A 113,170-nucleotide genomic window follows, 5' to 3' on the forward strand; every position below is an offset into this window, starting at 1 on the left:
TAGTTCTCCGCGACACCGAGCAGCGTCGCGCCGAAGACCAGCGTGATCAGGTGCAGGCCGCCGAAGAGCGCCTGCGTCACCGACACGGCGGCGGCCAGGCCGACAGCCATCGACAGCGTCACCAGCACGCGCGGCCGCAGCGAGCGGAACGCGCACCAGGTCAGCAGCACGATGCCGATCAGCGAGCCGACGCCGATGGTGTGGATCTCGCGCTCGGCCTGCGCCGCCGCAGACGCCGCGAACAGCGGCACGCCGCCCATCAGCACGCGCGCGTCCGGCACGACGCCGCGCGCGGCGTCGCCTGCGGCTTCGAGCCGCGTCACCAGCGCGCGCTGCGCCGAGACCGCGAAGGCCGGCGCCGTCGATTCGGCCATCAGCACCGCGTAGGTCGTGTCGCCGTCGGTCACCGTCAGGCGCCCGTCCTGGACGCGCACGCGGCTGATGCCCGCGCGCTCCGCGAGCCAGCGTCCGCGCAGGTTCAACGGGTCTTCGACCCAGGAGCCGATGCGCGGCAATCCCACCGGCTGGTGCAACGCGCGCAGCGCCTGCTGGGCGAGCGCCTCGGTCGACTGCGTCTGCAGCGTGCCGCGGTCGGCCTCGGTCAACAGCGCCGCGCGCCACGGCGCATAGAAGTTCAGCCAAGCGCCCTGCTCGCCGTCGTCGACACGCCAGCGCAGCGCAACGTCCTGGCCCAGCGCTTCGGCGAACGCATCGCCCGCGCGGCGCGCCTGCGCCGGATTCTTCGCGCCGATCAGCACGACCACGCGCCGCTCGCCCGCATCAGCCAGCGCGCGCGTGGCCGCGGCCACGGCGGGGCGGCGTTCGTCGCGCGGCAGCATCGCGAGCACGTCGCTGTCCAGCACGCCGGCCGGCCGCGTCCACAGCCACGTCTGGTGCGCGCCGATGACGAGCACCACGATCAGCCACAGCCAGGCGAGCAGGCGGTGACCGCGCGGAGGACGCGACACGGGAGCGGTCATGCGGCGGTCAGTCGAAGAGACGCGCGCCGCCTTCGGGGGCGGATTCGCGCAGATTGGAGAAGGCGATGCGCGTGATGTCGCCGCCGGCCTCGACCAGCTCGACCGCGCGCACGTGCGTGTCGCCGCTGAGCGCCAGACGCTGCAGCACCTGCAGCCACGACGCCTGACGCGGACGCAGGTCCAGCTTCCAGGCCGTCGCGCCGGTCAACTCGCCGTCCATCACGAAGAGCTTGGACAGCGCGCCCACGTCGCCGCCGAGCAGCGCGAACATCATCTCGTTGACCAGCCGCAGCGCGGGCTCGCGCTGGGCGTCCATCCGCATCGCCGTCGCGCCGCCCTGGCTGGCGCGGATCTCGTCGCGCGTCAGGCGCAGCTCGCTCTCGAACGGCGTGCGCGTGTGCCACAGCACGCCGCGGCCACGCGCCACGACGAAGTCGCCGCGCGACACCACCGGCTTCTTGAATCCGGGCACCTGCTTCGATTGCTCGAAGTCGCCACGCAGCCATTCGGGCTGGCGCAGGCGCGACTGCACGCCCTTCATCAGCGCGGCCTCGTCGGTCGCCGCCAGCGCGGAGGTCGGCAGGACGATCGCCGACAGCGCGCCCATCGCCAGCAGTCGACGTCGGATGGGATCGACGTTCGTCGTGACCCCGTCTTGCATCGTGTCCATCCTGGTCATCGTCGTCATGCCGGGTTCACGCCGAGCTTGTCCCACAACACGCGCGGGCAGACGTACTGCATCTGCCGCGAGGCGATCTCCAGCGCGACCTGGATCGTGTAGGCCTTGTTGAGCACGCGGCCCGTCGCCGCGTCGCGCAGCTGGTATTCGATCTTCAGGCGGTTCTCCCACTCGACGATCTCGGCGCGGATGCGCACCGCCTGGCCGTACTCGACCATGCCGACGTACTTCAGCCGGATGTCCACGATCGGCCACGCGTAGCCGGACGCGCGCATCTGCGGATAGTCGTAGTCGAACTTCTGCAGCAGCGCGCAGCGCGCGAGCTCCAGGTACTTGACGTAGTGGCCGTGCCAGACGACCTCCATGAGATCGATGTCATGGAACGCCGGCGAGAGCTCGATCTCGTGGCTGAGATCCGGCGCTTTGTCGGGAGCTCGGTCGGGAGCGCGGTCGGGACCGGCGCCGTCGGCGTCAATCGTCATGGAGCCTCCACTGCCGCTCGCGCAGCGCCTGCACCAGCGCGAGCAGTTCGCGGTCCAGCGCGCGGTCTTCCTCGATCAGCGGGATGCGGGTCGAGAGTTCATCGAACATCGCGGCCGCGTCGCTCCCCAGCGCCAGCGGTTCGGGCTGCTGGCCCGCGCGCAGCGCGAGGCCCTGGCGCGCGGCGATCAGCATCGCGGCGACGACCTGCTCGGACAGCTCCAGCACGCGCAGGCAGTCGCGCGCGGCGATGGTGCCCATGCTGACCTTGTCCTGGTTGTGGCACTCGGTCGAACGGCTGAAGACCGAGGCCGGCATCGTCTGCTTGAGCGCCTCCGCGGTCCAGGCCGACACGCTGATCTGCAGCGCCTTCAGGCCGTGGTTGATCGCGGCGCGCTCACCCGACGCGCCCGACAGGTTGGACGGCAGGCCGTGGTTGTAGCGGGTGTCCACCAGCAGCGCGAGCTGCCGGTCCAGCAGGTCGGCGACGTTGGCCACGGCATTCTTCAAGGTGTCCATCGCCAGCGCGATGTGACCGCCGTAGAAATGGCCACCGTGCAGCACGCGTTCGTTCTCGGCGTCGATCAGCGGGTTGTCATTGGCGCTGTTGAGCTCGTTCTCGATCAGCTGGCGCAGGAAGGGCAGTGCGTCTTCCAGCACTCCGATGACGTGCGGCGCGCAGCGCAGGGAGTAGCGGTCCTGCAGGCGATGCGAGTTGCGGCTCGGGGCATCGACGGCCAGATCCGCACGCAGCCGCGCGGCGATCTTCTGCTGGCCGGGGTGCGGCTTGGCGGCGAACAGCGTCTCGTCGAAGTGGTGCGCGTTGCCCGCGCCGGCGACGACGTTCATCGCCGTCAGGCGCGTGGCCATGCGGTTCAGGTAGTCCGCGCGCGTCCACGCCAGGCAGGCCAGGCCGGTCATGACGGCCGTGCCGTTCATGATCGCGAGGCCTTCCTTCGGGCGCAGCCGGTGCGGCGTCAGGCCGATGGCCTTCAGCGCATCGGCGGCAGCCAGGCGCTCACCGCGCCACATCACCTCGCGCTCGCCGCACAGCACGGCGGCGACGTAGGACAGCGGCGTCAGGTCGCCGCTCGCGCCGACCGACCCTTCCGACGGGATCAGCGGCAGGACGTCGTGGCGCAGCAGTTGCTCCAGCCCTTGCAGCAGTTCCAGACTCACGCCCGACATGCCCTGCGCCAGCGAGTTCAGGCGCGCGGCCAGCACGGCGCGCGTCTGCTCGGCCGTGAGATAGGCGCCTGCGCCGCAGCCGTGGTACGTGTAGAGGTGATGCGGCAGCTCGGTCACCAGGTGCGGCGGGATCACCACCGTGCAGGAATCGCCGTAGCCCGTGGTGACGCCGTAGATGACGCCGTCCTCGGCCAGCAGGCGGGCGACGAAGTCGGCGCCCGCGCGGATGCGCGCCTGGAAGGCGGGATCGGTGGACAGGCGCGCCTCGGCCCGGCGCTCCGCGATCGCGGCGACGTCCTCGATGCGCAGCGGGCCGCCGTCGAAGGTCACGGTGGGCAGCAGGGTCTCAGGACTCGACATCGGGTTGATTCCAGAACGGGAAGAAGTTGAACCAGTCATGCGGCGAGCGCCGCAGGCAGCGTGTCAGCGCGTCGACGTAGGCCAGCGCGGGCGCGGTCATCGCGCCCTCGCGGTCGCCGCGCGGCAGCGCGATGCGCTCGGCCAGACGCTCGAAGCGCAGCGCATAGCCGCGGCCCTCGTGAATGCAGCCCATGAAGAAGAGCGGGCACTTGAGCAGCCCGGCGATGAGGTACGGCCCGATGGGGAAACGCGCCGGTTCGCCCAGGAAGGGCAGGGTCAGCGTGCGACCGCTGTTGACCGGCACGCGGTCGCCGGCGATGACGATGCATTCGCCGTCGGCGATGCGATCGGCGAGCTGCATCGCGAGCGCGGGATCGATGCCGGTCACCTCGATGAGGCGCACGCTCGCGCCGTCCGCGATGGCGTCGTCGCCCTGCAGCCGCTCGAGGATGCGGTTGAAGCTCTGCGCGTGGCGCGTGTGCACCAGCACGTTGAGGCGCAGGCCCGGCATCCGGCCGGCGAGCGCGCGGCACAGCTCCAGGCAGCCGATGTGGGCCGTCGCGAGCACGACGCCCTGGCCCGTGCGCAGGGACGCCAGGACCTCGTCCTTGCCGTCGACGCTCACGCACTCCACCGGATAGCGGCCCGCCATCGCCAGCAGCTTGTCGAGCATCGTGTCGGCGAAGAGCGCGACGTGCGCGATGCTGTCGCGCCAGGTCGGCGCGGGTCGGCCGGCGACGGCGTGCACACGGCGAAGGTAGTCGAGGCTGTCGCGGCGCAGCGTGGGACGGCTCAGCCAGTGCACGAACACGACGGGGAACATTGCCGCGCGGAACAGCCAGCGTCCCGCCACGCGATGCATCGCGTAGAGCAGCCAGATGCCGGCGACGAAGGTCGTCTCGCCGAGCTGGGCCCAATGGCGCGTTTCGCGTGTCTCGCGTGTCTCGCGCGGCTCGCCGGCCTCGCCCGAAGCGGCTCCGGGGCGCGGGTCGTTCATGCGGCCACCTTGCGCCACAGCAGCAGCGGCAGGCGCGACAGCATGCCGAAAAACAGCCGTGTGTGCATCCACGAGATCAGCACGTTGTCCCGCAGCGCGCGGAAGTGCGAGACGCCGTCCTCAGGATATCGCACGCGGGTCGGCACGTTGCGCACGCGCACGCCGTCCCAGACGAGGCGCACGGCGATCTCGACGTCGAAGTCCATGCGGCGGCCGATGCGCGTGCGCTCCAGTCGCGCCACCGTCGGCGCTAGCGGATAGACGCGGAAGCCGCACATCGAGTCCTTCACTTCGAAGGACAAGGTGTTGATCCACACCCAGATGTGCGTCGCGTAGCGGCCGTAGAGGCGGCCCTTGGGCACCGACGCGTCGTAGACGGGACAGCCGCAGATGAAGTGATCGGGGAAGGTCTCGGCTTCTGCCAGGAAGCGCGGCAGGTCCACGACATCGTGCTGTCCGTCGGCGTCGATCTGCAGCGCGTGCGTGAAGCCAACCCGATGTGCTTCGTTGAGTCCGGCGATCATCGCGCCGCCCTTGCCCTGGTTCACCGCGAGACGCAGCAGGCGGACCTCGGCATCGGCCGCGGACAGCGCATCGAGCACCGCGGCGCAGCCGCGTTCGCTGCCGTCGTCGACGAGCAGCACCGGCAGTCCCTGCGCGCGCAGGGCCCGCACGACGCCGCCCACCGGTCCGCCGTGGTTGTAGACGGGGACGACCGCGGTGATGTTCATGGCGTCGGTCCCTGCAGGCGGATCTTGCCGGCGGCATGTGCGCCGGCGGCCGAGCGATAGCTGAAACTCAGCAGCGGCGCGGTGAACGCGAGCACGAGCTCCACCGTCATGCCGGGCGCGATGACCTGCTGGAACTTGAGGTTGTCGATGCCGGCGAAGTCCGCTTGACCGGCGCCCTGCCCTGCCGGCGGCAACGGCAGCCACTCGCGCGCGAGCAGCATGACCCAGTCGAGTTGCGCAACGCCGGGAAGGATGGGGTGACCAGGGAAGTGGCCGTCGAACTGCGGCAAGGTCGCGTCGACGCTGAGCCGCAACGTCACTTCATTCACCGAGCGCGACAGCAGACGCACACCCGGCCGACGCGGATCGAAGAGTCGCGTCAGCGCAGCGACCGTGACCTTGCCTTGCGCGTTCACCGGCAGCTGCGAGAGGAAGCGCCAACGCCGGGGCAGCGCGATGCGCTCCAGGTGCGGCGCGAGCCGGTCGCGCAGCGCCTGCGCGAACGCTGCCTTGCCGCGTGCGTCGTGCTCGGCCCAGCCGGCGTCATTGAGCTGCGCGGCGACCGCGAGCTGCTCGCGCACGCCAGGCTCGAGCACGAAGACGCGCAGGTCCTCGATCCAGCCCGTATCTCGCAGCACCGTCTCGATCGTCTGCAGCGACACGCGCTTGCCTTCGATCTTCACGATGCGGTCGGCTCGACCCAGCAACTCGAAGCCATCCGCGGTGAGGCGCACGCGATCGGCACTCTCGAACCATTCGGCGGGATCGGGCAGGTGGCGCGAACGCAGGCGCAGCGTGCCGGACTCGTCGGCCTGCCACTCGATGCCGGGCAGCGCGGTCCAGGTCGTCGGGGCGCCGGCATCGCGCTGGCGCCAGGCCACGCCGCCGGTCTCGCTGCTGCCGTAGACCTCCAGCGGCGCTTGGCCGAAGAGGCGGCGGCAATCGGGCACGGCTTCGTCAGGCAACGGGCCGCCTGACGAGAAGATCAGCGCCAGGTGGCCGTCCTCGACCGTCATGGCGCTGTCCGCCGGCGGCAGGCGCTTCAGATGCGCCGGGCTGGCGATGACGGCGAAGCGTGGCCCGGCGCGCAGCGCGGCCAGCAAGGTCTCGATGTAGGGCAGACGCTCGGCGTGCAGCACGCGGCCGGCGGCGAGCGGCCACAACACGCGGTAGAGCAGGCCGTAGATGTGCTGGTGGGACACGAGACCCAGGATCTCGGCACCCGCCATGCGGGCGCCGAAAGCCTGCTCCAGTGCGTCGATCTCGGCGAAGAGCTCGCGCAGCCGCTTCGGGATCGCGCCGGGCTGGCCGGTGCTGCCGGAGGTGAAGATGACCAGCCGTTCCGCTTCGGCATCGAAGGGTTCGAACGCTCGGTCGTCAGGGTTCACAGCGGCCTCGATGCGAGGCAGCGCCGGGTCCGAGCCCGCGTTCGACGTCGCAGCCATCGAGGCGTCGCTCGCGAGTGCGCTCACGCGCCCGCGCAGCGCCTGCAGCGTTGCAGGCTGCAGATCGCCGGGCAGCCACGCAGTGCCGCCGACCGCCCACAAGCCGAACAGCGCGGCGGCGAACTCGACGGTGTCTTCGAAGTGCAGTGCGACGTCCAGGGCGCCCGATGCGCCGCTCGCCGTGAAAGCCGCAGCCCAGCGGCGCGCCTGCAGGTGGAAGGCGGACTCGTCCAACAACACGCCCGCACGGCGGGCCACCGGTCGACCGGGGCGCGGAGGCGCGCTCATCAGCGCGCACAGGATCTTCAGCAAGCTCATGGAGAAAGAGGGTCAGGCCTCGGCAACGTCGCGCCGGCGCACCCACAGGCGCACCAGATACTCACCGCCCATCAGGAGTCCGATCAGCACATAGGACACCAGCCCGTTGTACAGGGCCCAGATCTTGTCGTCTGCCCACAGCGCGGTCGCCAGGGCAGTGCCGCCGTTCATCACGAAGAACCCGCACCAGACCTGGGTGACACGGCGCGTGTAGCGTTGGCCGCGTTCATCGAGGTCGGGCTCCGTCAACCGGGCCAGGCGTTCGACGATCGATGGACCGTGCCACAGGCTCACGCCGAACAACCCAAGCAGGCCGGCATTCACCAGCACCGGATAGAGCTTGAGCGGCAGGCTCTGGTTCATCAGCGCGGCCGCGCCGGCCAGCAGCGCGGCGCCGGCGGCGCTCCACCACCAGAGGCGCGCCTCCGCGCTGCCTCGCCGGGCGAGCGCGCGCAACGCGGCCAGCGCCGCCAGCAGCAGAGCGAGGTCGCGCGGCTGGGCATGCGCCAGTCCGAGATACACGAGCAGGGGGTAGGCCGCCGTCAGCAACCACAACACGGCGCGGGCCATGGGGACTCCGGTCGTCAGGCGCCGGCCGTCTCCGGCGTCTTGATCAGACCCTGCAGCGCATCGACCACGTCCTGCAGCGTGCGCACGGCCTTGAAGGCCTCGGGCTGCAGCTTCTTGCCGACCATCGGCTTGAGCTTGACGATCAGGTCGACCGCATCGATCGAGTCGATGTCGAGGTCTTCGTAGAGGCGAGCCTCGGGGGTGATGCGATCGGCTTCGATGTCGAAGGTCTCGATCAGGATGTCGCGCAGGCGCGCGAAGATGTCTTCATTCGTCATGTCGTGGATCCTCCCTGACGGCTCGAATCAGGCCGCGACCTTGCCGTGCTCCGCAACGAAGCGGGCCAGCGCGCGGATGCTGGCGAAATGCCGGCGCGTCTCTTCCGAGTCCGCCGCCATGCTCACGCCGTATTTCTTCTGCAGGGCCAGCCCGAGCTCCAGCGCGTCGATCGAGTCCAACCCCAGGCCGGTCACGAAGAGCGCGTCTTCCGCGTCGATCTGCTCCGGCGTCAGGTCCTCGAGATTCAAGGCCTCGATCAGCAGCAGTTTGATGTCACGTTCCAGCGCCTGCATGGCTCCCTCGTTCATTCGAAAAATAATGGTTCAGATGGTCCGTCAACCGTCTTGCCGCCAGGGCGGGTTCGCCGCCGCTGGCCGTCAGGAACGGCGCCACCGCAATGTCTTCACCCACGCAGATGTCGAAGTGCAGTCGCCGCGATGCCACCTGCCACCACGGCTGGCCCTTGGTCAGGCCCAGCGGGGTGCATCGGATGGTCACCGGTGTGATGTCCTGGACGGCGCGCGTCGCGATCTGGGCGGCGCCGCGCTGCATGCGCAGCGGCTCGCCGGGCCGCGTGCGCGTACCTTCCGGGAAGATGATCAGGTTGCCAGACGCCGCGAGGCTGTCCATACAGGATTGCAGCAGTTCAGCCCCGGAATTGTTGCAGATGTAGGCTGTTGACCGCACCGGGCCCCTGGTGAAGGGATTGCTCGCCAGCGTGGACTTCACCACGCAGTCTGCGTTTCGCACGAGGGCAATCAGGAACACGACGTCGATCAGCGTCGGATGGTTCGCCAGGATCAGCAGTCCGCCGCGATGCAGACGCTCGCGGTGACGGATGTCGAAGCCGATCAAACCCAGCACCCGCATCCAGCCGATGAACAAGCGGAATGTTCGATGGATGGACCCGCGGGCCAGGGCGATGCGATGGTCGCGGTCGCGGATGAACAGGTCCAGCGCCGGGAACCAGACCAGCCAGAGGATCAGTCCGCCGATACCGAAGCTCGCGAAGGCGATCGCGGTCGCGAGCACGCGCCAGGCGCGGCCGACGGTGCGGTCGAGGAAGTCGGGCAGCGGTCCCATGGCATCGGCTCAGGGCGTGCCGGCCGGACGGCGCGTCCAGCGCCAACCGCCGGGCTGACCGGCGATGAGGCGGTCCAGCGACGCAGGCTCCCCGGCACCGCCAGCCTTGTCCGCTTCTGCGAGCAGGGCCAGCACCGGCAGGCTGCCGCTCAGCCACGGCGACGGTGTCGACGCTGTCGTCAGCGTATCCGCGTTCATCGGCTCAAGCGTGAACGACGGCGACACGGCGTCGGGCTGCGCAAGCACGCAGGCCCAGGCGATCAACGCGGGATCGGCGGTCGCGGGATCGATCTGTCCCAGCGCCGCATAGGCCTCGGGCAAGGGGGCGTCGACGTGCGCGACCAGCACCTGGGGGGCGCCGTCGGCCAGCAGGCCGAGTGCTTCCGCAAAGGCGGCTTCTGCGCTGTGTTCGCCACCGGCGACAGCGAGGTAGTTCTGCTTGTCCTGGCGCGCCATCGAATACAGCGCGCCCGAGGCGTTGTGCACCGACAGGCTGAAGTGCGTCGGCGACAGCGGCTCTCCGCCGGCGAGTTGCTGGAGCAGCGTCAGCGAACGGGCGATTTCGCCCCAGCGCGACGCGAAGATCACCGGCATCGTGCCGGCGCCCTCTTCCGGCGTGCCTTGCGCCCACCAGGCAGCCTGCAGCGCGGCGCGGCCCAGCGGGTCGATGCGGCGGCGCATCATCGCCGGCACTTCGGCCAGGGGCGGCTGCCCCTCCCCCGCGATCGGCGTGGGCGAGGCGAGCCATGCGCGCCAAGCGTCCCGGGAATCGAGACCCGGCGCCCAGGCGGCCCAACGAACGACGCGGAAGCGGTGATTCATGATGAAGAAAGCCCGCCTCGTTGTCGCGAGGCGGGCTGCTCGGCTGAAGGCCGGAGGGGGCTCAGCGCTTGGCGCGGAACTTCCGCAGCGCCGCGATCTGCGCGGCCATCGCGGCGAACTCGCTTTGCGCCTTGGCGAAGTCGATGTCGCTCTTGGCGTTCTTCATCGCTTCCTCGGCGGCCTGCTTCGCGGCCTGGGCACGGGCCTCGTCGAGGTCCTTGCCGCGGATCGCGGTGTCGGCCAGCACGGTCACGACGCCCGGCTGAACTTCCAGCAGGCCGCCGGCGACGAAGACGAACTCTTCATCGCCGTTGGGACGCTGGATGCGCACGGCGCCAGGCTTGATGCGGGTGATCAGCGGGGTGTGCTTGGGCAGGATGCCCAGCTCGCCGCCTTCGCCCGGCAGCGCCACGAATTTCGCCTCGCCCGAGAAGATCTGCTCTTCCGCCGAGACCACGTTCACGTGGAGGGTTGCCATTGCGTTTCCTTGATCGAAAGGTAAGAAGTCCGTTCAGCTCATCGACGGTGGGCCGGTCAGGACCGCACCGTCGAACGGGCTTTACTGGATCTTCTTGGCCTTTTCGAAGGCCTCGTCAATCGTGCCCACCATGTAGAACGCCTGTTCCGGCAGGTGGTCGCATTCGCCGTTCACGATCATCTTGAAACCACGGATGGTTTCCTTCAGCGGGACGTATTTGCCGGGCGCGCCGGTGAACACTTCCGCGACGTGGAAGGGCTGCGACAGGAAACGCTGGATCTTGCGCGCGCGGGCCACGGCCTGCTTGTCTTCCGGCGACAGCTCGTCCATGCCCAGGATCGCGATGATGTCGCGCAGTTCCTTGTAGCGCTGCAGCACCGACTGCACCGAACGCGTCACGTTGTAGTGCTCTTCGCCGATGACGTTCGGGTCGATCTGACGCGAGGTCGAGTCCAGCGGGTCCACGGCCGGGTAGATGCCCAGCGACGCGATGTCACGCGACAGCACGACGGTGGCGTCCAAGTGGGCGAAGGTCGTGGCGGGCGACGGGTCGGTCAGGTCGTCCGCAGGGACGTACACGGCCTGGATCGAGGTGATCGAGCCGACCTTGGTCGACGTGATCCGCTCTTGCAGGCGGCCCATTTCCTCGGCCAGCGTCGGCTGGTAGCCCACCGCGGACGGCATGCGACCCAGCAGCGCGGACACTTCCGTGCCGGCCAGCGTGTAGCGGTAGATGTTGTCCACGAAGAACAGCACGTCGCGGCCTTCGTCGCGGAAGGACTCGGCCATCGTCAGGCCGGTCAGCGCGACGCGCAGACGGTTGCCCGGGGGCTCGTTCATCTGGCCGTAGACCATGGCGACCTTCGACTTGCTCAGGTCCTCCTGGTTCACGACGCCCGCGTCGGACATCTCATGATAGAAGTCGTTGCCCTCACGGGTACGCTCGCCGACACCCGCGAACACCGACAGACCCGAGTGAGCCTTGGCGATGTTGTTGATCAGCTCCATCATGTTGACGGTCTTGCCCACGCCGGCGCCGCCGAACAGGCCGACCTTGCCGCCCTTGGCGAACGGGCAGATCAGGTCGATGACCTTGATGCCGGTTTCCAGCAGCTCCTGCGACGGGCTCAGCTCGTCGTAGGCCGGGGCCTTGCGGTGGATGGCCGAGGTCTTCTCGCGCGAGACTTCGCCGCGCTCGTCGATCGGGTTGCCCAGCACGTCCATGATGCGGCCCAGGGTCGGCTGGCCGACCGGGACCTGGATCATGTCGCCCGTGTTGTAGACCTCGCTGCCGCGGCGCAGGCCGTCGGACGAGCCCAGCGCGATGGTGCGCACCACGCCGTCGCCCAGCTGCTGCTGGACTTCCAGCGTCAGGGTCGTGCCTTCCATCTTCAGGGCGTCGAACACCTTGGGCATCTGGTCGCGCGGGAATTCCACGTCCACCACGGCGCCGATGCACTGAACGATCTTGCCCACCGATTGAGTGTTAGCCATTTCTTCGTTCCTTCAATTCAAATCTGTTGCCTGCGATCGATCGCGAGATCAACCGCTGATGGCGGCCGCGCCGCTGACGATTTCCGACAGTTCCTTCGTGATCGCGGCCTGGCGGGTCTTGTTGTAGACCAGCTTCAGCTCACCGATCAGCGTTCCGGCGTTGTCGGTCGCGGCCTTCATGGCCACCATGCGCGCCGATTGCTCGGACGCCATGTTCTCGGCCACGGCCTGATAGACCAGGGCTTCGGTGTAGCGCACCAGCAGCTCGTTGATCACGGTCGGGGCATCGGGTTCGTACAGGTAGTCCCATGCGTGACCCGCGGCATCCGTCTCCAGCGACTCGGCCGTCAGCGGCAGCAGCTGCTGCACCACCGGCTCCTGCTTCATCGTGTTGACGAAGCGCGTGTAGCAGAGATAGACCGCCGACAACTTGCCGTCCGCATACGCGTCCAGCAGCGTCTTGACCGGGCCGACCAGCTTCTCGAGCTGGGGGCTGTCGCCGAGCTGCGTCGCGTGCGCGACGACCTTGGCGCCGATCCGGTTCATGAAACCCAGACCCTTGTTGCCGATCGCCACCACTTCGGACTTCTGACCCGCCGCTTCGACTTCCTTGAGCTTGGTCGTCGTCGCGCGAAGCAGGTTGGTGTTCAGACCACCGCACAGACCCTTGTCCGTCGTGACCACCACGAAGCCCACCGACTTGGCGTCCGGGTTCGCCACCATGAACGGGTGACGGTACTCGGGGTTGGCCTTCGACAGATTGGCGGCGATGTTGCCGACCTTCTCCGCGTACGGACGGGCCGCGCGCATCCGATCCTGCGCCTTGCGCATTTTCGAAGCCGCGACCATCTCCATGGCCTTGGTGATCTTCTTGGTGTTCTCGACCGACTTGATCTTGCCGCGAATTTCCTTGCCTGCTGCCATGATTTCTCCTGTGAGGGCCGGGTCTTGCCTGACGTCAGCGAGACCCGGTCATGGTTGCTTAGGCGAAGGACTTCTTGAACGACGTGATCGCGGCGTTCAGTTCAGCTTCCGCATCCTTGTCCATCGCCTTGTCGTTCTCCAGCTTCGTCAGCAGGGCGGCATGCGAGGTCTTCAGGAACTGGTGCAGGCCGTGCTCGAAGGACAGGACCTTCTTGACCTCGATGTCGTCCATGAAGCCCTTGTTCGCGGCGTACAGCGACGCGCCCATCAGGCTGATGGACAGCGGGCTGTACTGCGCCTGCTTCAGCAGTTCCGTCACGCGGGCACCGCGGTCCAGCTGCTTGCGGGTCGCGGCGTCCAGGTCGGAAGCGAACTGCGCGAAGGCAGCCAGCTCACGGTACTGGGCCAGGTCGGTACGGATACCGCCGGACAGCGACTTGATCAGCTTGGTCTGGGCAGCGCCACCGACGCGCGACACCGAGATACCGGCGTTGATCGCGGGACGGATGCCGGCGTTGAACAGGTTGGTTTCCAGGAAGATCTGGCCGTCGGTGATCGAGATGACGTTCGTCGGAACGAAGGCGGACACGTCGCCGGCTTGCGTCTCGATGATCGGCAGCGCGGTCAGCGAGCCGGTCTTGCCCTTGACTTCACCCTTGGTGAAGGCCTCGACGTACTCGGCGTTCACGCGGGCGGCGCGTTCCAGCAGACGGCTGTGGAGATAGAACACGTCGCCGGGGAAGGCTTCGCGGCCCGGGGGACGGCGCAGCAGCAGCGAGACCTGACGGTAGGCGACGGCCTGCTTGGACAGGTCGTCGTACACGATCAGCGCATCTTGACCGCGGTCGCGGAAGTACTCGCCCATCGTGCAGCCGGAGTAGGCCGACACGTACTGCATCGCAGCGGATTCGGACGCGGAGGCGGCGACGACGATGGTGTAGTCCATCGCACCGGCGGCTTCCAGGGCGCGCACGACGTTCTTGATCGACGAAGCCTTCTGGCCGATCGCGACGTACACGCAGGTCATGTTCTGACCCTTCTGGTTGATGATCGCGTCGATCGCCACGGCGGTCTTGCCGGTCTGGCGGTCGCCGATGATCAGCTCGCGCTGGCCACGGCCGACGGGCACCATCGAGTCGATCGACTTCAGGCCGGTCTGCACCGGCTGGTCGACGGACTTGCGGGCGATCACGCCCGGGGCGACCTTCTCGATGACGTCGGTCATCTTGGCGTTGATCGGGCCCTTGCCGTCGATCGGCTGACCCAGCGCGTTCACCACGCGGCCGATCAGCTCGGGGCCGACCGGCACTTCCAGGATGCGGCCCGTGCACTTCACGGTGTCGCCTTCGACGATGTGCTCGTAGGCGCCCAGGATCACGGCGCCGACGGAGTCGCGCTCCAGGTTCAGCGCCAGACCGAAGGTCTGCGTGCCATCGGCGGCGACCGGGAACTCCAGCATTTCGCCTTGCATCACGTCGGACAGGCCGTGCACGCGCACGATGCCGTCGGACACGGACACGACGGTGCCCTGGTTGCGCACGTCGGTGGACGCGCCAAGGCCTTCGATGCGGCTCTTGATCAGTTCGGAAATTTCAGCAGGATTCAATTGCATTGCTTGCTCCCAGCGGCATCCCGCCGAAGCGGGACACCAGGGTGAATCGGGGGGATCTCAGGCAGTCGGGCCGAAGCCTGAAGCCGAGGCTTCAGGCAGTCAGCGCCACTTTCATGCGTTCCAGACGGGCCTTCACCGAGGTGTCCAGCACCTCGTCGCCGACCACCACACGGATACCGCCGATCAGGCCAGGCTCCAGCTCAACCTGCGCTTGCAGCTTGCGGCCGAAGCGCTTCTCCAACGACGCGACCACGTCGGCCAGCTGGGCCGGCTCGATCGGGAACGCGCTGAAGATGTGCGCATCGGACACGCCGGAAGCGGCGTTGGCCAGTTCGTGGAACTGCTGGACCATCGCCGGCAGCGCCGACAGGCGGCCGTTGGCGATCACCTCGCGCAGGAAGTTCTGAACGCCGGGCACCAGCGACTGGCCGCTCGCCGCGGACACCACCTGGAACACCTGGTCGGTGGTCACTTTCGGGTCTTCGGCGAACTGGCGCAGTTGGCTGTCGCCGGCGACGAGCGCCAGCGCGGCGAGCTGCTCGTTCCAGGTCTTGAGGTCCTGGGAGGACGCGACCTGGAACAGCGCTTCGGCGTAGGGACGGGCAATGGTTGCGAGTTCAGCCATGATTACAGCTCCGTCTTGAGACGGTTCAGCAATTCGGCGTGCACGCCGGCGTTGACCTCGCGCTGCAGGATCTGCTCGGCGCCCTTGACGGCCAGCGCGGCGACCTGCTCGCGCAGGGCCTCGCGGGCGCGCACCGACTGCTGCTCGGCTTCAGCCTTCGCAGCGGCGATGATCTTGGCGCCTTCGTCGTCCGCACGCTTCTTCGCTTCGTCCACGATCGCGGCGCCGCGCTTTTCAGCGTCGGACAGCAGCTTGGTGGTTTCGTTGCGGGTCTGCGCCAGTTGCTCGTCGACCTTCTTGTTGGCGTTGGCCAGTTCGGCCTTGGCCTGGTCGGCGGCGGTGAGGCCGGCACGGATCTTCTCCGCGCGCTCGTCCAGTGCCTTCACGATCGGTGGCCAGATGAACTTCATCGTGACGAACACGAGAAGCGCAAACGGGATCCACTGGATGAAGAGGCTAGCGTTGATATTCACGGCACGATCCTTTCAGTCGTGAAAGGGTTCGGGCTCTATCAGCGAGCGACGGTGGCGAGCAGCGTGGCGGCGAACGGGTTGGCGAACGCGAACAGCAGGGCGATGGCGACGCCGATCAGGAAGGCCGCGTCGATCAGGCCGGCCAGGATGAACATCTTGGTTTGCAGTTCGTTCATCAGCTCGGGTTGACGGGCCGACGATTCCAGGAACTTGCCGCCCATCAGCGCGATGCCGATGGAAGCGCCGATCGCGCCCAGACCAACGATGATGCCGCAAGCCAGAGCGACCAGACCGAGGATGTTTTCCATGTTTTGCTCCTGAGAGAGTTAGATAAAGAGAAAGGGAAAAGGAATCGAGAAATCGCAGGGATCGAGCTGTCCGTCCGGATCAGTGCGCGTCGTGCGCCTGGCCCAGGTAGATCAGCGTCAGCATCATGAAGATGAAGGCCTGCAGCGTGATCACAAGGATGTGGAACAGCGTCCAGACCGTGCCGGCGAGGACGTGGCCGATGGCCAGGCCGATGCCGGTTCCGGTCAGGGCCCAGCCGCCACCCATCAGGGCGATCAGCATGAACACCAGTTCGCCGGCAAACATGTTGCCGAACAGTCGCATGCCATGAGAGACCGTCTTGGCGACGAACTCGATGATCTGCATGAGGAAGTTGAACGGCCACAGCAGGAAGTGGTCGCCGAACGGTGCGGCGATCAGTTCGTGGCCCCAGCCGCCCAGACCCTTGATCTTGACGCTGTAGAAGAACACCAGCGCCAGGACGAAGGTCGACAGGCTCAGCGTGGTCGACAGGTCGGCGGTCGGCACGACGCGCTGGTAGGCGTGGTGCGCGTCATGGGCGACGTAGTTGGTGAACAGCGTCGGCAGCCAGTCCACCGGCAGCATGTCCATGAAGTTCATGAAGAAGATCCACACGAACACGGTCAGGGCCACGGGGCCGATGACCCGGCGGCTCTTCTCGTTGTGGATCACCGACTTGGCCTGGTTGTCCACCAGTTCGACCAGCATCTCGATGGCCGCCTGGAAGCGGCCCGGCACGCCGGCATGAGCCTTGCGTGCGACACGCCAGAGGAGGAACACGGCGATCAGGCCGAGGACCGTCGAATAGATCAGCGAATCGAAGTTGAAGACGCTGAAGTCGACGATGCCCGTCTGCTTCACATCTTCGAAGGCGAAATTCTTCTGCCAATGCTGCAAATGGTGGGTGATGTATTCACCCGAAGTCGGCGCGTGCCCTTCTGCTGCCATGGTGGTTGTTTCCGTCTCTATTTTCTGATTCGACCCCGCCTAAGCAGGGCCAGCCAATTTGCCTTCAGGGTCACGACGAGGGTCGAGAGCATTGCCGCCCAACTCAACGATGCGAAACCCACGGCGACCGCCACCAGGATGGCGACCGCCAGAATGATCTTCACCAGCTCCCAGACCGCGAACGTGAGCATCGGAGTGCCCGCGTCCCTGGCTGATCGCCGCGTCATGCCCCACGCCATCAGGGCGTTCGGCACGACGACCGAGACGGCACCGAACAGCGCCGACCAGGTTTTGTCGGCTTGCAGGGACAGCAGCCCCCACAGCGCGACCATGATGGCGCCCGCCGCCGCCTGCCAGGTCAACAACGACCAGACCGACATCGCCGGGAGCCGGGCCCGCAAGTCCTGCGCTTCTTCTCGCGTCAGGGGCTTGAAAGCCGGTTCGCCACCCGCATTTCCTTCTGTTCCATCGTCCCAGGCATCCTGGCTGGCGGTGCCGCGGTCGTTCGTCGGAACGGGCCGGGGCGGCGCTGCGGGCGACGCAACGGGTGCGTGCGCTGGATGGGGATTCACGGCGTCAGGGGGCGAGCTGCAAAACCACGGGATTATAGGGGTTCTGGCCTGACGAACCCTTAACAGGCCGTGGTGCCGGCCCATCCGCGCCGACTTGACAGCCCGCGCGAACCACGACTAGGGCTCTCCCGAGCCCTGTTCATCGGCTTCCGGCATCACTTGTGGCACCCCCTCGGCACGCGATGTGAGCGATGTTGCGCGGTGTGCGCGCAACACCTGGCCCCACGCGGCCTCAGGCTTCCCAGTGCGCGAACTGTACCGGCAAGCCGGCCACGGGCACGCGCATCTTCAACACGCAACCAGCCCAGGGCTGGGCGGCGAGCTCCGCCTCGCTGCGCTTTTCCCGTGCGGTGGTGACGAAAAGGGTGCGCATGTCTGCACCACCGAAGGTCGGCATCGTCGCGCAGCGCACGGGGAGCTCGACGCGCGTCAGCACCTCGCCGGACGGCGAGAGCCGCAGCAGCTGCTGCCCTTCCATCATGGCGATCCAATAGGCGCCCTCGACGTCGACGGCCGCGCCATCCGGACGGCCGCCGTAGGTTTCCAGCAACTGTTCCGGCGCGCGCTTCTCGAAGCTGGCGAAGACTTCGCGTTCGCCAACCGTGCCGGTGTCGACGTCGAAACTCAGGCGGTAGATCTCATGGGCCTTGGTGTCGGCCCAGTACATCGTGCGGCCGTCCGGGCTCCAGGCCAGGCCGTTGGACACCGTGATGCCGTCCTGGACCTGTTCGAAGGCACCGTCGCGCAGGCAGTAGAGCGCCGATTCCGGCTGACGCGCGTCGTCGATGGTGCCGACCCAGAGACGCCCCTTCGCATCGGCCTTGCCGTCGTTGAAGCGGCGCTTGGAAGCGTCGTACGGCGGATCGAGCAGTTTCACGTAATCGCCGGTCGCCGGGTCGAAGCGCCACAACCCGTTGCGTTGCGGGATCAGCAGCTTGCCGTCGGTCAGCGGCACGACACAGCCCGGCTCGTCGTTGAGCGCCCAGCGGGTCGGCGCATCGGCGCCGTTGTCGAGCCGGAACAACGCCTTTCCCGGGATGTCGACGTAATAGAGGCATTGCTCCAATGGATGCCAGAACGGCGACTCGCCGAGCAGCGCCGGCGTCAGCGACGCGGGTTCGAGGCGGAAAAGGTCGTCCGAGGACGTCGTCGAAGCGGCATGGGGCTGTGAGCTCATGCCCCGATGCTATGCCGGTAACCCGGCGAAACCGCTCACCCTCTCGACGAACGGGCCGGGATCAGTCCAGATCGACCTTCAGGTAATGCGCCCCGGCGATCGGATTGAAGTAGTACGGCGGGATTTCCTCGAAGCCGAGGCTCTCGTAGAGGTCGCGCGCGGCCTCCATGTCGTCGAGCGTGTCGAGCAGCATGCTGGAGTAGCCCGCCGTGACGGCGCGATCGATCAGCGCCTGCGCCATCGTGCGGCCCAGGCCGAAACGGCGGAACGCGGGGCGGATGAACAGGCGCTTCATCTCGCAGGCGTTGGCGTAATCGGAGTCGGTCATCGGCCGGAATCCGCCGCAACCGGCGATCTGGCCGTCGACCAGCGCCAGCAGCAGCGTGCCTTGGGGCTCGTCGTACTCGCCGGGCAGCGAGGCCAGTTCCTGGTCGAAGTTCTGGAAGTCCAGGTCGATGTCCAGGCTCTGCGCGTATTCGCGCATGATCGCGCGCGCTTCTTCCCACAACGGGGGCGAATCGGGGCAGATCAGTCGTATCTCAGGCGTGTCCACAACGGGCGAGTGTAGCGAGGCCGTTCTGGCGATCAAGTGTCGCGTCTAGGGGCGCTCATCAAGGACCGGCGGCGGGACCGTGAGCCATGAAGCCGGGACGGGTCAGCAGGCGCTGGTACCAGGCCTCGACCGCCGGCAGATCCGCGTGCGCGATCGGCGCGGCGCGCCAGCGATGGGCGGACAGGCCCAGCACCACATCCGCCAGCGTGCACGTGTCGCCGAGCACGAACGGCCCACCCGAGCGCGCAAGCTGCCCGTCGAGCATCGTCATGTGCCGGTTCCAGTTCGCGACGCCGGCCTCGATCAACGCGGCGTCCTGGTGCTGGGCGCTCTGGCGCACCGTCGCCATGAACGCGTAGCGCCAGCTGTTGTTCAACTCGCCGCCTTGCCAGTCCATCCACATCTCGACGAGCGCCCGCCGGCGGGGCTCGACGGGCAGCAGGTCGACGCGCGCCTCGCGTTGCGCGAGGTATCGGCAGATGCTGTTGCTCTCCCACATCGAGAACGGCTGTCCGCCCTCGTCGATCAGCACCGGCATCATCGCGTTGGGGTTGAGCATGCGGAAGGCCTCCGCCTTCACGTCGACGTCCTCACGCGTCAGGTCCAGGCCCAGCTCGACACCGGTCCACAACACCTTGCGGACGTTGATGGACGCCGGGCGTCCGAGCACGCGAAGTCTGCTCATGACGATGTCGCGGATGCCGCGGGCTCACCGGCCTCAACGGGCGCAACGGGCGCAACGGCCGCAAAGCCCAGCACCACGCGGCGCGTCCTGGCCGACTTCTTCTCGATCTTCGTGACGACCACCGCGCCGATCTCCGATGTGTTGGCGACATGCGTGCCACCGCAGGGTTGGAGGTCGACGCCATCGATCTCCAGCAGGCGCACGCGACCCGTGCCGCGCGGCGGCTGCACGCTCATGCTGCGCACGAGGGTCGGATTCGCATCAAGCTCCTCATCGCTGATCCATCGGTGGCCGACCGGATGCGCCTCGGCGACGAGCCGGGCGATGCCGGCCGTCAGCGCATCCTTGTCGAGCGGATCGGTCATGTGGAAGTCCAGCCGCGCATAACCCGCGGTGATCGAGCATCCGTCGACCGGATGCGGCACCAGCGCGCACAGCAGGTGCGTCGCGGTGTGGAAACGCATGTGGGCATGACGACGCGCCCAGTCGACGCGCGCAGTGACCGGCGTGCCGGCATCGAGTCCGCTCAGGTCCTGATCGGGCGCGGGGAGGTGCAGGATCTCACCGTCTTCGCCCTTTCGGGTATCGGCGATCAGCAGTTCGCGTCCGCCGGGCAGCGTCAGCGTGCCGGCGTCGCCGGCCTGACCGCCGCCCTGCGGATAGAACACCGTGCGGTCCAGCAGCAGGCCGCGCTCATCGGCACGAAGCAGCGTCGCCTCGCACTCGCGCAGCTGCGCATCCTCGCGGAAGAGATCCAGTGTCGCCACTTCAGCGGGCGGCCGGCAGCACGTCGTCGAGGTCGCCGGACTGCGTCGGCGCATCGGACAAGGTGCCTTCGATCGCCTCCAGCTCGACCGTGCCCTTGGGCGTCGAGAGCTGCGCGCGCAGGCCGTCGCGGGCCTCGAAGCCCAGCAGCTGCACGCCGCTTTCCGGCAGCTTGTCGGTCGGATGGGCGTCGCCCTTCCATTCGATGGGCACGGGCAGTCCTTCCTTGCGCAGCCGGCGGCCATCCTCGCGCAGCGCGATGCGCCAGCTCAGATCGCCGCGGGCGGCTTCGACCGCCTCGCCGGCATCGACGCCTTCACCCGACCAGGTGGCCAGCGTCGCGTCCAGGCTCTGCACCCGCGCGACCCAGTGCAGCAGCGACGGACCGTCCTCCTTCAGGCGTTCGCGCACGGCGGGCTGGTCCAGGTCGAACCAGCGCGGCCGGCCCGGATCCGGCGCTTCCGGATCGATGGCGATGATTTCCAGGTAGCAGCGCGGATAGGTCGGCGGCCCGCTGATGTTCAGCAGCAGGTTGTGCGTGCCCATCAGCGCATGGCGCCCACCGGGTTGAGGGGACACGCCGAGGACGCGCTCGCACCAGGCGCGACCCTCCTCGAGGGTGTTCGCGGCGACAACGAGATGATCGACTTCCATGCTCATGGCTTCACAACCTCATCTGACCGTGGATCAATGGCGTGACATCGCCGCCAATCCAGCAATGTCCACCCTCTTTCGCCACATGCACCCGGCCGGCACGCCCGAGGGCGGCGCCCTGGGCGGCCACATAGCGATCGGGCGCCAGACCGGCGCCTTGCAGCCATAGTGCCAGACCCGCGTTGAGGCTGCCCGTGACCGGGTCTTCAGCGGGGCCGAGTCCGGGCACGAAGGCCCGCACCTCGAATTGCAGCGGCGAACCCGCAGGATAAGCGCCAACGACGCCCAGCTTGAGTCGCCCCATGGACACGTAGTCCGGCTCGATCGCGAGGACCGCCTCGGCCGAGGCCAGGCGTGCAGCCATCCAGTCAGGGCCGTTGTTCACCCAGACGACATCGAGCAGGTCCGCGTCGGCGACGCGCAGCGAGCGCGCCACCTGTTCGCGCAGCGCCGGTTCGACCGGTCCTTCGCGCAGCAGCGGCGGCGCGGCGAAGGCCAGCCGAGCGCCGTCACGACGGATGCGCACCAGGCCGATGGCGCATTCCTGCACCACCTCGCCGGGCCGCTTCGGATCCCCGCCGCTGGACAGCCACGCGTGGCACGAACCCAGCGTCGGATGCCCCGCGAAGGGCAGTTCGCCGCCCGGCGTGAAGATGCGGACGCGGTAGTCGGCCTCGGGATGCGTGGGCGGCAGCAGGAAGGTCGTTTCGGAGAGATTCGTCCACTCGGCGAACTTCGCCATCGTGGCGTCGTCCAGGCCCGCACCGTCGATGACGACGGCCAGGGGGTTGCCCTTCAGCGCCTCGGCGGTGAAGACGTCGACTTGAACGAAACGGCGGAGTTCGGACATGCGGAACCTCGGAAAAACAGGACGAGTCGATCCGTCCCGCCTGACGCGGCGGTGACGGGTGACGGGAACAGGGGACAGCCCGCCGGAGCGGGCGGTCAGAGCGGGCCACGGACCGGACGAGCCGGTCCGCCGATCAGGGCGCCGTTTCCGCGGTCGTCAGCGCGAGCGCCTCGTGCAGCACGCGGCCGAGCTTGTCGACGCCTTCGGCGATCAGGTCCGGTGTCAGCGTCACGAACGACAGGCGAAGCGTGCGCGTGTCGGGCTGGTGCGCGTAGAACGCGGCGCCCGGCACGTAGGCGATGCCGGCATCGACCGCGCGCGGCAGCAGCGCCATCGCGTCCAGGCCTTCGGGCAGGCGGATCCAGAAGAACATCCCGCCTTCCGGGGTCTGCCATTCGCAGCCCGGAGGCAGGGACTCCTCCAGCGCCTTGGCCATCGCATCGCGGTTGGCCTTGTAGCGGGCGCGGATCTTGGGCACGTGCTCGTCCAGGAACCCGCCCTTGATGACCTCATGCACGACGCGCTGGTTGAAGCCCGGCGTGTGCAGGTCGGCGGCCTGCTTGGCCTGCAGCAGCTTCGGGTAGAGCTCGCTCGGGGCGACGATGTAGCCCAGGCGGAAGCCTGGCGTCAGCACCTTGGAGAACGAGCCCAGGTAGATGCTGCCCTCGGGCCACAGCGAGCTCAGCGAGGCCGGCGGCGCCTGGTCGAACCACAGGTCGCCGTAGGGGTTGTCCTCGACGATGGGCACGCCGGCCTTGCGGGCGGCGGCGACCACGGCCTGACGGCGCTCCAGGCTCATCACGCGGCCGGTCGGGTTCTGGTAGTTCGGGAGCAGGTACGCGAAGCGCGTGCCCGGCGCATCGTGCGGCAGCGCCTCGATGGCCGAAGGCAGCGGGCCTTCGTCATCGCTGGCGAGGCTGGCGAAGATCGGCTCGTACGGCGTGAAGGCCTGCAGCGCGCCGAGGTAGGTCGGCGTCTCGACCGCGACCGGCGCGCCCGCGTCGCACAGCAGCTTGCCGACCAGGTCCAGGCCCTGCTGCGATCCGCTGGTGATCAGCACCTGGTCCGGCGACGCGTTGATCCCCAGCGTCGCGACCTTGGCCGCGACCCACTCGCGCAGCGGCGCGAAGCCCTCGCTGGCGGCGTACTGCAGCGCTTCCTTCGCGTTGTGCGTCAGCACGCGGTCGCAGGCCGTCTTGATGGCGTCCACCGGGAACGTGTCCGCGCTGGGCAGGCCGCCGGCCATGGACAGGATGCCCGGCTTCTCGGTGACCTTCAGGATCTCTCGGATGATGGACGGGTTCATGCGCGCCGCGCGGCGGGCCTGCGTCCAGGGACTGCGGTTCATGGGGGTGTCTCCGGTTGAGCGGGCCAGTCTAAGGGGTCGACCAGCACAGGACCAATACACTGCGCCATACCACCGCATGATCTGTATCGGCATGGACACCAGCACAGCCAACGCCAGCATGAGCGCCCCCAACAGCGCGAATGTCGCGCCGGTCGCCCTCTCCCGCAACGCCAGCCAGCCGCTCGCGCAGCAGCTGGCGCAGCGCTTCGCGGCGCGTATCCAGCAGCGGCTGCTGCTCCCGGGGGCGCGGCTGCCCTCGGTGCGGGATTGCGCGCGGCATCACGGCGTCAGTCCGTACACGGTCGTGGCGGCCTACGACCAGTTGCTCGCGCAGGGCCTGCTGGAGGCGCGGAAGAAGCGAGGGTTTTTCGTTCGCGAAACCCGGATGCCTGCGCCCCGGGCGCCGGTCGCCCATGACGTCGCTCCCGCGCCACTGCCGCCGCCGGTCGATGCCAGTGCGCTGATCCGCGGCATGTTCCAGGCGGATGCGCGGCGCTCACCTGGGCTCGGCACCTTGCCAGCGGAATGGCTGGACCTGGGGCTGCTGCAGTCGACGCTGCGCCGCCTCGCGGCCAACGCGGACGATGCCCTGATCTCCGGCTACGGCGAGCCGCTCGGCGACGAGCGCCTGCGGCGCGCGCTGTCGCGGCGGCTGCTGGACATCGCGGTCCAGGCGGCACCGGACCAGATCATGAGCACCGTCGGCGCGACCCACGGACTGGATCTGATCACGCGGGCCTTCCTGGAGCCCGGCGACGCCGTGCTGGTGGACGACCCGGGATGGGCGATCGAATACGCGCGCCTGTCCCAGGCCGGCATGCGGCTGCTGCCGGTGCCGCGTGGCGCGCACGGCCCGGACATGGCGGTGATGCGGCGGCTCATCGAGGAACACCGGCCGCGCATGTACGTGACCGTCTCGGTGCTGCACAACCCGACCGGCGCGACGCTGGATCTGGCGCATGCGCACCAGGTGCTGCAGCTGGCGCACGCGCACGACCTGCTGATCGTCGAGGACGACACCTATGCGCTGTTTGCGCCCAACCACGCGCCGCGGCTGGCTGCGCTCGACCAGCTGCGGCGCACGATCTACGTCTCCGGTTTCTCGAAGATGCTCTCGCCGGCGTGGCGCGTCGGTTTCGTCGCCGCGAGCCCGGAACGCATGGCGCGCCTGACCGACCTGAAGCTGCTGGCGTCGCTGACGACAAGCCCGCTGATGGACCGCGCGGTCGCGCTGTGCCTGGAGCAGGGCCTGCTGCGCAAGCACGCGGAGCGGATCGCGGCGCGACTGGTGTCCGCGCGCCAGCGCTGCGTGCGCCTGGCCGAGGACGCCGGCTGCCGCTTCGCCGCGACGCCGGCCGGCCTGTTCGGCTGGGTCGACGTGGGCGCGGACACCGAGCGCCTGGCGCCGGTGATGATGGACCAGGGCTGGCTGATCGCGCCCGGCATCCTGTTCAGCCCGACGCGCACGCCGGGCACGCTGATGCGGATCAACTTCGCGACCTCTCAGGATCCGAAGTTCTGGCAGGCGCTGGAGCGGGCGCGGGAAGCGCTCAAGCGCTGAGTCGCGGACCGCTGAGTCGCGGACTCATGGCAACCATCGGCGTCCCGGGGGTTTGCTGAGGTCGGGAGGGCCTCACGGAAGCCAGCGCCTTCAGGGCGTGTCGAGCGGCGGCGGAGTGCCGGAACCCGTCGCTCTCCGGATCGGCGTCCCAAGCGACGCCGCCGACCGGATTGGCCCATGGCGCACCCGCCTGGGAACGAGCCTCGCAGCGATTCAAATGGGCGGCGACACGATCCGGCCTGATGCCTCCGTCGCCCGCCAACTTGGCAAACTCGTCGATGGTATTGAACAGCGCAGAGCCCTCGTCGCCGAAGGGCTCGGCCATGGACGCTAGACAGATGAGCGCGGCCATCCGTTCCAATGCCTCGCGATCGAGCGCGCGGCAACGCGTCAGGAACTGCTGCGGCGATTCCTCCATCCAACGCAGCATCAACGCCGCCGGCGCATGGAACCCGCGCCACACCAGATCCGCATAGGCTCTTGCTGCGGGACCCACGGGACCACGGGGCGGAACGATGCGTCCGCCGCAAAGGGTGCTCAGCAGGGATTGACATTGATCCCAGGTGTCGTCGTGGAGCTCCTGTGTCGGAGACAAGCTGGCCGTCAGTGGCTCCAACGCCTTCAGGTCGAGCACCTGTTGCGTGGAGGCATACAGCCGCAGCCAGTCCTTCCACTCCGGAAGTCCTCGCCGATCGGCGATCCCGGCCAGGACCGTCAAGTGTTTTCCGGTTGACGCCGTATCGCCTCGCCAAGCGCACAGGAAGTCGTCGCCCTGCCAGGGCGTGCGCCGCTCCTGGGAACTCGGGCGTTTCAACGCGTGCCGGCACAGGGAGGACATGACGGCATCGAACATCGGGAGTTCAAGCCGTTCGCAGGCACTGGCCATCTCACGCGCCGAGGTGTCGGCGCCCAGCCATCGCCAGAGCAACGCCCCCAGCAGATCCGCGCCCTGCGCCCATTCACGCTCCCAGCCGTCGACCTCGGGCGCCGGGAGATGGCTGGCGTGGTCGAGGAACGAATCATTCCGGAGCAGGAACAACGCTTCCGCCATTCGCCGCAGGCCGTCGCTTGACCAAGCTTCGGACGCACGCGCCCGTTTCACCGCATCGGAGAACCGCGCCACGGGATTGCGCACGACGTACCGGATGCTCCCGACCGCCGGCACGACGGGCGTACCGGGCAGCCCGCCGTCCGCGGACGGCAAACCGCAGGCGACGGCCTTCTCGCGCAACATCGCCAGGGCTTCTTGTCGAGTCACAGACCTGGCGCAACCCGACGGCGCGGGTGCCGTCTGATGCAAACAATCGAGGGTGCGTTGCATGTCCGACGCATCGAGCCGAGCGAACGCTTCGACCACAGGGTCCGAGGCGTTGTCCAGCCAGGACCAGATCAACGCGCCGACCTGCTCGCGCGCTCGACGAACATCGTCGGGATACTTGTCGAAAGCCTTCGCCTGCGCCAGGTCGTCGGGACGACAGGTCAAGGACAGCACATACTGCAACCGTGCCCATCGATAACTTGAAAACGGCGCTTCGGCGCAGGGCACGCGCAGACAACGCTCTCGCGTGGCGGCATCCTCCGGGACCCACCGCGCAAGCAGTTCGACATGCTCGGGCAGTTTCAGGTCGGGCCATTGCCCGCAGCGCTCGCCGAGCCTCACACTCGCCGGGCCGCGAACATCCCAGTGGCGGACATCACTGCCGGATTCCAGACTCACCCAGCCCCAGGGCTCACGCGATCGGGTCTGGCAGGCGTCAACGACCAGACGATCCACCGTGACAGGTCCGGACAGATCGACCCATCGGGCAACGAGCGCCCCGTTCACATCCGTATAGCCGCGAAGCTTGACGAGCCCGTCCTCATTCGAAATGCCGCCGCGGGAGAAGTGGACGTCGTCATGGAAATTGCTGTTCCGGGCGAAGACGACGCCCCGGCCGCTCATGACGGGCGCTTGGACGAAGCAGGCGTCGAACGAGACATCGCCAGACACCGTCCGAACCGAAACGGCACTGCCCTCCCGGTGCCGATTCAACCTCATGTGCGCGATGTGCACATCGCCGCTCGACGCCTCGACGCTCGCGGTGACGGTCCCCGTCGGCACGCCGTCGACCGGGGCAAAGTCGGTGCGTCGCACGCCCGCGGACAGGCGGATACAGCGGTTGTCCGGGTCCTGGAAGCGATGGCGATGCTCGGATGGCGGTTGAGTCGCCGTGACCGGATCCGGCTGCCCCCCGGCAGCGGGTGCCGTCGACGGGACGAGCGACGGACGGCGGCCCAAGCAAGATCCAAAAGGCAATGTCATCTCCTCAAAGAAGGTTCAGTCGCCAACCGACCTCCGCGGTTCCAGCGCCGCACCGATCGACGCGCCTAAGATCCGCGCTCATGACGAACACCCCCTCCTCCTCTCCTGCCGATCTCGGTGCCGCGCTCGCCGAGGCCTGGACCACCGACGCCCTGCTCGACGATAGCGCGTGGTCGCTCCCCGGTGAGGCGGCCGCCTACGTGGCGCAGGCCGAACTCGCGAAGCGGCTCGACTGGCTGTCGCCCGGCCGGGTGCAGTTCTGGAAGTGCGGCGGATCGTCGCGCGAGGGCGCGCTGGGCAGTTCGCCGCTGCCGCCGCAGCGCGCGCGTGAAGTCCGCGGCCTGCGCAACGGCGGTGACTTCAGCGACGTGACGCTGGTCGGCGCCGAGGCCGAGATCGCCCTGCGCCTTGGGCAAGACGTGACCCCGGAGATGGCGGCGGCGCTGGTGCCCGGTCAGGCCGAACACCTGATCGACGCGATGTGCGTCGCGGTGGAATGGCTGGGCTCGCGCTGGCAGCGCGGCCTGGCGGCGGACAACCACCTGCGCCTGGCCGACGCGCAGACGCACGGCGCGCTGGCGCTGGGTCCGTGGCAGGCGTGGAAGCCCGGTCACGACTGGGCGAACCAGCCCTGCGAACTGATCGTCGAAGGCCAGACGCCCATGGGCGGCCTCGGCGGCCATGGCCTGAACGACCCGGCCTGGGTCGTCGCCGGCTGGCTGCAGATCGCGACGCGCGGCGGGCTGACGGTGCCGGCGGGCAGCGTCGTCACGACGGGCTCGTGGCGCGTGGCCACGAAGCTCGCCAAGGGCGCGACGGTCACCGCCCGCTACGAGGGCCTGGGCGAACTCGTCGTCCGCTGCTGAGCGCTCCCGCCCAGGCGCGACGACCTCAGGACATGAATCGGGGAAGACGGATCTCGTCGGCCATCATCTGGCAGATCGCGGGATAGCGCCCGAAGCTGGAGCGCCATGACCGGGCGGCGTGATCACCCGGAGGTCGTCGAAGGCGGCCGTCGTCGCCCCTGCCCTCGACGCGGTCGAGCGAACGCGTCACCGCATCGGCATCGGGCCGGATGTCGCGCAGGACAGCCCGGATCCCTTCGAACCGGGCGCTTCCCTGGTGCTCAACGCCGTCCCGCATCGCCGACACGAAAGCGGCGGCGACCACATCGGCGACATCCTCCTGCGAGCTCGCCTTCAAGGCCTCGACCAATCGCGCGCGGGCGACGTCCGAGCCCGCCCACGCCAGCATGATCCGGCCGATCCCGGCCGTGCTGCCGTGGATGATCGGCGTCATGTTCGAACGCGCCGGCGGCGTCGCTGCCGTTCGCAGCGCGCGCAGCGCCTCCACGGCATCGCCGAACACTTGCGGCGTGCAATCGCCGGCCACGGCGGGCGCCTTCGCGAGCTGCTGTCTCAGCGCGTGCAGGGCGGGGTGGAGCGGCTGCCTCGACCCGCACACATCGCGATCACGGGGGTCCGGATCCGACCATCGATAGCGACCCGCCACCCACACGGTTTGCAGGTCGTCGGGGTCATCGATCGACATGAGCATCCGGACCGGCTCCATGAAGGTGTCGTCGGTGTCGGAGTCGCAGTCGGGATACCCGGGATCGGGTCGGACATGTCCGGAATACGGATTCGAACCCGGGTTCGAAAGCGGGTTCGAAAGCGGCATGGGATCCTCTGCAAAAAGTGAGATCCCTCTGTCCGCGCCGGCATCGTCGGGGTTCCGACGACACCCTCCCCGTCACCTGTTGTCCAGCAGTTCCCAGCGCTGCATCAGGACGAGCAGTTCCTCATCGATCTCGGCGCTGCGGTTCGTCACTTCGGTGATCCGGCCGGCGCCCTGCTGGTACAGCTCGGTGCTGTTGAGCAGCGCCTGCAGGTGCTTCTGCTCGGTCTCGAGCGCGCCGATCTGCTTGGGGATCTCGTCCAGCTCGCGCTGCTCCTTGTAGCTGAGCTTGCGCTTGGACGCGACGACCGGCGCCGGTGCGGGTGCCGGGGCAGGAGCCGGCGTGGGCGCCGCGGCCGGGGCCTGACGTGCCTTGATCTCGGCGGCGCGCTGCGACTGCTGCAGCCAGTCCTCGATGTCGCCTTCGTACTCGCGCCACTTGCCGCCGCCTTCGCTGACGATGGTCGAGGTCACGACGTTGTCCAGGAAGCGCCGGTCATGGCTGACCAGGAACACGGTGCCGTCGTATTCGGCCAGCAGTTCCTCGAGCAGCTCCAGCGTCTCGATGTCCAGGTCGTTGGTCGGTTCGTCCAGCACCAGCACGTTGGCCGGCCGCGCGAACAGGCGCGCCAGCAGCAGCCGGTTGCGCTCGCCGCCGGACAGGCTGGACACCGGCGATTCCGCCCGCGCGGGCGAGAACAGGAAGTCGCTCAGGTAGCTCTTGACGTGCTTGCGCTGGTTGCCGATCTCGATCCACTCGCTGCCGGGGCTGATCGTGTCGGCCAGCGTCGCGCTGAGGTTGAGCGCGTCGCGCATCTGGTCGAAGTAGGCCACCGACATCTTCGTGCCCAGGCGCACCGCGCCGCTGTCCGGCGCCAGCTCGCCGAGGATCATCTTCAGCAGCGTCGTCTTGCCGGCGCCGTTCGGGCCGATCAGGCCGACCTTGTCGCCGCGCAGGATGGTGCCGGTGAAGCCGTCGACGATCACGCGGTCGCCGAAGCGCTTGGACACGCCCTCCAGCTCCGCCACGATCTTGCCGCTCGAATCGCCGGTGGCGACATCCAGCCGCACCTTGCCCTGCACGTCGCGGCGCGACTGGCGCTCGTTGCGCATCTCGTGCAGCCGCTGCACCCGCGCCACGCTGCGCGTGCGACGGGCTTCAACGCCCTTGCGGATCCAGACTTCCTCCTGCGCCAGCATCTTGTCGAAGCGCGCGTTCGCGAGCGCCTCGTTCTCCAGCTCGTAGGCCTTGGCCGCCTGGAACGCGGCGAAGTTGCCGGGATAACCGCGCAGCTGGCCGCGGTCGAGCTCGACGATGCGGTTGGCGACGTTGTCCAGGAAGGCGCGATCGTGGGTGATCAGCAGCAGCGAGCCCTTGAAGCCGTTCAGCAGCTCTTCAAGCCAGCGGATCGCGTCGAGGTCCAGGTGGTTGGTCGGTTCGTCGAGCAGCAGCACGTCGGGCTGCGCGACCAGTGCGCGGGCGAGCGCGACGCGCTTCTTCAGCCCGCCGGAGAGTTCGCCGATCTTGCGGCCGCCGTCCAGGTCCAGGCGGTGCAGCGTCTCGTCGACGCGCTGCTCCCAGTTCCAGGCGCCGATCTGCTCGATGCGCTCCTGCACCCAGCCGAGGTCGTCGTTCTCGTCATGCGCCTCGTAGCGCTCGCGCAGGGCCTTGGCCTCGGCGACGCCTTCGCTGACGACGTCGAAGATCGTCGCCTCGGGACGCAGCTCGGGTTCCTGCGGCACGTAGACGCTGGTCAGGCCCTTTTCGAGCTGCAGCAGCCCGTCGTCTAGCTTCTCGATGCCCGCGAGGACCTTCAGCATCGAGGACTTGCCGGTCCCGTTGCGACCGATCAGGCCGACGCGGTCGCCGGTCTCGAGGGAAAAATTGGCGGCATCGAGCAGCGGCACGTGGCCGAAGGCAAGGTGGGCGTTGGAGAGGGAAAGGACAGCCATGAACGCGATTGTCCTCGATGGCGCAACATGGCCTGCGTACTTCCACCGCCGCTGGCCCTCACCCCTGCCCTCTCCCGCAAGCGGGAGAGGGAGAAATACGGCGCATCAGACCCAGACGCGATAGGCCCAGAAGGCCTCGTCCTGGGCGACGCGGCGGCGCAGTTCCTCGGGGCTGAAGCCGCTCAGGCGGCGGGTCTCGCGGCACAGGTGGGCCTGGTCGGCGTAGCCGTGGTCCTGCGCGAGCGCGCTCCAGATGACGGCGCCCTCGTCCTCGTCGAGCTTGCGCACCTGCTGGAAGGCGGCCTCGGCGCGGCTGACCAGACGCAGCGCGCGCAGGCTCTGGCCGCTCCACTGCTTGATGCGGCGCTCCGCCTGCCGGACGCTGCGACCGTGGCCCGCCGCGATCGCGCGCAAGGCCAGATGCTGCATCCAGCCGGCATAACCTCGCGGCGGCGGATCGTCCGCCACCACCTCGTCGCGCACCGTCCGCCAGCGCGGCAGCAGGAAGTCCTCCAGCGTGCGTCGGGCGTCCTGTTCGTCGCGAGCGGCAAGCATCGCGACATCGAGTGCGCGCCACGCCGGATCGTCGATGACGGACAACGGGAGGAACCGGTCCTTGAACGCACTGAGGTCCACGCCGGTCATCGCCTGCAGCGCCTCCGGCCGGATCGCCACCATGAACGCCCGGCAGTCGGGCGTCGCCTGGAAACGCTTGGGGCCGCTGCGCGGGCCGCCGATGACGCTGGAGGGCAGCCATGGGACCGGCCCACCATCGCCATCGGAGGGACCCTCAGTCCCGACGTCCAGTTCCCGCACGCGCCCGCTCAAGGTCCAACTCAGTCCGCACAGCGGCGTCGCGGGGAACCAGCTCTGGCACTGCGCATCGGTCAAGGTCTCGCCTTGCTCGGCGGCCGCCGACAGGTCTCGCCAGAGATAGGCGTAGAAGCAGCCCTCCAGCGCTCGAGGCGGGATGTGCAGGCGTGCGACGGTGCCGGGATGCAGAGGAGCGTCCATGCGTCGCAGTCTAGGCGCACAACACCTTCTTGCTCCCTCTCCCGCTTGCGGGAGAGGGCGGGGGTGAGGGCCAGCGGCGGGGGAAGTACGGGTCCGGACGATGTCGCTTCGATTCAAGACGACCCGACGCGTCGTGGCGACCATGCGACCTCATGAGCCACGTCCTTTCGATCCTCGATACCGTGCCCGGTCCGCGTCCGCGCTGGGCCGGCCTGCCCGAAGTCCTGTCCATGCGCCGCGACTACCTCGGCCACATGCGGCAGCTGCATGAGCGCCACGGCGATGTCGTCCACCAGCGGCTGCTCGGTCTCGACGACTTCAACTTCTTCCACCCCGACCACGTCCGCGAACTGCTGATCGCCGGCCGCGACGGGATGATCCGCTGGGAGCGTGCGACGCAGGTCTTCGCCGATGCGCACGGCCAGAGCGTCCTCGTCGCCGAAGGACCGGCATGGCAACGGCAGCGCAAGCTGCTGCAGCCGGGCTTCGCGCCGCAGCGCGTGCAGGGCGTCCTGCCGTTGATGATCGACGCGGCACAGCGCGCCCTGGACCGGCTCCCCGATGTCGCCGACGGGGGCCGCGACGCCAACGCGGCGGGCGTGGACATCGATTTCGAGCAGCTCATGACCCTTCTCACGATGGACGTGATCCTGCGCACGCTGTTCTCGACGGGCGACGGCGAGGCCGTCGTCGCCGAGGCGTCCTGGGCGGTGCACGAGCTCGGCAAGGTCGCGATGGGCGAGATGTACGTGCCGTTCAGTGCGCCGCTGTGGGCGCCGTGGAAGCGCGGCAAGCGCCGCGCGTTGCGCGCGCTGGACTCGCTGGTCCGCGGCCATCTCGCCGCGCGCCGGGCGGGCGGGCAGCGCGGCGACCCGACGCCGGACGATCTGCTCGCGATGCTGATGTCCTTGCGCGACGCCGACGGCGCGGCGCTGTCCGACACCGCCCTGCGCGACGAGTGCATGACGACCTTCCTGGCCGGCCACGAGACCAGCGCCGCCGCGCTGACCTGGTGGGGCTGGTGCATGGCCGCGCATCCCGAGGCGCAACGACGCGCGGCCGATGAAGTCGACGCGGTGCTCGGCGGCCGGGCGCCGACAGCGGCGGACCTCACGCGCCTGCCGTGGCTGAGCCTGTGCATCAAGGAAACGTTGCGCCTGTACCCGCCGGCACCGGCCCTGTTCACGCGCCGGCTGACCGAAGAGCGGGAGATCGCCGGCCTGCGGCTCCCGCGCGGCGCGATGCTGCGGCTGACGCCGGGCGTGATCCAGCGCGACCCGCGCTGGTTCGACGAACCGGATGCCTTCCGACCGGAGCGCTTCGATCCTGTTTCCGGCCATCGCGAGATCCCGCGAGGCGCCTGGATGCCGTTCGGCGCGGGACCGCGGGTATGCCTCGGCAGTCACTTCGCGCTGATGGAGATCACGCTGATCGCGGCGATGGTGTTGCAACGGCATCGCCTCGCGCCGGTGCCTGATGCGACACCGCCGACCCCGGTGCTCAACATCACGCTGCGCCCTGCGACGCCGCTGCGGCTGCGCCTGCTGCCGCGCTGAATCGGCGCGCTGAATCTTTTATTCGTGGACGGCGTGCGAGGCGGTCCGTAGCCTCGCGGCATGACCGCCTTACGAGATCGTCTCGGTCAACCGAACGAAGCTCCCGTCCGAGAGTTGGAAGCGCACCCAGCGCATCCGGCTCGGCTGGATGGGCATGTCCTGCTCCACCGACGCGCCGGTGTCGAACTCGACCGCGCCAGGCGCCGGCTCGTACCAGCCGAGCGCGTCGAGCTGCGCCTCCTGCGCCACGATCTCCGGCGTCGCGTAGCACCACAGCGCGCGTCCGATCAACTCGGAGCGCGGCAGCCGGCAATGGTGTTCGCGACCGCGCGACATCGCCAGCAGGCGATGGCTCAGGTCGCAGATCAGGTGCACCGCGCCCGGCGCGCGCTCGACGAGGCGTCCCAGTTCGAAGTCGGCGGCGCTGTCCAGTCGCGCGGCCATCAGCCGACGCAGCGTCTGCTGCTCGTCCAGCGAGGGCGCGGCGAGGCCCGATTCCCACCGCGACACCGTCGTCTGCGACACGCCCAGTTCGGCGCCGACCGCGCCCTGTTTCAAGCGGCGCAGCGTGCGCCATTGACGCAGGCTGCGGCCGAGCTGGCGGGCATCGCAGGAGAGCAGCGGCGAATCGTTCATGACGGAAAGGCAGTCGGACGCAATGACGCGGTTGAAGACGAAGACGAAGACGAGGGATCGATGATCAGGACAATCGGCACCGGAGGACCGAAGTGAGGATTCTGCTGTACTACCTCTGCGGCGTGTTTGCCGCGGCGCAATTGGGCAAGCTGGCGGCGCTGTCGCCGCCGATCGCGCGCGAGCTCCAGCTCGGGCTGGCGGCGATGGCCGCGTTGACCTCGCTGCTCGAAGTCTGCGGCGCTACGTTGGGCGGCGCGGCGGGCCGCTGGCTGCCGCGTCTCGGCCTGAAGCGCGCGCTGGCGGCGGCGGTGCTGGCGCTCGCCGTCGGCTCGGCCGCGGCGGGATTCGCCCAGGGCCTGGCCCTGCTCGCGCTGGCGCGGCTGATCGAGAGCCTGGGCTACCTCGCGATCGTCGTCGCCGCGCCCGTGCTGATCGCCCGCGCGGCCGAGGGTCGACGCCAGGCCGCCGCGATGGCGCTCTGGAGCACCTTCCTCCCGGTGGGCATGGCGATCGGCGCCTGGGCCTATGCGCACGCGGCGGGCTGGGCCGGCTGGCGGCCCGCGCAGGCGCTGAGCGTCGTGGGCGGCGTGCTGTTGTGGATCGGGCTGTGGGCGATCCGCGTGGACGACGACCCGCACGCCGTCGAATCCCGTCATCCACCGGGTGCGACCGGCGCGCTGCTCTGGGCACTGGTCGCCGCCTTCGGCGCGTACGCGATCGCGGAGGTGGGCCTGCTTGCGCTGCTGCCCAGCCTGCTCACGCAAGGCGGCATGCCCTTGAGCACCGCCGGGACCTGGACCGCCGCCGCCGCGCTGGCCAACGTGCCCGCCAGCGCGCTCGGCGCGTGGCTGCTGCGGCGGCACGGCGCGCTGTCGCGCGCGCTCGCCGTCGGCATGGCGATGTCGCTGGGCGTGTCGGGGCTGCTCTATCTCGGCGTGATGCGCGACGGCGGCGACGCCACGTGGCAGGCGGCGCTGGCCATCAGCATCAACGCCGCATCGGGCGTATTCCCGAGCCTGGTCTTCGCGCTGCTGCCGCTGGCCGCGCGGACGCCCGAGCGCCTGTCGCTCGCCAGCGGACGGCTCACGCAGTTCGGCGCTTCTGGCGCGTTGCTCGGGCCGCCGCTGATGGGCACCGTCGTCGAACACTGGGGATGGAGCGCCGCGGGCGGACTGTCGCTCGCGCTGTCGGCGCTCGCGATCCCGCTGGCGCTCTTCGCCTGGCGGCGGCTTGCTCAGTCGTCGGACGAGAACCCGGACGCCGCCACGATCGGTCCCCACTGCGCACGTTCGGCGGCCAGCCGGCGCGCGTAGTCGGCCGGCTGCATCGCCAGCGGTTCGCAGCCGAGCTTGGCCAGGCCTTCGACCACCTGCTTCTCGCGCAACGCGACGCGGACCAGGTCGAAGACCTTGTCGACGACCGCGGCCGGTGTCTTCGGCGGCAGGAACAGGCCGTAGGTCTCGACGCCGATGATGCCCTTGAAGCCCTGCTCGCCGAAGGTGGGCACCTCCGGCGCGAAGCGCGAGCGCTCGTGGTCGGTGACGCCGAGGATGCGGATGCGACCGCCCGCGACGTAGGGCAGCAGGTCGCCCAGCAGGAAGCAGCCCGACGCGATCTGCCCGCCCATCAGGTCCTGCAGCCCGGGCGCGGCGCCGCGGTACGGCACATGCGTCAACGCGATGCCGGCGGCGCGCTTGAACTGGTCGCCGAGGAAGTGCGGCATCGCGCCTGCCGCGGGCGAGGCGTAGGACGACTGCTCCGGATGCGCCTTGGCCCAGGCGGCGAAGTCGCCCATCGTCTTCACCGTCGCCGGCACCATCGGCCCGACGCCGAAACCGCAGGTCGCGTTGGCCATCGGCGAGACCGCGATCGCGTCGGTCTCCGGCTTGTAGGCCAGCTTGCGGTAGACATGCGGATAGATCGTGAACATCGACGACGGACTCACCAGCAGCGTGCCGCCGTCGGGCGGCGCATCGCGCAGCGCGGTCACCGCCAGGCGGCCGCCAGCGCCGACGCGCTGCTCGACCAGCACGTTGTCGGCGAGACGTCCGCGCCAGGCTTCGGCGAGGCGCCGCGCGCTGACGTCCACCGAGCCGCCGGCCGGGAAGCCGACGAGGATGCGCGGCATCGCCGCGGTCTGCGCGCGCAGGGGTCCGGCCAGGCCGGCCAGGGCGGCGCCGACCAGCAGGCCGGCGTCGCGGCGGGTGAGCTTCCGATCGAGGTCGTTCATCGCTTGTCTCCGTCGTTGTTGTCTGTCGTGGCGATTTCCGCCAGGCGCTCCAGGTCCGCCTTCAGTCGCACGGCGCGATCGCCGAGGGCGCTCATCAGGCGCTCGTCGTGCGTGCGCACGCGGCGCTCCAGCGTCGTGAGCTGGCGCTTGCCCGCCGTCGTGAGGAACAGGCCCCAGCGCCGCGCGTCCTCGGCGTCGTCGCGGCGCTCCACCCAGCCGCGGCCGGTGAGCCAGTCGGTCAGGCGCAAGGCGCCGCTGCGATGCAGGCCCATCGCTTGCGCGAGCAGTCCCTGCCGCATGCCCGGATTGCGTCCGACGAGCACCAGCGCCGCGAAACGCTGCGGGCTGACGTCGAGCTCCGCGGTCGCGCGGTAGAAGTCCAGGTAGAGCGCGTTCTGGGCGCGCCGCAGCGCGTAGCCGAGCAGATCGTCCAGGATGCCGTAGTCCAGGCCGGGGACGGGCAGCAGCGGCGCCTCGGGCGGTTCCGCGACGGGGTTCGACGACTTGGTCCGGCTCATGCGGATCAGCTTAGGTACTGTTGCATAGAGCAACTATCTCGCTTACCCTGACTTGATCGGTTCCCCATCGACATCCCACGACGCCTGGAGACTCCCATGGCCCTCGACATCCTGATCGCCGGCGGCGGCATCGGCGGACTGACCGCGGCGCTGGCGCTGCAGCGCGACGGTCACCGCGTGACCGTCTGCGAAGCCACCGCGGAACTCAAGCCGCTGGGCGTGGGCATCAACCTGCTGCCGCACGCGGTGGCGGTGCTCGACGGGCTCGGGCTGATGCCGGCGCTGCAGGCGATGGCGGTGCCGACCTCGGCGCTGATCTTCGCCAACCGGCACGGGCAGACGATCTACGAGGACCGGCGCGGACTGGCCGGCGGCTACAGCCACCCGCAGTTCAGCGTGCATCGCGGCGAACTGCAGCTGATGCTGTGGCGCGTGGCGGTGGAACGGCTTGGCGCGGAACATGTCCTCAGCGGCTGGCGCACCACCGGCGCGCGGACCGAGGGCGACGGCGTGGTCGTGCACGGGACGGACGCCAACGGCGCCCCGGTCGAACGGCGCGCCGATCTGCTGATCGCCGCGGACGGCATCCATTCGGCGATCCGCCGCCAGTTCCATCCCGACGAGGGCGCCCCCCGCTGGAACGGGATGATGATGTGGCGCGGCACCTCGCTCGCGAAGCCGTTCCTGGACGGACGAACGATGGTGCAGGCGGGCCACCGCCGCGCGAAGTTCGTCGTCTATCCGATCGCACCGCCGGGACCGGACGGGCTGCAATTGATCAACTGGATCTGCGACCGGCGTCTGCGCGAGGACGGTCTCGGCGGCGGCCTGACCGCGCCCGGTCGCGAGGACTGGAACAAGCCCGGCTCGATCGCCGACCTGCTGCCGACCTTCGGCGGCTGGCGCTTCCCGTGGCTCGACGTGCCCGGCGTGATCGCGAGCGCGACGCAGTTGCTGGAGTGGCCGATGGTCGACCGGGATCCGCTGCCGCGCTGGCGGCACGGCCGCATCACGCTGCTGGGCGACGCGGCGCATCCGATGTACCCGATCGGCTCGAACGGCGCGACGCAGGCGATCGTCGACGCCGAGGCGATCGCGCGGGCGCTGCGCGAGGAACGGCGCGTGGAGACGGCCCTCGACAGTTACGAAGCCGAGCGCCGGCCGATGTGCGCGCGCATCGTCGAACTGAACCGGCAGGAGGGGCTGGACTACATCCTCGACATGGTCGAGGAACGCGCGCCGGACGGCTTCGACCGGCTGGAGGACGTGATCGATCCGGCGGAGGTGGATGCGTTCGTCAAGCGCTACAAGGCGGCGGCGGGGCATCGGCAGACGGCGTTGGCGGACACGCCGGCAGGTGCGTCCGCGGCGTCCGCGCCGTAGCATCCGGAACCGCCCTGCTCATCTCGGTCACCCAGTCTCCTTGGATCGGGGACCGCGCCTGGATTTCATGCTGATTGAGGTGAGAGACGTCAGGCGACAGTCTTCGAAGAATCACCACCTTCCCTCACGAAGTTGCAGGAGTGGTGAATGTCCTCCTTGTTCAATGAGTTGCTGATGACCGCCGACCACTTCTTGCAGTGGCAAAACGATCAAGAGATCCTGCACGACCTCGTCGGCGGGAAGAAGTTTCCGCTGCCCGCTCGCGATCCCGCGTTCTTCCGGGTGCTGGTGAACGTCACGATGGCGGTGAAGCGCCACCTCGGCGACAGCGAACTGGCGTCGTCCATCCGTGGACAAGCCGTCGTGGTCGACGACTACACCGTCATCCATCCCGATGCGATCGTGGCGGCGCGCTTCGCGGCTCGCCCGGCACCGGTGCTCGTGTTCGAGTTGGTGGGCAGCGGGCCACGCGCCGCGGACATCGTGCGCCGCTCGGTCGCCGCCAGGCGGCTACCGACGGTACGTGAGCATGTCAGTGTCGACATGGCGGCGCGCGCCATCGAGGTCCGTCGCCGTGACGACGCCGGCCACTGGAAGACGCTCACCTTCAGCGAAGGCGAAATGGCCGAACTGGCGTCGATCGATCTCCGGCTCGACGTGGCGGCGGCGTTCAAGGGGCTGGACGCGCCGGACCCGAGGCTTTCCGGGCAGGAGTTCCTCGACTGGGACGCTGACGAAGACTGCAAGCACGAGTTCATCGACGGTCGGATCGTGTCGATGACCGGTGCCAAGTTCGGCCATGTGACGACCTGCATCAACCTCTCCACTGCGCTGAATATTCACCTGCTCAACACGCCATGTCGCGTTCTGATGGCCGATTTTCGTCTGCAAGGTGCCGGGCAGAACTATTACTTCCCCGATGTATCCGTCACCTGCGAACCCCTGACGGCGGACCACGTGGCGATGCAATCGCCGCTCTTGCTTATCGAGGTGCTTTCCAAATCGACTCGCGCGAAGGATCGCGGCGTGAAACGTGAGGAGTACCTCAGGATTCCATCGTTGCGGGAGTACGTGCTGGTGGACTGCGTGAAGCGTCGCATCGACATTCACCGCCGCGGTCCGGATGGCGCCTGGAGCCTGCACCAGTTCATCGCCGATGCGCCCCTTCGGCTGGAATCACTTGACCTGGAGATTCCTGCGGCCTTCGTGTTTGCCAATGTTCCGATGGCGGCTTGAGCCGCTCGTTATCGCGACAGGTCAGGGATGTCCGTGAGGTTGATCAACGTAGACGCGGGCGTCATCGCCAGTCTCACTCGTCCGCCCACCCCGTCCTCAACCACCTCGCCCAGTCCTCCCGACCGTTCCGAGAAGCGAGGCTCGCCATCGCTTCGTGGTCGTAGGGCACGCTGATCGATTCGGTGCGCCAGCCCCGCGTGGTCCGCTCCACGATCGCGTAGCGCGCATCGGGCGAGCCGTTCTCGGCGACATAGCGGATCGGATGATCGTCGTCCCAGGCCTGAAGGCCGACGCTGCCGGGATTGACCAGCCACTGGCCTCTCGCGCTGCGCAGCACGCGCGGGATGTGCGTGTGGCCGCAACAGACCAGCATCGAGGCTTGATCGCCGATGCGATCGGCGATCTCCGGCGCCGTCGCCATGCGCAGGCGCGGTCCGTCCTGCGTGTCGAGGAAGTACTCGATGTCGCTGCGCGGCGTGCCGTGGCAAAGGAAGATTTCGTCGCTCAGCTGCATCGTCTTCGGCAGCGACCGGAGCCACACCAGTTCCACCTCGCCCAATTGCTCACGCGCGAAGCGGTCGGACTCGCCGCCCGGCTTCTCCGCCGTGATCGCGAGCAGTTGACGTTCATGGTTCCCGGCGATCGTCGGCCAGTTCTGGGCCATCAGGTACTGCGCCGTCTCCAACGGCTGCAGCGGGCCGGACAGGATGTCGCCGAGGTTCACGATCTGGTCCACGCCCCGTCGCCGCGCATCGGCCACGACGGCCTCCAGCGCCAGCAGGTTGCCGTGGATGTCCGACAGCAGGGCGATGCGCATGGCGGCTTCGGAGGTGGCAGCGCGAACTGGCGTTCAGCCCGCCAGTTGCCGCGCGTGATGCGCCAGGTGATCGTCGATCACGCTCGCGATGAAGTAGTAGCCATGGTCGTAGCCCTCATGACGACGCAGCGTCAGCGGCTGCCCGATCGACGCGCACGCCGACTCCAGCGCTTCCGGGTACAGCTGCTCGACGAAGAACTTGTCCGCCAGGCCTTGGTCGACCAGGATGCCGTGCGGATACGGCGCGCGCTTCTGCGCCTGGATCAGCGCGCTCGCGTCGTGCGCGGGCCAGGCATCGCGGTCCTCGCCAAGGTAGCCGGTGAAGGCCTTCACGCCCCAGGGGCAGCGGCTGGGCGCCGCGATCGGCGCGATCGCCGACACGGACGTGAACGCGCCCGGATGCCGCAGCGCCAGCGTCAACGCGCCATGGCCGCCCATCGAGTGGCCCGCGATGCCCGTCTTCGACGCGTCCAGTCCGAGCGCCTTCTGCACCTGCGGGATCAGTTCCCGCATCAGGTAGCTCTCCATGCGCCAGTGCGTCGCCCACGGCGCCTGCGTCGCATCGAGGTAGAAGCCCGCCGCGACGCCGAAGTCCCACGACGCCGTCGCGCCCGGCAGCGCGCTCACCGCGTCGCCGCGCGGACTCGTGTCCGGCATCAGCAGCGCCAGGCCCAGCTCCGCCGCCTTGCGCTGCGCGCCTGCCTTCATCGTGAAGGTCTCCTCGTTGCAGGTCAGCCCCGCGAGGAACACCAGCAAGCCCTTCACCGCCCGCGCGCCGCCCGGCGGCAGGTACAGCGCGAAGCGCATCGGCAGGCCGATCTCGGCCGAATCGTGGCGATGGAAACGCTGCACGCCGCCGAAGCTCGCGTGCTCGCTGATCAATTCGAATGTCATGTCGATGTCCCGGAACGGGCCGCGCTCAACGCGCCGCGGCCATCGCCGCTTCCAGCGCGTCGATGAACACGGCGCCGACGTCGAAGCCCGTCTGCTCCATGATTTCCTGGAAGCAGGTCGGGCTCGTGACGTTGAGCTCGGTCATCCGGTCGCCGATCACGTCCAGTCCCACCAGCAGCAGGCCGCGCGCCGCGAGGATCGGTCCGAGCGCTTCCGCGATGCGGCGGTCGTCGTCCGTCAGCGGTTGCGCGACGCCCTTCCCGCCCGCGGCCAGATTGCCGCGCACCTCGGTCCCCTGCGGGATCCGCGCCAGCGAGTACGGCACCGGCTTGCCGCCGATCAGCAGGATGCGCTTGTCGCCCTTGACGATCTCCGGCACGAAGCGCTGCACCATCACCGACTGCGCGCCGTTCTTGTTCAGCGTCTCGATGATGCTGCCCAGGTTCAGCGCATCCGCCTTGACGCGGAAGATGCCCATGCCGCCCATGCCGTCCAGCGGCTTCAGGATGATGTCCTGATGATCCGCGTGGAAGGCGCGGATGGCCGCCGCCGAGCGCGTCACCAGCGTCGGCGCGATGAACTGCGGGAACTCCAGGATCGCGAGCTTCTCCGGATGGTCGCGCAGCGACGCGGCCTTGTTGAACACGCGCGCGCCTTCGCGCTCCGCCTGCTCCAGCAGATGCGTGGCGTAGAAGAACTCCGAATCGAAGGGCGGATCCTTGCGCATCAGCACCGCGTCGACGTCGGCCAGGGCCAGGTCTTGCGTCGCGGTCACGTCGTGCCACACGGCCAGCTTGGTGCCGGCCTGGCTGGCGACGGCCTCCGGCGTCAGCGTCAACCGCTGCGCCGCATGCGCCGTCACGCGTCCGCCGCTGACCCACAGCAGGTCCGGCACTTCGCAGACCCAGAGCTCGTGGCCGCGCCGGGCGGCCTCGCGCATCATCGCGAAGGTGGAGTCCTTGTAGGTGTTGAAGGTCGACAGCGGATCGGCGACGAACAGCAGTTTCATGGGCAAGGCTTTCAGCAAGGAACTCAACGAGTCCGGAAGTGTTGCACCAAAAGAGAAACCGCACCGGCGACCACGCCCCAGAACGCCGAACCGATGCCCAGCAGGCTCAGCCCTGACAGCGTCACCAGGAAGGTCAGGATGGCGGCGTCGCGGTGGTGCTCGTCCTTCAGCGCGGCGGACAACCCGCCGGCGATCGTGCCCAGCAGCGCCAGGCCGGCCACGGCGGCGATCAGCTCACGCGGGAAGGCCGTCAACAGCCCGACGACCGCGCCGCCCGCCAGACCGATCGCGAGGTAGAACACGCCCGCCATCGCTGACGCCATGTAGCGCCGCGCCGGATCCTCGTGCGCTTCGCGCCCCATGCAGATCGCCGCGGTGATCGCCGCCAGGTTGAAGGCATAGCCGCCGAAGGGCGCGAAGACGATGGACGCGAAGCCCGTCGCCGCGATGCTCGCCGACACCGGCGTCTGGTAACCCGACGCCCGCTGCGCCGCCACGCCGGGCAGGTTCTGCGAGGCCATGGTCACCAGGAACAGCGGCAGCGCCACGCCCACCAGCGCGGTCAAGGAGAACGACGGCGTGACCCAGACCGGCGTCGCCCAGTCCCAGACGACGGCCTCCAGATGCAGCCGCCCCTGCGAGGCCGCGACGACGATGCCGGCCACCAGCACCAGCGGCGTCGCGTAACGGGGCAGGAAACGGCGCGCCAGCACATAGGTCAGCGCCATCGTCAGAACCATCGCCGGCGCGGTCTTCGTGGCCAGCACGGCATCCAGCCCGAAGCGCGCGAGCACGCCGGCCAGCAGCGCGGACGCGATCGCGATCGGGATGCGGTCCATGATCCGTTCGAACCAGCGTGTCGCGCCGGCGATCAGGATCAGCACGCCGCAGACGATGAACGCGCCGACGGCTTCGGACATGGAGATGCCGGACACGCCGGCCAGCAGGGCCGCGCCGGGCGTGGACCAGGCGGTCAGCACCGGTTGCCGGGTCCACAGCGACAGGCCGAGGCTGGTCAGCCCCATCCCGAGCCCGAGCGCCCAGATCCAGGAGCTGGTCTGGGCCGGCGTCGCGCCCAGCGCCTGCGCGGCCTGGAACACGATCGCCACCGAACTGGTGAAGCCCACCAGCACCGCGACGAAGCCCGCGACCACGGCGGACAGGGACAGGTCTTTCAGCCAGCGATTCATGACCGCCAGCATAGCGACGCCCGCGTCAGATCTCGACCTTCGACCCCAGCTCCACGATCCGGTTCGTCGGCAGATGGAGGAAGTCCGCCGCCGCCGCCGCGTTGCGGTGCATGCTGGCGAACAGCTTCTCGCGCCACAGCGCCATGCCTGACCCGATCGTCGGGATCACGATGTCGCGCGACAGGAAGTAGCTGGTCTCCATCTCGTCCAGATGCACCCCGCGCTGCTCCAGCAGCTTGAGCGCGTCCGGCACGTCGGGTTCGTTCTTGAAGCCGAAGTGCAGGTTGACCTGCCAGCAGTCGTTGTCCAGGCTCTCGACCTCGACCCGCTTCTCGAAGCCGATCCACGGCACCTCGTGATGCTTGACGCTGACGAACAGGTTCTGCTCGTGCAGCACCTTGTTGTGCTTGAGGTTGTGCAGCAGCGCGTTGGGCGTCACGCCCACCTCCGCCGACAGGAACACCGCGGTGCCCTGCACCCGCGTGGGCGGGTTGATGAACACGGCCTCGAGGAAGCTCTTCAGGTCGATCGCGTCCTCGCGCAGCTTGTCCGACAGCAGCCGGCGGCCCTGCTTCCACGTGAGCATCAGCGTGAACATGCCGAAGCCGATCAGCAGCGGGAACCAGCCCCCGTGCGCCACCTTCAGCAGGTTGGACGCCAGGAAGGTCGCGTCGATGACGAAGAACGCCCCCGTGGCCAGCACGCACAGCCACAGCGGATAGCGCCAGCCGAAGCGGATCACGAAGAAGGTCATCACCGTGGTGATGGTCATGTCGATGGTCACCGCCACGCCGTAGGCGCCGGCCAGCTTGCTCGACGACTCGAAGAACGCCACCGCCACGACGACGAAGGCGAACAGCCCCCAGTTGACGAAGGGCACGTAGATCTGGCCGATGTCACGCACCGACGTGTGCACGATGCGCATGCGCGGCAGCAGCCCCAGCTGCACCGCCTGCTTGGTCACCGAGAACGCCGCCGTGATCAGCGCCTGCGAGGCCACGATCGCCGCCAGCGTCGCCAGGATGAAGAGCGGGATCTCCGCCCAGCTCGGCGCCAGCAGGAAGAACGGGTTCTTGATCGCCTCCGGGTTGTCCAGCAGCAGCGCGGCCTGGCCGAAATAGTTCAGCGTCAGCGCCGGCATCACGAAGCTGTACCAGGCGATGCGGATCGGCTGCTTGCCGAAGTGGCCCAGGTCGGCGTAGAGCGCCTCGCCGCCGGTCACCACCAGCACCACCGCGCCCAGCGCGACGAAGGCGACCCAGCCGTAGTGCGTGCAGAAGTCGACCGCCCACATCGGGTTGATGGCCTGCAGCACATGCGGGTTGCCGACGATCTTCGGGATGCCCAGCAGGGCCAGCGTGGTAAACCACACCAGCATCACCGGCCCGAAGGCCTTGCCCACGCCGCCGGTGCCGAAGCGCTGCACCGCGAAGAGCCCCGCCAGCACCACCAGCGAGATCGGCACCACCGCGTCGTGGTACTGCGGCGCGTACACCTCGATGCCCTCGACGGCCGAGAGCACCGTCATGGCCGGCGTGATGACCGCGTCGCCGAAGAAGATCGCCGTGCCGAACAGGCCCACGAGCATCAGCCCGCGGCGCAGCGACGGCTTCTCGCGCACGGCCGTCGTGGCCAGCGCCAGCATGGCGATCAGGCCGCCCTCGCCGTTGTTGTCGGCGCGCAGGATCAGCAGCACGTACTTGAAGGAGACCACGACGGTCATGGTCCAGAACAGCAGCGACAGCACCCCGAGGATGTTGTCGTGCGTCATGGGGACGTGCGCGCCGTGGAAGACTTCCTTCAGCGCGTACAGGGGACTGGTGCCGATGTCGCCGTAGACGACACCGAGGGCCCCGACGGTCAGGCCGGCCAGGGCGGCAGGCGTGCGGGGCGCGTGGTGTGAACTCACAAAGGTCGCGGCAGCCGCCCGGGCTGCCGGAAGTCGAAAGCGCGTATTGTCTGCCTTCCGTTGTGCAGTGCGTCAATGCCCCCCGCCACCGTTGCGGGGCGGGGGTTGACGGCGCTCACTGGAACACGTAGCTCGCCCCCAGGTTGAACCGGCGGCCCAGCACGTTGGACGCCCCGCTGTCGTAGTAGCTGAACACGGTCGGGATGCCGTTGGCGCGGTCGTAGTCGTTGGTGACGTTCATGACGCTGGCCGACAGCGTCAGGCCCTTGAAGCCGCTGTACGAGGCGCCCAGGTCGATCGTGCGGTCCCGTCCCACCCGGCAGCGGTTGAGGTTGCTCAGGAAGGCCCTCTGCGCGGCGGTCAGCGACGAGCACACCGTGCTCGACAGCGGATCCGCGTGGTTGAAGCGGATCCAGCCCCGCGCCCGGTCGGTGTCCCACTTGAAGGTCGCGCTGGCGCGGGTCTTGGAGATGTCCGACGTGGTCGTGCCGACCTGGTGCTGCACCTCCTGGCCCTTCACGACCAGCTGGTCATAGCGCGCCGTGTAGGTGCCGTTGACGTTCATGCTGAACTTGCCCCAGGCCATCGCCGGCAGCCGGATGTTGAGGTCGTAGTCGATGCCCGAGGTCTTGGTCCACTCGTTGTTGCCGTACTGCCGCACCAGCATGATGATCGGACCGCTGTTGGCCACGCCCGGCAGCCAGGTCTCGGGATTGGGATCGCGCACCACCTGGATGTTCCCCGAGCTCGGGTTGGCGTTGTAGTCGTCCATGATGTCCACGCCGCGCTGCGAGCGGATCTCGTTCTTGCGGTGGAAGTACCAGCCGTCGATCGCCAGGTCCGCGTACTTGCTCGGCGTGAAGATCATGCCGGCGGTGAACGAGTTGGACTTCTCCGGCTGCAGGTTCGAGTTGGCGCTGATCACCGTCGGGATGCTGCCCGGGCTCGTCGTGCCGGCCGGGACCGCGGTGAAGCCCAGCACGTTGCAGTCGCGGTTCACCGACACCGGCGCCTTGCTGACCGGCGCGTTCGGGTTGCTGGTGTCGCAGCGCAGGCTGTCGAAGACGCGACGCTCCTGGAAGCTGTGGAAGGACAACGCGAACGAGTTGCCGATCTGCGAGATCGCCGGCGCGCGGAAGCCCGTCGCCGCCGTGCCGCGGAAGACCATCAGCGAGGGCAGCGCCGTCCACTTGAAGCCGGCCTTGCCGGTGGTGCTGTTGCCGAAGTCGTCGTAGTGCTCGTAGCGCGCCGCGGCCTGCAGCTCCAGCTGCTTGACCACGGGCAGGCTCAGTTCGGTGAACGCGGCATACGACTTGCGGCTGCCCGAGGCGCCGTTGGCCACCAGGCCGATGTAGTCGCCGGTGCCGTAGACATCGTCGGGGATGGCGTCGAGCTTCTCCTTGCGCAGCTCGGTGCCCACCGCGATCGCGGCCGGGCCGCCCGGCAGCTGGAACAGCTCGCGGCTGCCGCGCAGGTCCCAGGACACGAGCTGCGACTTGCCCTCGTTGTACGCCGTCGACGACACGCTGTTGATCGCCTCCTGCGAGTTGGTCTTGCCGAAGCGGTAGGTGCCGTTGGCGATCGCCGCGTTCAGCAGCGAGCTGCGCACGCGGCCTTCCTGGAAGCGCTCGTTGTTGTTCTGGCTCACCAGGATCGCGGTGTCGAAGTCCCAGCCGAAGGCGGTGCCCTCCAGGCCCGCCGTCAGGCGCGTGGAGCGCAGGATGTTGGTGTCGCCCGTGGGCAGGTCCTCGAAGCGGTAGATCAGCTGCACGGCCTGCGAGTTGGCCTGGCCGTTGGTCGGGTTGTCCGGGTGGCCGACGGGCAGGATGATGGCGTTCTGGCGCAGGAAGCTGCCGTCCAGCTTGGGCCAGGTCGTCGCGACCGGATTGCCCGAGGTGACCAGCGACGTCGTCAGCGCGTAGGGCACGCGCTGCTCGGTCGTCTTGGTCTTCGAATACATCAGGTCGGCATACGCGGTCAGGTCGTTGTTGATCGCGAAGGTGCCGCGCACCATGCCGCTCTGGCGGTCCTGCTTGGCGATGAGCTCGTCCGCGTCGTCGAGGCTGAAGCGGCACAGGCCCGTCGGCAGCGAGCCGGTCGTGGGCAGGAAGCCGCCGGGCCGGTTCGGCACACCCTGGCCGACGGTCCGGTCCGCCGGGCAGCCCGACATTGTGCCCAGGTAGTTCGCGCCCGACAGGCTGTTGTTGGCGACGTTGATGCCGCCGATCGGGGTGGAGCCGGTGAGGCTGGTCGGCACGCGGTAGTAGTTGCCGTAGAAGGACGCCGACGAGTCCGGCGTGAAACGCGCCAGCGAGCCGTTGGAGGTCAGGTACTGGTTCTGCAGCGCGAGATTGCCGCGGTCCTTCAGCTCGTTGGCCATGACGCTGTCGCGCTTGGAGACCTCCAGGCCGCCGAAGACGTTGAAGCGCTGCGTGTCCAGGTTGCCGAAGCCGAAGGTGATCGCGCCGTTCTTCGTCGCGCCCACGCCCTTGTCGTTGGCGCCGTAGGAGGCGCTGCCTTCGATGCCCTGGTAGTCCTTGCGCAGGATGTAGTTGACGACGCCGGCCATCGCGTCCGACCCGTACATCGCCGAGGCGCCGTCCTTCAGGATGTCGATGCGCTCGATCGCTTCCTTGGGGATGGTGTTGACGTTGATCATCGTGCCGCGGCCGAAGTTCACGTCCACCGCCGCGACCGGCGCGGTGCGGCGGCCGTTGATCAGGATCAGCGTGCCTTGCGAGCCGAAGCCGCGCAGCGAGATCGTCGACACGCCGCCGACGAAGCCCGACGCCGCGCCGTCGCCGATGGAGCCCAGGTCGACGGCGGAGTTCGCACGCAGCAGCTCCTCGACGTTGGCATATCCGGAGTTGCGGATCTCTTCGCGCGTGATACTTTGGACGACCGACGGGGTCTCCTTGTCGGTGCGCTTGATCAGCGTGCCGGTGATCTCGACGCGCTCCAGCTTCTTCGAGTCATCGGCGGACGCGGGCGCGGCCGCCGATGCGGCCGATGCTGCCGATGCGGGGGCCTGCTGGGCGTGCGCCTGGCTGGCGAGCGCTAGCGCGACGGCAGCCGCGATCTGCACGGGCTTCAGCGGACGCTGACCTTGCGGATGAGAAATTCGACGGACCATGGAAAGAAGACTCCTGTGACGTGACTCGGGGAGAACTCGGGGACAACTCGGGGACAACTCGGGGAGGCGGGGTCACGGTAAGGAGCGGCGTCTTTCGGCCCATGATGCTTTGTGATGGATCTGTGAAAGTTTGGTTATGAATGCGTCGTCGACATCCCCCGAAGCTGCGGAACACTTCGTCATGCGACGCATGTCGCTGCGGCACGCGCGGGTGTTGCTGGCCCTCAACGACACAGGCAGCATCAGCGCTGCCGCCGATCAGCTGCACGTGACGCAGCCCGCGGTGAGCAAGACGCTGGCGGAGCTGGAGCAAGGGCTGGGACAAACCCTGTTCGTGCGGCGCGGACGCAACATGCAGCCCACGCCGCTGGGGCGCCGGTTGCTGACGCTGGCGCGCAAGCTCGATGCCGACCTGCAACGCGCCGCGGGGGACGTCGCCACGATGGTGCGCGGCGCGTCCGGCGAGGTGCGCATCGGGGCGACGAACGCATCGCTCGCACGTTTGCTGCCCGTGGCGATCACCGCGATGAAGCGCGAGAACCCCGGCGTGACGCTGAGCATCCGCACGCATGCGCTGCGCTCGCTGTTCGCGGAATTGCTGGCGGGAACGCTGGACCTCGTCGTCGCGCGCGCGATGCCCCAGGACGAGCCCCTGGGACTGGCGCGCGTGTCGCTGCGGTCTCAGCCCGAAGTGCTGACCATGAGTGCGCAGCACCCGCTGGCGCGCACGCCCAGGCTGAGCTGGGAAGTACTGGGCCAGCAGCGCTGGATCTGGCAGCTGCCGGGCACGCGCACACGGACCTTGATGGACCGGCTCTGGCAGGAGATGGGCCTCGCGCCGCCCACGGACCTGATCGAGAGCGGCGACGCGATGCTCGCCCTGGGCCTGATGCGCGAGATGCCGCTGGTCGCCGTCATGCCGCACGACATGGCCATGGCCGCCGCCAAGCAGGAGGTGGTCGTGATCCTGCCGCACGCGGTGGATCTGGGACTGGGCCCGATGAGCGTCTGGCACCTGCCCGACACGCAGGTCGAGGCGGTCGACCGGTTCCGGCAACTGCTGGTGGAGGCCGCGGGTTCGGAGGGGGGCAAGACCTGACCCGCGAGCCGCCCGGCCGGAGACATCGGACGAACATCAGGCCGACATCGGGTCTACATCAGGCGAGCGGCGGAACCTGGGTGGCCGCATGACAACTGAGCCTCGCAACCATGAGGTGGTCTCATGGATTGGAGCTCTTCATGACGTTCCCCGTTCCCGCATCCACCGCCGGCCCCGTGATCGACCCATCACGCGTGCCGCTCATCGAATCCGGCCCGCCAGGGGCGCTGCTCGAGCCCGCCTTCGTCACACGCCTCCTGAAACGCCCCATCCGGTTCGCCCCGCGCCCTCCGCGCCCGGTCCCACTGCCGCGCATCCGCGCAAAGTCGACCAAGAGTTATCGGGCCCCTGAGCCGCCGAAAGCCTCTGCCGATGCTCTGCCGCCACGACCCCCTTCGCCCACGGAGGCGTCCAGGGCGGCCTTCCAACCGGTGCTCGAGGAGCTCAAGGCGCGCGCGGAGCTCAAGGCATCGACATCGCCCGACTCAGACCGGCTGCCTGACGGCCCGATGGCACGACTACTGGAGAGCGCCGCCGCGCCGGCCCGGGCAGCAGCGTCACGCACCCGCTTCGGGCGCCTCAGGGATCGCGTGGCGGACGCCATCCCGGCGCCGCTGCGCCGGGCGTGTCGCGCCGTGATCGACAGCCTGCGTTCGTGCGTCGTCCGGCCTCAGGCCTAGTCCTTCAGGCGTAGTCCTCGGCATCCGGATCGGTCGTCTCCAGCTCGTAGCTGGCCGCGAGCATCGCGAGGCGGCCGATCACGCCGTACATGTAGAAGCGGTTGGGCGCGCTGGCGCCGGGCTTCTCGCCGGGCGCGGGCAGGTGCGACGAGTGCGCGAAGGCCAGTGGCACGTAGCTCGATCCCGGCGCGTTGAGGTTCTCATCCTCGGCGCGGTCGGCGTGCACGCGGTAGAAGCCGCCGACGACGTAGCGGTCCATCATGTAGACGACCGGCTCGGCGACCGCCTCGTGCATGCGCTCGTGCGTCACCACGCCTTCCTGCACCAGCACCTGCGACAGCGCGGGCACGCCTTCCAGCTTGGCCAGCTTGTCGCGCGCCTTGATCGCGAGCACATCCAGGTCCTTCGCATCGCGGATCGTCATCACGCCCAGGCCGTGCGTGCCGGCGTCCGGCTTGACGACGACGAAAGGCTTCTCCTGGATGCCGTATTCCTTGTACTTGCGGCGGGTGCGCGTCAGCGTCGCGTCGACCTGCGCCTGCAGCGCGTCCAGCCCGGCGCCCGTCGCGAAGTCCAGCCCGTCCACCGCCACCGAATGCGGATAGATCAGCCACGGGTCCATGCCCAGCAGCTTGGCGAACTTCTTCGAGACTTCCTCGTAGGCGCGGAAGTGCTGGCTCTTGCGGCGCTGCGCCCAGCCCGCGTGCAGCGGCGGCAGCAGGTACTGCTCGTGCAGGTGCTTGAGCACGTCCGGGACGCCGGACGACAGGTCGTCGTTCAGCAGGATGGTGCAGGGATCGAAGTCCTTGAGCATCAGCCGCGAGCGCTGGCGGACCAGCGGCTCCAACGTCAGCGCGTTGCCGTCCGGCAGCGCGACCGTGGTCGGCTCCTTGACGGATTCGTCCAGCGAGCCCAGCCGCACGTTCAGCCCCGCCATCGAGAAGATGCGGACCAGCGTCGCCAGGTTGGACAGGTAGAAGCTGCCGCGGTTCTTCGCTTCCGGGACCAGCAGCAGGTTCTTGGCCTCGGGGCAGATCTTCTCGATCGCCGCCATGGCCGCCTGCACGGCCAGGGGCAGCATCTCGGGCGTCAGGTTGTTGAAGCCGCCCGGGAACAGGTTGGTGTCCACCGGCGCCAGCTTGAAGCCGGCGTTGCGCAGGTCCACCGAGCTGTAGAACGGGGGCGTGTGCTCCATCCACTCGAGCCGGAACCAGCGTTCGATCGCCGGCATCGACTCCAGGACGCGCTGCTCCAGTTCATTGATGGGCCCGGTCAGGGCGGTGATGAGATGAGGGACCATGATGGGCAGCGGACGCCAGAAGGCGGACCAGAGGGGGTATGACGATTCTAGGCATGCGCAACTGGGGGCGGAATGCCGTAACGCAAGGGGAGGCGTACCGCATACGAACTCAAGTTCACCGCCGGCAACTCATGGAAGCCCTCACTGCGCGAACCCCCATGCCGTCTCTCCGCCCGCTCTGCCTGTCCAGCCCCGCCACGACCGCGCCCGATCCGGTCGACGGGCCCAAGGTCGACGACACCATGGTGGTCGTTCCCGACTACCGGCGGGGAGATCGCCTGCACCTGGCGCTGGACAGCAGGATGGGAACCCCCGGGCCGGAGGGTGGCACCGGAGAGGTGTGGCGCGCACCCACCGGCGCGGAGCTGTCGAAGCGCACCGCCCCCCAGGCCGGAAACGATGAGCCACTCCCCGGCCACCTCGTGGACGACCGCACCCTGGTGCTCGCCGCGCCGCTGCGCACCGACGCGAGCCGCATCCGCCTGATCGGCGCCCTCATGGAACACAACGTCGGCCTGATCGTCGACCTGAGCACCGGACAACCCTGGCTCCGCGAGCCGCACGGACTGTCCGAGAACTGGCAAGGTCGGCTGCCTTGCGGACATGGCGCCAAAGTCTGGCGGCTGGACACTCCCGGGGAACGAGGCACGCCGTCCTGCGCCGAAACGCTGAGGCTCGAGCTCTCGCTGGACCTGTCGGTGCCGGCCGGGAGCCCACCGACGCGGGGACAGCGGGCCGAGATCGACGTCCTCGAACTGACCACGCCGCTCGATCGCGACCTGCTGCCCGCGGAAGACGCGGAGGACCTCGTCCAATTCTGCCGACGCTTCCGCGAGGAGTTCCCGTCCGAGCGGATCGCCTTCCTGAGCGTCGATGGGCTCGGACCCGCCATCGCGCTGGCCGGCGCGGAACGCCTCTGCAAGGACCGGGAGGCGGACTGGCCGTCGTCTTCGCAACAGGTGGAGGAGCGCATCCTCCAACACGCTCGCGACCTGCGCGAACGCTGCGGACCACTCGCGATCCAGCCCAATGAACTGACCACGATGGCGGATCTGGCCGAGCGTCTTTCCGTCGAACCCCGGACAACGCCGCGCTGAACGGCCCGAAGTGGCGCTCGCCGGTCAAGCGCGAGCCAGGGTGCCGCACGCGAACTCAAGTTCCCGGGTGACAACTCATGAGCCTCCTCACCGCCTGGAGGCGCCATGCCCATCTCCGACTACCTTCCGCAACCCGTCCTCGACCTCGCCGGCTGGTGCGGCCTCGCCGGCGAACCCGAGATCGGACGGCAAGCGCTGCCGGACTGGTACATCCGTCACCACCGGGATGCCGAGCTGCTGTGCGAACGCGCCTGGGAGAAGCGTGACCCTCGCGCACCGTCGGACATGATCAAGGGCCGGGCCACGACGCTCATGGGACCGCCCGGGAGCGAGCGCGATCGCGCCCAGCTCGCCCTGCTCTTCAAGGCAGGTCGCGTGGGCCTGGTGGTGGACATGGTTCCGGGCCAGGACAACGGGCGCCTGCCCCGCAACGACCTCGGGGTCGACGGCGAATTCCGCCGCGACGGCGAGGTGAAGGTGACCGTCGACAGCTGGGTGGTGCCGCAGCAGCGCGGACTGCCGGACGGGCTGGACATGTCCCGGCTGTGCCTGAAACTCCAGTCGCGGACTCCCGGGACGACGGAAGCCTCAAGCACGACCCTGGAGATGGATCTGCTGCAGGTCACCGCCTTGCCGGGACAGGGTGCGTGGTCTCCCCAGGTCGCGCTGGCCGTGGTCCGGCATTGCGCGGCCTTCCGCGACGCCGCCAGCGCGCAAGCGCCCGGAGACCGGAGCGACACGCTGGCCGTGCTGACCCGTGACGGCGCGCCGCAGCCGCAGATGCTCGCGGACGCCGAACGGTTGCACGCCCGCTGGCGGGCGGGCGATCGCCCGCCGCTGACCGAGGTCTCGGTCCAGGACGCCATCGTCGGCATCCTGCAGGAGTATCCGCAAGGTGAGGCACCTCGACCGATCGCGACAGAGCGGGCCATCGCCCTGCTCGGGCTGGCGGAGGAACTGCTGAAGCTGCCTCCGCCGCCGCGCCGATATCAGGCCCCGTAACCCCCGCCGCCGGGCGTCCGGATGACGAAGACGTCGCCGGGCGCCATCTCCACCTGACCGATGTGGCCCAGGACCTCGATCCGGCCGTCGGCGCGCTCGACGACGTTCTCCCCCATCGCACCCGGCAGGCCGCCGGCCATGCCGAAGGCGCCCGAGGTCCGCCCGTTGCTCAGGATCGAGGCCGTCATCGGCGTCAGGAAGCGGATGCGGCGCTCGCCGCCCTCCCCGCCGCGCCAGCGGCCCGCGCCGCCCGAGCCTTGACGGATCGCATAGCTGTCCAGCCGCACCGGGAAGCGGAACTCCAGCACCTCGGGATCGGTGAGCCGGGAGTTCGTCATGTGCGTCTGCACCACCGAGGTCCCGTCGAAGCCGGGTCCCGCGCCCGAACCGCCCGAGATCGTCTCGTAGTACTGGTGCGTCGCGTCGCCGAAGGTGAAGTTGTTCATCGTGCACTGGCCGGCCGCCATCACGCCCAGCGCGCCGTACAGCGCGTTGGTGACGCACTGCGAGGTCTCCACGTTGCCCGCGACCACCGCCGCCGGGAAACGCGGGTTCAGCATGCAGCCTTCGGGCACGATCACGTCGATCGGCTTCAGGCAGCCCGCGTTCAGCGGGATCGCGTCGTCGACCAGCGTGCGGAACACGTAGAGCACCGCCGCCATCGTGATCGACTTGGGCGCGTTGAAGTTGTTGGACTGCTGCGCGCTGGTGCCGGTGAAATCGACCGTCGCGCGCCGCGCCGCCGCGTCCACGGTGACCTTCACCTGGATGCGCGCACCGTTGTCCAGCGGCAGCGTGAACGCGCCGTCCTTCAGCACCGAGATCACGCGCCGTACCGAGGCTTCGGCGTTGTCCTGCACGTGCTGCATGTAGGCCTCGACGGTGGCGCGGCCGAACTGGACCACCATCGCCTGCAGCTCCTGCACGCCCTTCTCGTTGGCCGCCACCTGCGCGCGCAGGTCGGCCAGGTTCTGCGCCGGATTGCGGCTCGGATGCGGGCCGGATCGCAGCAGCGCCTGCAGCTCCGCCTCGCGCAGCCGGCCCTGCTCGACCAGCTGGAAGTTGTCGATCAGCACGCCCTCCTCGCCGATGTCCTTCGAGAACGGCGGCATCGATCCCGGCGTGATGCCGCCGATGTCGGCGTGGTGGCCGCGGCTGGCGACGAAGAAGCCCGGCGCCGCGTCGTCCTCGTCCAGGAACACCGGCGTCACGACGGTGATGTCGGGCAGGTGCGTGCCGCCGTGGTACGGGTCGTTGAGCACGTAGACGTCGCCGCGTTTCATCGCGGGGTTGCGCTCGATCACCGATCGGATCGACTCGCTCATCGAGCCCAGGTGCACCGGCATGTGCGGCGCGTTGGCGATCAGCTGTCCCTGCGCGTCGAACAGCGCGCAGCTGAAGTCCAGCCGCTCCTTGATGTTGACCGAATGCGCCGTGTTCTGGAGCCGCAGGCCCATCTGCTCGGCGATGTTCATGAAGAGGTTGTTGAAGACCTCCAGCACGACCGGGTCGGCCTCGGTGCCCAGCGCGCGCGTGCGGGTGCGGTCGCGGACGCGCGTCAGCAGCAGGTCGCCCGAGGACTGCAGCTCGGCGCGCCAGCCGGCGTCGACGACCGTCGTCGCGTTGCGCTCGGCGACGATCGCCGGACCGTCGATGCGGGCGCCAGGCTGCAGCGACTCGCGGTGATGGAGTTCGGCGTCGCGCCAGCCCGCGGGCGACTCGTCGGCCAGGCAGTACATGCGCACGCGCTCCAGCGGCTCGGGGCGGTGCGTGCTGGCGATCGCGGCCTCGACGGGGGCCTCCAGCGACGCGCCGGCGGCGAGCGCCTCGACCGAGACCGCCTCGATCACCAGCGCGCGATCCGGCATCAGGAAGGCGAAGCGGCGGCGGTAGGCCTGTTCGAACGCTTCGCGGATGGCGGCGATCGCCGCCGCCGCCGAGCCGTCGAGCGGCAATGGGCAGGTCAGCGCCGTGTCGGTGCCCTGGTAGCGGACCTGCGCGCGCGCGATGGTGCGCAGCGCAGCGGCGGGCACGCCTTGCGATTCGAGTTCGCCGCCGGCCTGCGCCGCCAGCGACGACGCCGTCTCGCGCGCGGCGGACAGGCCGTCGGCATCGAGCGCGCGCTCGATCGAGGCCTCCCGCATCGCGGTCTGGTCGGCCAGACCCATGCCGTAGGCGCTGAGCACGCCCGCGAACGGATGCGCCAGGATGCGCGTCATGCCGAGCGCGTCCGCGACCAGGCAGGCCGCCTGGCCGCCCGCGCCGCCGAAGCACTGCAGCGTGTAGCCGGTGACGTCGTAGCCGCGCGCGACGGAGATGCGCTTGATCGCGTTCGCCATCGCGCCGACGGCGATCTGCAGCGCGCCGGCGGCGGCGTCCTCGGCCGTCATCGGCTTGCCCGCGGCGGACATCTGCCCGGCGAGCTCGTCGAAGCGCGTCTTCACGACCTCGCCATCGAGCGGCTCGTCCGCGCCCGGCCCGAAGACCTTCGGGAAATGCGCCGGCTGGATGCGGCCCAGCATCACGTTGGCGTCCGTGGTCGCGAGCGGACCGCCGCGGCGGTAGCTCGCGGGCCCGGGGTTCGCGCCGGCCGAGGCCGGTCCCACGCGCAGCCGCGCGCCGTCGAAGGCGATCACCGATCCCCCGCCCGCCGCCACCGTGTGGATGCTCATCATCGGCGCGCGCATGCGCACGCCGGCGACCTCGGTGTCGAAGGCGCGTTCGAACTCGCCGGCGAAGTGGCTGACGTCGGTCGAGGTGCCGCCCATGTCGAAGCCGATGAGCCGGTCGTGGCCGGCCGCCTCCGCCGTGCGCACCATGCCGACGATGCCGCCGGCCGGTCCGCTGAGGATCGCGTCCTTGCCCTGGAAGCGGCGCGCCTCGGTCAGGCCGCCGGAGCTCTGCATGAAGAACAGCCGCACGCCGGGCATCTCGGCCGCCACCTGGTCGACGTAGCGCCGCAGGATCGGGCTGAGGTAGGCGTCGACCACGGTGGTGTCGCCGCGCGGGATCAGCTTCATCAGCGGACTGACCTCGTGCGAGACCGAAATCTGCGTGAAGCCGATCTCCTGCGCGAGGCGCTTGGCGGCGAGTTCATGCGCCGGCGCGCGCCAGCCGTGGAGGAACACGATCGCGCAGGCGCGCAGACCGGCGTCGAAGGCGGACTGCAGGTCGACGCGCAGCGCGTCGTCATCGAGCGCGGCGATGGCCACGCCCTGCGCATCGACGCGCTCGTCGGCCTCGACCACGCGCTCGTACAGCAACTCGGGCAGCTGGATGTGGCGCTCGAAGAGCTTGGGCCGCGCTTGCGTCGCGATGCGCAGCGCGTCGCGGAAGCCGCGCGTGGTCACCAGCAGCGTGCGGTCGCCGCGGCGCTCCAGCAACGCGTTGGTCGCGACCGTCGTGCCCATCTTCACGCAGTCCACGCGGTCCGCCGTGATGGGCTCGCCGGCCTTCAGACTCAGCAGGCGGCGGATGCCCTCGACCGCCGCGTCGCGGTAGTGCTCCGGGTTCTCCGACAGCAGCTTGAGCGTCTGCAGCGTGCCGTCGGGCGCGCGTCCGACCAGGTCGGTGAAGGTACCGCCGCGGTCGATCCAGAACTGCCAGCGATCGGGGGAAGGAGTGGCTTGCATCATGAGGTCCAAAGCGTTCATTCAGGCGGCTGCGGGCGCGAGTTCGCGTCCCCGGGTTTCAGGCAAGGCCAGCGCCGCGACGATCACCAGACCGTAGCAGAGCGCCGCCATCCATCCCAGGGTCTGACCCAGCGGGTACTGGGTGCTGAAGCTGCCGATCAGCGCGGGACACGCCGCGCCGAGCGCCCGTCCGATGTTGTAGCAAAAGCCCTGGCCCGACCCGCGCACGTCGCTGGGGAACAGCTCCGCCAGGAAGGCGCCCATGCCGGAGAAGATGCCCGACAGGAAGAAGCCCAGCGGGAAGCCCAGCACCAGCATCAGGCCGTCGGTGATCGGCATCTGCGTGTAGGCCAGCACCAGGATGCCGCCCATCAGCGCGAACAGCATGAAGCAGCGGCGCCGGCCGATCGCGTCGCAGAGCCAGGCGCTGGTCAGGTAACCGGCGAAGGAGCCGGCGATCAGCACGAGCAGGTAGCCGCTGGTCCCCAGCACCGACAGGTGGCGCTCGGTCTTGAGGAAGGTCGGCAGCCAGGTCGTCACCGAGTAGTACGCCCCCTGCATGCCGGTGGCCAGCAGGCTGGCGAGCACGGTGTTGCGCAGCAGCGCCGGCGAGAAGATCCGCAGGAAGTTGGCGCGTTCACCGCGGGCCTTGGCGCGCGCCTGTTCGGCCAGGTAGACCGGGGGCTCGTCGAGGTTGCGGCGGATGTAGAGGATCAGGAGGGCCGGCACGATGCCGATCCAGAACAGCACCTTCCACGCGGTCTCCGGCGGCAGCACCGAGTACAGCCCCCAGAACGCCACCGCCGACGCCGCCCAGCCGATGGCCCAGCTGCTCTGCACCAGTCCGGCGGCCTTGCCGCGGTGCTTCGCCTTGATCGTCTCGGCGATCAGCACCGAGCCCACCGCCCACTCGCCGCCCATGCCGAAGCCCTGCATCGCGCGGGTGAAGAAGAGCTGCTCGAACGAATTCGTGAAGCCGCTGAGGAAGGTGAACAGCGCGAACCACAGCACCGTCCACTGCAGCACGCGCACGCGGCCGAAGCGGTCCGCGAGCACGCCCGCCGCCCAGCCGCCGATGGCCGAGGTCAGCAGCGCGCCGGTGGCGATCGCGCCGGCCTGGCCCTTGCTCATGCCCCAGGCCGCGATCAGCGTGGGGATCAGGAAGGTGTAGATCATGTAGTCGAAACCGTCGACGCCGTAGCCGGCGAAGGTCGCGACAAGGGTGCGCCGCTCGGTGGGCGTGGTGTCTCTGAGCCACATGGTGTCGTTCCTTTTTTCAGGCGTCGATCGGGCGTCGATTCCGCGTCGATCAGGCCGCGATCAGGTCGCGGTTCAGCAGGTCGGTCACAAGCATGTGACCCGGCGCATGCGTGATGCAGAACGGCGGACGCGCCGTCGCGATCGCCGACTGGGGCGTGACGCCGCAGGCCCAGAAGACCGGGAGTTCGCCGTCGCGGATGTCGACCGCATCGCCGTAATCGGGCCTGGCGATGTCGTCGATGCCGATGCGCGAGGGATCGCCCAGATGCAGCGGCGCACCGTGCACCTGCGGGAGCTTCGAGGTGATCTGCACCGCGCGGATCGCGTCAGCGGCGGTCAGCGGCCGCATCGACACGACGGTCGGCCCGCGGAAGACGCCGGCGGGCGCGGTCGCTATGCTGGTGCGGTACATCGCGACGTTGCGCCCCTGCTCGACGTGCCGCAGCGGGATGCCTTCCGCCAGCAGCGCGTGCTCGAACGAGAACGAGCAGCCGATGACGAAGGCGACCAGATCGTCGCGCCACCAGCGCGTCACGTCGGTGGGTTCGTCGACGAGTTCGCCGTCCCGCCACACGCGGTAGCGCGGCACGTCGCTGCGCAGGTCCAGGTCCGCGCCAAGCGCCGCCAGCGCCGGATCCCCGGGCCTGGTCACGCCGAGCAGCGGGCAGGCCTGCGGATTCAACACGCAGTAGCGGCGGAAGTCTTCCGCGAGCGCCGCCGGCAGGATCGCGAGGTTGGCTTGAACGAACTCGCTGGCCAGTCCGCTGGTGTGGCCGGCGAAGCGGCCGGCGCGTGCGGCGAGTCGGACGTCGAGCGCGCTGGACGAGGCGTCGAGATCGTGGAGATCGGTCGGGTGGCTCATGGCGGATCGCGGGGGCTGTCTGACGATGTGGCGGATTGTGAAAGCCGACCGGCATCGCGATCCAACGCAAATTTTCCGCGCACCATCATCGATTTTTTCGATGAGGACAGCAGCGATTCCGCTTATCGCCGGGACGCCGCCGATGCCATGCGGGCTTTCCCGGAAGACCCGCCGGACGCCTTCCCCGCGGCCTGCCGCGCGACGTGGTCCAGCGCGGAGTCGAGCACCGACTCCGTCAACTGCGAGCTGGGATCCTCGCGATAGCTGGCATGGATAGGCAGCGGCACCAGGTCGGTGTCGCTGCGCAGCACGCGCAGCGAGGTCCGCTTCGCCAGCTGCTCCGCCACCGCCACCGGCAAGGTGGCGATGCCGAAGCCGCCTTCCACCAGCTGCACCATCGCCGAGATCGACGAGATCGCATGCACGCGCGGCAGCGGCAGGCCCGACTCCTGGAACATCTGCAGCAGCGCCTGGTGCGGCTGCGAGCCGCGCTGGAAGGTCAGCAGGTCATGGCCCGCCAGGTCCGACAGTCCGTAGCGGCGCTTGGTGTGCAGGTCCGAGCGGCCGACGAAACCCATGGTCATCGAGGCCATCGCCCGCGTGCGCACGCCGCCGGCATCGGCCGCCGGGATCGCCGCGAAGACCAGGTCCTGCGCGCCCCGCCGCACCTGATCGACCAGCACCGGCGAGGTCTCCACCGTCAGCTCGAGCTCGAAGTCCGGATTCGCCGCGCGCATCTCCTGCAGCCAGCCGGTGAGCCAGCTGTGCACCACCGATTCGATCGCGCCGATGCGCAGCACCGCCGGCCGGCCCGCGCCGCCGGTGCCGCCCATCTCCTCCTTCACCTGCCGCTGCACGTCGAGCAGCCGCTGCGCCAGCGTCTGGAAACGCTGACCGGCGACGGTCAGGCGAAACTGCTTGTCGCGCCGGTCCAGCAGCACCACGCCGAGCTCCTCCTCCAGCGTCGCGATCCGGCTCGACAGCGCGGACTGCGTGATGTGCAGCTTCTCCGCCGCGCGCGTGATGCTGCGCAGCGAGGCGGCCCAGTGGAAGGCTTCGACAAAGCGGAGGTTCATGGCGGCGGATTGTGGAAGTGGTCGAGGGTCGCCGGCACGCGTGGAAGCACCGACGAAAAAAAGCCGCCCCGGAGGGCGGCTTTGAGCATTGCAGGAGACTGGAGATCTTCTTACTTGTGATACGCGGTCTCGCCGTGCGAGCTGATGTCCAGGCCCTCGCGTTCTTCCTCTTCGGAGACACGCAGACCGATCACCAGGTCGACCACCTTGAAGGCGATCACGGAGACCACGCCCGACCACACGATGGTCAGCACGACAGCCTTGAGCTGCGTCAGGACCTGCGAGCCGATCGAGTAGGCGTCCGGCGCGATGGTCGCGGCGGTCACCCAGTCGCCGACGGCCGACGGGCCGCCCAGGCTCGGGCTGTTGAAGACACCGGTCAGCAGCGCGCCGACGATGCCGCCCACGCCGTGGACGCCGAAGACGTCCAGCGAGTCGTCCGCACCCAGCAGCTTCTTCAGACCGGACACGCCCCACAGGCAGGCGAAGCCGGCGACCAGGCCGATCACCAGACCGCCGCCGATGCCGACGTTGCCGGCAGCCGGCGTGATGGCGACCAGACCGGCCACGGCCCCCGAGGCGGCACCCAGCATGGAGGCCTTGCCCTTGAGCAGCGCTTCACCGACGCACCAGGCCAGCACCGCGGCGGCCGTGGCGAACAGCGTGTTGATGAAAGCCAGCGCGGCGAAGCCGTTGGCTTCCAGCGCGGAGCCGGCGTTGAAGCCGAACCAGCCCACCCACAGCAGCGAGGCGCCGACCATGGTCAGGGTCAGGCTGTGCGGCGTGAACGCTTCCTTGCCGTAGCCGATGCGCTTGCCGACCATGAAGGCGCCGACGATGCCCGCGACCGCGGCGTTGATGTGCACCACCGTGCCGCCGGCGAAGTCCAGCGCGCCCCACTGCCACAGCAGGCCGGCCTTGCCGTTCATCTCATCGACGACCGCGGCCGAGGAGTAGGCGTCCGGGCCCATCCAGAACCAGACCATGTGGGCCATCGGCGTATAGCTGAAGGTGAACCACAGGACCATGAACAGCAGCACCGCGCTGAACTTGATGCGCTCGGCGAAGGCGCCGACGATCAGGCAGCAGGTGATGCCGGCGAAGGTCGCCTGGAAGGCGGCGAACACGATCTCGGGGATGTAGACGCCCTTGCTGAAGGTCGCGCCCGGCGCGAAGGTCCCGGCGACGTTGTCCCAGATGCCCTTCATGAACAGCCGGTCGAAGCCGCCGATGAACTTGTTGCCCTCCGTGAATGCCAGGCTGTAGCCGTACAGCGCCCACAGCACGACGATCAGCGAGAAGGTGACCATCACCTGCATCAGCACCGACAGCATGTTCTTGCTGCGGACCAGGCCGCCGTAGAACAGGGCAAGACCTGGCACCGTCATCATGATCACCAGCAGGGTGGAGACCATCATCCAGGTCGTGTCGCCCTTGTTGATGACGGGCGGGGCCGCGGCGGCGGCCGACGCGGCGTCGGCGGGGGCCGAGGCGGCGGGCGCCGCAGGCGTCGTGGCGGCCGGCGCCGTCGGCGCGGGGGCCTGGGCGGTGGTCTCGCTGGCGACGGCGGCGGGCGCGGACGCCGCCTCCTGCGCCATGGCCGCGGGGGCCAGGCTGGTGAAGGCTGCCGCGGCCAGGGCCAGGCAGGCGAGTAGTTTCTTCATGTTGCGGACTCTTTTCGTTGGGTCTTGGGGAATCGGCGTGCTCAGAGCGCGTCCTGGCCGGTCTCGCCGGTGCGGATGCGGATCACCTGGTCCAGCGGGGAGACGAAGATCTTGCCGTCCCCGATCTTGCCGGTGCGGGCGGCGTTCTCGATGGCCTCGATGACCTGCTCGACGACGGTGTCGGAGACCGCGGCCTCGATCTTCACCTTGGGCAGGAAATCGACGACGTACTCCGCGCCGCGGTACAGCTCGGTGTGGCCCTTCTGGCGGCCGAAGCCCTTGACCTCGGTGACGGTCAGCCCCTGGACGCCGATGGCGCTGAGCGCCTCGCGCACTTCATCCAGCTTGAAGGGCTTGATGACGGCAGTGATCAGTTTCATTCGTAGCTCCTCAGAAGACCTTCTTGACGGACACGACCACGCCGTTCTTGCCGAGGTCCTTGCCCTTGCCGCCGATGTAGCCTTCGGCGTTGGTGGCGACGAAGCCGGCGCCGAACGTGAAGCCGGACCAGTCCTTGTTCACCGTGACCGCGTAGTCGGTGTAGCTGGCCGCGCTGTTGTTCTTGACCTTCTGGTGACCCACGTGCGGCGTCAGCGTGAAGCCGCCGCCGACGTCGAAGGTCGCGCTCAGGTCGAGGTAGCCGCTCTGCTTGGAGTCGGCGAAGCCGAACAGGTTGCTGATCGCGTGCGAGTACTTCAGCGTGGCGGGGCCGTACGAGACGGCGCCGTACAGCTCGTTGGTGTTGGCGCTGGTCTCGAGCTTGTTGCTCGGATAGTTGTAGCGCAGGAAGCCCACGTCGACGGTGACGCCGCCGCCGACCTCGGTCTTGTAGCCGGCGTAGGTGTCGATCTCGATGTCGGCGTCGCCGCCGGCGTCCTTGATCCACTTGATGGTGGAGGCCCAGGCGCCGATGTAGAAGCCGCTGGAATGGGCGTAGTCGACACCGCCCTGCAGGGCGGGCTTGAGCCGCGTCTGCGAGATGCCGCGGTAGCGGTAGTCGGAGGTGACGCTGACGTTGAAGGACAGCGGGTTGGCCTCCTGCGCCAGCGCCGGGAGGGCGATGGCGGCGATGGCGGCGACTGCTGCGGCACGGACGGCGGCGATGGGCTTCATGCGCGGGGGCTCCTGATTGTTGGGGCGACTCTGGGCGACTGCTTCCGGGAGAGGCTTTGCAGCTTTTGTGCCAAGCATTCCCGGGCGAGTCCCCTTCCCCCACATTCCCCCCGAAAGGGCCCCATTCCGGCTCACGCCGCGACGAACGGTTGCCGATACCGCCCCGTCAAGCGTCAAAGCGCACCAAATGCATGCGCGGATGGGGGATTGGTTAACCCTAGAAACGCCCCAACAGGGTGCTAGGCGTGAAATCGTTCGCTGCCGACACTGCGGAGCTCATGAATCGAACAGGTGCGGAAGGGATGGCGATGCAAGGCGGCGGAACGGGCAGCGAGTCCGACGGCAAGTCGAGCGGCGTGCAGGTGCAGTGGCCCGTGGACCTGTCGCACATGCGGCCGGAGGATGCGGCGGAGTGGGTCGTGGCGCGGTACAGCGACGGTTCGATGCCGATCGTTCCGGAGCGGATCGCCAGGCGCATGGGCATCGAGGTGTATGCCCTGACCGATCAGGATCGAAGCTCGGCGTATCCCGGCGCGGACGGCAGGTTCTGGATCGTGGTCGATGTCAACGATCCGATCTACCGGCTGCGCTTCGCCATCGCCCATGCACTCGGCCACATCGTGCTGCGCCATGAATGCCCTCCCCTTGAGTCGTGGAACTCGTTCGCGAACGATGCCCCCGATCCGCGCGACCAGGCAGCCAACCTATTCGCCGCAAGCCTGCTGGTTCCCACCGAAAAGTTCAGGTGGTGCCTCACGAGCGGATGGATGAGAAACGCGGACCAGATCGTCAAGACGCTCTGGGTTCCGCTGGACCTGCTGGCATTCCGCTACGAGCAATTGCGCAGGGGTCGCTGAACCGCCTTTCCCACCCCTTTCAAGGAGCCGATCATGTCGGATCTCCCGCCCCTCTCCAATCTCACGCCGCGTCAACCCGTCTTCACGCCAGCAGGACCGGAGACACCCAGTACCGCCGTGCTGAGCGATGCGGTCGAAGCGCGCGCCCGCCTCTGCTTCCGAGCGCTGTCCCTGTGTCTTGCGGCGTTGGTGCTCGTGATGGTCGCCATGAGCCTGCATGCGGTCATGGGCGCCTTCGTCGAACATGCCCGCCTCCCGGTTCTGGAGTCCCCGCATGCGATGCCCGCGGACCTGGTCGCACTCGACGGAGAACTCGCCGATCGAGCGACTCCATCGCAGGCGTGGCCGCACGCGATCGTGGCGGTGATCTCAGTCCTGATGGTGGGCGCGGTCGTCCTGGCCATCGGACTGATCCGAGCGACGTTCTCGATGAAGGTCAACACCGATGTGTCCGCCACGCCGGAGAAGGAATCACCCCCTGCAAGCACCGGCCTTCCAGGCATCGAACTGTTGAAGGCGGCGGCAGACACCATCAAGATGGTGCTCGAAGGCCTACCCAAACGCTGAGGCGAGGCGACATCTCATGGCGATGTCCCTTTCCATCATCCACAGCCGCGCGCTGGACGGCCTCTCGGCCGCGGCGGTCGAAGTGGAAGTGCACTTGGCCAACGGCCTGCCGAGCTTCACGCTGGTGGGGCTCGCGGACCTGGAGGTCAAGGAGTCCCGCGAGCGCGTGCGTGCCGCGCTGCAGAGCAGCGGCCTGGAGTTCCCGGCGAACAAGCGCATCACTGTCAATCTGTCGCCCGCCGACCTGCCGAAGGAGGGCGCGCGCTTCGACCTGCCGATCGCGCTCGGGCTGCTCGCGGCGAGCGGGCAGATCGACGCGGAGATGCTCACGAACATCGAATGCGCCGGAGAACTCGGGCTCTCGGGTGAACTGCGTCCGGTCAAAGGCGCGTTGGCGATGGCGCTCGCGCTGCGCGCGGCCAAGCTTGAGCGGGAGCTGGTCCTGCCTCGGGGTTGCGCCGAGGAAGCGGCGCTGGTGCAGGGACTCGTCGTGCGGGAGGCGGCGCATCTGCTCGACCTCGTGAACGCGCTGCAACCGGGCAGCGAGGCACCGCTGCCGCGTGTGCAGCGCGATCCGCCGCCGCGCGGCGAGACGCCGCTGGACCTGCGCGACATCAAGGGGCAGAGCGGACCGAAGCGCGCGCTGGAGATCGCCGCGGCAGGCGGCCTGAGCATCCTGCTCGTCGGACCGCCGGGCACCGGCAAGTCGATGCTCGCGCAGCGGCTGCCGACGCTGCTGCCGCCCTTGTCCGAATCGGAGGCGCTGGAGTCCGCCGCCCTGCTCAGCGCCAACGGCCAGTTCCGTCCGTCGATGTGGGCGCAGCGCGCCTTCCGCGCGCCGCATCACAGCGCCTCGGCGGCCGCGATGATCGGTGGCGGTTCGCCGCCTCGGCCGGGCGAGATCACGCTCGCGCAACATGGCGTGCTCTTCCTCGATGAGCTGCCGGAATTCCAGCGCATGTCGCTCGAGGCCCTGCGTGAACCGCTGGAGACAGGCCGGGTGCACATTTCGCGCTCGGCGCATCAAGCCGAGTTCCCGGCGCGCTTCCAGCTGGTCGCGGCGATGAACCCCTGCCCCTGCGGGCACCTCGGCAATCCGACCAAGGCCTGCCGATGTTCACCGGACCAGGTCACGCGTTATCAGAACCGGCTGTCAGGCCCGCTGCTCGATCGCATCGACCTGACCGTGGAAGTGCCGGTGCTGTCCCCGACCATCCTGTCGGCGGCCGCCGACGGCGAGACCAGTGTCACCGTCGCCACCCGCGTCGCCGCGGCACGTGACCGCGCGGTGCGGCGCCAGGGTTGCTCCAACGCGATGCTGGCCGCCGGGCAGCTCGACGGTCATCTGGGCATGTCGCCGGAGGGCGAGTCGATGCTGCATCGCGCGGCGGCCCGGCTGGCCTGGTCCGCTCGCAGCTTCCACCGGGTGCTGCGCATCGCGCGCACCGTCGCTGATCTGGCGGACAGCGACACGATCACCGCGTTGCATGTCTCGGAAGCGATCCAGTGGCGCCGGGCGCTGCCGGGCCGCAACGACTGACCCCTCGCGCCGGACCCCCTGCTTCCGTCCAGAAACGACAACGCCGGCATCGCCGGCGTTGTCGATGAGCTGGCGCGAAACCGCGCAGCGTTTACTGGCGGACCAGCTGACCGTCGTTCACGCGCACCACGTCGCCGTTCTGCACGCCCGGGTCGTGGCTGAAGGTCATCGTGCGGTTGCTCTGGTCGGCATTGCGCATCTTGACCACCCACACGGTGGTGCTGCGCTGGCGCTTCTCGATCTCGTTGCCGGCGTAGCCGCCCGCGACCGCGCCGCCCACGGTGGCGATCTTCTTGCCCGTTCCGCCGCCGACCGCGCTGCCCAGCAGGCCGCCGACCACCGCGCCGCCGACGACGCCGATGCCGGTGCCCTGGCCTTCACGCGCCTCGGTGCGGACCGAGAGCACCGTCGCGCAGGACGAGCAGATGCGGGACTCGGACTGCGCCGAACCGGACGAACCGTTGTTGTCCGCATAACCGGTCGAGCCGCCGTCGCGCGGGGCCTGCTGCTGCGCCACGCGGCGCGAGTCGTTGGCCGGACGCTGGACCGCCTCATCGCCGGAGCGGCGCGCCGCCCGGGATTCGTCCGCGGCGTTGGCGCCGTTGCGGTCGACGATGTTGCCCTGCTGCTCGGTCGTCGCGACCGGCGAGTCGGGCAGGGACGGCGCCGCCTGGCGCCCCGCGAAGAAGGCCGCCACGACCAGCACGGTCGCTCCCACGGCCCCAGCCGCGATCTTCTGATTGGTATTCAACGCCATGATTCACCTCTTATGGTTTTCCCCTAGCAACGGGGGATGGGCGAAGAATGCCACGCTGTTACAAGTCGCGGGGGCCGAAAACTGTCCCGTTTGTAAAGGGGTGAAACGCCGCCTGTAAGACAAGGCCGCGTGATGCGGTTTTCGTTGCGTCGGCGCCTCAGCCGAGCAGCGGCGCGAGGGCCCGCTGGGCGTCCTGATGGTCGAGCGCCATGCGCGCCGCCCAGTCCGACACCTGGTCGTCCCCGATGCGTCCCACGTTGAAGTAGGCCGCCTCCGGATGCGCCAGGTAGAAGCCGCTGACGCTGGCCGCCGGCGTCATCGCCATCCCCTCGGTGAGCGCCATGCCGATGTCCTCGGCCTGCAGCACGCGGAACATGTCCCGCTTGACCAGGTGATCCGGGCAGGCCGGATACCCCGGCGCCGGACGGATGCCGCGGTAGGACTCCTTGATGAGTTCCTCGTTGCTGAGCGTCTCGTCGGCCGCGTAGCCCCAGAGGTCCAGCCGCACGCGCTGGTGCAGCCGCTCGGCGAAGGCCTCCGCCAGCCGGTCCGCCAGCGCCTTCAGCATGATCGCGGAGTAGTCGTCCAGATCGTCGACGAACTGCTGCTCCTTCTTGTCCACGCCCAGGCCGGCGGTGACCGCGAACAGCCCGATGTAGTCCGGCACCGTGCCCTTGGGCGCGACGAAGTCCGCCAGCGAGCGGTTGGGCCGGCGCACGCCGTCGACGACCGGCCGCTCGGACTGCATGCGCAGCCCGCGCCAGGTCATCAGCACCTCGGTGCGCGACTCGTCGCTGTAGATCTCGATGTCGTCGTCGTTGACCTGCGCGGCGGGGTACAGGCCCATCACGCCGCTGGCGGTCAGCCAGCGGCCTTCGATCAGCCGCTGCAGCATGCGCTTGCCGTCGCTGAACACGCGCTGCGCCTCGGCGCCGACGACCTCGTCCTTGAGGATCGCCGGGAACGGCCCCGCCAGGTCCCAGGTCTGGAAGAACGGCCCCCAGTCGATGCACTGCGCGAGCTCGGCCAGGTCGTAGTTGCGGAACTGGCGCCGGCCGATGAAGCGCGGCACCGCCGGCGTGTAGGTCGTGAAGTCGGCGCGGTGCTTGTTGGCGCGGGCCTGCGCCAGCGTCACCATCGGCGTCTGCTTCTTGTTGGCGTGCAGCTCGCGGACCTTCTCGTAGTCGGACTTCAGCTCGTCGATGAAGCGCGTCGCGCGTTCGTCCGACAGCAGTTCCGAACAGACGCCCACCGAGCGCGACGCATCCGGCACGTAGACCACCGGTCCTTCGTAGTGCGGCGAGATCTTCACGGCCGTGTGCACGCGGCTGGTCGTCGCGCCGCCGATCAGCAGCGGGATCTTCTTCATGCGGAAGTAGTCGTCGCGCTGCATCTCGGCGGCGACGTACTGCATCTCCTCGAGACTGGGCGTGATCAGGCCCGACAGGCCGATGATGTCCGCGCCCTCGACCTTGGCCTTCGCGAGGATGTCCTGGCACGGGACCATCACGCCCATGTTGACGACCTCGAAGTTGTTGCACTGCAGGACCACCGTCACGATGTTCTTGCCGATGTCGTGCACGTCGCCCTTCACCGTGGCGATGACGATCTTGCCCTTGGAGCGCACGTCCTCGCCGGCGGCGGCCATCAGGCGTTTCTCTTCCTCGATGTAGGGCACCAGGTGCGCGACGGCGGACTTCATCACGCGCGCGCTCTTCACCACCTGCGGCAGGAACATCTTGCCCGCGCCGAACAGGTCGCCCACGACGTTCATGCCGGCCATCAGCGGGCCTTCGATCACGTGCAGCGGTCGGCCGCCCTGGGCGAGGATGCCCTGCCAGGCTTCCTCGGTGTCCTCGACGATGAAATCGGTGATGCCGTGGATCAGCGCATGCGACAGCCGCGCGCCGACGTCGCCCGCGCGCCAGGCCAGCTTGGCGCTGTCGTCCTTGGCGGCGCCCTTGACCGTCTCGGCCACCTCCAGCAGCCGCTCGGTCGAATCCTCGCGGCGGTTCAGCACCACGTCCTCGACGCGCTCGCGCAGGTCGGCGGGGATCTCGTCGTAGACGCCGACCATGCCGGCGTTGACGATGCCCATGTCCATGCCGGCCTGGATCGCGTGGTACAGGAAGACCGTGTGGATGGCCTCGCGCACCGGCTCGTTGCCGCGGAAGCTGAACGACACGTTGGACACGCCGCCGCTGACCTTCGCGCCGGGCAGGTTCTGCTTGATCCAGCGCGTGGCCTCGATGAAGTCGACGGCGTAGTTGTTGTGCTCCTCGATGCCGGTGGCGATCGCGAAGATGTTGGGGTCGAAGATGATGTCCTCGGGCGGGAATCCGATCTCGTCGACCAGCATGCGATAGGCGCGGGTGCAGATCTCGGTCTTGCGCCGGTAGGTGTCGGCCTGACCGGTCTCGTCGAAGGCCATCACCACCGCGGCCGCGCCGTAGCGGCGGATCAGCTTGGCCTGGCGGCGGAACTCCGTCTCGCCTTCCTTCAGCGAGATCGAGTTGACGATGCCCTTGCCCTGGATGCATTTCAGGCCGGCCTCGATCACCTCCCACTTGGACGAGTCGATCATGATCGGCACGCGGGCGATCTCGGGCTCCGAGGCGATCAGGTTGAGGAAGCGCACCATCGCGGCCTTGCTGTCGAGCATGGCCTCGTCCATGTTGATGTCGATGACCTGCGCGCCGTTCTCGACCTGCTGGCGGGCGACGCCCAGCGCGGCCTCGAACTCGCCGTTCAGGATCAGCCGCGCGAAGGCCTTCGACCCCGTCACATTGGTGCGTTCGCCGATGTTCACGAAGAGCGTGCCGGCGCCGATGTTCACAGGCTCCAGGCCGGCGAGTTTCATCGGCGGAACGGCGACCTGCGCGGCGGGCGATGCGGAACTGTCGGAGGCGGGATTCGTGGCGGACATGGCAGCGGCGCTTTTTCTGAGCTGGACGTGAGCTGAGACGAAAGACGGGGCCGCGCAACTCACCGCAACCCCGCGGAACGCGGGTCGGTGAGCGCCGTTGTGAGGCGGTGTCCGGGAGTCCGACACCGCCGTTCCGAGCCTGGCGGGCACCCGGGTGACGGGACCTGTCGCAACGCTCCTCGGAAACCACCGCCGCCGCAGGGGCGCGGGTGCGGCCTTGCTGGGAGCGGGAACAGCGTGCATTCTACCGATCCGGCCCTGGTTTGTTCGTGCCGTATTGCCTTGCGCGGCCTCGGGCGCCCCTATCCTCGCCGCGGCAACGACACAACAACGACAAGACGACGACACGTCGAAGGGAAGGCACCGTGGATCTGGTCCAACTGCCACCAAACAGCCTGCGCGTGGGACAGGTGCTGACGTTCTCGCTGCGCGACGCGGCGGGACATCTGCTGTTCGCCTCCGGGCACGCGCTGCCCGACACGCCGCAGGTCCGCGACCTGCTGGCCCGCGGCCCGTTCGTGCAGGCGCACGAGACGCGCGAGTACCAGCGCGCGCTCGCCCACAAGCTCGACACGATGATGCTGCAGGGCGCGTCGATGTCGGCGCTGGCCAACGCGACCGCCGAATACAAGCCCACGCGGCCGATGCCGATGCCGCAGCAGACCGCGCCGGCGCACACCGCCATCTGGGCCGACCTGCAATGGCATGCGCAGCAGGTGCTGCGCGATCCGCGACGGCCGGAGTTCCTGCTGCGGCTGACGGAGCTGCTGGACAAGGTGCTGGCGCGGTTGACGCAGCAGCCGGACGCCTCGCTCGCGATGCTGGTGCACGACGCCGGCCAGGAGCCGCTGCAGTACAGCGCGCGGCATGCGCTGCTGTCGCTGGCGCTGGTGGAGATGACCACGCGCCAGCTCGGCTGGGGCGAAGGCCGGCGCCGCACGCTCGGCCTGGCGGCGCTGACGATGAACCTGGACAGCGGCGCGCAGCAGGACCAGCACGCGATGCGTCCGGAATCACTCGGCGACGCGCAGCGCGAACAGCTCGCCGGCCACGGCGACCGCGCGGCGGCGACGCTGCTGGCGATCGGCGTCGACGACGAGGACTGGCTGACCGCCGTGCGTCTGCATCACGACGCCGGTCCGGGGCCGCTGGCCGGCCGTTCCGACGGCGAGTTGATGGCGCGACTGCTGCGACGCGCCGACGTCTACGGCGCGCGCCTGAGCCCGCGGCGCAGCCGCCGGCCGCTGTCCGCGGCGCAGGCGGCGAGGGCGGTCTACCTCGACGAACTCCAGCAACCGGACGAAGCCGGCGCCGCGCTCATCAAGGCGATCGGGCTCTATCCGCCGGGCTCGCTCGTCAGGCTCGCCAACGGCGAGGAGGGCATGGTGCTCAAGCGCGGCCACAGCGCCAACGCGCCGCTGGTGGCCTCGCTGCTCGGTCGCAGCGGCACGCCGCTGACCTCGCCGGTGCTGCGCGACACGCGGCTGCAGGCGCAGGCCATCACGGCCAGCCTCGCGCCGCATGAGATCCGCCTGCGGATCAACATGGACACGATGCTGAAGTTGTACTGAGGCTCAGATCTCTTCGGCGACCAGCCCGCTGAACAGCTTGCTGCCCCAGCGGCGCGGCTGGTAGGCGGAGACCTTCTGCGCGATCGCCCGGATGTGGTCCGGCGTCGTGCCGCAGCAGCCGCCCGCGATGTTCAGGAAACCCGCGGCGGCGAACTCGCCGACCAGGCGACCGGTCACGTCCGGCGTCTCGTCGAAGCCGGTATCGCTCATCGGGTTGGGCAGGCCGGCGTTCGGGTAGCAGGAGATCGGCGTGTCGCCGGCCGCCTTCGAGAGTTCCTCGATGTAGGGCCGCATCAGCGCCGCGCCCAGCGCGCAGTTCAAGCCGATGGCCAGCGGCTGCGCGTGCCGCACCGAGTGCCAGAACGCCGTCACCGTCTGCCCCGACAGGATGCGGCCCGACGCGTCGGTCACCGTGCCGGAGATGATCACCGGCAGGCGTTCGCCGGTGTCGTCCATCAGTTCGTCGACCGCGAAGATCGCGGCCTTGGCGTTCAGCGTGTCGAAGATGGTCTCGATCAGGAACAGGTCGACGCCGCCTTCCAGCAGCGCCTTGGCCTGGTCGTAGTACGCCGCGCGCAGGGTGTCGAAGTCGACGTTGCGCGCGCCGGGGTCGTTGACGTCCGGGCTGATCGAGGCGGTGCGCGGCGTCGGGCCGAGCGCCCCGGCCGCGAAGCGCGGCTTGTCCGGCGTGCTGAACGCGTCGCAGGCCTCGCGCGCCAGCCGGGCGGCGGCGACGTTCATCTCGTAGGCATAGTCCTGGAGGCCGTAGTCCTCCTGCGCCACGCTGGTCGTGCCGAAGGTGTTGGTCTCGATGATGTCGGCGCCGGCCTCGAGGTACTGGCGGTGGATCTCGCTGATGACCTCGGGCTTGGTCATCACCAGCAGGTCGTTGTTGCCCTTGAGGTCCTTCGGATGATCGGCGAAGCGCGCGCCGCGGAAGTCGGCTTCCGTCAGCTTGTAGCGCTGGATCATCGTGCCCATCGCGCCGTCCAGGACGGCGATGCGCTTGGCCAGGATGGCGGGCAAGGCGGCACCGCGGGTATAGACCACGGGACGGGCGACGACGGGACGGGCGGAGCTCGGGGCATTCATGGCCCCGATTGTAGGAAACCCGTCAATACATCGTGCGGCGCTGGCGTTCTTCCAGTTCGGCGTCATAGGCGGCGCCGTCGACCGCCGCGCTCAGGCCGGCGAGGATGGACCCCGTCGACGGCAGCGTGGTGCGCTCGACATGGCGGGCCGGATTCCACAACTCCGAACGCTTCACCGCCCGCGCGCACTGGAAGAAGACCGAGTGCACCTCGATCACCAGCACCGACTTCGGCAACTGGCCCTCGACCGCGAAGCGCTCCCGCAGCGCCGGCGAGGCGCTGATGCGGCCCACGCCGTTCACGCGCAGGCATTCGCCGATGCCCGGGATCAGGAACAGCAGCGCCAGCGACGGATCGTGGATCAGGTTGCGCAGGCTGTCGATGCGATGGTTGCCGCGACGGTCGGGCAGCAGCAGCGTCCTGGGATCGGCGACTTCGATGAAGCCGGGCGCGTCGCCGCGCGGCGAGGTGTCGAGTCCATGCGGCCCGCGCGTCGCAAGGATCGCGAACGGCGAGGCTTCAATGAACGGCCGGTACAGCGGGTGGACGTGGTCGCATTCCTTGTCCAGCGTGGCGGGCGCGGTGGGTGCCTCGTAGACCGTCCGCAGCGCGTCGACGGTCGCCAGGTCGTGCGAGCGGTCCAGCCACGCGCTCATCCGCCGAAGACCTTCTTCAGGATGGCGCTGCCGGTGGAGACCGGGTCCTGGCGGATCTTCTTCTCCTCCTGGCCGATCATGAAGTACAGGCCGTCCAGCGCCTTGTCGGTGACGTAGCCCTGCAGGTTGGCGTCTTCCTTGCGGATGAGCCCGAAGCCCGAGGCCTTGCCGGCCACCGCGTTGTACTTCTCGCTCAGCGACTGGCGCTCGGTCGCCTTGGTCACGATGGGCAGGAACTTCGTCGACAGCGGCGAGCGGGTCTTCTCCTCGAAGAACTGCGTCACCGCGTTGTCGCCGCCGCGCACGATCTTCACCGCGTCCTCGACGCTGATGTTGCGCACGGTGCTCACCAGCAGCTGACGCGCCTCGGGCATCGCCTGCTCGGCGGCGCGGTTCATCGAGGTGATCAGGTCGTCGATGCGCTTGCCCTGGCCGGTCGTGCGCAGCAGGCGTGCGGCGTCCTTGAGGGCACCAGGCAATTCGATCTTCACTTGCGGGTTGCCGAGGAAGCCATCGGTGCGTCCCAGGTTCGCGAGCGCCGCCTGGGCGCCACGTTCGAGCGCGGCGCGCACGCCGGAGGCGGCGTCGCCCTCGCTCAGGCTCAGCGCCATCGCCCAGGGCGAGGCGCAGCCCGCGCCCAGCAGGGCGATCAGGTCACGGCGAAGCAGGGTCATCGGTGTCTCCTTCTTGAGCGTCAGGGGCTGCCGTCTCGACGGCGTCGGGGGTCGCCTCGGCAGCGTCGTTCGAGGGTTCGTCCGTGGCGTCCTCGTCGATGCCGGCGTCGTCCGACGCTGCATCTTCCGACTCCGCGAGGTCCATGTCGATGGCACCGAACGGGCCCGGGCCGTCGCCGAGCTTGAACTCGATGCGCAGGCTGTCGCCGGGTTCGAGCGACACCGGCTTGCCGAGCACCGGCGTGCCCGCGCCCACCAGCGTGCCGGCACGCAGCGGCCGGTTGAGGGCGGCCTCGGCGAGCAGGTCGCCGAAGGACCATTTCATGCCGGTCTTCGCGTCGACGACCGCCTGCTTGCGCCCGTTGCGCATGACCTGCAGCTGCAGCGCCGCGCGTCCGAGGTACCAGGCGCCGGGCAGTTCGTCCGGCGTGACGGCGACCGGCGCGAACTGCAGCGCGGGGCGGCTGTGCAGTGCGGGCCAGCCGTTGGCGAGTTCTTCCTGCTGCACCGGCCGCAGCACCCAGTCGCTGACCAGCATCAGCAACCGGATCGATTCCAGCGCCTCCGACGGCACCGCGCCCTGCGCCAGGTCGCCGGTCAGCGCGGCGAGCTGCGGCTCGGGCTCCAGGCCGGGCGTGCGCAGGTCCAGCAGTTCGGTGGGGCCGAGCAGCGCCTCGGCGCCGCCCGCGCGCAGCAGCGGGGCGCTGAGGCGCTCCGGCCACGCGAGGCCGCGCTCGCGCAAGGCCTGACCCTGCTCGGGATAGGCCTCGCCGGCGATCCAGCCGGCCAGACGCGGCAGCGGGGCCAGGCATTGCTTGGGGTCGAACGCGAACCCGTGCCGCGCCCGGCCGTGGTTCAGCGACTGCGACAGCGTCTCGAGTTGAGGCGCCATGAAATTCCAGTCGTCCAGCACCTGTTGCAGGCGCGTGGCGATGCCGTTGGCATAGCATGCCTGGCTCAGGTCTCGCGACACGACCACCAGTTGGCCGTCGCGGGATCCGTCGCGGTAGGTTGCGAGTTTCATCGTGGTGTTCGGACAGTCATTCGTCGGGCGATCGTTGGCGGCATTTTCACCTCAGGAGCGGGTCGCGTTCGCCACGGCCGTCGCAGGGGCGCTGATGCTGCATGCGGGAGCGATAGTCGCGCTCTCCGATCGCGGACTGCCGCGGGCGATCGACACGCCGGTGGTGACGGCCCGCGTCATCGACGCACCACGTCCACCGCCCCCGCCGAAGGCCGAACCGGTCGCGCCCGTGGTCGCTCCGCCGATCGTGCGGCGCACGGTCTCGCGCCCTGCGCTCCCACCCAAACCAAGGCCCCCTGCCGAGACCCGTCCCGTGCCCGCGCTGCTGGCGCTGCCGCTGCGCGGCGACGGCGCGCTCGCCTACGCGTTCGTCATCGACGGCCGACCCGGTGAGGCCGCCCTGAGCTTCCACATCGGCAACGGCCGCTACGACATCACGCTCGAACGCCGCGCGGGCGACCGTGAACTGCCGGTCTGGCGCAGCGAAGGGCGCGTCGGTCCGCAAGGTTTGCAGCCGGAACGACACCGCGTGTCGCGCCAGGGCCGCGAGCGCGAGCTGCAGATCTTCGACCGGGACGCCGCGCGGCCGGTTCTCCTTGTAGGCGCGCGCGCCTTTGCCCTGTCGGCGGGCACGCAGGACCGGCTGTCGTGGTGGCTGCAGCTGGCCGCGATGATGGCCGCGGAACCGGCGCCCTACGTGGGGCAACGTCTGCGCGTGCCGGTGGCCGGTCCCGCGGGCGTCAACGACTGGGATTTCGAGGTGCGCGCGCGCGACGGCGACCGGTGGCTCCTGCGCCGCGATCTCGCGCAAGGTGCCGGCCGTCCGGCACTGCAATGGTCGGTCTGGCTCGATGGGCGGCGGGGTTTCCTGGCGGTCGACCTGCGCTTCAGTCTGGACGACGACGAGCAGTGGGCGCTCCGCTTGCTGGAGTGAGCGGGTCAGCCGCGCACATGTCCGCTTGACCTCGATCCCGTGTGTGCGCGTTACGGTTCGTATATCCGTGAAACCTTGTGCGGTTGGCACCACAAATGCTTGAGACACGGTCAGCGTGTTCCGCAAGTTCTGCCACCATGGGTCATGGCCTGGGTTGGGAGCGACGGGTCTTGAATCTGTCGCAACAGGCCATAACTCCTCCAACCAAGGAGTCCTTCATGCACATGCTCTACGACTCACCGAGCTACATCGTCGTCCAGTTCGATGTACCGGTCGCTCCGTCCGCTGGCGATGCTGCGCACGCCGCCCAGGTGGACCACACCAACCTTCCCTCGCTGCAGCGTGACGGCTTCGAGATCGTCGACAAGTTCACCCGCAAGGAAATCTTCATCGAGGGCGCTCTCGCCCAGACCTTCCAGGAGGGCGTGGAAGCGCTCATCGAACAGGGTCCCGACGTCGACGACCTCGACGCCTTCATCGCGCAATACGCGAACCTGGGCCAGCAGCCCGTGATCATGCATTGATCCCGGGGCTTGTCCCCCGGCCTTCCCTGCGCCAAGATCGTGCGGCGCGCCCCGTTCAGGGGTGGTCCCCCCGCACAAACCATGGCCAAGCGCTCGCAGCTTCCGCTGGACTCTCCGGGCCTGTCCGACAGCCCGGTGCTGGACCGCATGTGCTCGCACTTCGTGCTGACGCTGACGGTCCGCCACGCCAACCGCTTCAATCCCCGCCGCGATCTCAGCGGCCTGCTCGCGCTGACCGCGCGTCATCTGGTCTGGCCGCCGCAGGTGCTGTCGCGCGTGCGCGGCTATCTGGCGCGGCGTTGCGTGGGCCACGCGCTGTGGGCCGGCCATGACCGGCTGGGCGATGCCGCCTTCCTCGCCCGCCACGGTGTCTGGCGCGGACCCTTCGCCGAGGGCACGCTGTTCTTCTACCTCGACGAATACATCAAGGACGCGCCCAAGGACCTGCTGGCGCTGCTGTCCTGCACCTGCGACGCCCTCGACGGCCAGTTGCGGAGCCGGTCCACGCTGGTGGAGCAGAACATCGACGTCCTCGGGCGGCTGCTGCAGCTGAACGCCGCCGAGCGCGCGCTGCTGCTCTACGGCACGCTGGCGCGATATCAGCGCGAGCTGCGCGGCGCCCTGGTCGAGTTCAAGGTCAACACCGCGCAGGAAGCCTTCGCCGCGATCGCGGAGGTGGCCGGCGTCGATCCGCATGAGGTGGCCGACGCGCTGCGCGCCGGCTCGCGGCTGGAGCGGGTCGGCATGATCGAGAACCTGATCGCCGAACACAACATCACCGACCTCTCCGACCTGATGAAGGTCAGCGAGCAACTGCCGCCGGTGCTGATGCGCGCCTATGACGGACCGCAGGACCTGATGGCCGTCTTCACGCGCCCGGTGACGCCGAGCCCGCTGCAGCGTGCCGACTTCGACTTCATCGCCGAGGACGTGACGCTGCTCGCAACGCTGCTTCGCCAGGCGGTGGCGCAGGGTCAGGCCGGCGTGAACGTGCTGCTCTACGGCCCGCCGGGCACCGGCAAGACGGAACTGGCGAAGGTCGCGGCGCGCGAGGCCGGTCTGAGCCTGTACGAAGTCGAATACGCCGACCGCGACGGCAACGCGCTGAGCGGCCGCGACCGCTACCGCTCGCTGCAGATCAGCCAGGTGTTCCTGAAGGCGAGCCGCGACGTCGCGCTGCTGTTCGACGAGGTCGAGGACGTCTTCCCGCACCTGAGCGGCGACACCGCGCATCTGATGGCCCGGCTCGACGCGGCGCTGGAGGTGCCCGCGACCATGACCGTCAACGGCAAGGCCTGGGTCAACCAGATCCTGGAGACCAACCCCGTCCCGGTGCTGTGGATCACCAACCGCATCGAGCACATCGACCCCGCGTTCCGGCGCCGCTTCCAGTACCACCTGGAGCTGACCTCGCCGCCGCCCGGCGCGCGGCTGGGGCTGGTGCGCAAGGCGCTCGAGGAATTGCCGGTGCCCGAGGGCTTCGCCGAACGTCTGTCCGAACGTCGCGGCCTGACGCCGGCGCAGGTCCGTACCGCCGTGCGTTTCGCGCGGCTGGCGGGCAGCGGGCGCAGGGACGTCCCGGACAGCGCGAATGCCGATGCCGATGCGGCTTCCGATGTCCATGCCGATGCGGACGAACGGGCCGCCTTCAACGAACGCCTCATCAGCCGGCAGCTGCTGCACGCCGACAAGGCGCTCGGCCTGGTCGACGCGTCGCCCCAGGCGCGGCCGGCGGCGACGCGCTACTCGCTCGACCTCATCCACTGCGAATGCCGCTTCGCGCTGCCGCGCCTGATCGAGGCGCTGCGACGCCGCGGCATGGGCAGCCTGTGCTTCCACGGCCCGCCGGGCAGCGGCAAGACCGCGCTGGCGGAACACATCGCCGCGGAGCTGCAACGGCCGCTGATGGTGAGGCTGGCCAGCGACCTGATGTCCAAGTACGTCGGCGAGACGGAGCAGAACATGGCCCGCATGTTCGAGACCGCCGCCGCCGAGGGCGCGCTGCTGCTGCTGGACGAGGCCGACAGTTTCCTGCGCAGCCGCCGCAGCGCCGAACGGCATTACGAGGTCAGCGAGGTGAACGAGATGCTGGCCGGCATGGAGCGCCATGCCGGCCTCTTCATCTGCACGACCAACGCCTTCGACGACCTGGACGAGGCCGCCTTGCGCCGCTTCAGCTTCAAGATCCGCTTCAAGGCGCTGCGGCCGGACCAGCGGCTGACGATGTTCGAGCGCGAAGCCGGCGTGCCGCCGGACGAGTCGCACGCGGACCGGCTGGGCGCGCTGGACGCGTTGACGCTCGGCGACTTCGCCGCGGTGCGGCAGCAGGCCGAGATCCTCGGCGAGGCGCTGTCGCCCGACGAGTTCATGACCTTGCTCGAGGCCGAGCATCGCGTGAAGCCGGAAGTCCGCCAGCGGCGACCGATGGGCTTCCGCGCGGGCGAGACCTGACCCCCGCCGCTGTCGATCGCCCTTCCCTCCCCCATCGGCGGGTACACCGCTCGACCCGGACCGACCCGGTTCTATGGCATCGTGCCGTCCATGCTGAATCCGTCCCCGTCGACTCTCCTGATGCGAGCCTCGCGAAGTCTTGCTGCCGGCGCGCTCGCCGTGCTGGCGCTGGTGGCCGGCACCGCCGCGCTGGCCGCGCCGACCAAGACCTCCTGCCCGCCCGAACCCGCGCCCCTGTCCGCCGACCGCCTCGCCGCGCAGGCCAAGGACCGCGGCCTGATGTGGACGCTCAAGCGAGACGGGCAGACCTCCTACCTCTACGCCAGCCTGCACGTCGGCAAACCGGGCTGGGCCGCGCCTGGCCCGCGGCTGCGCAAGGCGCTGGACGAGGTGGACGCCGTCGCGCTGGAGCTGGACCCGTTGGACCGCGACGCCTGGAAGATGCCGCCCATGCCCGAGCTGCCGCTGGACGCCGCGATGCGCCAGCGCCTGGATGCGCAAGCCACGGCGGTCTGCCTGGAGCCGCGCGCGCTCGCGGCGCTGCATCCGCTGCTGCAGACCAGCACCTACATGCTGCTGCGCGCCCGCTCGCTGGGCCTGGACGTGCGCTACGGCCAGGAGATGCTGCTGAGCCAGTGGGCACGCGACCGCGGCCTGCCGGTGCTGGCGCTGGAAACGCTGCAGGGCCAGCTCGAAGCGCTGCTGCCCGCCGACGAGGACGCCGCGCGGCGCGAACTGCGCTCCAACCTGCAGCAGCTCGAACGTCCGAAGTCGCTGCTGCGCACGCTGGACACGATGGTGGGCGTCTACGACCGCGGCGACCTGGCTCGCCTGAACCGGTACGCCGACTGGTGCGACTGCGTGACCGACGCCTCCGATCGCGCGGCGCTGCAGCGCATCAACGACGGGCGCAATCCTGCGCTCGCCCAGCGGATCTCCGAGCTGCACCAGCGCGGCCAGTCGCTGCTGGTGGCCGTCGGCGCGATGCACATGACCGGTCCGCGCGCACTCACGACGCTGCTCAAGGACCAGGGCTTCGAGGTAACCCTGATGCCGCGGACCGCGTCGCGCTGACCGAGTTGCGGCACACTGGGCCGCCGCCGGCCCGGGCCGGCCTTCCCACCGATCATCCTCCCCATTCCTTCCCTGGAGTCCCCCATCTTGGACCCGCTGCCGTCCTTCCTCCAATCGCTGTTCCTGGTGCCGCTGACGCTGCTGCCCATCATCAACCCGGTGGGCGTGGCCCCGATCGTCATCGGCGCGGCCGGCGGCGACGACAAGGTCCTCAAGCGGCTGGCGCGCCAGGTGGCGATCAACGGCTGGGTGGTGATCATGGTGTCGCTGCTGGTGGGCACCTACGTGCTGGACCTGTTCGGCATCTCGCTGCCGGTCGTGCGCGTCGGCGGCGGCCTGCTGGTGGCCTACAGCGCCTGGGTCATGCTGACGCGCAACGAGACCGACGACATGCAGGCCGCCGTGGTGCACGCCTCGCCCGGGGACATCACCGAGGCCGAGATCGTCCGCCGCAGCTTCTTCCCGATCACCTTCCCGCTGACCACCGGCCCGGGCAGCATCGCCGCGGCGATCGCGCTGGGCGCGCAGATCCCGAGATCGCCGGTGCCCTACGTGATGGGCGCGGGCATCGCCGCCATCGGCGCGGCCTTCACCGCCGCCGTGGTCTACCTGGTCTACCGCAACGGCGGCCGGCTGCTGATGAAGATGGGCGAGGTCGGCACTCTGGTCATGATGCGGCTGATGGCCTTCGTGCTGCTGTGCATCGGCATCCAGATCCTGTGGTCCGGCTGGGCCGACCTGAACCACATTCCGACCTGACGCGGCCACCGCCCTTCCCGACGTCGGACGGGCGCCGCCAGGACGTAGGATCGGGCTCATGGCCGCCCCCGGGCACCCCTGCTCACGCCGGGGCCCCCGGTGAGGACGGCCCCCAGGAGACACCATGGCGGACACCGACTTCAGCAAATTCGTTCCGGGCTTCGACTTCCTCCAAGGACTGATGAAGAACGCCGGCGCCGCGCTCCCCGGCTTCAACCAGTGGGTCGCGCCGACGCTGGACCCGCAGGAGCTGGACAAGCGCATCGACGAACTGCGCACCGTGCAGTTCTGGCTCGAGAACAACGCCCGCATGCTCACCGCGACCATCCAGGCGCTGGAGGTGCAACGGATGACCCTGTCGACGCTGCACGCGATGAACGTGCCGATGGCGGACCTGAAGGACGTGCTGAAGACGCCGCCGGCGCCGCCCGCGCGCCCGGCGCCCGCCGATGCACCCGCGCCGGCATCGGCGCCGGCATCAGCGTCAGCTCAGGCGGAGTCGAAGTCCGCGCCCGGTCCCGAGTCAGGTGCCGACGATCCCGCAGGTTCCAGACCCGCCGGCGCCGATCCCATGCAATGGTGGAACGCGCTCACCCAGCAGTTCACGCAGGTCGCGGCCAACGCGATGAAGACGGCGCAGAGCGCGGCAACGGCCACCTCGTCCGCAACGGCTGCGGCGGCTTCTGCAGCGGCCGCGGCCGCTTCGCCGAAGACCGCCCGGAAGTCCGCGCCGACCCCGGCCGCGACAGCTGCCGCAAAGCCGGCCGCGAAGAAGGCGCCCCCCGCGCGCAAGGCCGCTCCCAAGGCCGCTCCAAAACGCAAGGCTCCTTGAGCTCTCCCCAGTTCCATCGAGGGCCGTTCATGCCTCGCTTTCTCCAGGCACACGCCACCCATCCCGATCCCCACATGGCGCTGGCGCTGGTCGGCGCACAGCTGGAAGGGCAGCGCGCCGGCATGACGCCGACGCTGGGCTTCCTCTACCTCACGCATCCCTACGTGCCGCAGGCGCAGGCGTTGCTGGACGAGGTGCGCGAGCGCTGGCCGGGCTGCGGCTGGGTCGGGGCCTCGGCGCTGGCGGTCAGCGCCAGCGGCGTCGAGTACTTCGACGAACCGGCGCTGGTCGTCATGCTCTGCGACCTGCCGTCGGACCAGTGGCGGATCTTCTCGGGACTGCGGCCGCTGACGCCCGACTGTGAATCCCGCAGCCTGCTGCTGCACGCCGACGGCGGTACGCCCGATCTCCAGGAACTGATCAGCGAGCTTTCCCAGCGCTGCAGCAGCGGCTACCTCTTCGGCGGACTGGTCAGCGGCGGCGACGACGCGGTGCAGATCGCCGACGGCGTCTTCGAAGGCGGCCTGTCGGGGCTGGCGCTCGGCCCGGACGTGCGCTGGATCTCGCGCGTCAGCCAGGGCTGCCAGCCGCTGGGTCGCGAGCGCCGCGTCACCGGCTGCGACGGGCCGCTGGTCACCGAACTCGACGGCCAGCCGGCGCTCGACGCGCTGCTCGAGGACCTGAAGCTGCCCGCCTACACCGGCGAGTCCGGCTCCCTGCGCCAGGCGATGCCGCTGTTCCGCCGCACGCTGGTGGGTCTCAGCGACGAGCCCGGGTCCCGGCGCGAGTACGGCGCCGAGGTGCGGGTACGTCACCTGGTCGGACTCGATCCCGGCCGGCGCGGCATCGCCGTCGCCGAGCAGATGCACGAGGGCGAACTGCTGAGCTTCTGCGAACGCCACCCCGACGCCGCCCGGCGCGACCTGGTCCGCATCTGCACCGAGATCCGCGCCGAGGCCGAGGAGCGTGGCGCGCGCATGGCCGGCGCGCTGTACTTCAGCTGCACCGGCCGCGGCGGTCCGCATTTCGGTTCGCCGTCCGCGGAGCTGCAGTGGGTGCAGCATGCGCTGGGCGAAGTGCCGCTGGCCGGCTTCTTCGCCAACGGCGAGATCGCCCATGCGCGCCTGCACGGCTACACCGGCGTGCTGACGGTGTTCCTGGACGCCTGATGCCCGCCCGCCGCGACCTGCTGCAGGCCGCCGCGGCCTCGGCCCTCACCGCCTCGCTGCCGGTGCTCCCCTTCGTTCCGGGGCGGGCGATGGCGGCGCGCCCGTCCGCCGCCGCTCCGCTCGCGGCAGCGCCGCCGGAACCGACCACCGTCGTCTATCCGCGCCACCTGCCGCAGCAGGACAGGCAGGTCGACTACTTCATCAGCCTGCTGCACGCCGCGCTGCAGCGCAGCGGCACACGCTACGCGCTGATCCAGACCCAGTCGGAGATGGTGCAGAGCCGCGCGCTGCTGGAGATGGCGAGCAGCGACCCCGGCATCGACGTGTTCTGGACCATGACCGATCCGCAGCGCGAGAAGAGCCTGCTGCCGGTCCGCGTGCCGCTGGACCGCGGCCTGATCGGCTGGCGCCTGTGCCTGACGCGCGCCGCCGACCGCGACCGGCTGCGCGATGTGAAGGATCTGAAGGACCTCGCGCGGCTGACCGCCGGGCAGATGCATGACTGGCCCGACACCGCCGTGTTGCGCGCCAACGGGCTGCCGGTGCAGGTGAGCACGCATTACCAGGGCCTGTTCCAGATGCTGTCGGCGGGCCGCTTCGACTACTTCCCGCGGTCGATCTTCGAGATCGATTCGGAACTCGCCAGCTTCGCCGATCAGCAGCTCGTCATCGACCCTTACCTGCTGTTGCACTATCCGGCGGCGCTCTACATGTTCGTCCGTCCCGGCCGTCCGCGGCTGGCGGCGGACCTCACGCGTGGCATGAACGCCCTGGTCGCCGACGGCACCTTCGAGCGCCTGTCGCGGCAGATCTTCGGCGATCTCCTGCAGCGTCACCGCATCGACCAGCGCCGCGTGCTACAGCTGCGCAACCCGCTGCTGCCCGCGCAGACGCCGCTGGACCGCAAGGCGCTGTGGTGGCCGCTGCCGGGTTTGCGCTGACGGCCGGCGGCGGCGGGTTCAGTCCGGGGTCAGCGCGCGGGGCTACAGTTCGACGCCATGACCGCCGTCCTTCCTTCGACCCACGAGCCGCCCGGCGACCAGGCCGCCGCGCTGGCCGGGTTCCGCGCCGGGCGCCGCTCGCAGCTGGTCCAGGCCCTGCGGGCCGAGCTGCCCGCGCATGCGCTGCTGTGGCAGGACGAGCAGACACGCCCCTATGAATGCGACGGCCTGACCGCCTACCGCGAACGCCCGCTGGCCGTGGCCCTGCCCGAGACCGAGGCGCAGGTCGCCGGCGTGTTGAAGGCCTGCCACGCGCTGGGCGTGCCGGTCGTGGCGCGGGGTGCCGGCACCGGCCTGTCCGGCGGCGCGATGCCGCACGCCGAAGGCCTGACGCTGGCGCTGGCGAAGTTCAACCGCATCGTCGCCATCGATCCGCTGGCGCGGACCGCCCGCGTGCAATGCGGCGTGCGCAACCTGGCGATCTCCGAGGCTGCGGCCGCGCACGGCCTGTACTACGCGCCGGACCCGAGCAGCCAGATCGCCTGCACGATAGGCGGCAACGTCGCGGAGAACTCCGGCGGCGTGCATTGCCTGAAGTACGGCCTGACCTTGCACAACGTGCTCAAGGTGCGCGGCTTCACGGTCGAGGGTGAGCCGGTCGAGTTCGGCTCCGAGGCGCTGGACGCCGCCGGCCTGGACCTGCTGAGCGTCGTCATCGGCAGCGAAGGCATGCTGGCGGTGGTGACCGAGGTCGTGGTCAAGCTGACGCCCAAGCCGCAGCTGGCGCGCTGCATCATGGCCAGCTTCGACGACCTGCGCCGCGCCGGCGACGCCGTGGCCGCGATCATCGCGGCCGGGATCATTCCCGCAGGCCTGGAGATGATGGACAAGCCGATGACCGCGGCGGTGGAGGACTTCGTCCACGCCGGCTACGACCTCGAGGCCGAGGCGATCCTGCTGTGCGAGAGCGACGGCACGCCCGAGGAGGTCGAGGAAGAGATCGGCCGCATGAACGAGGTGCTGCGTGCGAATGGCGCGACGCGGCTCGAAGTCAGCGAGAACGAAGCGCAACGGCTGCGCTTCTGGAGCGGCCGCAAGAATGCCTTCCCGGCCTCGGGGCGCATCAGCCCGGACTACATGTGCATGGACTCGACGATCCCGCGCAAGCGGCTCGCCGACATCCTGCTGGCCATCCAGGAGATGGAGCGCAAGTACGGGCTGCGCTGCGCCAACGTCTTCCACGCCGGCGACGGCAACCTGCATCCGCTGATCCTGTTCGACGCGAACGATCCGGATCAGCTGCACCGCTGCGAGCGCTTCGGCGCGGACATCCTCGAGACCAGCGTCGCGATGGGCGGCACGGTCACCGGGGAACACGGCGTGGGGGTCGAGAAGCTCAACAGCATGTGCGTGCAGTTCTCGCCGCAGGAGCGTGAATGGATGCTGGCCCTGAAGCGGGCCTTCGATCCGAAGGGCTTGCTGAACCCCGGCAAGGTGATCCCGACGCTGCAGCGCTGCGCCGAATACGGCCGCATGCATGTGAAGCGGGGGGCACTTTCATTCCCAGAACTGGAGCGATTCTGATGGCAGCGCAAGCAGCAGGTGTCGCGGCGACGGACGCGGATCCGTCCGCCGGCTTCGTCCCCGCGACGCAACTGATGGACACGCTGGCCGCGATGGCGGCGCGTTTTGCCGAAGGCCGGCCGGTGCGTTTCACCGGCCACGGCAGCAAGGACTTCTACGGCGGCCCGCTGGGCGACGCCGAGCCGATGTCGACGCTGTCGCTCAACGGCGTGATGGCCTATGAGCCCAGCGAGCTCTACGTGACCGCGGCGGCCGGCACACCGGTGGCGGACGTGGAGGCGCTGCTCGCGCAGCACGGCCAGCACCTGGCCTTCGAACCGCCGCGCTTCGTCGGCGCGGCCTCGGGCGGCACGGGCACGATAGGCGGCATGGTCGCGAGCGGGCTCTCGGGCCCGGCGCGCGCGACGGCCGGCGCGGTGCGCGATCACGTGCTCGGGCTGACGATGCTGGACGCGAAGGGCGAACTGCTGCACTTCGGCGGCACGGTAATGAAGAACGTCGCCGGCTACGACGTGTCGCGCCTGATGGCCGGATCGATGGGCGTGCTCGGGCTGATCGCGCAGGTCACGCTGAAGGTGCTGCCGCGACCGGTCGCGACAGCGACGCTGCGCTTCGAAGCCTCGCAGGACAAGGCGCTGCTGCGGATGAACCGCTGGGGCGGGCAGCCGCTGCCGATCTCGGCGAGCGCCTGGTGGGACGGTGCGCTGGTGGTGCGACTCTCCGGCGCCGAAGCGGCGGTCCGCGCGGCGTTCCAGAAGCTCGGCGGCTCCACGATTCCGGAGCCGATGGCCGCGCCGTTCTGGCAGGGTTTGCGCGACCAGTGCGACGAGTTCTTCCTCGGCGCCCGCCGGGCGGTGCAAGGCGGCGCGACGCTGTGGCGCATCGCGGTGCCGTCGACGACGCCAGCGATGACCCTCCCCGGCGAACAGCTCGTCGAATGGGGCGGCGCACAGCGCTGGGTCGTGACGCCGATGGCGCCCGCGCAGGTCCGCGAGGCGGTGGCCGCCGCGGGCGGCCACGCGACGATGTTCTACGCGAACGACAAGTCGCACGGCACGTTCTCGCCGCTCGGTCCGCAGCTCACGCGCATCCACAGGGAGCTGAAGCGGCAGTTCGATCCGGCAGGGATCTTCAATCCGGGGCGTCTTTACACTGATCTATAGATTCAGGCCGATCGAGCTCAGTTCACCCATGCAAATTCAGTCAATTTCGATCCGAAACTTCCGGCGATTCGAGCGCTTCGATTGCGCCTTCGATCCTCGGCTGACTCTCTTCATGGGTGTGAACGGAGCCGGCAAGAGCACGTTGTTGAGGGCAGTGTTTCTCGCATGCCAGGCATTGGTCGGGGACGTCGCCGGAAGTGCCGCGTCTCGGAACTCTGCGATGGACATTCGCAGGGTCAACGCAGTCGACCCATCAGACGAGCTCTGGAGGACCGCAATCTTGCCGTCCGATCTTCGTCTCTCCATTGAGCTTGAGGGCTTCGCTCACACTGTCGTCGTTGACTACGACGAGGCTCATTCGTACACCCGCTTCGAGCCTGAAAGCAACAAGTTCTCGGCCCAGTTTCCGGGCGATCTGCGCTCGGCGATCAACCGCTGGTTCAGCAGCTCAAACCTTTCCCCAATTCCGCTGTTCGCCAGGTTCGGCCCACAGGGCGCAACGGGCAGTCCTAGTCCAGGCGCAGTTCAGAAGCTGTTCAATAGCAAGCAAGAAATCTGGCAGCGCTTCGTTCACGAGCAGGTGGATATTTCTTCGTTGGCACACTGGTTCCAGTACAACGAACTTCGCACTCTGCAGGAAGGCAGAGAGCCGCTCATCTATCGCGCGGTGAAGCACTCCGTGCTGTCATCGATACATGCTTTGGATGTCAAGTATGTAGTCCGCGACAACCAGTTAATGGTGCTTCACGACGGGCAAGGTTGGCGTCCGTTCGATCAACTGAGCGACGGGCAAAAGCGACTCGCAACGATATTTATGGAAGTCGCTGTCCGAGCGGCCTCGTTGAACTCGCACCTCGGAGACGACTGCATCGCTTTAACGCCAGGGCTCGTTCTGATCGATGAGTTGGATCTGCATCTGCATCCCCAATGGCAGCGCTCCGTTCTTGACAACTTGCTCAAGACTTTTCCCAAGCTTCAGTTCATCGTGGCCTCGCATTCGCCTTTCCTAATTCAATCGGCACTCGAGCATGGGACCGTGCTCGACGCCGCAACGGGCGTTGCAGTGAGTTCGACAGATCACAGTATTGAAGACATTGCCGAACAGGTCATGGGCGTCGATCAGCCTCAGCGCAGCCAGCGCTTCCTGGAGATGCGCCAGTTGGCTCAGGAGTATCTAGAACTCATGGAGTCGCCCACTCCCACGCCTGAGTCGAAGGCAGCGTTGAAGGCTCGACTGGATCAGGCATTAGCGGTGTTTGCCGACGACCCTGCTGCTGCCGCTTGGTTGAGCCAGAGGCGAATTGCTAAAGGAGTTTGATCGATGCGCGCTGTCGACAAGGGAGTTCATCCCACGCACGACACAGGAGAACTAGTTCAACTCAGCCCGTATCAAGAGGCCGCCTCACATCTGAAGAAGCGATTGGGCAGGTATTGCAGTTTCTGCGAACGTTCTGTCCCCGTCAGCCTAGCGGTCGAGCACAAGCTTCCTAAGCATCACTTTCCCGAGCTGGAATGTATCTGGGACAACTTCCTGCTCGGCTGCGCCAATTGCAACGGCGTCAAAGGAACCACCTTCGTCGTCGACGGCGCTGTGATGTTCCCGGACACCCACGACACTTTCAGCGCATTCGAATACGTCGAGTCGGGACGCATTCGACTCCGTTCAGGCCTGCCTAGCGAGATCGCTGCGGAGGCGACTGCTTTACTCAATCTGGTGGGACTCTCTCGCGAGCCGAAGGATCTATCGGAAGCTGATCACCGCTGGGACGATCGGCTGGAGACTTGGTCGCTCGCCATCCAGAGTCGCGAGGATCTTGCTTCTGATGACACACCTGCGATGCGTGCAGCCATTATTCGAACTGCAGTTTCGCGAGGAGGCTTTTCGATCTGGATGGTTGCGTTCGCGCACGACCACAAGATGCGCCAGGCTCTTGCCACCGCCTTCCCAGGCACCCGTTCGCTGGAAGTGGCCGCCTGACCATGCAAACCCACCTGGCCCCCGAATTCCAAGGCACCCCGGAAGGCGAGACCGCCGAGGCCATCCTGCGGCGCTGCGTGCACTGCGGCTTCTGCACCGCGACCTGCCCGACCTACCAGTTGCTGGGTGACGAACTCGACGGGCCGCGCGGCCGCATCTACCTGATCAAGCAGGTGCTGGAAGGCGAGCAGCCGACCGCGGCCACGCAGCAGCATCTGGACCGCTGCCTGACCTGCCGGAATTGCGAGAGCACCTGCCCGTCCGGCGTCCAGTACGGCCAGCTCGTCGAGATCGGCCGGCAGATCGTCGACGCGAAGGTCGAGCGCCCGCGCGAGGAGCGCTTCAAGCGCTGGCTCCTGAAAGAGGGGCTGACCTCGCCGCTGTTCAAGCCGGCGCTGCGGATCGGCCAGGCGCTGCGTCCACTGGTGCCCGGCGCGTTGAAGGACAAGGTCCCGCCCAAGCCCGACGCGCGCGCCCACCAGTGGCCGCAGCGCACGCATGCGCGCAAGGTGCTGATGCTGCTCGGCTGCGTGCAGCCGGCGATGATGCCCAACATCAACGCGGCCACCGCCCGCGTGCTCGACGCCGCCAGCGTGCAGACGCTGGTCGCCGACGAGGCCGGCTGCTGCGGCGCGATCCGCACGCACATGAACGACCACCACGGCGGCCTGGACGACGCCCGGCGCAACATCGACGCCTGGTGGCCGATGGTCGACGGGCACGGCGAGCAGGTCGAGGCGATCGTGATGAACGCCTCCGGCTGCGGCGTGCAGGTCAAGGACTACGGCCGGCTGCTCGCGCACGACCCGGACTACGCGGCGAAGGCCCAGCGCGTGTCCGCGCTGACCCGGGACCTCAGCGAGTTCCTGCCCGAGCTGGTCCAGCCGCTGCGCTCCCGGCTCGGCAAGGACGCCTCGACGGCGCATCGCCCGAGGCTCGCCTACCACCCGCCCTGCACGCTGCAACATGGCCAGCAGCTGCGCGGCGGCGTCGAGGGCCTGATGCGCGAACTCGGTTTCGAGATCTCGGTCGCCCCCAGCGAGAGCCACCTGTGCTGCGGCTCCGCCGGCACGTATTCGGTGCTGCAACCGCTGCTGTCCAAGCAGCTGCGGGAACGCAAGCTCGCCGCGCTGGCGCCTTTGGAGGCCGAGGCCATCGTCTCGGCCAACATCGGCTGCATCCAGCATCTGCAGAGCGGCACCGGGCTCCCGGTCCGGCACTGGATCGAAGTCCTGGATGACGCACTTCTACTTCGATGAGTCATTGACTTCCGTCCGGAACCTCTTGAGAAATCGTCGCGCGGACGCATCACTCCGGGCCAAAACCCCTCCCACTTGAGGAGGAGTTCTCACCTCAAACCCCTCACCTGGGGCAAACCCGGGCATGCCCATTGCCTGCGGCCCGCAGAATCGCCTCCCATAACAGGAGGGGAGCGCGCAAGCGATCCAACCAGAAAGTGAAATGGGCCGGTCACCGCGTGGTGACCGGCCTTTTTTCCGTCCGGACGGTCTGGCGGATACTCCGCTGTCATATTTGTTTCAGCGGCTTCGTCCGGAGCCCCGACCCGTCATGACCCTGACCCGTCGCACCTGGCTGCTGGTGCCCGTCGTGGCCGCGCTGGCCGCCTGCGCCAACGCCCCCTCCTCCTCCACGCCGGCCACCGGCGCCGCCCCGGCAACACCTGGCCCCGTCGCCTCCGCCTTCCAGGCGAAGAAGCCGCCCAGGCTGGTGGTCTTCATGGTCGTCGACGGGCTGCCGATCCGGCAGGTGCTCGGCTACCGCGACCAGCTCCAGCCGGACGGCTTCAAGCGATTCCTCGACCGGGGCGCCTGGTTCGCCAAGGCGTATTACGGTCACGGCTACACGGTGACGGCCGCCGGCCACTCGATCATGCTCAGCGGCGCCTACCCGCAGCGCAGCGGCATCATCGGCAACGAGTGGCGCGATCCGCAGACCGCCGCCCCGCAGTACAACACCGCCGATCCGCGCTACCAGTACATCGGCAACAAGACCGAGCCGTTGGCCGGCACCAGCCCGGACAACTACAAGGTCGAGACCGTCGGCGACGTGCTGCGCACGCTGCAGCCGGGCTCGAAGGTCATCGGGATCTCGGGCAAGGACCGCGGCGCGATCCTGCCCGCCGGCCACAAGGGCACGGCCTACATGTACATGGGCGGCAGCGGCGAATTCGCGTCGTCCACCTACTACATGGACAAGCACCCCGCCTGGGTCGACGCCTTCAACGCGGCCAAGCCGGCCGACAAGTTCTTCGGCAAGACCTGGACCCCGATGCTGCCGGAAGCGGCCTACGCCCGCAGCGTGCCGGACGGCCAGCCCTGGCAGGCCAACAGCGGCAACGGCAACAGGCTGCCCGCCGTGCTGGGCGCCGGCATGGACGGCCCGGGACCGCGCTTCTACGGCAACATCCTGCCCTCCCCCTTCGGCGACGAGCTGACGCTGGCCTTCGCCAAGGCCGCCGTCGAGGGCGAACAGCTCGGCACGGACGACCAGCCCGACCTCCTGTCGGTCAGCCTCTCCAGCCACGACTACATCAACCACGCCTTCGGCCCCGAGTCGCGGCTGTCGCACGACCACTTCCTGCATCTGGACGCCTACCTGCAGGACTGGTTCAAGTACCTGGACGCCAAGGTCGGCCGCGACAACTACGTCGCCGTGCTGACCGCCGACCACGGCTTCACCGACACGCCCGAATGGGCGAAGTCGCAAGGCCGGGACGCCGGACGCATCAACCCGGCGCAGGTCGTGGGCGTCATCAACGCGGGCCTGTCCAAGCGCTTCGGCGAGTTCCGCTGGGCCTTGGGCATGTCGGGATCGGGCGTCATCTTTGACGAGGTGGCGATCAAGATGGGCGGCCTGAACCCCGACGACGTCTACGCCGCCGCCAAGGCCTCGGTGGAGCAGATCGACGGCATCCAGGCGGCCTTCACCCGCGCGCAGCTGGCGGGCACGGACACCGCGACGCCCTACCTCGAGCAGTTCCGCCGCTCCTGGTACCCCGGCATCGCCGCGCCGCTGCAGGTGGTGCCGAAAGCGGGCTGGATGTTCGGTTCCCGCGTGACGGGCACCACCCACGGCAGCCCCTATGAGAACGACACCCACGTGCCGCTGCTGACCTGGGGCCCGAAGTGGGTCGGCCAGGGCCGCATCGAACAGCGCGTCGAGATCGTCGACCTCGCGCCGACGCTGTCGGCGATCCTGCACGTCCCCGCGCCCAAGCAGGCGCAGGGTCAGTGGCTGCCCTTGCCCGCCAGGTAGCCACGAAGCCGGCCAGTCGAGCGGGGATTCCCCCCGTTCACCCCACCCACCCGCCACCGGAGCGGGGGTGGGGTGCGTCCGCCACACGGCTCCTGTAGGCTCACCGGCTTCGCAGAAGTGACAGGGAGACCGCCGTGTTTGGCTGGTTCGAAAAACTCGTCGATCCGTTTCCGCAGACCCCGGCGCCTCAGCCGCCGAAAGGGTTCTTCGCCTTCGTCTGGGCCGGCTCGCAGGGCATGCGCGGGCTGGTGGGCGTGCTCGTCGTCCTGACCGCCGCGATCGGCGCCTTCGAGGCCTTGCTGTTCTCGATGCTGGGCTCCGTCGTCGACTGGCTCAGCCAGGTGCCGCCCGCGCAGTGGTGGTCCACCCAGCAGGACAAGCTGCTGATGCTGCTCGGCATCCTGCTGGCCAGTCCGCTGCTGATCGCGCTGCAGTCGCTGAGCAAGTACCAGGGCCTGTCCAGCAACTTCCCGATGCGGCTGCGCTGGAACTTCCACCGGCACCTGCTCGCGCAGAGCATGAGCTTCTACCAGGACGAGTTCGCCGGCCGCGTCTCCGCCAAGCTGATGCAGACGGCGCTGGCCGTGCGCGAATGCTGGCTGATCGTCACCGACATCCTGGTCTTCATCACGATCTATTTCGTGACGATGCTGGGCGTCGTCGGCAGCTTCGACGCGACGCTGCTGCTGCCCTTCCTGGGCTGGCTGGCCTGCTACATCGTGGCGCTGAGCTACTTCGTCCCGCGCCTGGGCAAGGCCGCCACCGCGCAGGCCGACGCCCGCAGCCTGATGACCGGCCGCATCACCGACGCGTACACCAACATCAGCACGGTCAAGCTGTTCTCGCACTCCCACCGCGAGGCCGGTTTCGCCCGCGGTGCGATGCAGGACTTCCTGAACACCGCCTACCGCCAGATGCGGCTGATCAGCGGCTTCGAGATCGTCAACCACGCGCTGTCGATGGGCCTGATCGCGTCGACCGCCGGCATGACGGTCTGGCTGTGGACGCAGGGCCAGGTCGGCATCGGCGCGGTCGCCGCCGCCACGGCGATGGCGCTGCGGCTGAACGGGATCTCGCACTGGATCATGTGGGAGATGGCCAGCCTGTTCGAGAACATCGGCACCGTGCAGGACGGCATCACGACGCTGTCGCGCCCCATCGCGATCCAGGACGCCGACGACGCCCGCGCGCTGGACGTGACCCGCGGCGAGGTCCGCTTCGAGCACGTCGACTTCAGCTACGGCGGTCGCAAGACCGTGCTGCACGACCTGACCCTGACGATACGCCCCGGCGAGAAGATCGGCGTGGTGGGCCGCTCGGGCGCGGGCAAGTCGACGCTGGTCAACCTGCTGCTGCGCTTCCACGACGTGGACAAGGGCCGGGTGCTGATCGACGGCCAGGACATCGCCAAGGCCACCCAGGACAGCCTCAGACGCCAGGTCGGCATGGTGACCCAGGACACCAGCCTGCTGCACCGCTCGGTCCGCGACAACCTGATGTACGGCCGCCCTGACGCGACGGAGGAGGAGATGCGCGCCGCCGCCGAGCGGGCCGAGGCCGTGGACTTCATCGACGGCCTGACCGACCCGAAGGGCCGGCAGGGCTACGACGCCCACGTCGGCGAACGCGGCGTGAAGCTCTCCGGCGGCCAGCGCCAGCGCGTCGCCATCGCCCGGGTGATGCTCAAGGACGCGCCCATCCTGCTGCTGGACGAGGCGACCAGCGCGCTGGATTCCGAGGTCGAGGCCGCGATCCAGCGCAGCCTGTACCGGCTGATGGAAGGCAAGACGGTGGTGGCGATCGCGCACCGGCTGTCGACGATCGCGGCGATGGACCGGCTGATCGTGATGGACCAGGGCCGCATCGTCGAACAGGGGGACCATGCCGCGCTGCTGGCCCAGGGCGGCCTGTACGCGAAGCTGTGGGCGCACCAGAGCGGCGGCTTCCTGGTGGAGGACGAGCCCGAAGAGGACGCCCCCGCGAACGCGCTGTCGCCTGAAGCCGTCACCGGCATGGACCGTCCGCCTCATGGCGCCGGACCGAACGTCGGACATGTGGATCAAGCGTCAACCACGGCAAAGGATTCCGCGTAAGCCAGCGCTGACTTAACAGGCGTGTGGCGGACGCCGCACGCCACCCGTTCAAGGGGTTGGGCGGGGTATCCGGTGGCAGGCTTGTATGGAACACTGCGATCGCAGGTCGGACGGGAGCGCCGATCCGCTTGAGCGTCCGCAGGAATCAGGACGGCATAGCATCACGAAAGCTGAGCATATGGACAACAGCAGCGACAACACCCCGCAGTCTTCGGCCACCTCGACCCCGGTCAGCCCGGTCAAGGGTTCCGTCGTCTCGCAACGCCGCCGCCGTTTCATCCAGGCGGGCGTGGTGCCGGTCGGCCTGACGCTGGCCAGCCGTCCCGCGATGGCCTGGCACTGCAACACGACCTCGGCCTGGGGCTCGGCGATCCTGCGCAACGGCGGCGCCAGCGTGCAGGCGCGTGCCGACGCGGCGGTGATCAACAACACCGAGTGCTGGTACATCTCCAACTGGAAGGACAACTCGGGCCGGTCCCAGGTGCGCGGCGGCAACGCCCCCTGGAACTACATCGTCGCCCAGTGGTATTCCGGCAAGACGGTCGCCTATGCGCGGACCAACCTGACCGTCGCCAAGCTGTTCCCGGCCGGCCTGAAGAACGTCAGCGGCACGTCCAACGTCTACAACCTGCTGAAGAACGACCCGTCGGGCTACGGCACGATGATGATCGTCGCCCGCCTGAACACCCTGTTCGCCGGCAACAGCGTCGGCCAGTGCGTGCTGTCGGCCACCGGCCAGGACATGCTGCTGCAGATGGCCTCGCAAGGCCCCGGCATCTTCAAGCCGTCGAACTCGACGGGCGCGGCCTGGAGCCAGGCCGACTTCAAGAGCTACCTGTACAGCAACTGGCTTGTGGCCTGATGGCCGGCGCGGCCTGGCGCTGCAGGCAACCGATCGCTGAAGTGATGCTCGCCTGGGAGGGCGAGCAGCACGCGGTCTATTTCGACCCCGACAGCGGGGACACCCACCTGATCGCCGCGCTCGGCGCGCAGCTGGCCGAATGGCTGGCCGCCGAGCCGCTGGACCGCGACCAGCTCCTGGCCCGCCTGGCGCGGGACGTCGACTGGGACGAGCCCCCCGCCCCCGAGGCGCTCGCCGAGCTCCTGGACCTGCACCTGCGCCGTCTGGCCGAGGTCCATCTGCTCACGCCGGTGGACAGGGCGGAGGCGGCGGCGGACGCGGTGGAGGAGCCGGTCGCTTGAGACTGCAGGACGTCGGCACCGCCGGGCTGCGGACCCGGATGCGCGACGGCGGCGTGACGCTGCGGCTGTCACCCTTCACCGTGCGCGTGCGCTCGGACATCCCTCACCTCGCGGACGACGTCGCGGCCATGTACCGCGATTTCGACCTGACCGGGGAGGACGAGTTCGTCGACTTCCACGTCGCCGTGCTGCGCAGCCCGCATTGGCTGAGCCGGCTGCAGGGCCGCGCGGAGTTCTGGTTCGACGGCCAGCGCTCGTTCACGCCGCTGCCCGCCGCGCAGGCGCTGGCGATGCTCGAATGGGGCATCAACTGGTGCATCGCCGCGCACGCCCATCAATACCTGCTGATCCACGCGGCGGTGCTCGAGCGCGACGGCCGCGCGCTGCTGATGCCGGCACCGCCGGGCTCGGGCAAGAGCACGCTGTGCGCGGCGCTGGCGCATCGCGGCTGGCGGCTGCTGTCGGACGAGCTCGGCCTGCTGGACATGGCCACCGGCCTGGTCCACGGCATGGCGCGGCCGATCAACCTGAAGAACGCGTCGATCCCGGTGATCCGGTCCTTCGCGCCGGACGCGCATTTCAGCGCGTCCATGCCCAACACGTCCAAGGGCACCGTCGCGCTGGTGCGCGCGCCGCAGGACGCGATCGAGGCCCGGCTCGCGCCCGCCCGGCCCGCCTGGGTCGTGCTGCCCGCCTGGCGCGCCGACGCGCCGGCGCAGTTGCAGCCCATCGAACGGGCCCGCGCCTTCATGGACCTGGCCGAGCAGTCCTTCAACTACGACGTGCACGGCCAGGCCGGCTTCCAGCGGCTGGGACGCCTGGTCGACGCCTGCGCGTGCTACCGCTTCGAGTACAGCCGGCTGGACGAGGCCGTGGCGCACTTCGAGACGCTCGCGGGGAGCTCGCCATGAGCGCCCATCATGGCCACGGGCACGGACACAAGCACGGGCATGGTCACGGCGAACGCCGCCGGCCGCTGCTGGTCCGTGTGCTGCTGCAGCCCGCGATCGCGGCCGGTCTCAGCCTGACCGACTGGGACCTGCTGCTGCGTCAGGCGCGGCGCTCCAATCTCGCGGGAAAGCTGGCCGCGCAGATGGAGGCCGGCGGCTGGCTGGACGCGCTGCCGGCGCCGGTGCAGCCGCATCTGCGCTCGGCGCTGCTGCTGTCGCGGCGGCAGGCGCAGATGTTGAGACGCGAGGTCGACCTGCTGCGCCAGACGCTGGCTGAACTGCCCGGACCGCTGATCCTGCTGAAGGGCGCCGCGTATGCGCTCGGCGGACACGCGCCCGCGCCGGGGCGGATGTTCAGCGACATCGACCTGCTGATCCCGCCCGAGCAGCTGCCGCGCTGCGAGACGACGCTGCTGGTGCACGGCTGGGACTTCGACGACGGCCTGGACGCCTACGACCAGCGCTACTACCGCGAGTGGATGCACGAGCTGCCGCCGTTGCACCACAAGCGCCGGGGGACCTCGCTGGACCTGCATCACACGCTGCTGCCGCCGACGGCGCGCACGCCGCTGGACAGCCGCGCGCTGTTCGACGCGCCGCGACCCTTGCCAGATCCGCTGGGCCTGCCGGGTGCCTTCACGCTGCCGCCGGAGGACATGCTGCTGCACAGCGCCGCGCACCTGTTCCACGAGGGTGAGCTGCCCAACGGCCTGCGCGACCTGTTCGACCTCGACGCGCTGCTGCGCGAGTTCGGCGCGATCGAGGGCTTCTGGCCTCGGCTGACGGAGCGCGCGCGCCGCATCGGCCTGTCGCGCCCGCTCTGGCTGGCGCTGCGCTACACGCGGATGCTGCTGGACACGCCGTATCCGGACACGCTGCCGGCGGAACTCGGGCCGCCGCCGGGCCCCTTGGCGCTGCGGCTGCTGGACGCCTGCTACCGACGCGCGCTACGGCCGGCCCACGACAGCTGCCGCCTGCCCGGCCACGCGCTCGCCGAGGGCGCGCTGTACGTGCGCTCGCACTGGCTGCGGATGCCCTTCGGCCTGCTGGCGCTGCACCTCGCGCGCAAGACCTGGGGCCGGATGACGTCGGTCCCCGAGGCGCCCAGGGTCGACGCGCCCCGCGACGCCTGATCCGGGCGCGGCCTTTGCCACGAGGGCCGGGCCCTTCGCTTATGCTCGCTTCCCATGAATCGACCCAAGCCTTTTTCCATGATCCGCGAGTTCCATCTGGCGGACTGGTTCACCCTGGGCAACGCCTTCTGCGGCGTCGGCGCGCTGTTCTCGGTGATGACCTACCTGCAGACCGGCACGGTGCAGCACCTGTACTACGCGTGCGCGCTGATCCCGGCGGCGCTGGTGTTCGACGTGCTCGACGGCCGCATCGCGCGCTGGCGCCAGAAGAGCTCCGCGATGGGGCGTGAGCTCGACTCGCTGGCCGACGTGATCTCCTTCGGCGTCGCGCCGGCGGTGATCGCCTACGGCTGCGGCATGCAGGGGCTGTGGGACCGCATCGTGCTGGGCTTCTTCGTCGCCTGCGGCGTGTCGCGCCTGGCCCGCTACAACATCACCGCCGAGACCCTGTCCGGCGGCAACGACAAGGTCGCCTACTTCGAAGGCACGCCGATCCCGACCTCGCTGCTGATCGTGATCGTGATGTGGGTCGCCGCCTGGCAGGGCGCGATCGGCGAGGCGCTGTGGTTCGGCGGGATCAAGCTCGGCGGCTTCACGCTGCATCCGCTGGTGCTGATGTTCGCGGTCTCGGGCTCGCTGATGATCAGCCGGATCCGGATTCCGAAGCTCTGATCCGTCGCGCCTGCCGTCAGGCGGGCCGCAGGGCAGTGCGGTCGCACTGCGCCGCAACACCGCGTCAACACCGTCTCGGCGGCTCAACGGCGTGGGATGAGGTGCGCGTTCTCCCGCAGCGGATCGCGCCACGGCTGCAAGACCGCGGCCTTGGTCCCACGTGCTGCACCGGGCGCCGCCGCGTCCGTTGTGGCCGCCGAGACCACCGGCAGTGGACATCGCCCCTCGGCCCGGTAGTGCAGCGCCGCGGCGAGTTGCCCCTCCGACACGTCGCCGAGCGGGTGTTCGAGATCGTCCGCCACCGCACAGCCCGGGACGCCCGCGCCGCCGCTGCCGCCCGGCGTGAAACCGTCGCCGTAGCCTCCGAAGCCGAGCTCATTGCTGACGGCCACGCGCGTCGGCAGGTAGGCATGGCCACAGTTGACCTGCGGCGTGAAACCGTAGGGCTTGCCGCAGGTCACGCCGCCGATCTGGACCACCGCCACGTCGATCCCGCGCAGGCCGTTGATCAGCATCTCGCTGGCCGAGCAGGTGCCCTGCTGTGTCAGGATGAACACGCGCTCCAGCTGCAGGGTGGGCAGCCGTTCGTCGGATGCGCAATCCTCCATCCCGACGATGCAGCGCTGCCGTTCAAAGGGATCCGACTCGGACGAACCGGGCTGGTTATCCTGCAGACGCACGAATGCCTTGCCGGCCGTGCGTGCGTCGCCGGCCACCATGTAGGCCAGCTGGCTCGCGATCACGGTCAGCCCGCCGCCGTTGTAACGCAGGTCGATGACCAGATCGGTGACCCCCTTCTCCCGGAAGTCCTTCATCGCCTCGCTCAGCGCGGCCGCTGCGGGCACGCTGTGATCGACGAAAAGCAGATATCCGACGGAGCGGCCGTCGGCGGCGGGGAGTACGCGGCGAATCGGAACGGGTGTCCTGGTGAACCCGCTGGCCAGGGCGACCGCCCGGTCCGGTCCCGTCCCCGAACGCAGCACCCAGGCGTGCCGGGTGCCGATGCGGCGCGGAAACAAGGAGGCCGCCAAGGCGTTCGCGTCGTCTTCCGCCGACGCATCCGCGGGGATGCCGTCAGCGCTGACCAGCGCGTCTCCGCGCTGGATGCCAAGCCGGGCCGCCTCGCTCCCGGGTTGAACGTACGCCACGCGGATCCCGCGCGGCGGCCTGGACGACGCCATGGCCCATTCGATGCCGAACCCGGGCTGCTCTTGGCCATAGGTGGAGGCCACCAGTGCCCGCACCGTGGTCATGTAGCTGTAGGCATCGCGTCGCTTCCCGCTCGCTGTGAAGGCCTGGGAGCGCAGCGCGTTGAAATAGGCGTTCAGCGCCCGGGGCACGTCCGGCCCACTGTATTCGGGCGCTCCGGCGTCGACGTCCGGTACGTCCCGCCGCCAGAGATAGACCTCGTCCATGCGGGACCGGATCCATCGCTTCTCGATGTCCAGGCTGCCGGTCCGCTGCTGCGCCTCCGCCTCCGCGTTCTCAGGCGCACACTGGTTCGCCTCGATCAGGCTGGGCTGCAGGCTCCGGTGGACATCCGGACCGACGTTGATCCCGTCGCGTCCATCATTGCCGTCGCGCCCATCTTTGCCGTCACGTCCGTCCCGTCCGTCACGCCCATCCCTGGCCACGAACTCATCCGGCGATGCCGGGTGATCCGTCGTCTCGTGGCAAGCTTGCAGCCCCATCGCGCACAGCACGCCCATGGCGGTCATGGCCGTCCAGAGCAACGCATCCTCGAACCTTCTCGTCTTCATTCGCAACCTTCCGCCGGATCGACCGACGTTCCGTGAGAGAAGCGATTGGTCGTTCGACGAGCGCGAAGGTTCCACCGGACACCCATCGCGCGGCGTCCGGCGGATGCCACATCAGTCGGCTTTCAACGCGGCGCCGTGATGATCGCGCCGCCGCGCAGCGGATCGCGCCACGGCGCTTGCGGAGCCGCGCTCCTGGGTCGCGCTCCTCCCGATGACGCCTGCGCCGGACAACGGCCCGTGGAGACATGGGTCAATGCCGCGGCCAGCAGAACTTCCTGGGCGAAGCCGAGTTCATGCTGGAGGTCGTCCTCGACCAGGCATCCCGGAATGCCGTTCAGGCCTGACCCTCCCGGCACGAACCCTTCGCCGTAACCTGCGAATCCCTGGTCGTTGGCCATCACGTGGTCCAGCGGCAGGACGGTGTGGCCGCAGTTGTGCCTGGGACTGGCCGCCACGGGCCGCCCACAGGTGGTGCCCCCGATCTGCACGACTTCCATGCCGACGCCTCGCAAGCCGTTGATCAGGGCCTCGCTGGCCGCGCAAGTGGCGGCCTGGGTCAGAACGTACACACGATCGAGGTGCTCGATCGTGGGCAGCGACGCCTTCTCCGCACAACGCTGGCTCGCATCGGTGCACCGAAGGAACGGCAGTTCGGCCTTGTTCAGATCGTTGTCCTGGAGTGTCGCGAAGACCCGGCCCTCAGTCCGCCAGCCACCGGCAATCATGTAGGCCAGTTGGCTGGCGACGGACAAGTCACCGCCCTGATTGAAACGCAGGTCGATGACCAACTCGTCGATCTGCGATTCGTTGTAGTGGTGGATGGCCGTGGCGAGCTCGGCGATCGCCTGCGTGTTGTGCTCCCGGAAGATCAGATAGCCGACCTTTGTCCCGTCAACCTCGACGGCGGTGGCCAACGGCACGGGTTGTCTGGCGAGGCCGCTGGTCAGCTGCACGACCTTCGATGAAGTCCCGTCCTTCGCCTCCAGTCGGAACGTGTGCTTCGTCCCCTTGTCGCGCGGAAATATCGACGCAGCCCGGTCCGCTGTCAGGTCCTCGTCGGCGACCCCGGGCTCGACGGCAGCAGCGGAAAGCAGCACGTCGCCCCGTTTGACCCCTTGCTGTTCCGCCTCGCTGCCCGGCTGGACGTAAGCCACCCGGATGTTCCTGGGCGGTGTGTGCGATCCCATGGTCCATTCGATGCCGAACCCGGGCACCTCCGCGCCGCTCATGAAGGCCTTGAACGCGGATGTGGGAACGACCTGGGTGTAGTCATCCCGGCGTTCGCCGCCGGGTTTGAACGCCGGCGAACGCAGGGCGCCAAGATAGGCCGACAAGGCCTTCGACACGGCGACGCCGTCGTCGAAGGCGCCGACATCGACATGCGGCACGTCCTGGCGCCAGAGGTAGACCTCGTCCATGAGCGAACGCACCCAGTTCCGCTCGATCGCCAGACTGCCGATGTGCTGGGCGGCGTCCGCCTCCGCGTTCGCCGGATCGCACTGGTCCGCGTGGACCGAGCTGTGCTGGAAGGCGCGATTCAGCACGCGACCGGCGTCCACGCCGTCCCTGCCATCCGCGCCCGCCGGGCCACGGGGTCCTGCCAGGCCCGGACGGCCCGGGACGCCCTCCGGACCTGGAGCGCCCGGTTCGCCGCGTTCGCCGCGTTCGCCACGTTCGCCACGTTCGCCACGTTCGCCACGTTCGCCTGGTTCGCCTGGTTCGCCTGAGGGACCGTCCTCGCCGTTCAACCCGTCCTTGCCGTCCTCTCCAGTCGGTCCGGACGGGCCGGTGGCGCCAGGCAGCCCACGTGGCCCGGGCGCACCGTCCTTGCCGTCTTTTCCATCCAGTCCGTCCTTGCCATCCAGTCCGTCCTTGCCGGACGGGCCGGCGGGGCCCTCCTTGCCGTCGGCCCCCGCCACGGCGGCCACCTCCTCGCCTGTGTCATGGCAGGCCTGCAACAACGTGACGCACGCGGCGCACATCGCGACGACCGATGCGCGCCTCATCGCGCGCTCGATCCAGGTTTTCTTCGTCATCTCGGTTGTCGCCGCTCATCTCGGCGGCCTTTGTGGGAGAAGACGACTTTGTCAGCGGGCCACTCCCGGGGTTCCGTTGCACTGCGCAACAAACCGGCGCACGCGACAACGAAAAAGCCGCTCCAGGGAGCGGCTTTCCGGTGCGCAATGAACGCGCGTATCGACGGATCAGGGCCGTCCGCCGACGATCCGGTTGCTGCGCGCCGCCAGCTTCCTGAGGCTCAGCGCGACGGCGTCCTCGCCCGTCGCCCGCATGCCCAACGCACGCGCGCGCCCTGCCTCCGACGGCACTGCCGCGGGACAGGTGCCATTGGCGCGGTACTGCAGCGCCGCGGCCAGCATCGCCTCGCTGGTATCGCCGAGTGCGTGGTTGAAGTCGTCCGCCACCTGGCAGCCCTTGACCCCCGTCGCGCCCGCGCCTGCCGGCACGAAACCGTCCGCGTACTCGCCGAAGCCCTTGTTGTTGGTTCCGACGAATTCGATCGGGAAGTAGCTGTAGCCGCAGTTGTCCTTGGCGGTGAACCCGTAGGGCTTGCCGCAGGTGGTGCCGCCGACCAGCACGACCTCGACGTCGACGCCGCGCAGACCGTTGATCAGCGCCTCGCTGGCCGAGCAGGTGCCCGACTGCGCCAGCACGAACACGCGCTTCAGGTTCAACGCCGGCAGCGGCTGCTGGGAGCTGCAGTTGTTGCCCGAGAGCAGGCAGGACTCGCTGTAGAACGGGGTCTTCGAGTCCGCGCTGTTGGTTTCCGACGTGCGCTTGCTGTTGTAGCGCAGCTGCTCGAAGGTCTTGCCCGAGGTCGCCGTGCCGCCCGCGATCATGTACGCCAGCTCGCTGGCGATGAACAGGTAGCCGCCGCCGTTGTAGCGCAGGTCCACGACCAGGTCGCTCACGCCGTTGGCGCTGAAGCTGCGCATCGCGGTGATCAGTTGCGCTTCCGCGGTCAGGATGTGGTCGTTGAAGACCATGTAGCCCACCTTCGCGCCGTCGGTGGCGGTGAGCACCTGGCTGGTCGGCACCGGCGTCTTGGTGACGTTGCCCGCAGCCAGCGTGACGTCGCGCGGCAGGCCCGCGTTGGACGTCAGCACCAGGCGGTGGCTAGCGCCGGCGGCGTCGGGGAAGAGCGCCGCGTTGAGCGTGTTCACGCCGGCCGCGTCGGCCACATCCGCCGCCGCGCCGTCCGCGGTCACCAGCGTGTCGCCGCGGCGCACGCCCGCCACATCGGCGACGCTGCCCGGCTCGACGAACGCGACGCGCAGGCCGCGCGGCGGCGTCGGCGACTTCATCGACCACTCGATGCCGTAGCCGACTTCCACGCCGCCCTGCGACAGCGCATTCCACTCGCGCGTGCTCATCACGAAGCTGAACTGGTCCTTGCGCTTGCCGCTGGCGGTGAGCGCCGGCGACAGCAGGTCCTCGAAGTAGGCGTTCAGCGCGGTCTTGACGTCGCTGCCGCTGTACGCGGCGGCCGAGGCGTTGATCGCCGGCACGTCCTCGCGCCACAGGTAGGCCTCGTCGAGGTAGGCGCGGATCCAGCTCTTCTCGGTGGACAGCGAGCCGGTCCGCTGGTTGGCCGCGGCCTCCGTGTTGCCCGGCGCGCATTGCTGGGCGTAGCTGGCGCTGGGCTGGATCGCTCCCTCGCCGCCGGTGTTCCCGCCGTTGTTGCCACCGCCGCCCCCGTTGCTGCCATTGTTGCTGCCGTTCAGCGGCGTGCCGCTGGCACCGCCGCCGCCGCCGCAGGCGCTCAGCAGCATCACTCCGACGGCGCCGGCCACGGCCAGACGCGCCACCCGCCACATCGCGGATCGATTCATCGCAACTCCCTCATGGGACTTCGGTCCCGTGTCTTTGTGTGCCCGCTGACATCGCCTCGATGTCATCGGGAAACCTTCGAGGGCCGAGTTATAGCGAAAAACCGGGACAGGCCGCGTACTTAGTCGAGCGTCTCCGCCTTCAGGGTGACGAGTGACGCGCCCTCGCCACTGATGAAGACCTGCCCGCCGGACCAGCCCGCGGGCGCCGGCAGGTCCAGGGTCTGGCCGGGTTCCAGCCAGTGATCGTCGGGCCAGCCGACGCGCGTGATCCAGGCCCGACCGCCGAAGACCCGCAGCCGCACGGGGCGTCGCAGGCGCAGCGAGATCGGACGGCCGTCGGTCGGCAGCACGACGGCGTCCGGTCCGGGACCGGGGGGGACGAACGCCGGCGCGGACCAGCCCTGGGGCTGGGACCGGAGCCGGAACGACGGGGGGAGCAGGCGGAGCGGTTGCATGCCGTCACGATAAAAAAACCGGCTGTCGCGCTCCATCCACAGGCGACGACCGATGCGAGGCATACAGCCCGCGCACGGACGGGCCCTGTGCTGGCCGGCTTTCCGCTCATCTGTATCGGTCGGCGCCGGGCTGGAACACACAGAATCGACGCATGGACGCGCCGCTGTTACCGCTGTACATGCAACTCGCCGACCGGATGGCCCGGTCGATCCGCTCGGGCACCTTGAAGCGCGGCGAGCGTCTGCCGTCGGTGCGGGAGCTGGCGGGCCAGCACGGCGTGTCGCTGTCGACGGCCGTCCAGGCCTACCGGTGGCTGGAGGACGCGCGGCTGATCGAAGCCCGGCCGCGCTCCGGCTACTTCGTCGCGGCGCGCCCGCCGCGGCTGCCGGAACCGCGGGTCTCGCGGCCCGACACCTCGTCGCGCATGGTGCAGCTGGACCAGCTGGGCGTGCAGGTGATGGCGCTGTCGCAGGACCCGTCCTTCGTTTCCTTCGGCGCGGCCTGTCCCGGTCCGGAGCTGTTCGACCAGGACCGCGTCCGCCGCGCCATGGCGCGCGCGGTGATGCGCCATCGCGACCTGCTGTGCACCTACCCGCTCGGCCCCGGCATGGAGGAGGCGCGACGCGCGGTCGCGCGGCATGCGCTGGGACTCGGGTGCGTGCTCGATCCGGACGAGGTCGTCCTCACCAACAGCTGCATGGAGGCGATCAGCCTGTGCCTGCGCACGGTGTGCAAGCCCGGCGACGTGGTGGCGCTCGAATCGCCGACCTACTACGGCTTCCTGGAGATCCTGCAGAGCCTGCACCTGCGCGCGCTGGAGATCCCCACGCATCCGCGGCACGGCCTGTCGCTGGACGCGTTGCAGCTGGCCTTCGAGACCCAGCAGGTGAAGGCGGTGCTGACGGTGCCGACGCTGTCGAATCCGCTGGGCGCCTCGATGCCGGTGCCCGAGCGCCGCCGGCTGGCGGCGATGCTGGCGCGGCACGACGTGGCGCTGATCGAGGACGTGCTCTACAACGACCTGTCCGAGCAGGAGGACAAGCGCCGCGCGGTGAAGTCCTTCGACACGACGGGTCACGTGATGATCTGCGGCTCGTTCTCCAAGACGATCGCGCCCGGGCTGCGGCTGGGCTGGGTCGAGGCGGGCCGCTGGGGCCAGGTGTTGCGGCGGACCAAGGCGGTGCAGTCGGGCGGGCAGACCAGCGTGCTGGAGCTGGCGCTGGCCGACCTGCTCACCCAGGCGGGCGGCGGCGCCGCGCTGCGCCATCTGCGGGCGGCGATCGCGACGCGCGTGGACCAGGCGCGCCAGATGATCGCGGAGAGCTTCCCGAAGGGCACGCGCGTGTCCGATCCCGCCGGCGGCTTCATCCTGTGGGTGGAACTGCCGGACGGGCTCGACACCGCGCTGCTGTACGAGGCCTGCCTCGCGGAGCACATCGTGATCGCGCCGGGGATGATGTTCTCGGCCAGCCCGCGCTTCCGGAACTGCGTGCGGCTGGGCGTCGGCGGCCAGTGGGGCGAAGCGCACCCGCGCGCGCTGCGGCGCATCGGCGCCTTGGCGAAGGCGCTGCTGATGGCCCCTTCGAACGCCCCTGACGCCTCCGGCGACGAACTCGCCGCCTAGCGACGGCTCATCCCTGGAGCCATTCGTCGCCTGCGCTCAGGCCCTTGGGCGACTTCAGGCGCGTGAGGGCTTCCTCATCCTCGAGCAGGCGCCAGCGCCACCAGTCGGTGCTAACGGACTTGATGAGCGCCGCGTGGTGCGCGGCAAGCTTCTCCGGCGCGCGCTCGCGCTCACGACCGATCAGCCGTTGCCCGAAGCCCGCGCCGCGCTCCCCGCCACCGCCGAAGCTCATGTGATCGGCGCCTTCGAGCCACAGCTGCGCCTTCGCGCCGGCCGGCAGCCTGTCATAGACGACGCGGCGGTAACGGCCGTCGCGCTCCTGGCCGATGGGATTGCCGTCGAGGCTGCCCGTCAGGCACAGCATCGGACGCGTGATGCCCTTGATGCCCCCCGGGAAGTGCCCCGCCGACGGACTGAACGCGGCGAAGGCCTTGAAGTGCGAGTCCGTCAGGTCCGGCGCGCCACGCACCTGGAAGTCGCGTCCCGCGACCGCCAGCGTCGTCTGGGCGCCGAACGAATGTCCCGACATGCCGAGCGCCTTGGGCGACACGCGGGCCCACGGGCCGCTGCCGTCCTTCTGCAGTTTCAGCAGCTGCCCGACGGCGAACTGCACGTCGTGCCCGCGTTCGATCAACTGCTCGGCGCTCGCGGCCGCCTTCACCGCCTGCAGGCCGCCGCCCCAGATCGCGCGGTCGCTGCCGGCGTGCTGCAGATGCAGCGTCGCGATGCCGGCCTCGGCCCAGGCCTGCGCCCATTCGGTGCCGCCGTCGAGGCTGCCGCCCAGGCCGTGCGAGAACACCACCAGCGCCATCGGCCGGTCGCCTTCCGGCAGGCGCAGGCGCCACGGGATGTCGCGCAGGCGGGACTGGTCGCGCCAGACGCCCTGCTGGACGCCGGGCGTCGGCGCGGGCACGGCATCGGGCGTCGAAGCCGGTACTGACGCCGGAGCGCTCTGCGCACGCGCGGGGAACGCGGCGACGGCGCCGAAGGCAGCACCGAAAGTGCTCGTGGCGGTCAGGACGGAAGCACGCGTCAGGAGCGCGCGGCGGGCGGGATCGTGAGGCAGGAAATTCATGGCGACGAAGCGGGCAGATGCCGTTCCCGCCCCGAGGGCGGCACCGGCTTGAGGCGCAATGCCCAGCATACGCCGCCGACCAGCAGCACGACCCCGGCGACGCCCATCAGCGGCGGCCACTCGCCGCGATGCCACTGCGAGTAGGCGAGCGCGGCCAGCGTCTCGAAGACGATCAACTGGCCGACCAGCGTGGTGGGCAGGCGCTGGCTGGCCTCGTTCCAGCACAGCGTGCCGAGCCAGGACGCGAACAGCCCGACGGCGGCCATCAGACCGACGAAGGGCCACAGCCGCGGCCCGGTCGGGAAATCGAAGCCCGCGGGCAGGACCGGGAGCCCGGTGCCGTCGGCGACCGCGAGCACGACGAAGGCGAGCATCGCCATCGGCAGCGTCACCAGCCCCTGCGCCGTGGCCCAGGCGCGGGGGTTGCGATCGGCATGCGCGCGCAGCCAGTCGGCATTGCGGATGGGGTACCAGGTCCAGCAGGCCAGCGCGATGAGCGCCAGGCCCGCGCCCTGCAGATAACGCCCCAGTTGCTGCGGCGCGACCGCGGCCTGCTCGACCTGGTTGACGCAGGCGATGCCCAGCGCGATCAGCAGCAGCGCCGGGGCCAGGTCTCGCCAGCGGTAGTGGCCGTCGCGCGCGGCGTTGCGATGGTTGGAGCACACGGCGATGACCACGGGCAAGGTGCCGATGATCATCGTCGGCAGCGGTCCGCCGGCGCGCTGGATGGCGGCGGCCAGCGTCAGGTAGTAGAGGAAGTTGCCGATCGCGCTGAGCTTCACCGCGGCGACCCAGTCGGCGCGGGTGAGGCGCTTCAGCTCCCGCCAGTCGATGGCCGCCAGCGGCACCGCCAGCAGGCCGAACGCCAGGTAGCGGCCGGCCATCAGCATGGCGGCGGGGTAGTCGGGCAGCAGCAGGGGCGTGACGAACACCAGGCCCCACATCAGGCCGGCGGCGAGCGCGAACAGGAATCCGGACAGCATGCGGCGCAGTGTCGCCGCGCGTCAGGGCCGGCGTCTTGTACCGAGTTGCTGCTGGTAGCGCGCCGGCGTCACGCCGTAGCGGCGCGCGAAGCCGCGCGTCAGGTGCGCCTGGTCGGTGAGTCCGACGGCGGCCGCGACCTGCGCGGGCGCCTGTCCGGCGGCGAGCTGCCGCTTGGCCTCGTTGAGCCGCAGCGCCATCAGCGCCTGTTGCGGCGTCGCATGGTGCTGCGCCTTGAAGCTGCGCAGGAAGTGGAAGGGGCTCAGGCCCGCGACGGCGGCCAGGCGGGCGGTGTCCATCGCCTCGTCGAGGTGGGCGCGCATGTGCTCGATCACCGGCGCGAAGCGCGGCGCCGCGCCGTCGGGGCGGACCGCCGCGCGGTGCGCGTGGCGGCTCAGGCCCTGGACCAGGTCCAGCAGGGCGCTGTCGAAGGCGAGCGGCTCCCGCGCGTGCCACAGCGCGGCGATCAGCCCGGCGGCGCGCGTGGCCGCCTCGGCATCGTGCGCGACGGCGGCGTTGAAGCGCCAGGCCGGACCGCCATACAAGCCGGCCAGCACGTCCTCGTCCAGATAGACCATCCGGTAGCCCCACGCATCCGAGGTCGCGGCCTCACCGGTGTGGATGTCCTCGGGGTTCATGAGCATCAGCGTGGCGCGGGGGGCCAGGTGCTCGCCGCCGCGCCAGCGGAAGCGCCCGACGCCGTCCGTGATCGCGCCCAGGCCGTAGGCCTCGTGCGTGTGCGGCTCGAAGCTGTGGCGCAGGATGTGGGCGTGGTACAGCTCGACGCCCGCGCGATGCGCGGGGCGGCGGTACTGGGCCTGATCCTCGGGATGTTCGAACGCCGTGGGCATGAGGCCGAGTCTATGCGGCGCCCGGCACCACGCGCGGGCGCCAGCCTTCGCAGCTTCGAAAGTCCGCGAGCGGCGGCGCTCAGAGCAGACCGGGCGTCATTCCCGTCCAGCGCTTGAACGAGCGCCGGAAGTTGCTCTTGTCTGTGAAGCCCAGCGAGCGCGCCACGGCCTCTCCGCGCTGGCCGCGCAGCAGCATCAGGTAGAGCGCGGCATGCGCGCGCACCTGGTCCAGTTGCGCCTGGTGGTGCGTGCCGAGCTGGGCCAGCTGGCGCTTGAGCGTCGCCGGGCTGACGCCGAAACGCCGCGCGCTGTGCTCCAGCGACGGATCGCCGCCGACTTCGGCGAGCAGGTGGTCGTACAGCGCCGCGAGCTGGCCGCGGGAGGCGGCCTCGGGATCCGCGCCCTGCGCCAGCGCGCCGGCCGCCATCGCCGGACGGCCCGGGACCGCCGCGGGCCAGGCGGCGGTCGCCGCCGCCAGCGGCAGTCGCATCGCATCCACCTGGCAACCGAAGCGCAGATCGGCGCCGAGGTAGGTCGCGTGCTGCGACAGCTCGCGGGGGCGCGTGCGGTTGAAGCTGAAGGACCACGGCAGCGCCTGCCCGCCGCCCAGCCATTGCGCCATCGCGACGACGGCGCTCATCTGCATGTCCACGAGCAAGGGCTGAAGACTGGCCGGCGCGCCGCAGGACTCGGTCCAGACGAGCAGCAGTTCGTCCGCGGTCTCGACCAGCCGGGGCGTGAGCAGCGGCGACAGTCGGGCCGGCCAGTCGCACAGCACGCGCAGCGCCTGGCGCAGATCGCCGGCCTGCTGCATCGCCTGGCTGGCGAGGCCGTAATGCCCCGGCAGGCTCAGCTGGCCGACGACGAAACCGACGTCGCGCGCCAGCGGCTGCAGCGCGGCCAGCATCGACAGCAGTTGGCGAGGCGACAGCACCTGCCCCGGCAGCACGCCGCAACGACCCAGCCATTCCTGCGGTTCGAACCCGCGACTGCGGGCGAACTCGGCCAGCAACGCGCCCTGGTACGCCCACGGGATGAAGGCGCGGTCCGCCCCGTGGTGCGGCACGGCGCGTGCCGGCAAGGCCTGACGCAACGCGGACAACGCGTCGTCGGCCACGGCGGCCACGCCGAAGGCGGCGGCGGCGTCCGCAGGGTCCGCAGAGTTCGCAGGATCGGCGTCCAGGCTCACCGCAGCCGCTCCAGCAGGCGCAGCAACTGCGCCTCGGCGTCCTCGTGCGCGTCCAGCGCGGCGCTGGCCATGCGGGCGCTCAACCGAGCCCGCGTGCGTCCGTCGGCGCACGGATGCACATGCGAGGACAAGGCCGCCAGCAGGTCGCCCGGCAAGGCCGAGTCGGCGTCCGGCAGCAGCGCCACGAAGCGGTCGGCCGCGTAGCGGCACAGCAGGTCGCCGCCGCGCAACTGCAGCAGCAGCAGCGGCCCGGTCGCCTGCAGCAGGCGGTCGGCTTCGGCGATGCCGTGCTGGCGCGCGAGCGCCGGCAGGTCCTGCCAGCCCAGCATCACCAGCGTCGTGCCCGTCGTCATCGCGCCTGCCGTCATCGGGCTCGCCGACGTCGTCGTCGACGCCCGTGCCAGGTCTTGCTGCCGGCGGATCTGATCCAGCAGATAGGCGCCGTCGCCCAGCTGCGTCAGGCCGTCGATCTGCGTGTGTTCGCGATAACCGCGCTCGCGCCCGGCGCGCAGCGCGTTCAGCGCGAGCTGTTCCTGCCGCCACAGGTGCAGGCCGAAGGTCAGCCCCACCATGCCGACGACGTGGAAGCTCGACTCCATGCCCATCAGCAGCGTGAACTCGCGCGGGAATTTCCAGAACTCGTCCATCAGGTCGGCCCAGCCGCCCAGCAGCATCCCCGACAGACCCAGGCACAGCCAGGTCGTGACGCGGCCCGCGGGCCGGCTCGCGCGCAGCTGCACCAGCCACAGCGCCAGCATCGCGACGATGGAGGTCTCGCTGACGATGTCGATCCAGCGCCAGATCGAGGTCGGCTTGGCCACGGCCCAGTAGCCGAAGGCCCAGGTGATGCCCGCCATCGCCAGCAGCAGCGCATGGCCGAAATGGCGCGAGCCCGCGACCGGCGCGAGCACCAGCGGTGGACGGGGCAGCACGACTTTCATGAGGCGACTTTCATGGCGCGCGATGCTAGGCGGCGTGTGTGACAGGCGCTGTCACACGGCGGGGCGGGGTCGTTTCGGCTCACGAACGTTCGCGGCAAGCCACTGAGCGTCCTCCCGTGGTCCGCCACATCGACTGAAGGACGCCATGCCGATTCGCTTCCCTCGATCGCCGCCGCGCTGCTGCTGCTGCCACTGACGGCTTTTGCCGTGTCGCGCCCCCTGCCTGCGACGAAGTGCGGCAATGACGACATGCCGACGCTCGAAGCGCCTTACAAGGTGGTGTGCGCGCTCCATGAGGGCGTGATCGCAGATTCCGGATCCGACCAGGGCGACAACATCCGTACCGCGCTGGCAAGTCTGACCAACAGCCAGACCGGCCTGTACTTCCCCAAGGGCCGCTACATCGTCAGGGGGCACCTCCAGCTGCGCAGCGGCAACGTGCTGGTGGGACATCCCTCCGGACTCACGCATTTCGTCAACCCGGACCGGAAGACGTCCTCCATCGATCAGACCGTCCACAGCGCGAAGAACATCCTGGTCGAGGGCCTGGTCCTGGACAACATCACCATCAACTTCACGCATGACAGCACCAGCGTGGCCCGCTACAACGGGTTGCGCAACACGGCGTCCGACGATCCGCAGATCTGGACCCACGGCGCGGACCAGATCATCGGCAACGTGCTGTGGCGCGAGCCGGGGCACGAGGGCCGGGGCATCGCCGACTACGGCGGTCACGGCGCGGTCATCTCGGGCAATCTGCTCGGGAGCGACAAGCCCGGTCTTCCCGCGTGGGTGAAGGATCCGGTGCTCGACGATGCCCGCACGCGCAAGCTCGCCGAACAGATGACGCAGCTCGCCGCCGCCAACAACGCGGTGCCCGGCGCGGCGCAACCCCGGGGCCACTTCACCATCGCCCTTCATATCCACGGCTCCCGCGGCGCGCAGATCACCCGGAACGACATCGTGATGACCGGCACGCACCTCAACGACGTCGGCCCCGAACGTCAGGTGGCCAAGTTGACGAACGTCCAGGACCTGACGCTGACGGGCAACCGTTTCGCCGTCGAGGGGCACGCTGCGACCGCCGCACTGCCACTGGTGATCGAGGCGCCTCAGGACACCCGGATCACCGCGAACACGCTGGAGCGAACCCCGCTGCAGTTCGTGCCCGACCCCGCGGGGAAACGTCCGACCAAGCGCACCTCCGTGACTGGGAATGGCCTGGCCGGCGCTGTCGTGTCCGTCACCCAGTCCGTCACCCAGTCCGTCAGCGACGACGCCACGCTCAGCACGACCGTCGATGACCTGCTCTTCATCAACAACCGCTTCTGGAGCGTGGACCCCTCGCGATGCATGATCGATGCCCCGATTCCGCGCCAGCCAGGGCGGACATTCGGCGGAAGGGGCAACGTGAGACATCCCGGCTTCAAGCCGGCGAAGACCTGCAACCTGCGTGAACTGGCGCCCCCGCCGGGGACCGCGCCGTCCGCACCGGGCCTGGACAACCGCGCGGACAGGGTGACGCCGCCTGCCGTACGGCCGACGCAGCCGACGCAGCCGCCGAGCATCGATGGCCCCGGCATCTCCTCGGGCGATATGGGCAACACCGCATCGCCTCCGCCGGTCCCGGAGAGCAAACCCTCCTTGCTCAAGCGCCTGAGCCACTGGGTCCAGCGCACGGTGAAAAGGATCTTCTGACGCGCACCCGCCACAAGGGGGTCGGAACGGCTCATCGGAGGCGGCGTCCTGGAGCCGCGTGCACGTCGGGGTGGCGAGAATCCCGCGCTGTCACGGACCCGCCATCGGCGGTTCCTAACGTGCGTCGCCATCCGTGACTCACCGACCTCCCACCATGCGCACGCCTCCCCGCCCCACCCTGCTCGCCCTGTGCCTGTCCAGCCTCTTCGCCGCCGCACCGGCGCTGGCGCAGCAGGCCGGCGATGCCAGGACCAACGCCAAGCCTGAATCCAGGGCCGATTCCAAGGCCGAAGCGAAGAAGGACGCCAAGGACGCGAGGCCGGAAGCGAAGCAGCTCGAGACCGTCGTCACCGTCGGACAGGCCGCGGCGCTGCGCTCCGCGCTGGACAAGCAGGCGGCCGCGACGGGCGTCGTCAACGTCGTGCACGCCGACGGCATCGGCCAGTTGCCCGACAACAACGCCGCCGAGGCGCTGGCCCGCATGCCGGGCGTGTCCGTCGAGCGCGACCAGGGCGAGGGCCGCTTCATCCGCGTCCGCGGCCTGGGCCCCGACTACAACGCCGTGAACATCAACGGCGCGCTGACGCCCGCCTCCGAATCCGACCGCCGCGCGCCGGGCCTGGACCTGGTGCCGGCCGGCCTGATCCGCTCGCTCGAAGTCCAGAAGACGCTGACCCCGGACCAGGACGCCAACTCGCTCGGCGGCACGGTGACCGTGCGCACGCTGAGCGCCTTCGACCAGCCGGGCCGGCTCTTCACGATGGAGCTCGGCGGCAACTACGACGCCAACGCGGGCAAGACCAAGCCGCGCGGCTCGGTGGCCTTCGCCGACCGCTTCGCCGGCGGCACGCTGGGCGTGGCGGTGGCGCTGTCAGGCGACCAGCGCCGCTTCGCCAGCGACAACGTCGAGACCGGCGGCGACTGGGACGGCGACAAGCTCAACAGCTTCGAGCTGCGCCGCTACAGCATCACCCGCGAGCGCGTCGGCGCCGCGTTGAACCTCGACTTCAAGCCCGACGACACGTCGCTGTTCTACCTGCGCAGCTTCACCAGCAAGTTCACCGACCGGGAGACGCGCCAGTCGATCGCCGTCGAGTTCGACGAAGCGCAGGCGCCCGGGGAAACCGGCGACGGCACCGTCAG

General features: G+C 69.2%; 100 protein-coding genes and 1 riboswitch (2 of these 101 cut by a window edge). Of the genes, 36 read left to right on the forward strand and 64 right to left on the reverse strand.

The features are described 5' to 3' along the window. The 28 genes from ABE85_RS27740 to ABE85_RS21080 all read right to left on the reverse strand — a co-directional run. Positions 1 to 980 carry the beginning of an MMPL family transporter gene (locus ABE85_RS27740; RefSeq protein ID WP_067279164.1) on the reverse strand. The gene continues 1,372 nt to the left of window position 1, outside the view, so the window shows 980 of its 2,352 coding nt (coding positions 1-980); it begins with the start codon at positions 978 to 980; its stop codon lies off the left edge, out of view. Positions 981 to 987: 7 nt separating this feature from the next. Continuing rightward, a complete protein-coding gene (locus ABE85_RS20950) occupies positions 988 to 1,650 on the reverse strand; it encodes an outer membrane lipoprotein carrier protein LolA (RefSeq protein WP_197507100.1) in 663 nt (220 codons plus the stop codon). A 14-nt stretch (positions 1,651 to 1,664) separates the two neighbouring features. After that, positions 1,665 to 2,141: a thioesterase family protein gene (locus ABE85_RS20955; RefSeq protein ID WP_082938812.1), complete on the reverse strand. Its 477-nt coding sequence runs from the start codon at positions 2,139 to 2,141 to the stop codon at positions 1,665 to 1,667. Further along, the gene (gene hutH / locus ABE85_RS20960; protein WP_067279166.1) at positions 2,131 to 3,687 is read right to left on the reverse strand and encodes a histidine ammonia-lyase; all 1,557 of its coding nucleotides are present in this window, start codon (positions 3,685 to 3,687) and stop codon (positions 2,131 to 2,133) included. The genes ABE85_RS20955 and hutH overlap by 11 nt, the downstream gene beginning before the upstream one ends. Further along, complete coding sequence (locus tag ABE85_RS20965) at positions 3,674 to 4,684, reverse strand: acyltransferase (RefSeq protein ID WP_157522707.1); 1,011 nt, start codon at positions 4,682 to 4,684, stop codon at positions 3,674 to 3,676. The genes hutH and ABE85_RS20965 overlap by 14 nt, the downstream gene beginning before the upstream one ends. Then, the gene (locus tag ABE85_RS20970) at positions 4,681 to 5,415 is read right to left on the reverse strand and encodes a glycosyltransferase family 2 protein (RefSeq protein WP_067279167.1); all 735 of its coding nucleotides are present in this window, start codon (positions 5,413 to 5,415) and stop codon (positions 4,681 to 4,683) included. The genes ABE85_RS20965 and ABE85_RS20970 overlap by 4 nt, the downstream gene beginning before the upstream one ends. After that, positions 5,412 to 7,178: an AMP-binding protein gene (locus ABE85_RS20975; protein ID WP_067279168.1), complete on the reverse strand. Its 1,767-nt coding sequence runs from the start codon at positions 7,176 to 7,178 to the stop codon at positions 5,412 to 5,414. The genes ABE85_RS20970 and ABE85_RS20975 overlap by 4 nt, the downstream gene beginning before the upstream one ends. A 12-nt stretch (positions 7,179 to 7,190) precedes the next feature. Then, complete coding sequence (locus ABE85_RS20980; protein ID WP_067279170.1) at positions 7,191 to 7,748, reverse strand: hypothetical protein; 558 nt, start codon at positions 7,746 to 7,748, stop codon at positions 7,191 to 7,193. 14 nt (positions 7,749 to 7,762) lie between these two features. Next, positions 7,763 to 8,026, reverse strand: coding sequence for an acyl carrier protein (locus tag ABE85_RS20985; protein WP_067279172.1), 264 nt, complete (start codon positions 8,024 to 8,026; stop codon positions 7,763 to 7,765). Positions 8,027 to 8,053: 27 nt separating this feature from the next. After that, on the reverse strand, positions 8,054 to 8,320 hold the full coding sequence (locus tag ABE85_RS20990) for a phosphopantetheine-binding protein (RefSeq protein WP_067279176.1): 267 nt from the start codon (positions 8,318 to 8,320) through the stop codon (positions 8,054 to 8,056). Then, entirely contained in the window at positions 8,301 to 9,110 is an 810-nt protein-coding gene (locus ABE85_RS20995; RefSeq protein ID WP_067279178.1) for a 1-acyl-sn-glycerol-3-phosphate acyltransferase, read from the reverse strand. The genes ABE85_RS20990 and ABE85_RS20995 overlap by 20 nt, the downstream gene beginning before the upstream one ends. Before the next feature lie 9 nt (positions 9,111 to 9,119). Beyond that, a complete protein-coding gene (locus ABE85_RS21000) occupies positions 9,120 to 9,932 on the reverse strand; it encodes a beta-ketoacyl synthase chain length factor (protein WP_067279179.1) in 813 nt (270 codons plus the stop codon). Between the two features lie 61 nt (positions 9,933 to 9,993). After that, positions 9,994 to 10,410 carry a F0F1 ATP synthase subunit epsilon gene (locus tag ABE85_RS21005; RefSeq protein WP_067279181.1) on the reverse strand — a complete coding sequence of 139 codons (417 nt, stop codon included), beginning with the start codon at positions 10,408 to 10,410 and terminating at the stop codon, positions 9,994 to 9,996. A gap of 81 nt (positions 10,411 to 10,491) precedes the next feature. Then, on the reverse strand, positions 10,492 to 11,904 hold the full coding sequence (atpD, locus tag ABE85_RS21010) for a F0F1 ATP synthase subunit beta (RefSeq protein ID WP_067279183.1): 1,413 nt from the start codon (positions 11,902 to 11,904) through the stop codon (positions 10,492 to 10,494). A 48-nt stretch (positions 11,905 to 11,952) separates the two neighbouring features. Next, the gene (gene atpG / locus ABE85_RS21015) at positions 11,953 to 12,828 is read right to left on the reverse strand and encodes a F0F1 ATP synthase subunit gamma (RefSeq protein ID WP_067279192.1); all 876 of its coding nucleotides are present in this window, start codon (positions 12,826 to 12,828) and stop codon (positions 11,953 to 11,955) included. Positions 12,829 to 12,886: 58 nt separating this feature from the next. Then, positions 12,887 to 14,440 carry a F0F1 ATP synthase subunit alpha gene (gene atpA / locus ABE85_RS21020; protein WP_067279194.1) on the reverse strand — a complete coding sequence of 518 codons (1,554 nt, stop codon included), beginning with the start codon at positions 14,438 to 14,440 and terminating at the stop codon, positions 12,887 to 12,889. A gap of 91 nt (positions 14,441 to 14,531) precedes the next feature. Beyond that, entirely contained in the window at positions 14,532 to 15,065 is a 534-nt protein-coding gene (locus ABE85_RS21025) for a F0F1 ATP synthase subunit delta (RefSeq protein ID WP_067279196.1), read from the reverse strand. Positions 15,066 to 15,067: 2 nt separating this feature from the next. Continuing rightward, positions 15,068 to 15,538: a F0F1 ATP synthase subunit B gene (locus ABE85_RS21030; RefSeq protein WP_067279199.1), complete on the reverse strand. Its 471-nt coding sequence runs from the start codon at positions 15,536 to 15,538 to the stop codon at positions 15,068 to 15,070. Positions 15,539 to 15,576: 38 nt separating this feature from the next. Beyond that, entirely contained in the window at positions 15,577 to 15,846 is a 270-nt protein-coding gene (atpE, locus tag ABE85_RS21035) for a F0F1 ATP synthase subunit C (RefSeq protein ID WP_067066400.1), read from the reverse strand. 79 nt (positions 15,847 to 15,925) lie between these two features. Beyond that, positions 15,926 to 16,795, reverse strand: a complete 870-nt coding sequence (atpB, locus tag ABE85_RS21040) for a F0F1 ATP synthase subunit A (protein WP_067279202.1) — start codon at positions 16,793 to 16,795, stop codon at positions 15,926 to 15,928. A 17-nt stretch (positions 16,796 to 16,812) separates the two neighbouring features. Beyond that, a complete protein-coding gene (locus ABE85_RS28555) occupies positions 16,813 to 17,175 on the reverse strand; it encodes an ATP synthase subunit I (RefSeq protein WP_231993149.1) in 363 nt (120 codons plus the stop codon). Between the two features lie 424 nt (positions 17,176 to 17,599). Then, positions 17,600 to 18,544 (reverse strand): SMP-30/gluconolactonase/LRE family protein, encoded by a 945-nt coding sequence (locus ABE85_RS21050; RefSeq protein WP_067279208.1) that lies wholly within the window; start codon positions 18,542 to 18,544, stop codon positions 17,600 to 17,602. A 61-nt stretch (positions 18,545 to 18,605) separates the two neighbouring features. After that, positions 18,606 to 19,028, reverse strand: coding sequence for a GNAT family N-acetyltransferase (locus ABE85_RS21055; RefSeq protein ID WP_157522710.1), 423 nt, complete (start codon positions 19,026 to 19,028; stop codon positions 18,606 to 18,608). A gap of 127 nt (positions 19,029 to 19,155) precedes the next feature. Then, entirely contained in the window at positions 19,156 to 19,782 is a 627-nt protein-coding gene (locus tag ABE85_RS21060; RefSeq protein WP_067279213.1) for a glutathione S-transferase N-terminal domain-containing protein, read from the reverse strand. Beyond that, positions 19,779 to 20,603 (reverse strand): alanyl-tRNA editing protein, encoded by an 825-nt coding sequence (locus tag ABE85_RS21065; protein ID WP_067279217.1) that lies wholly within the window; start codon positions 20,601 to 20,603, stop codon positions 19,779 to 19,781. The genes ABE85_RS21060 and ABE85_RS21065 overlap by 4 nt, the downstream gene beginning before the upstream one ends. Next, positions 20,551 to 21,201 (reverse strand): VOC family protein, encoded by a 651-nt coding sequence (locus ABE85_RS21070; RefSeq protein ID WP_067279220.1) that lies wholly within the window; start codon positions 21,199 to 21,201, stop codon positions 20,551 to 20,553. The genes ABE85_RS21065 and ABE85_RS21070 overlap by 53 nt, the downstream gene beginning before the upstream one ends. A gap of 10 nt (positions 21,202 to 21,211) precedes the next feature. Next, on the reverse strand, positions 21,212 to 22,051 hold the full coding sequence (locus ABE85_RS21075; RefSeq protein ID WP_067279223.1) for a PhzF family phenazine biosynthesis protein: 840 nt from the start codon (positions 22,049 to 22,051) through the stop codon (positions 21,212 to 21,214). Between the two features lie 133 nt (positions 22,052 to 22,184). After that, entirely contained in the window at positions 22,185 to 23,399 is a 1,215-nt protein-coding gene (locus ABE85_RS21080) for a PLP-dependent aminotransferase family protein (RefSeq protein WP_067279226.1), read from the reverse strand. 118 nt (positions 23,400 to 23,517) lie between these two features. Between ABE85_RS21080 and ABE85_RS21085 the strand changes: the two genes are divergently transcribed. Further along, positions 23,518 to 24,960 carry a PLP-dependent aminotransferase family protein gene (locus ABE85_RS21085; RefSeq protein ID WP_067283266.1) on the forward strand — a complete coding sequence of 481 codons (1,443 nt, stop codon included), beginning with the start codon at positions 23,518 to 23,520 and terminating at the stop codon, positions 24,958 to 24,960. Here the strand turns inward: ABE85_RS21085 and ABE85_RS21090 are convergent. Continuing rightward, positions 24,950 to 27,238: a hypothetical protein gene (locus tag ABE85_RS21090; RefSeq protein WP_157522713.1), complete on the reverse strand. Its 2,289-nt coding sequence runs from the start codon at positions 27,236 to 27,238 to the stop codon at positions 24,950 to 24,952. The two genes, ABE85_RS21085 and ABE85_RS21090, sit on opposite strands and share 11 nt — an antisense overlap. A 104-nt stretch (positions 27,239 to 27,342) precedes the next feature. On the opposite strand from ABE85_RS21090, the gene ABE85_RS21095 reads away from it, so the two are divergent. Next, the gene (locus ABE85_RS21095) at positions 27,343 to 28,128 is read left to right on the forward strand and encodes a fumarylacetoacetate hydrolase family protein (RefSeq protein WP_067279234.1); all 786 of its coding nucleotides are present in this window, start codon (positions 27,343 to 27,345) and stop codon (positions 28,126 to 28,128) included. A gap of 25 nt (positions 28,129 to 28,153) precedes the next feature. Here the strand turns inward: ABE85_RS21095 and ABE85_RS21100 are convergent, their stop codons facing one another. The 3 genes from ABE85_RS21100 to ABE85_RS21110 form a co-directional block, all read right to left on the reverse strand. Beyond that, on the reverse strand, positions 28,154 to 28,942 hold the full coding sequence (locus tag ABE85_RS21100) for a hypothetical protein (protein ID WP_067279238.1): 789 nt from the start codon (positions 28,940 to 28,942) through the stop codon (positions 28,154 to 28,156). Positions 28,943 to 29,014: 72 nt separating this feature from the next. After that, positions 29,015 to 30,892, reverse strand: a complete 1,878-nt coding sequence (locus tag ABE85_RS21105) for an ATP-binding cassette domain-containing protein (protein ID WP_067279241.1) — start codon at positions 30,890 to 30,892, stop codon at positions 29,015 to 29,017. 105 nt (positions 30,893 to 30,997) lie between these two features. Next, the gene (locus ABE85_RS21110) at positions 30,998 to 31,906 is read right to left on the reverse strand and encodes an AraC family transcriptional regulator (RefSeq protein WP_067279244.1); all 909 of its coding nucleotides are present in this window, start codon (positions 31,904 to 31,906) and stop codon (positions 30,998 to 31,000) included. A 152-nt stretch (positions 31,907 to 32,058) separates the two neighbouring features. On the opposite strand from ABE85_RS21110, the gene ABE85_RS21115 reads away from it, so the two are divergent. Then, positions 32,059 to 33,462 carry a cytochrome P450 gene (locus tag ABE85_RS21115; protein WP_231993150.1) on the forward strand — a complete coding sequence of 468 codons (1,404 nt, stop codon included), beginning with the start codon at positions 32,059 to 32,061 and terminating at the stop codon, positions 33,460 to 33,462. 69 nt (positions 33,463 to 33,531) lie between these two features. Here the strand turns inward: ABE85_RS21115 and ABE85_RS21120 are convergent, their stop codons facing one another. Next, complete coding sequence (locus ABE85_RS21120) at positions 33,532 to 34,098, reverse strand: helix-turn-helix domain-containing protein (RefSeq protein WP_067279248.1); 567 nt, start codon at positions 34,096 to 34,098, stop codon at positions 33,532 to 33,534. Between the two features lie 92 nt (positions 34,099 to 34,190). On the opposite strand from ABE85_RS21120, the gene ABE85_RS21125 reads away from it, so the two are divergent. Continuing rightward, on the forward strand, positions 34,191 to 35,411 hold the full coding sequence (locus tag ABE85_RS21125) for a CynX/NimT family MFS transporter (protein WP_067279252.1): 1,221 nt from the start codon (positions 34,191 to 34,193) through the stop codon (positions 35,409 to 35,411). Here the strand turns inward: ABE85_RS21125 and ABE85_RS21130 are convergent. Both ABE85_RS21130 and ABE85_RS21135 read right to left on the reverse strand, forming a co-directional pair. Beyond that, positions 35,333 to 36,328 (reverse strand): Bug family tripartite tricarboxylate transporter substrate binding protein, encoded by a 996-nt coding sequence (locus ABE85_RS21130; protein WP_067279255.1) that lies wholly within the window; start codon positions 36,326 to 36,328, stop codon positions 35,333 to 35,335. The two genes, ABE85_RS21125 and ABE85_RS21130, sit on opposite strands and share 79 nt — an antisense overlap. After that, positions 36,325 to 36,846 carry a MarR family winged helix-turn-helix transcriptional regulator gene (locus ABE85_RS21135; protein ID WP_067279258.1) on the reverse strand — a complete coding sequence of 174 codons (522 nt, stop codon included), beginning with the start codon at positions 36,844 to 36,846 and terminating at the stop codon, positions 36,325 to 36,327. Before ABE85_RS21135 ends, ABE85_RS21130 begins: the two co-directional genes overlap by 4 nt. Before the next feature lie 96 nt (positions 36,847 to 36,942). On the opposite strand from ABE85_RS21135, the gene ABE85_RS21140 reads away from it, so the two are divergent. Beyond that, entirely contained in the window at positions 36,943 to 38,229 is a 1,287-nt protein-coding gene (locus tag ABE85_RS21140) for a flavin-dependent oxidoreductase (RefSeq protein ID WP_067279261.1), read from the forward strand. A 147-nt stretch (positions 38,230 to 38,376) separates the two neighbouring features. Next, entirely contained in the window at positions 38,377 to 39,465 is a 1,089-nt protein-coding gene (locus tag ABE85_RS27125; protein WP_082938817.1) for a Uma2 family endonuclease, read from the forward strand. A 73-nt stretch (positions 39,466 to 39,538) separates the two neighbouring features. On the opposite strand, the gene ABE85_RS21150 is transcribed toward ABE85_RS27125, so the two are convergent. From ABE85_RS21150 to ABE85_RS21175, 6 genes are all read right to left on the reverse strand, one after another. Continuing rightward, positions 39,539 to 40,282 carry a metallophosphoesterase gene (locus tag ABE85_RS21150; RefSeq protein WP_067279265.1) on the reverse strand — a complete coding sequence of 248 codons (744 nt, stop codon included), beginning with the start codon at positions 40,280 to 40,282 and terminating at the stop codon, positions 39,539 to 39,541. A gap of 33 nt (positions 40,283 to 40,315) precedes the next feature. Then, positions 40,316 to 41,176, reverse strand: a complete 861-nt coding sequence (gene fghA, locus ABE85_RS21155) for an S-formylglutathione hydrolase (protein WP_067279268.1) — start codon at positions 41,174 to 41,176, stop codon at positions 40,316 to 40,318. A gap of 25 nt (positions 41,177 to 41,201) precedes the next feature. Further along, the gene (gene gshB, locus ABE85_RS21160; protein ID WP_067279272.1) at positions 41,202 to 42,185 is read right to left on the reverse strand and encodes a glutathione synthase; all 984 of its coding nucleotides are present in this window, start codon (positions 42,183 to 42,185) and stop codon (positions 41,202 to 41,204) included. A gap of 23 nt (positions 42,186 to 42,208) precedes the next feature. Next, on the reverse strand, positions 42,209 to 43,375 hold the full coding sequence (locus ABE85_RS21165; RefSeq protein ID WP_197507101.1) for a benzoate/H(+) symporter BenE family transporter: 1,167 nt from the start codon (positions 43,373 to 43,375) through the stop codon (positions 42,209 to 42,211). Between the two features lie 25 nt (positions 43,376 to 43,400). Beyond that, entirely contained in the window at positions 43,401 to 45,284 is a 1,884-nt protein-coding gene (locus ABE85_RS21170) for a potassium transporter Kup (protein WP_067279280.1), read from the reverse strand. Between the two features lie 115 nt (positions 45,285 to 45,399). Beyond that, entirely contained in the window at positions 45,400 to 48,417 is a 3,018-nt protein-coding gene (locus ABE85_RS21175) for a TonB-dependent receptor domain-containing protein (protein ID WP_067279283.1), read from the reverse strand. A gap of 181 nt (positions 48,418 to 48,598) precedes the next feature. Between ABE85_RS21175 and ABE85_RS21180 the strand changes: the two genes are divergently transcribed. Next, positions 48,599 to 49,516 carry a LysR family transcriptional regulator gene (locus ABE85_RS21180; RefSeq protein WP_197507103.1) on the forward strand — a complete coding sequence of 306 codons (918 nt, stop codon included), beginning with the start codon at positions 48,599 to 48,601 and terminating at the stop codon, positions 49,514 to 49,516. A gap of 684 nt (positions 49,517 to 50,200) precedes the next feature. Here ABE85_RS21180 and gshA read toward each other — a convergent pair. Continuing rightward, the gene (gene gshA, locus ABE85_RS21185) at positions 50,201 to 51,496 is read right to left on the reverse strand and encodes a glutamate--cysteine ligase (protein ID WP_067279290.1); all 1,296 of its coding nucleotides are present in this window, start codon (positions 51,494 to 51,496) and stop codon (positions 50,201 to 50,203) included. 131 nt (positions 51,497 to 51,627) lie between these two features. Here gshA and ABE85_RS21190 point away from each other — a divergent pair, with 131 nt between their 5' ends. After that, positions 51,628 to 52,593, forward strand: a complete 966-nt coding sequence (locus ABE85_RS21190) for a hypothetical protein (protein ID WP_157522719.1) — start codon at positions 51,628 to 51,630, stop codon at positions 52,591 to 52,593. 105 nt (positions 52,594 to 52,698) lie between these two features. Next, entirely contained in the window at positions 52,699 to 53,595 is an 897-nt protein-coding gene (locus ABE85_RS27745) for a hypothetical protein (protein WP_067279296.1), read from the forward strand. On the opposite strand, the gene ABE85_RS21200 is transcribed toward ABE85_RS27745, so the two are convergent. The 7 genes from ABE85_RS21200 to ABE85_RS21230 form a co-directional block, all read right to left on the reverse strand. Next, positions 53,583 to 57,248: a hydantoinase B/oxoprolinase family protein gene (locus tag ABE85_RS21200; protein WP_231993151.1), complete on the reverse strand. Its 3,666-nt coding sequence runs from the start codon at positions 57,246 to 57,248 to the stop codon at positions 53,583 to 53,585. The genes ABE85_RS27745 and ABE85_RS21200 overlap by 13 nt on opposite strands. After that, on the reverse strand, positions 57,249 to 58,487 hold the full coding sequence (locus tag ABE85_RS21205) for an MFS transporter (protein ID WP_067279299.1): 1,239 nt from the start codon (positions 58,485 to 58,487) through the stop codon (positions 57,249 to 57,251). A gap of 49 nt (positions 58,488 to 58,536) precedes the next feature. Beyond that, positions 58,537 to 59,349 (reverse strand): putative hydro-lyase, encoded by an 813-nt coding sequence (locus ABE85_RS21210; protein ID WP_067279303.1) that lies wholly within the window; start codon positions 59,347 to 59,349, stop codon positions 58,537 to 58,539. Between the two features lie 122 nt (positions 59,350 to 59,471). Continuing rightward, the gene (locus ABE85_RS21215) at positions 59,472 to 60,425 is read right to left on the reverse strand and encodes a LysR family transcriptional regulator (RefSeq protein ID WP_067279306.1); all 954 of its coding nucleotides are present in this window, start codon (positions 60,423 to 60,425) and stop codon (positions 59,472 to 59,474) included. 110 nt (positions 60,426 to 60,535) lie between these two features. Further along, a complete protein-coding gene (gene amt, locus ABE85_RS21220; RefSeq protein ID WP_067279309.1) occupies positions 60,536 to 62,089 on the reverse strand; it encodes an ammonium transporter in 1,554 nt (517 codons plus the stop codon). Positions 62,090 to 62,130: 41 nt separating this feature from the next. After that, positions 62,131 to 62,469, reverse strand: a complete 339-nt coding sequence (gene glnK, locus ABE85_RS21225) for a P-II family nitrogen regulator (protein ID WP_067279313.1) — start codon at positions 62,467 to 62,469, stop codon at positions 62,131 to 62,133. Positions 62,470 to 62,479: 10 nt separating this feature from the next. Then, positions 62,480 to 63,202 (reverse strand): TorF family putative porin, encoded by a 723-nt coding sequence (locus ABE85_RS21230; RefSeq protein WP_067279316.1) that lies wholly within the window; start codon positions 63,200 to 63,202, stop codon positions 62,480 to 62,482. Between the two features lie 302 nt (positions 63,203 to 63,504). On the opposite strand from ABE85_RS21230, the gene ABE85_RS21235 reads away from it, so the two are divergent. Genes ABE85_RS21235 through ABE85_RS21245 form a run of 3 tightly spaced genes read left to right on the forward strand, consistent with a single transcriptional unit; the run spans position 63,505 to position 66,166 of the window. Continuing rightward, positions 63,505 to 64,059 carry an ImmA/IrrE family metallo-endopeptidase gene (locus ABE85_RS21235; protein ID WP_067279319.1) on the forward strand — a complete coding sequence of 185 codons (555 nt, stop codon included), beginning with the start codon at positions 63,505 to 63,507 and terminating at the stop codon, positions 64,057 to 64,059. Positions 64,060 to 64,092: 33 nt separating this feature from the next. After that, entirely contained in the window at positions 64,093 to 64,626 is a 534-nt protein-coding gene (locus tag ABE85_RS21240) for a hypothetical protein (protein ID WP_157522724.1), read from the forward strand. Positions 64,627 to 64,648: 22 nt separating this feature from the next. Beyond that, entirely contained in the window at positions 64,649 to 66,166 is a 1,518-nt protein-coding gene (locus ABE85_RS21245) for a YifB family Mg chelatase-like AAA ATPase (RefSeq protein WP_067283276.1), read from the forward strand. A 91-nt stretch (positions 66,167 to 66,257) separates the two neighbouring features. Here the strand turns inward: ABE85_RS21245 and ABE85_RS21250 are convergent, their stop codons facing one another. After that, positions 66,258 to 66,923: a glycine zipper 2TM domain-containing protein gene (locus ABE85_RS21250; RefSeq protein WP_067279326.1), complete on the reverse strand. Its 666-nt coding sequence runs from the start codon at positions 66,921 to 66,923 to the stop codon at positions 66,258 to 66,260. 157 nt (positions 66,924 to 67,080) lie between these two features. Further along, positions 67,081 to 69,849: a methionine synthase gene (gene metH / locus ABE85_RS21255; protein ID WP_082938821.1), complete on the reverse strand. Its 2,769-nt coding sequence runs from the start codon at positions 69,847 to 69,849 to the stop codon at positions 67,081 to 67,083. Between the two features lie 82 nt (positions 69,850 to 69,931). Next, positions 69,932 to 70,036, reverse strand: a riboswitch (S-adenosyl-L-homocysteine riboswitch). Between the two features lie 178 nt (positions 70,037 to 70,214). Here metH and ABE85_RS21260 point away from each other — a divergent pair. Beyond that, positions 70,215 to 71,420 (forward strand): hypothetical protein, encoded by a 1,206-nt coding sequence (locus tag ABE85_RS21260; RefSeq protein WP_067279329.1) that lies wholly within the window; start codon positions 70,215 to 70,217, stop codon positions 71,418 to 71,420. 3 nt (positions 71,421 to 71,423) lie between these two features. Here ABE85_RS21260 and ABE85_RS21265 read toward each other — a convergent pair whose 3' ends face one another. The 4 genes from ABE85_RS21265 to ABE85_RS21280 are packed head-to-tail and all read right to left on the reverse strand — an operon-like array spanning position 71,424 to position 74,865. Then, positions 71,424 to 72,512, reverse strand: coding sequence for a homocysteine S-methyltransferase family protein (locus ABE85_RS21265; protein ID WP_067279332.1), 1,089 nt, complete (start codon positions 72,510 to 72,512; stop codon positions 71,424 to 71,426). Between the two features lie 22 nt (positions 72,513 to 72,534). After that, complete coding sequence (locus tag ABE85_RS21270) at positions 72,535 to 73,167, reverse strand: pyridoxamine 5'-phosphate oxidase family protein (protein ID WP_067279335.1); 633 nt, start codon at positions 73,165 to 73,167, stop codon at positions 72,535 to 72,537. After that, complete coding sequence (locus ABE85_RS21275; RefSeq protein ID WP_067279338.1) at positions 73,164 to 73,841, reverse strand: DUF4197 domain-containing protein; 678 nt, start codon at positions 73,839 to 73,841, stop codon at positions 73,164 to 73,166. The genes ABE85_RS21270 and ABE85_RS21275 overlap by 4 nt, the downstream gene beginning before the upstream one ends. Further along, positions 73,822 to 74,865 (reverse strand): fumarylacetoacetate hydrolase family protein, encoded by a 1,044-nt coding sequence (locus ABE85_RS21280; RefSeq protein WP_067279341.1) that lies wholly within the window; start codon positions 74,863 to 74,865, stop codon positions 73,822 to 73,824. Before ABE85_RS21280 ends, ABE85_RS21275 begins: the two co-directional genes overlap by 20 nt. Positions 74,866 to 74,959: 94 nt before the next feature. Here ABE85_RS21280 and ABE85_RS21285 point away from each other — a divergent pair, with 94 nt between their 5' ends. From ABE85_RS21285 to pssA, 20 genes are all read left to right on the forward strand, one after another. Beyond that, entirely contained in the window at positions 74,960 to 75,799 is an 840-nt protein-coding gene (locus tag ABE85_RS21285) for a hypothetical protein (protein WP_157522726.1), read from the forward strand. Positions 75,800 to 76,017: 218 nt separating this feature from the next. Next, a complete protein-coding gene (locus tag ABE85_RS21290; RefSeq protein ID WP_067279348.1) occupies positions 76,018 to 76,323 on the forward strand; it encodes a DUF3567 domain-containing protein in 306 nt (101 codons plus the stop codon). A gap of 81 nt (positions 76,324 to 76,404) precedes the next feature. Continuing rightward, positions 76,405 to 78,774: an ATP-binding protein gene (locus ABE85_RS21295; protein ID WP_067279351.1), complete on the forward strand. Its 2,370-nt coding sequence runs from the start codon at positions 76,405 to 76,407 to the stop codon at positions 78,772 to 78,774. Between the two features lie 120 nt (positions 78,775 to 78,894). Further along, the gene (locus ABE85_RS21300; protein WP_157522728.1) at positions 78,895 to 79,848 is read left to right on the forward strand and encodes a TraB/GumN family protein; all 954 of its coding nucleotides are present in this window, start codon (positions 78,895 to 78,897) and stop codon (positions 79,846 to 79,848) included. Between the two features lie 87 nt (positions 79,849 to 79,935). Continuing rightward, positions 79,936 to 80,607 (forward strand): MarC family protein, encoded by a 672-nt coding sequence (locus tag ABE85_RS21305; RefSeq protein ID WP_231993152.1) that lies wholly within the window; start codon positions 79,936 to 79,938, stop codon positions 80,605 to 80,607. 124 nt (positions 80,608 to 80,731) lie between these two features. After that, a complete protein-coding gene (locus tag ABE85_RS21310) occupies positions 80,732 to 81,439 on the forward strand; it encodes a PhaM family polyhydroxyalkanoate granule multifunctional regulatory protein (RefSeq protein WP_067279357.1) in 708 nt (235 codons plus the stop codon). Between the two features lie 29 nt (positions 81,440 to 81,468). Continuing rightward, positions 81,469 to 82,608, forward strand: coding sequence for an FIST N-terminal domain-containing protein (locus ABE85_RS21315; RefSeq protein ID WP_067279361.1), 1,140 nt, complete (start codon positions 81,469 to 81,471; stop codon positions 82,606 to 82,608). Continuing rightward, positions 82,608 to 83,549, forward strand: coding sequence for an ABC transporter substrate-binding protein (locus ABE85_RS21320; RefSeq protein WP_082938822.1), 942 nt, complete (start codon positions 82,608 to 82,610; stop codon positions 83,547 to 83,549). The genes ABE85_RS21315 and ABE85_RS21320 overlap by 1 nt, the downstream gene beginning before the upstream one ends. A gap of 57 nt (positions 83,550 to 83,606) precedes the next feature. Further along, on the forward strand, positions 83,607 to 85,133 hold the full coding sequence (locus ABE85_RS21325) for an FAD-linked oxidase C-terminal domain-containing protein (protein ID WP_082938823.1): 1,527 nt from the start codon (positions 83,607 to 83,609) through the stop codon (positions 85,131 to 85,133). A gap of 74 nt (positions 85,134 to 85,207) precedes the next feature. Continuing rightward, positions 85,208 to 86,296, forward strand: a complete 1,089-nt coding sequence (gene glcE / locus ABE85_RS21330) for a glycolate oxidase subunit GlcE (RefSeq protein WP_067283285.1) — start codon at positions 85,208 to 85,210, stop codon at positions 86,294 to 86,296. A 28-nt stretch (positions 86,297 to 86,324) separates the two neighbouring features. Next, on the forward strand, positions 86,325 to 87,614 hold the full coding sequence (locus ABE85_RS21335; RefSeq protein ID WP_067279364.1) for an AAA family ATPase: 1,290 nt from the start codon (positions 86,325 to 86,327) through the stop codon (positions 87,612 to 87,614). Between the two features lie 3 nt (positions 87,615 to 87,617). Next, positions 87,618 to 88,274 (forward strand): HNH endonuclease, encoded by a 657-nt coding sequence (locus ABE85_RS21340; protein ID WP_157522731.1) that lies wholly within the window; start codon positions 87,618 to 87,620, stop codon positions 88,272 to 88,274. 2 nt (positions 88,275 to 88,276) lie between these two features. After that, positions 88,277 to 89,533, forward strand: a complete 1,257-nt coding sequence (gene glcF / locus ABE85_RS21345) for a glycolate oxidase subunit GlcF (protein WP_067279371.1) — start codon at positions 88,277 to 88,279, stop codon at positions 89,531 to 89,533. 310 nt (positions 89,534 to 89,843) lie between these two features. Beyond that, the gene (locus tag ABE85_RS21350) at positions 89,844 to 91,550 is read left to right on the forward strand and encodes an alkaline phosphatase family protein (RefSeq protein ID WP_082938825.1); all 1,707 of its coding nucleotides are present in this window, start codon (positions 89,844 to 89,846) and stop codon (positions 91,548 to 91,550) included. Positions 91,551 to 91,684: 134 nt separating this feature from the next. Beyond that, positions 91,685 to 93,643, forward strand: a complete 1,959-nt coding sequence (locus ABE85_RS21355) for an ABC transporter ATP-binding protein (RefSeq protein WP_082938826.1) — start codon at positions 91,685 to 91,687, stop codon at positions 93,641 to 93,643. A 178-nt stretch (positions 93,644 to 93,821) separates the two neighbouring features. After that, positions 93,822 to 94,505: a hypothetical protein gene (locus ABE85_RS21360; protein WP_067279374.1), complete on the forward strand. Its 684-nt coding sequence runs from the start codon at positions 93,822 to 93,824 to the stop codon at positions 94,503 to 94,505. 44 nt (positions 94,506 to 94,549) lie between these two features. Further along, positions 94,550 to 94,846, forward strand: a complete 297-nt coding sequence (locus ABE85_RS21365; RefSeq protein ID WP_157522733.1) for an HPr-rel-A system PqqD family peptide chaperone — start codon at positions 94,550 to 94,552, stop codon at positions 94,844 to 94,846. Then, positions 94,843 to 95,757, forward strand: a complete 915-nt coding sequence (locus ABE85_RS21370; RefSeq protein ID WP_067279381.1) for an HprK-related kinase A — start codon at positions 94,843 to 94,845, stop codon at positions 95,755 to 95,757. The genes ABE85_RS21365 and ABE85_RS21370 overlap by 4 nt, the downstream gene beginning before the upstream one ends. Next, positions 95,754 to 96,929, forward strand: a complete 1,176-nt coding sequence (locus ABE85_RS21375) for a nucleotidyltransferase family protein (RefSeq protein ID WP_082938827.1) — start codon at positions 95,754 to 95,756, stop codon at positions 96,927 to 96,929. Before ABE85_RS21370 ends, ABE85_RS21375 begins: the two co-directional genes overlap by 4 nt. Positions 96,930 to 97,007: 78 nt before the next feature. Next, positions 97,008 to 97,601, forward strand: coding sequence for a CDP-diacylglycerol--serine O-phosphatidyltransferase (gene pssA, locus ABE85_RS21380; protein ID WP_231993153.1), 594 nt, complete (start codon positions 97,008 to 97,010; stop codon positions 97,599 to 97,601). A gap of 83 nt (positions 97,602 to 97,684) precedes the next feature. Here the strand turns inward: pssA and ABE85_RS21385 are convergent, their stop codons facing one another. The 4 genes from ABE85_RS21385 to ABE85_RS21405 form a co-directional block, all read right to left on the reverse strand. Then, positions 97,685 to 99,361 carry a S41 family peptidase gene (locus tag ABE85_RS21385; RefSeq protein WP_082938828.1) on the reverse strand — a complete coding sequence of 559 codons (1,677 nt, stop codon included), beginning with the start codon at positions 99,359 to 99,361 and terminating at the stop codon, positions 97,685 to 97,687. 122 nt (positions 99,362 to 99,483) lie between these two features. Beyond that, on the reverse strand, positions 99,484 to 101,397 hold the full coding sequence (locus ABE85_RS21390; RefSeq protein WP_082938829.1) for a S41 family peptidase: 1,914 nt from the start codon (positions 101,395 to 101,397) through the stop codon (positions 99,484 to 99,486). A gap of 168 nt (positions 101,398 to 101,565) precedes the next feature. Further along, complete coding sequence (locus ABE85_RS21400) at positions 101,566 to 103,212, reverse strand: S41 family peptidase (RefSeq protein ID WP_067279395.1); 1,647 nt, start codon at positions 103,210 to 103,212, stop codon at positions 101,566 to 101,568. A 119-nt stretch (positions 103,213 to 103,331) separates the two neighbouring features. Continuing rightward, positions 103,332 to 103,667, reverse strand: a complete 336-nt coding sequence (locus ABE85_RS21405; RefSeq protein ID WP_067279398.1) for a DUF2917 domain-containing protein — start codon at positions 103,665 to 103,667, stop codon at positions 103,332 to 103,334. A 152-nt stretch (positions 103,668 to 103,819) separates the two neighbouring features. Here ABE85_RS21405 and ABE85_RS21410 point away from each other — a divergent pair, with 152 nt between their 5' ends. After that, on the forward strand, positions 103,820 to 105,292 hold the full coding sequence (locus tag ABE85_RS21410; protein ID WP_067279402.1) for a PLP-dependent aminotransferase family protein: 1,473 nt from the start codon (positions 103,820 to 103,822) through the stop codon (positions 105,290 to 105,292). Positions 105,293 to 105,299: 7 nt separating this feature from the next. On the opposite strand, the gene ABE85_RS21415 is transcribed toward ABE85_RS21410, so the two are convergent. The 5 genes from ABE85_RS21415 to ABE85_RS21435 form a co-directional block, all read right to left on the reverse strand. Then, entirely contained in the window at positions 105,300 to 106,367 is a 1,068-nt protein-coding gene (locus ABE85_RS21415; RefSeq protein ID WP_067279405.1) for an alpha/beta hydrolase, read from the reverse strand. Then, on the reverse strand, positions 106,364 to 107,350 hold the full coding sequence (locus ABE85_RS21420; protein WP_067279409.1) for a DMT family transporter: 987 nt from the start codon (positions 107,348 to 107,350) through the stop codon (positions 106,364 to 106,366). Before ABE85_RS21420 ends, ABE85_RS21415 begins: the two co-directional genes overlap by 4 nt. Positions 107,351 to 107,371: 21 nt before the next feature. Continuing rightward, positions 107,372 to 108,199: an AraC family ligand binding domain-containing protein gene (locus ABE85_RS21425; protein ID WP_067279412.1), complete on the reverse strand. Its 828-nt coding sequence runs from the start codon at positions 108,197 to 108,199 to the stop codon at positions 107,372 to 107,374. Between the two features lie 79 nt (positions 108,200 to 108,278). Next, positions 108,279 to 109,388 (reverse strand): AraC family transcriptional regulator, encoded by a 1,110-nt coding sequence (locus ABE85_RS21430; protein ID WP_197507105.1) that lies wholly within the window; start codon positions 109,386 to 109,388, stop codon positions 108,279 to 108,281. Then, positions 109,385 to 110,329 carry a diguanylate cyclase domain-containing protein gene (locus ABE85_RS21435; RefSeq protein ID WP_067279415.1) on the reverse strand — a complete coding sequence of 315 codons (945 nt, stop codon included), beginning with the start codon at positions 110,327 to 110,329 and terminating at the stop codon, positions 109,385 to 109,387. The genes ABE85_RS21430 and ABE85_RS21435 overlap by 4 nt, the downstream gene beginning before the upstream one ends. A gap of 249 nt (positions 110,330 to 110,578) precedes the next feature. On the opposite strand from ABE85_RS21435, the gene ABE85_RS21440 reads away from it, so the two are divergent. Next, positions 110,579 to 112,027, forward strand: coding sequence for a glycosyl hydrolase family 28-related protein (locus ABE85_RS21440; protein WP_067279418.1), 1,449 nt, complete (start codon positions 110,579 to 110,581; stop codon positions 112,025 to 112,027). A gap of 154 nt (positions 112,028 to 112,181) precedes the next feature. Beyond that, positions 112,182 to 113,170: the start of a TonB-dependent receptor gene (locus ABE85_RS21445; protein ID WP_067279422.1), read on the forward strand. 1,597 nt of this gene lie beyond the right edge of the window; the window shows 989 of its 2,586 coding nt (coding positions 1-989); it begins with the start codon at positions 112,182 to 112,184; its stop codon lies off the right edge, out of view.

This window comes from Mitsuaria sp. 7 (genome assembly GCF_001653795.1).
Lineage (GTDB): Bacteria > Pseudomonadota > Gammaproteobacteria > Burkholderiales > Burkholderiaceae_C > Roseateles.

What these genes read in the sequence shown, in the direction of transcription:
- ABE85_RS20950 (WP_197507100.1), bottom strand. Translation starts at nt 1,650, where the DNA reads ATGGACACGATGCAAGACGGGGTCACGACGAACGTCGATCCCATCCGA.
- ABE85_RS20955 (WP_082938812.1), bottom strand. Translation starts at nt 2,141, where the DNA reads ATGACGATTGACGCCGACGGCGCCGGTCCCGACCGCGCTCCCGACCGA.
- hutH (WP_067279166.1), bottom strand. Translation starts at nt 3,687, where the DNA reads ATGTCGAGTCCTGAGACCCTGCTGCCCACCGTGACCTTCGACGGCGGC.
- ABE85_RS20965 (WP_157522707.1), bottom strand. Translation starts at nt 4,684, where the DNA reads ATGAACGACCCGCGCCCCGGAGCCGCTTCGGGCGAGGCCGGCGAGCCG.
- ABE85_RS20970 (WP_067279167.1), bottom strand. Translation starts at nt 5,415, where the DNA reads ATGAACATCACCGCGGTCGTCCCCGTCTACAACCACGGCGGACCGGTG.
- ABE85_RS20975 (WP_067279168.1), bottom strand. Translation starts at nt 7,178, where the DNA reads ATGAGCTTGCTGAAGATCCTGTGCGCGCTGATGAGCGCGCCTCCGCGC.
- ABE85_RS20980 (WP_067279170.1), bottom strand. Translation starts at nt 7,748, where the DNA reads ATGGCCCGCGCCGTGTTGTGGTTGCTGACGGCGGCCTACCCCCTGCTC.
- ABE85_RS20985 (WP_067279172.1), bottom strand. Translation starts at nt 8,026, where the DNA reads ATGACGAATGAAGACATCTTCGCGCGCCTGCGCGACATCCTGATCGAG.
- ABE85_RS20990 (WP_067279176.1), bottom strand. Translation starts at nt 8,320, where the DNA reads ATGCAGGCGCTGGAACGTGACATCAAACTGCTGCTGATCGAGGCCTTG.
- ABE85_RS20995 (WP_067279178.1), bottom strand. Translation starts at nt 9,110, where the DNA reads ATGGGACCGCTGCCCGACTTCCTCGACCGCACCGTCGGCCGCGCCTGG.
- ABE85_RS21000 (WP_067279179.1), bottom strand. Translation starts at nt 9,932, where the DNA reads ATGAATCACCGCTTCCGCGTCGTTCGTTGGGCCGCCTGGGCGCCGGGT.
- ABE85_RS21005 (WP_067279181.1), bottom strand. Translation starts at nt 10,410, where the DNA reads ATGGCAACCCTCCACGTGAACGTGGTCTCGGCGGAAGAGCAGATCTTC.
- atpD (WP_067279183.1), bottom strand. Translation starts at nt 11,904, where the DNA reads ATGGCTAACACTCAATCGGTGGGCAAGATCGTTCAGTGCATCGGCGCC.
- atpG (WP_067279192.1), bottom strand. Translation starts at nt 12,828, where the DNA reads ATGGCAGCAGGCAAGGAAATTCGCGGCAAGATCAAGTCGGTCGAGAAC.
- atpA (WP_067279194.1), bottom strand. Translation starts at nt 14,440, where the DNA reads ATGCAATTGAATCCTGCTGAAATTTCCGAACTGATCAAGAGCCGCATC.
- ABE85_RS21025 (WP_067279196.1), bottom strand. Translation starts at nt 15,065, where the DNA reads ATGGCTGAACTCGCAACCATTGCCCGTCCCTACGCCGAAGCGCTGTTC.
- atpE (WP_067066400.1), bottom strand. Translation starts at nt 15,846, where the DNA reads ATGGAAAACATCCTCGGTCTGGTCGCTCTGGCTTGCGGCATCATCGTT.
- atpB (WP_067279202.1), bottom strand. Translation starts at nt 16,795, where the DNA reads ATGGCAGCAGAAGGGCACGCGCCGACTTCGGGTGAATACATCACCCAC.
- ABE85_RS28555 (WP_231993149.1), bottom strand. Translation starts at nt 17,175, where the DNA reads ATGTCGGTCTGGTCGTTGTTGACCTGGCAGGCGGCGGCGGGCGCCATC.
- ABE85_RS21050 (WP_067279208.1), bottom strand. Translation starts at nt 18,544, where the DNA reads ATGAGCTCACAGCCCCATGCCGCTTCGACGACGTCCTCGGACGACCTT.
- ABE85_RS21055 (WP_157522710.1), bottom strand. Translation starts at nt 19,028, where the DNA reads ATGCGCGAATACGCGCAGAGCCTGGACATCGACCTGGACTTCCAGAAC.
- ABE85_RS21060 (WP_067279213.1), bottom strand. Translation starts at nt 19,782, where the DNA reads ATGAGCAGACTTCGCGTGCTCGGACGCCCGGCGTCCATCAACGTCCGC.
- ABE85_RS21065 (WP_067279217.1), bottom strand. Translation starts at nt 20,603, where the DNA reads ATGCGCCGACGCAGTCCGGCGACCTCGACGACGTGCTGCCGGCCGCCC.
- ABE85_RS21070 (WP_067279220.1), bottom strand. Translation starts at nt 21,201, where the DNA reads ATGGAAGTCGATCATCTCGTTGTCGCCGCGAACACCCTCGAGGAGGGT.
- ABE85_RS21075 (WP_067279223.1), bottom strand. Translation starts at nt 22,051, where the DNA reads ATGTCCGAACTCCGCCGTTTCGTTCAAGTCGACGTCTTCACCGCCGAG.
- ABE85_RS21080 (WP_067279226.1), bottom strand. Translation starts at nt 23,399, where the DNA reads ATGAACCGCAGTCCCTGGACGCAGGCCCGCCGCGCGGCGCGCATGAAC.
- ABE85_RS21085 (WP_067283266.1), top strand. Translation starts at nt 23,518, where the DNA reads ATGAGCGCCCCCAACAGCGCGAATGTCGCGCCGGTCGCCCTCTCCCGC.
- ABE85_RS21095 (WP_067279234.1), top strand. Translation starts at nt 27,343, where the DNA reads ATGACGAACACCCCCTCCTCCTCTCCTGCCGATCTCGGTGCCGCGCTC.
- ABE85_RS21100 (WP_067279238.1), bottom strand. Translation starts at nt 28,942, where the DNA reads ATGCCGCTTTCGAACCCGCTTTCGAACCCGGGTTCGAATCCGTATTCC.
- ABE85_RS21105 (WP_067279241.1), bottom strand. Translation starts at nt 30,892, where the DNA reads ATGGCTGTCCTTTCCCTCTCCAACGCCCACCTTGCCTTCGGCCACGTG.
- ABE85_RS21110 (WP_067279244.1), bottom strand. Translation starts at nt 31,906, where the DNA reads ATGGACGCTCCTCTGCATCCCGGCACCGTCGCACGCCTGCACATCCCG.
- ABE85_RS21115 (WP_231993150.1), top strand. Translation starts at nt 32,059, where the DNA reads ATGAGCCACGTCCTTTCGATCCTCGATACCGTGCCCGGTCCGCGTCCG.
- ABE85_RS21120 (WP_067279248.1), bottom strand. Translation starts at nt 34,098, where the DNA reads ATGAACGATTCGCCGCTGCTCTCCTGCGATGCCCGCCAGCTCGGCCGC.
- ABE85_RS21130 (WP_067279255.1), bottom strand. Translation starts at nt 36,328, where the DNA reads ATGAACGACCTCGATCGGAAGCTCACCCGCCGCGACGCCGGCCTGCTG.
- ABE85_RS21135 (WP_067279258.1), bottom strand. Translation starts at nt 36,846, where the DNA reads ATGAGCCGGACCAAGTCGTCGAACCCCGTCGCGGAACCGCCCGAGGCG.
- ABE85_RS21140 (WP_067279261.1), top strand. Translation starts at nt 36,943, where the DNA reads ATGGCCCTCGACATCCTGATCGCCGGCGGCGGCATCGGCGGACTGACC.
- ABE85_RS27125 (WP_082938817.1), top strand. Translation starts at nt 38,377, where the DNA reads ATGTCCTCCTTGTTCAATGAGTTGCTGATGACCGCCGACCACTTCTTG.
- ABE85_RS21150 (WP_067279265.1), bottom strand. Translation starts at nt 40,282, where the DNA reads ATGCGCATCGCCCTGCTGTCGGACATCCACGGCAACCTGCTGGCGCTG.
- fghA (WP_067279268.1), bottom strand. Translation starts at nt 41,176, where the DNA reads ATGACATTCGAATTGATCAGCGAGCACGCGAGCTTCGGCGGCGTGCAG.
- gshB (WP_067279272.1), bottom strand. Translation starts at nt 42,185, where the DNA reads ATGAAACTGCTGTTCGTCGCCGATCCGCTGTCGACCTTCAACACCTAC.
- ABE85_RS21165 (WP_197507101.1), bottom strand. Translation starts at nt 43,375, where the DNA reads ATGAATCGCTGGCTGAAAGACCTGTCCCTGTCCGCCGTGGTCGCGGGC.
- ABE85_RS21175 (WP_067279283.1), bottom strand. Translation starts at nt 48,417, where the DNA reads ATGGTCCGTCGAATTTCTCATCCGCAAGGTCAGCGTCCGCTGAAGCCC.
- ABE85_RS21180 (WP_197507103.1), top strand. Translation starts at nt 48,599, where the DNA reads ATGCGACGCATGTCGCTGCGGCACGCGCGGGTGTTGCTGGCCCTCAAC.
- gshA (WP_067279290.1), bottom strand. Translation starts at nt 51,496, where the DNA reads ATGGTCCCTCATCTCATCACCGCCCTGACCGGGCCCATCAATGAACTG.
- ABE85_RS21190 (WP_157522719.1), top strand. Translation starts at nt 51,628, where the DNA reads ATGGAAGCCCTCACTGCGCGAACCCCCATGCCGTCTCTCCGCCCGCTC.
- ABE85_RS27745 (WP_067279296.1), top strand. Translation starts at nt 52,699, where the DNA reads ATGCCCATCTCCGACTACCTTCCGCAACCCGTCCTCGACCTCGCCGGC.
- ABE85_RS21200 (WP_231993151.1), bottom strand. Translation starts at nt 57,248, where the DNA reads ATGAACGCTTTGGACCTCATGATGCAAGCCACTCCTTCCCCCGATCGC.
- ABE85_RS21205 (WP_067279299.1), bottom strand. Translation starts at nt 58,487, where the DNA reads ATGTGGCTCAGAGACACCACGCCCACCGAGCGGCGCACCCTTGTCGCG.
- ABE85_RS21210 (WP_067279303.1), bottom strand. Translation starts at nt 59,349, where the DNA reads ATGAGCCACCCGACCGATCTCCACGATCTCGACGCCTCGTCCAGCGCG.
- ABE85_RS21215 (WP_067279306.1), bottom strand. Translation starts at nt 60,425, where the DNA reads ATGAACCTCCGCTTTGTCGAAGCCTTCCACTGGGCCGCCTCGCTGCGC.
- amt (WP_067279309.1), bottom strand. Translation starts at nt 62,089, where the DNA reads ATGAAGAAACTACTCGCCTGCCTGGCCCTGGCCGCGGCAGCCTTCACC.
- glnK (WP_067279313.1), bottom strand. Translation starts at nt 62,469, where the DNA reads ATGAAACTGATCACTGCCGTCATCAAGCCCTTCAAGCTGGATGAAGTG.
- ABE85_RS21230 (WP_067279316.1), bottom strand. Translation starts at nt 63,202, where the DNA reads ATGAAGCCCATCGCCGCCGTCCGTGCCGCAGCAGTCGCCGCCATCGCC.
- ABE85_RS21235 (WP_067279319.1), top strand. Translation starts at nt 63,505, where the DNA reads ATGGCGATGCAAGGCGGCGGAACGGGCAGCGAGTCCGACGGCAAGTCG.
- ABE85_RS21240 (WP_157522724.1), top strand. Translation starts at nt 64,093, where the DNA reads ATGTCGGATCTCCCGCCCCTCTCCAATCTCACGCCGCGTCAACCCGTC.
- ABE85_RS21245 (WP_067283276.1), top strand. Translation starts at nt 64,649, where the DNA reads ATGTCCCTTTCCATCATCCACAGCCGCGCGCTGGACGGCCTCTCGGCC.
- ABE85_RS21250 (WP_067279326.1), bottom strand. Translation starts at nt 66,923, where the DNA reads ATGGCGTTGAATACCAATCAGAAGATCGCGGCTGGGGCCGTGGGAGCG.
- metH (WP_082938821.1), bottom strand. Translation starts at nt 69,849, where the DNA reads ATGTCCGCCACGAATCCCGCCTCCGACAGTTCCGCATCGCCCGCCGCG.
- ABE85_RS21265 (WP_067279332.1), bottom strand. Translation starts at nt 72,512, where the DNA reads ATGAATGCCCCGAGCTCCGCCCGTCCCGTCGTCGCCCGTCCCGTGGTC.
- ABE85_RS21270 (WP_067279335.1), bottom strand. Translation starts at nt 73,167, where the DNA reads ATGAGCGCGTGGCTGGACCGCTCGCACGACCTGGCGACCGTCGACGCG.
- ABE85_RS21275 (WP_067279338.1), bottom strand. Translation starts at nt 73,841, where the DNA reads ATGACCCTGCTTCGCCGTGACCTGATCGCCCTGCTGGGCGCGGGCTGC.
- ABE85_RS21280 (WP_067279341.1), bottom strand. Translation starts at nt 74,865, where the DNA reads ATGAAACTCGCAACCTACCGCGACGGATCCCGCGACGGCCAACTGGTG.
- ABE85_RS21285 (WP_157522726.1), top strand. Translation starts at nt 74,960, where the DNA reads ATGCTGCATGCGGGAGCGATAGTCGCGCTCTCCGATCGCGGACTGCCG.
- ABE85_RS21290 (WP_067279348.1), top strand. Translation starts at nt 76,018, where the DNA reads ATGCACATGCTCTACGACTCACCGAGCTACATCGTCGTCCAGTTCGAT.
- ABE85_RS21295 (WP_067279351.1), top strand. Translation starts at nt 76,405, where the DNA reads ATGGCCAAGCGCTCGCAGCTTCCGCTGGACTCTCCGGGCCTGTCCGAC.
- ABE85_RS21300 (WP_157522728.1), top strand. Translation starts at nt 78,895, where the DNA reads ATGCGAGCCTCGCGAAGTCTTGCTGCCGGCGCGCTCGCCGTGCTGGCG.
- ABE85_RS21310 (WP_067279357.1), top strand. Translation starts at nt 80,732, where the DNA reads ATGGCGGACACCGACTTCAGCAAATTCGTTCCGGGCTTCGACTTCCTC.
- ABE85_RS21315 (WP_067279361.1), top strand. Translation starts at nt 81,469, where the DNA reads ATGCCTCGCTTTCTCCAGGCACACGCCACCCATCCCGATCCCCACATG.
- ABE85_RS21320 (WP_082938822.1), top strand. Translation starts at nt 82,608, where the DNA reads ATGCCCGCCCGCCGCGACCTGCTGCAGGCCGCCGCGGCCTCGGCCCTC.
- ABE85_RS21325 (WP_082938823.1), top strand. Translation starts at nt 83,607, where the DNA reads ATGACCGCCGTCCTTCCTTCGACCCACGAGCCGCCCGGCGACCAGGCC.
- glcE (WP_067283285.1), top strand. Translation starts at nt 85,208, where the DNA reads ATGGACACGCTGGCCGCGATGGCGGCGCGTTTTGCCGAAGGCCGGCCG.
- ABE85_RS21335 (WP_067279364.1), top strand. Translation starts at nt 86,325, where the DNA reads ATGCAAATTCAGTCAATTTCGATCCGAAACTTCCGGCGATTCGAGCGC.
- ABE85_RS21340 (WP_157522731.1), top strand. Translation starts at nt 87,618, where the DNA reads ATGCGCGCTGTCGACAAGGGAGTTCATCCCACGCACGACACAGGAGAA.
- glcF (WP_067279371.1), top strand. Translation starts at nt 88,277, where the DNA reads ATGCAAACCCACCTGGCCCCCGAATTCCAAGGCACCCCGGAAGGCGAG.
- ABE85_RS21350 (WP_082938825.1), top strand. Translation starts at nt 89,844, where the DNA reads ATGACCCTGACCCGTCGCACCTGGCTGCTGGTGCCCGTCGTGGCCGCG.
- ABE85_RS21360 (WP_067279374.1), top strand. Translation starts at nt 93,822, where the DNA reads ATGGACAACAGCAGCGACAACACCCCGCAGTCTTCGGCCACCTCGACC.
- ABE85_RS21365 (WP_157522733.1), top strand. Translation starts at nt 94,550, where the DNA reads ATGCTCGCCTGGGAGGGCGAGCAGCACGCGGTCTATTTCGACCCCGAC.
- ABE85_RS21375 (WP_082938827.1), top strand. Translation starts at nt 95,754, where the DNA reads ATGAGCGCCCATCATGGCCACGGGCACGGACACAAGCACGGGCATGGT.
- pssA (WP_231993153.1), top strand. Translation starts at nt 97,008, where the DNA reads ATGATCCGCGAGTTCCATCTGGCGGACTGGTTCACCCTGGGCAACGCC.
- ABE85_RS21385 (WP_082938828.1), bottom strand. Translation starts at nt 99,361, where the DNA reads ATGAAGACGAGAAGGTTCGAGGATGCGTTGCTCTGGACGGCCATGACC.
- ABE85_RS21390 (WP_082938829.1), bottom strand. Translation starts at nt 101,397, where the DNA reads ATGACGAAGAAAACCTGGATCGAGCGCGCGATGAGGCGCGCATCGGTC.
- ABE85_RS21400 (WP_067279395.1), bottom strand. Translation starts at nt 103,212, where the DNA reads ATGAATCGATCCGCGATGTGGCGGGTGGCGCGTCTGGCCGTGGCCGGC.
- ABE85_RS21405 (WP_067279398.1), bottom strand. Translation starts at nt 103,667, where the DNA reads ATGCAACCGCTCCGCCTGCTCCCCCCGTCGTTCCGGCTCCGGTCCCAG.
- ABE85_RS21410 (WP_067279402.1), top strand. Translation starts at nt 103,820, where the DNA reads ATGGACGCGCCGCTGTTACCGCTGTACATGCAACTCGCCGACCGGATG.
- ABE85_RS21415 (WP_067279405.1), bottom strand. Translation starts at nt 106,367, where the DNA reads ATGAATTTCCTGCCTCACGATCCCGCCCGCCGCGCGCTCCTGACGCGT.
- ABE85_RS21420 (WP_067279409.1), bottom strand. Translation starts at nt 107,350, where the DNA reads ATGCTGTCCGGATTCCTGTTCGCGCTCGCCGCCGGCCTGATGTGGGGC.
- ABE85_RS21425 (WP_067279412.1), bottom strand. Translation starts at nt 108,199, where the DNA reads ATGCCCACGGCGTTCGAACATCCCGAGGATCAGGCCCAGTACCGCCGC.
- ABE85_RS21435 (WP_067279415.1), bottom strand. Translation starts at nt 110,329, where the DNA reads ATGAAAGTCGTGCTGCCCCGTCCACCGCTGGTGCTCGCGCCGGTCGCG.
- ABE85_RS21440 (WP_067279418.1), top strand. Translation starts at nt 110,579, where the DNA reads ATGCCGACGCTCGAAGCGCCTTACAAGGTGGTGTGCGCGCTCCATGAG.